Raw genomic sequence first — 115,343 nt, 5'->3', positions numbered from 1 at the left:
TAATACAACGGCTACGATTGATACGTACGTATTTAGAGGCTTAACGGGCAATGGTGATATTGGCATGTCCACTGCTGCAGGTGTATATCAATCGATCGTTGGATTCTTACTTGTCATGCTAGCGAATTATACCGTGCGGCGTTTCAGCAAAGATAACGCATTATTCTAAAGGAAGTGGAGGTATTCCCATGCACAAAGAGAGCAGAGGCTTGACGTTGTTCAGCCACATCATGATGTTGTTATTCGCAGTCGTTAGTATTCTCCCTTTCATTCTACTCATTTCCGCGTCGCTAACCGACCAGAATGAGATTATTGCAAATGGTTATTCGTTCATTCCTCATACGTTCAGTACGGCTGCGTATGAATATTTATACGAAAGAGGGGGAGAGATCGCTCGTGCTTACGGAGTGACCATCTTCGTCACAGTAATCGGAACCGCAGCAGGGGTAGCCATAACGGCGCTACTGGCTTATCCACTATCTAGAAGTGGTACGCCACATCGCAATTTAATTATGTTCATCGTCTTCTTCACCATGTTGTTTCACGGAGGATTGGTTCCCTCTTACTTGGTTTACACCCAATTATTCCACATTAAAAATACGATCTGGGCTTTGATTGTACCAGGGCTCCTCATGAACGGATTTTATGTGATGCTGATGAGAACCTTCTTCCAGACGACAATTCCTAGTGCCTTGATCGAGTCCGCACAAATTGACGGGGCTGGCGAATATAGGACCTTATGGTCTATCGTGCTTCCGTTATCTACCCCTATTCTCGCGACAATTGGGCTCTTTGAATGTATCATGTACTGGAATGATTGGCAGTTGGGGATGATTTATATTACGGACCCTAAACTGTACAGCATTCAAAATTTGCTAAATCGAATTATGCAGGATATTCAATTCATTACGACTAATATGACCAGCAATACAAATGATGCGATGCAACAAATGCCGACAGATGCTGTGAAAATGGCGATTGCCGTCATTGGGGTCCTACCGATCCTGGTCGCGTACCCGTTCTTCCAAAAATATTTTATTAAAGGAATTATGATTGGTGCTGTAAAAGGATAGCTGCCGACTGATCTCCTCAAATGGACAACGCCACAACTGACTTATTAGGGTTGTGGCGTTGTCAGTTATGGTAAGAGTATGGTAGGTTTACATTTTAATGGATGTCCAAAGGAGCTGAAATGACATGAATACGCCAGCAGGGTACTGGAGACGTGTCTCACTGCGAGCAAAGCTAATCGTCAGCGTACTAATCATGACGATACCGCTAGTGGGGATGCTCTTCTATAACAACTATTATGCCATTCATGTCGTTCGCGGCCAGGTTGCGGATTCCTATACGAACATGCTGAATCTGTACACGAATCAAAATGATTCCCAGCTAGACGATATCGACTCGTATATGAGAACTTTGGCGGGCTCTGGTTACGATTTGCTATCGCTTAGTCAGGAAGTAACGGATAGCGAGTATTACAGTGCTAAAATTTATTTATTTAATAAATTAAGTAAAGATATAAGTTTATACGATCCTATAAGTACTTTTTTCGTATATACGGATCATCGGCAAGACTATTTTAACATTTCAAAGAATAACCCTTCAGCCATTAAGGAAAATGATATTATCCAAAAATATATGATTGATTATATTCATTCTGAGCGATTTCATTCAGAGAGTTCAGCTAAGGCTTGGAACTATGTTCAGATTAACGAACAAAACTATCTCGTTGATATTGTTCATTCAGGGGACAGCTATCTTGGAGCTTTGGTTAGCACCGAGGAGTTAGTAAAGCCACTTCGTTCTCTTCAAATTGGAGAGGAGGGAGAGGTCTTATTATCCAATACGCAAGGGGAACCGATTTCGAATTCCAAGCTCGTAAGTCAATATAAGATTGAATTGCAACAGGAAGTAAATGAATACTATATTTCTGGGACTCAAAAGAAATTTCTTGTCGTCGGAGCTCCATCCCATCGTGGTGACTTCAGTTTAGTTGCACTGATACCAGATCAACACATATTGGCCAATCTGCCGTATCTCCAGTCCATCGTGTGGTTCATCACAATCGGCACATTTCTCTTTATTCCGATGGGGTTGTATGCCATGAGGCAAACTATTCTAGTGCCTTTATATCGATTACTTCTCACCATGAAAAAAGTTCGGGAAGGCGATTGGAGCAGCAGGGTAGCGCTTCATAATACATCTGGAGAATTTCAAGTGATCGGCGGGGCCTTTAATGCCATGATGTCGGAGGTTGAGCGGCTTCGCATTAACGTGTATGAGGAACAGTTAAACAAGCAAAAGGAGGAATTACAGCGGCTGCAACTGCAAGTAAATCCCCACTTTTTCTTAAATACGCTGAATATCATTTATAATTTGGGTAAGATCAAGAATTATGAGCTGATTTTGGAAATGACAATGTCCCTCATTGAGTATTTCCGATTTATGTTCCGCAGCAATACCTCTTTTGTAGCGCTCAAAGACGAACTGAATCATACTCGAAACTATTTGAAAATCCAAAGTTTGCGCTTTCCCGAGAAGCTGAAGTGGGCGATCCACGCACCGGATTATTTAGCCGATGTTCCCATCCCTCCGCTAGTTATTCAATCGTTAGTCGAGAATGCGATTAAACATGCGGTTTCGCTAGATGAACTGCTTACGATCGACATACGGATTGAATTTCTAATTGAAGAACATAGCTCTAGAATGAAAATAAGCATCAGTGATACAGGACCTGGATTTAAGGCGGAGATACTTGAAAAACTGCAGGCAGGTTTAAGTGTGGAAAATGATCGCGGAGAGCATACGGGAATTTGGAATGTAGAACGGCGAATCCGCCTATTATATGGGGAATCCGCTTCAATTCTCTATGATAATGATCAAGATATGCATGGAGCTATAATCGAGTTGATTATTCCTACGAATCCAGGAATGGAGGAAACCAGATGAACGTTCATTTGCTCATCGTAGACGACGAAGTTCTCGCTATTGAAGGGGTAAAATCCGATCTTGATTTGACCAAATTGGGCATCAGCCAATTGTTCACGGCCATTAATATCAGACAAGCCAAGGAACTGTTTGGCAAGGAACGAATCGATATTTTACTGTGTGATATTGAAATGCCTCAAGGCAGCGGGTTTGATTTACTGACCTGGGTGAGAGAGCATCATCCGAATACAGCGACGATCTTTTTTACAAGTCATGCTGATTTCCGATACGCCAAAGAAGCGCTGCAGCTGGGAAGTGTGGACTATCTATTAAAACCTGTTCGTGCAGCTGACTTGGAAGCGGCTATTTTCAAAGCACAAGCCATAATTAATCGAAATAGCGAATTCAATAGAAACAGTCAATCCCATCAATTATGGCTAAAGCATCACGCTTTTATCATCGAAAGGTTCTGGGTGGACTTAATCCATCACTCCATCCCCAGTCAGCGTGCCGCGATACGCGAACAAGTGGAACTACATCATATTCCCATTACAGATGAATCGGTTTTTCTTCCCATTCTCATTTCGGTACAGCGTTGGAAGAAAGGTTTAAACCGCCGGGATGAGAAGATTCTGGAGTATGCGTTGAAAAATACAGCCGAAGAACTCATGATCGGTGACGGCGTTAACGGGATTTGTTTTCATTTGGATCGAGGCATGTTGTTGATTATCATGGCAGATGGTAGTGGGGCGAACTGGGCGTACGAACAACTTTATCAAGCATGCGAACAATATATAAAGTCATGTAATGATTATTTTTACTGTGATCTCTCCTGTTATTTTGGGCGTGAAGTGGCAGCTCATGAAATGGCTGAGACGGTAGCTGCATTGCGAGGATTTGATCGCAATAATGTTATTTTTGTGAATCAAGTTTTTCCTCAAACGGATAGCGGCACATCAATGCCTCCTGTAAAGCTGCCTGGATTAGGCGTGGTTGCCTCTCTCATGAAGACAGGTACGAAGGATGCCGTCATTCAGGAAGTGGAAGCGATGATTGGCAGTCTTGTCAGCAATCAAGGCGTAGATGCCGAAATCTTGCACCAATTCAATCAAAATTTTACACAAGTTGTCTTCTCCTATCTGAATTTAAGGGGGATTGAAGCTAATCAGTTATTCGGCGATGAGGAGTCGAGGCGTATAGCGGAGACGGCGGTACGCTCAATCACTGATATGATTGCCTGGGTTCGTCATGCAGTGAGTAAAGCGATGATCCATGCAGAAGTGGTGAAGGAGACGGAAAAGATCGTTCAGACCGTGAGAGCGTTTATCTCGCATAACTTGGATCAAGATATGACACGCGAAACGATAGCTGACCAAGTGTTTTTACATCCTGATTATTTAACGAGAATTTTCAAAAAAGAGACAGGTTATGCGTTATCCGATTATATTGTGCTGGAAAAAGTTAAAGTTGCCAAGGAGCTATTGTCTCGAACAGAGCGCCCTGTAAGCGTAATTGCATCGACGTTGGGGTATACGAATTTCTCCTATTTTACGAAGCTATTTAAGAAGCACGTCGGATTAGGGCCAATGGAATATAGAAGTCAAAACAACAAAGATAAATAAGTCGTGAAAACGCTATTATGATGTCGGTGGAGTGTTAGTCGCTCACTTCATTGAACGATATGATGAAGGAGTAATGAATGATACTTCTGGGGGGAATACGATGAAAAGGAATTTGAAGTTGGCGACATTGTCGCTTGTCACTATTATGTTAACAGGTGTGATTGCCGGGTGTTCATCTTCGAAAACAGAAGGAAATAGTGGTGCCGCTTCAACAGTAACTCCAGCTTCCAGCGCAAGTGCGAGTAATGCTACGAAAGATCCTTATGAAATCGCAATTGCTATGCCGGCATTCGGAGCAGTACCTAAGGATATCCAAGTAGTACAAGATGAAATTAGCAAAATTACGAAGGCTAAAATTAATGCAACAGTAAAAATCATCCCCATCAGTATCGGGTCCTGGTCGCAACAAATGAATTTGATGACCTCTGGTCGTGAAAAATTGGATCTATTCTTTGAGTTTGGTGCGGGGTACAGTGCCGACGTGGCTACAGGGAAAATTATCGCGATTGACAGTCTACTCGATAAGTATGGTGAAGGAATCAAAAAACAGATCGATTCTGCCTATCTGAATAGCGTTAAGATTGAAGGAAAAACCTATGGTGTGCCTGTCTATAAGGATTATACAACTGGAGTTCCAGGAGTTCTAATGCGGAAAGATTTAGTGGACAAGTACAAAATTAATGTAGCAGCCATTAAGTCGATGGACGACCTAGATCAAGTATATAAAACGATTAAGGATAATGAGCCTACACTTGCTCCACTCGGAGCCGGGTTATCCACGCCTGCAGATGTTTATGTCTGGTATGATAAGCTAGGGGATCGATTGGGTGTATTACCTGGGTATGACAACGGTTCGAAAGTTGTGAATTTGTTCGAAAGCAAGGAGTATGAAAACTATTTGAACAAGGTTCATAGTTGGAATAAGGCTGGATATATCAACAAGGATGCTGCTACAACGCAAGCTAACGCCTCCGATTTGTTGAAAGCCGATAAGGCATTTTCTTATTTCATCGGACTTAGACCAGGGAACTTGGAATCGGAAATCCGAGCGAATGGCAAAGATCTCGTTTTTGCACCTTTGATGACTGATATATATTCGACTACATCCAATGCACAGGGAGGATTGTGGACGGTATCTACGAACTCTACGAATCCTGAACGCACCATGATGCTCATGAATCTGATGTACACGGATAAAGATCTTGCCAATTTGTTTATCTACGGCCTTGAAGGGAAGCACTATGTGAAGGCTTCTGAGAATGCGATCGATTACCCGACAGGCATCGATTCGAAAACAGTTGGATATTCGATTCAAAGTTGGATATACGCTAACCCATCCATCGCATATCAGATGAAGTCCGACTTGCCGGAAATGTGGAAATTGACGGCTGAAGCCAACCAAAAAGCAATTAAATCGAAAGCGCTAGGCTTCACATTTAATTCGGAGCCAGTTAAGAATGAGGTTATTGCACTTAAGAATGTAACCGATCAGTATGCCAAAGGTTTGGAGACAGGCACACTCGACCCGGTCGATAAGTTAGCAGATTTTAGAGCTAAACTGAAAGCCGCGGGTATTGATAAAGTGATCACAGAAAAGCAGAAGCAGCTCGATGCTTGGGCGGCAGCGAACAAAAAATAAATAATCAAAAACTGGATTTCCATTGATCGATCGGCGAGCGGTTAGCCCGTGCTGGCGGTTGATGGAATTCTCTTTTTTAGATGACTAGAGGAGGATATAACATGAAGGTTTTCGGGAAAGTGATTGTCGTTACAGGAGCTGGAGGCGGTATAGGACGTGAATTGGTCCTACATCTCCTTTCAAAAGGGGCGAGCGTTGCGGCGGTTGATATTAATAAAGCTGCGTTGGAAGAAACGATTCATCGCGCTGGTGAACGAAGTGGGAAATTATCCACGCACGTCGTCAATCTAACAGATCGAGAGTCAGTTGAGGCACTTCCAGAGCAAGTCATAGCTCGTCACGGGGCAGTTGATGGAATCATTAATAATGCGGGGATTATTCAACCGTTTGTGCATGTCAATGACCTTGACTTTGATAAAATCAAACAAGTGATGGATATCAATTTTTACGGCACGCTGTATATGACGAAGATTTTTCTGCCGTATCTGTTGAAACGACCTGTAGGGCATATAACGAACATTTCTAGTATGGGCGGATTCCTGCCTGTTCCTGGCCAATCCATATACGGTGCATCTAAGGCAGCTGTTAAACTACTGACGGAAGGTTTATATGCTGAGCTTAAAGATACGAATGTGAAAGTAACCGTCGTTTTCCCAGGTGGTGTGGGGACAGATATTATGAAAAACTCGGGGGTAGAAGGTTTTACGAATTCCAATGCAAGCGACCAAGATATTTCCAAGTTATTAACACCCAAGTCTGCGGCAGAAATGATTGTTCAAGGAATGGAATTAGACCAATACAGAGTGTTGGCAGGTAAAGATTCTAAGATCATGGATGCTCTATATCGTTTAAGTCCTAAACGAGCAGCGGGGCTGATTGCGAAAAGTATGAAGAAACTAATTGAAGTAAAATAATAGTTTTGAAATCTTAGGCTTGCTAGAAGGTAACTCTAGCAGGTCTTTTTGTATCCCTAAAAAAAGGTCGGCAAAACGTTATGGATACGTCGTGAGAGTGTTAGTGAGCACTTATATAAAATCTTATGATGGTAAGAAAGTTAGCAATGCAGTAAACCGTATGTTGAAACCAAAATTGTACGAGGAAAGGGCGATCACATTGACTGATTCATCGACATCCATTCAATATACGAACCCGGTTATCCCGGGATTCCATCCTGACCCGAGTGTGTGTCGGGTAGGTTCAGACTTTTATCTAGTTACAAGTTCATTTGAATATTTCCCGGGCGTCCCGATCTTCCATAGTCGTGATCTCGTTCATTGGACACAGATCGGACATTGCCTTACCCGCCAGAGTCAATTGGACCTGGAAGGCTGCAGAAGCTCCATGGGCATTTATGCGCCAACGCTTCGCTATCATAATGGCCGTTATTACATGATTACGACGAATGTGAAAATGTTTCGCAATTTCTACGTCTGGGCGGAAAATCCGGAAGGGCCATGGTCCGAGCCCATTTGGCCTGAGTGGCCGAGTGTAGATCCTTCTCTTTTCTTCGATGAGGATGGGCGGGTTTACATCACGGGGACTGGTGGATTTTTTGGAGATGAACCTAAGGGGATTTATCAAGCGGAAATCGACATCGCAACGGGTAAGCTGTTATCTGAACGTCGTCTAGTTTGGCAAGGCACTGGTGGTAAATCGGCGGAAGGCCCTCACCTATATCGGGTGAATGGACAGTATTACTTGATGATTGCAGAAGGTGGAACTGAGTACGGACATATGGTCACGATCGCGAGAAGCAATTCGCCGTACGGGCCATATGAGAGCAATCCTGCCAATCCCATTTTGACGCACAGGAGCTCAGGATACCCCATCCAGGCAACAGGTCATGCGGATCTGGTTCAACTGGAGGATGGCAACTGGTGGGCGGTTTTCCTAGGCATTCGTCCCGTATCTGTGCCATTTAGCGGACGCCACCACCATCTGGGCAGAGAAACCTTTCTCGCTCCAGTGACTTGGTCCGCGGAAGGATGGCCGGTCATCGGGGATAACGGCAAGGTTACCGAGAAGATGGATGCCGGAACGCTCCCGATTGTCAGCGATGGCACACCTACGCTTGACGTTGACGATTTTAATGCCAACCAGCTGGGGCTGGAGTGGAATTTCTTACGAAATCCACATGCTGAGGATTGGTCTCTTGAAAAGCGGCCGGGCTGGCTGACGCTTCTTGGTTCAGAAGTGACCCTGAATGATACGGGTTCTCCCGCATTCGTCGGGCGGAGACAGCAGCATTTCAAGTGCAGCGTGTCTACGTTCATGTCTTTCGATCCTGCTCATGAAGGCGAGGAAGCGGGACTTACCGTGTTTATGAATGATCGCTTCCATTATGAGATTGCGTTGACTCGTGGGGGGGATGGCCAGCGAAAAGTCATTCTGCGCAGACGAATTGGCTCTTTATGGAAAGTGGAGCTTGAAGAGACTTATGATGGCTCTGACATCATCCTCAGTTTGGAAGCGGAGCCTGCCCAATACACGTTCTATTACGCTTCCCCGAATGGAGAACGTAAATCCTTTGGTTCGGGTGAGTGCTCATTGCTCTCGACCGAAGTGTCCGGCGGTTTTACAGGCGTGTATTTCGGCTTGTATGCGACGGGTAACGGTAAACGATGTGAAGCACCAGCGTCATTCGATTGGTTTCAATATACAGTTAAATCATAGTTAGAGGAGGTCACCACCATGTTGGAAGTCGTAGCATTGCGAACGGAGTATTTGGTAAATCCATTGGGACTGGATATAAGAAGGCCGCGTCTAGGCTGGAAGCTTCGTAGTGAAGGCAGGAACGTCCTACAAACCGCCTATCAAATTCAATCTTCGGCAACCGAGCGCTTCACTGCCCTGATTTGGGACAGCGGCAAGGTTGAATCGGGCCAGTCACAGGGCATTGGGTATGCAGGACCAGCATTAAAATCGCTAGAACGCATCTATTGGCGAGTCAAGGTATGGAGCAATCAAGAAGGGGAGTCACAGTTCAGCGCCCCTGTTTACTTTGAAACGGGGATGTTAAATGCTTCAGATTGGGTAGCTCGTTGGATTGAGCCTGAGACAGATGTGGACATTCACGCCTATAAGCCGGCGCCATATATTCGGAAAGAATTCACTGTAAAAAAGGGACTCGTCTCGGCAAGAGCCTGCCTTACCGCGAAGGGGTTATACCGTTTTTATCTAAACGGAATTGAAGGTACGGATCATCTGTTCACGCCTGGGTTCACTTCGTACCATAAACGCTTGCAATACCAGGTTTACGATGTAACGGCTTTGCTGCAAGAGGGCTCCAATGCATTAGGTGTCATCCTCGGGGATGGTTGGTGGAGAGGATCTACAGGCGGGGCCAATCTCAAAAACAATTTTGGCTATAAAGTCGCTTTCTTAGGGCAATTCGTGTTGGATTACGAAGATGGCAGCCGTGAAATCATCGGCAGTGACGGCTCATTTAGAACTTCCAGCGGACCATTGCTCAAGTCGGATATGAAAGCGGGAGATGTATATGACGCCAGAATCAACATCGAGGGTTGGAACCAACCTTCGTATGATGATTCTGCATGGGCACCCGTCCAGCTCACAGCCGATGGCTTCGACAATTTGATCGCTACTCGAAGCGTCCCTGTAAGAGCGAAGGAAAGATTTACTCCACAAGTGATGGGCACGCCAAATGGAGAGACGATTCTCGATTTTGGTCAAAATATCGCCGGCTGGGTAGAAATGAAAGTTAAAGGCGAAGCAGGGACTGAGATTGTTCTCATTCATGGGGAAGCCCTAGATCTCCACGGCAACTTCACTTTGCAAAATCTAGCAGAGCATGGAACAGTTGAGGATTTCCAAGAGGTTCATTACATCACGGCTGGCGATAGTGTAGAGAGCTATAGTCCACGGTTTTCGATTTTTGGATTCCGCTATGTACATGTTAAGAATTATCCGGGAGAAATCACACCTGAGAATTTTACAGCTGTGGCGGTGTATTCCGACTTAGACGAAACCGGAGATTTCACTTGTTCGAATCCGTTAATCACGCAGTTGGTGTCTAACTCCAAATGGAGCCAGAAAGGCAACTTCATGGAGGTGCCTACGGATTGTCCAACACGGGAAAGAGCGGGATGGACAGGGGATGCGCAAGTATTCAGTAGAACAGCCTCAGATTTCATGAATGTGTACCCTTTCTTTGAAAAGTGGATGGCTGACGTAGCAGCTGAGCAATTTGCTGATGGTTCTGTCGGCAGTACCGTGCCAACGGTTATCGGGCATCACAGTATGGAGGAATGGGAACGATTCATGGCGCAGAATAAAAACCCAATGATAGCAATGCGCAGGCCGAAACCAGGCACAGCCAGTATTCTTGATGGCTCTGCAGGCTGGGGCGATGCGGCGGTTATCATTCCATGGACGATGTATCTGTGTTACGGAGACAAGGCGATCTTAGAGAAGCAGTTCGATTCAGCCCAAGCGTGGGTGGATTACATGGCTGGCTGTGCGAAGGATGCGAATGAGCTATTCCAAGATTCGCCTGCTTATCACCATTTTACGGATGGGGAACGTGACGCTGATTACATCTGGGATACGAAGTTCCACTGGGGCGAGTGGCTTGAAACAGACACGGAAATGAGAGATCTCATGGCCGTTTTGACCAAAACCAAAGGAAACCATCCGGATGTATCCACCGCGTACTTCGGCTATTCGACACGATTATTAGTTGAAATGGCAGCTGTACTCGGGAAGACAGAGGAAGAAGCCAAGTATCAAGCGCTGTATGAGAAAATTAAACACGTGTACAACCAGTATTTTATTAAAGATGATGGCTCCATCTTGGAAGGCAGACAAGCACCAAATGTCCGTACACTTGCCTTTGACTTAGCGTCTGAGGATAAGAAACAGGCGGTCGCCGACAAGCTAGCTCAGCTGGTTATTGAACAGGACTATCACTTGAATACTGGATTCCTTTCGACACCTTTCATTCTTCAAGTGCTGGCGGACTACGGTCACGCAGATGTCGCTTTCCGATTGTTGGAGCAGGATACATGCCCTTCATGGCTGTATGCCGTTAGCAATGGTGCAACTACCATTTGGGAAAGTTGGAAAGGCGTTAAGCCTGATGGTGAATTGTCAGGGTCTCTGAATCATTATTCGTATGGAGCTGTGTGCAACTTCCTCTTTGCGGGGATAGCGGGCATTCGCCCTGTTTGGGAAACGCCTGGATATAAACATTTTGTATTGAAGCCTTTGGTTGGCGGAACGTTGACGGAAGCAGCGGCTACGTATGATTCCCAATACGGCACGATTACATCGAGTTGGGCAAAGTCAGAGCGCGGAGTCACCTATCGCTTTGAGGTGCCAGTGAATACGACGGCGACGATCATGCTGCCAGGCACGCGAGACGATTTCAAGGAATTATCTGGCGATTACCCAGATGCGCGGTATGAAGTTGGACGCATAGTAGTTACAGTAGGAAGCGGCGAATATCAGTTCACAATTCATGTAGGGAGTGTGGCTACACAATGAGAAAAACGATTGGGATGAATGAAGCTTGGAAATTTATTCGTCAGGACGTCGAGCAAGCTGAACGTGAAGGGTTCAATGATGAGCTGTGGCAACATGTCACGATTCCTCATACATGGAATGCAATCGACGGCGCAAATGGCTATGAATACTACCAAGGTGCCTGCTGGTATAGAAAGTCTTTTAAGGTGGAGCCTTCTAGTCAAGGAAATAAGGTGTTTATTGAATTTCAGGGCTCGAACAGCGTGACGGATGTCTATGTCAACGGCCAACATTTGGGCCAGCATAAAGGTGGATACTCCACCTTCAGATTTGACGTGACAGAAGTTGTTAAATATGGCACTGCCAATGTACTTGCGGTAAAAGTGGACAATACCGTTATGGATGATGTCTATCCGCAAAAAGCAGACTTTACGTTCTACGGGGGGATTTACCGCGATGTGAATATCGTGGTTGCAGCGCCTGTTCATTTTGACTTGATGGATCAGGGCTCACAGGGTATTTATATTGTTCAGGAAGAAGTATCGCAGGAAAGAGCTCAACTGAACATTAAATCCATCCTTGTGAATGACGGCAAGGAAGAGAAGAAGGTCAACCTCTGGGTGGATATCCTTGATGCTGACAAGCATGTTGTCACCTATGCCACGAAGGAAGTTGTGCTCGCTGCCGGAGAGACTCAAACCGTAGAACTGCCTTGCAACATTGACAATCCTACGCTATGGAACGGTAGAAAAAATCCGTATATGTACAGTGCCAGCCTATCCTTGATTAGCTTTAATGACACAATCGATGCGTTGTCGATTCCTTTTGGCGTCAGATACTTTCAGGTAGATCCTCAAAAAGGCTTCTTCTTGAACGGCGAGCATCTGTCATTAAATGGTGTATCCCGCCACCAAGACAGGAAGGACATGGGCTGGGCCATTTCGGAAAAAGAACAAGTCGAAGATATGGCATATATTCGTGAAATCGGTGCCTCCTCCATCCGGTTAGCTCATTACCAGCACAGTCAATTTTTCTATGATTTGTGCGATCAAGAGGGCATGGTCGTATGGGCCGAGATCCCGTTCATTTCCATTATGTCGCAGAATGAGTTGGAAGGCATTAATGCGAAGCAGCAAATGGTAGAGCTAATCAGACAGAACTTTAATCATCCTTCTATCATCTTCTGGGGCATTCAAAACGAGATTCAAATCGGCGGTGAACGTCCTGAGGTTCGTAAACTCGTTAGAGAGCTGAATGCATTAACGAAAAAGGAAGACCCAACTCGTTTAACGACCATGGCTAATGTTCTATTTGTCAACGAGGAAGATGAATACAACCGGATGACGGATGTGATTGGTTACAACAAATATTATGGTTGGTACCACGGAAAGTGTGAGGATTTTGCACCTTGGCTGGATAAGTTCCACCGCATTAACCCTGATATACCGCTGTGTATTTCCGAATATGGAGCAGAGGGTATTGTCCAATACCATAGTGCGGACCCAAAGGTAAAAGATTATACAGAAGAATATCATGCCTTGTTCCATGAAAAAGTATGGAAGACCTTCGCGGAAAGACCTTATCTTTGGGCTACGTATGTCTGGAACATGTTTGATTTCGGAGCGAACATCCGAGATGAAGGTGGCGTGAAGGGTAGGAATAACAAGGGGCTTGTTTCCTATGACAGAAAGATCAAGAAAGATGCCTTTTACATGTATAAGGCTCATTGGTCAGACGAGAAATTTGTTCATATCACGAGCAAGCGCTATGTGGACCGAGCAGAGAGCAGCATTCAAGTTAAGGTGTATTCCAACTGCAAGGAAGTAACGCTCTGCGTCAATGGAACTGAAGTTCAAACGAAAATCAGTGATGATAAAATTTTCATTTTCGACCATGTATCTCTGGCTGAGGGTATCACGGAAATACGAGTAGTGGCTGTTGAAGACAATTCGAAATATGTGGATTTTGCGAAGTTTAACAAAGTAGACGAACCGAATCCAAGTTACGAAGCTCCCGTTGAGGAGAAAGGTGAAGAGGTTCAGAACTGGTTCCAAATGCCTGAGTTAGAGGGAGAGCTCGAGGAATTACAAATTACGGATGATGTTTACTCAACGCGTTGCACGTTTAAAGTGCTTTTCGAGAACGATGAAGCGGCAGCCGTGTTAAACAAATATTTAGGAGAAGGCTTTAGATCGCAACCAACGTATAGTATGACGCAAGGATTTATGATTGATATGTTGGCGGAAATGGCGCCTGATCACTTCACTGACAAGCTATTGTATGCACTCAATAGAGAGCTGACCCGTATTAAGAAGTACATGTAATATCCACTAGGTTTGAACAGACAAAACACCTGTTCAAACCATCTTTGTTTTTCACACCTAGCGTAATATCCTTTAAATGACCCAGTAAAAACTTTGAAATACCTCTTTATTTCGTCAGTTGAATTTAGTATATTTTCGTGTGAACATAAACAAAATAACCTGTACTAATAATCAATTATATGAAGTGTACAAAAGGATGGGCTAGTCATGGGGAACAATCGTTGGACACAAAGAATAGTTGTTATCATCAGAAACATGAAATTCCAAAACAAACTCATGTTCGGTTATCTTCTCGCTTGTGTCATCCCTCTCATAAGTGTAAGCGTTATCATATTTAATCAATCAGCAGCAGGGCTGGAGGACTCCTCCGAAGAGTTTGCTTCCTTGTATACATCTCAGATTCGGACCACGTTGAATCAGTTTGTTGAAGAATATGACAAAGTGACCAAGTCCGTTCTTGTCGAGAACGGTTTGATATACAACTTAGCAGGAGAGCAAAATCTGTCCATGGAGGAACTGATCAATCAAAAGATGGCGGTCCAGCGTCTGATGATGCGAGTTACATGGCTCAAGTCTGACATTAGTACCTTGATGCTGGTGAGCCGCGATAACAATGTTTATCAATATACGACAACAACAAGCAGAGTGAATGAGAACGCTTTACTTTCACAGGCTAAAGTGTGGAATGAACGGTATCGGAACACCGAGGATCCGTTTTTTATTACAGGGCTCCATGATCGTTCCTATTATGAGGATAAAGGTAAGGGAGCCGTCGTAACGGTAGGGAGACTGCTGTTCAGCTCCGATGGGGCTTATGCGGGCCTACTTCTGATTGACCTTGATCCCTTCATCTTGCTGCAGCTCGATCCAGATTTTGTCTTGGCACGTGATAAATACGGGATGAGTGTCATCATCAGTAATCGTCAGAAGGAAATTGTCTACCATTCCGATGCGGCTAGCGGTCGCATGACATGGGAACGTGCGCTCGAGTTTGGTGCAGATTTTATTAAGGATCGTGAAGACAAAGACCGAATTATTTTAACGGGAAATACTTCAGATGGGGATTTAGTTATCAAAACGGAAATACCGCGTTCCAGACTACTTCAGAAAATTAATCGTATCAAAGGGGTGACTGTGATTGTCATCCTGTTGAGTTGTGTAATCATAGCCCTAATCTCTTTCGGATTAAGCTACACGATCACTAGGCCGATTAAAGCGCTCCGTAGAAGTATGAAACAGGCGGAAGCTGGGCAATATCTGCCTTTGGAAAGAGAGCAGGCTAACGATGAAATCGGAAGTCTTGTATATAGCTACAACAAAATGATTATAACGATTCGTACCTTAATTGAAGAGGTATATTTAGCGGAAATAAAGCAACGTCAAGCTAAATTAATAGCGCTTCAGAATCAAATCAATCCACACATGCTCTACAATACGTTGGAATCCATTCGTATGAAGGTACTGGCCAAGGATGATGAGGAGAGTGCCGGTATGATTATGATTCTGGCACGCATGTTTCGGCTCGCCTTGGGCAAGGGGGGCAAACAGCATACGATACAGCACGAATTGGCGTACACCGCTAATTATATGCAACTTCAAAATATCCGATTTGATAATATGTTCAGCTTAAGTGTCAGGATTCCCGAAGAGATTCAAAACTGTACGATTATCCCTCTCGTATTTCAGCCAATCGTTGAGAATAGTATCAACCACGGATTCATGGATTATAGTCATCCCATAAGTATTGTGATTGAAGGCGACTGGACGGATGAGGGGGAGATTATCATTCGGATCAGGGACAATGGGGCAGGTATCTCAGAGGAGAAGCAAGATGAGCTGCTTGCGATGTTGGCGCATGTGGAATTGGATAAATACAAACTTGAAGAGGATAATGAATCAGAGAATAGCGGACTAGGTCTGAAAAATATTGCTGAGCGGATCAAGCTCCATTACGGAGACAAGTATTATTTGACGATTCGTTCAGGTATGAACCGTGGAACAATGGTTGAGATTTGTATTCCGAAACTTAGGGGCTAAGTATGGGAAGAGTGGGAGGCATGGGGAATGAAACTAATTTTAGTAGATGATGAAAAAGGCATTGTAGATGGTCTCAAAAGAATGATAAACCGCTATATTCCGGAATGCGAGGTTATCGGTACGGCTCACAATGGCTTGGAAGGCTTCGAATTAATTCAAACCCTTCAACCAGACTTGGTTATTACGGATATCCGAATGCCGAAAGCAGATGGCCTTGACATGATTAAGATGCTGAATGACGAGGGGAGTCAGGCGAAATTCATCCTCTTAAGCGGGTATACCGATTTCGAATACGCAAGGCGAGGCATGCAATTAGGTGTACACAACTATATCAACAAACCAGTCGAAGTTGAAGAGCTGCGTGAATGCGTAGGTCAGGTCTTGGAGAAGATTCGCTTAGAAAGAACCAAGATTCAAGAAATGAATGAGTTGAAGCAAGAGGTACTTACCCGTAAGCAAGAGAAAGATTGGCGGGATGTGCTTGATCTCGGAAGCGATAATTCAGATTTCTTGGAAGAGCTGCTTCAGACTGCACAGATCCCCATGGAGAATGCGTCTTTCGTGTGCGCTCTTCTTGAGTTAGACGGCAGTACAACTGCGATGAAGGAACTTAGACTACATGATGTATTTGAGAGTATCGATCGGGCTTTTAAACACTACCAAGGCGTGTTTCGTTTTCGCTATGCCGGCTCCCAAGTGGCTATCGTGATAGCTCATAGTGGGTCCATCAAGTATGAGGATATAGTCCGCGCAAGCTCGCTTTTGAAGGAGGACATACATCTTGCATTGGATCTGTCTGCAACCCTGGGAATTGGAACTATACAGAAGAGCGCTGTCGGAGTCAGCCAGTCGTTTGAAGAAGCCAGTTATGCGTTAAGTTACAAATTCATCAAAGGAACCGATGCGGTAATTCCGTTTCCAGAGATCAACAACCTGACAGTACCCAGCCATGCTGTCCCTGGGGAGTTGATCGCTAAGCTCGAAGCTGGTCTCGATAATATGGACGAGTCTGGGTGCGTAGAGACCATTCGGGAGATCTTCCGAGGGATGGAAGCAGAAAAGAACATGAGAGCGGCAGATCATCAGTCTCTGTGCTTGAACATACTTCTCTCATGCGTTCGGAACATGCCCTTTCAACAGCTGCAGCAGAACGATTTCTTGGGCCGACATATTCTATCTCTAGAGAGTATTTCGCGGTCTCGGACGTTAGAGCACCTTGAAGAATGGACACTTAAAGTCATACGACGAATTATTTCATTCAAACTAGAGCATAATATCCCCAAGAAAAAGGACATTATAACAGAGATCAAGGATTATTTGATGAAGAATTACAAAGAGCCGATCCGAATTGCGGATTTAGCCTCTCGTTTTTTTATCTCTCCCCTTTATTTAAGTCAGTTTTTCAAACAAAAGACAGGGGAAACATATGTGAATTTTCTGACTCAGATCCGCATCAACAAAGCCAAAGAACTTCTACAGAGTACCGATTTAAAAGTGTACGAGATCTGCGAGATGGTTGGATATTCGGATACCCAGCACTTCGCTAGATTATTTGAGAAACTAACTGGATGCAAACCAAGGGAATATAGAAAAAATACACCAAATCCGTAATGTAATTGGCCACTCCGACCAGGAGTGGTTTTTCAAATTCTAAGAAATGACCTTGTTTTTACTTGGATTTGCCCAATTGAGGGAAGCTCCCCCTGGCGGTATGATTATACATGTAAGCGATATCAACAAGAGAAGATACGGGGGAGGGAACACAGTGAAAGTAGCTTCAATCAATCGAATGAAGGTGTATTGGCCGTTATACGTCATGGCGATTCCGGGAATTATTTTTCTCGTTATATTTAAATACATCCCGTTGGCCGGCGCTGTAATCGCCTTCAAAGACTATTCGGTGTTTAAAGGATTCATCGATAGTCCATGGGTAGGTCTCAAACATTTCAACACATTAATTGATCATCCTGATTTTGTAAGGGTGTTCAGTAATACCATGATCTTGGGGTTTCTGAAAATCGTTCTCGTTTTTCCAGTTGCTGTTCTGCTGGCCCTTATGATGAACGAAATTCGAATATCAGCGCTTAAAAAAGGGATTCAAACCGCGCTGTATATTCCACACTTTTTGTCATGGGTTATCGTGTCTGGTATTATCTTTGATTTCTTCTCAATCAGCGGATTGTTCAACATCGTCATTGGGTGGTTTGGTCATGAACCTGTGCTAGCGATGCAGGAGAGCGCATACTTCCGGCCTATCTATGTAATCTCATCCATTTGGAGAGACGCTGGTTGGGGAACAGTCGTATACATGGCTGCCATCAGTGCGATTGATCCTCAGCTCTACGAATCAGCTATGATGGATGGGGCATCAAAATTTAAGCAAATTCGTCATATTACGTTTCCGCTTTTACTACCTACAGTGCTTGTCCTGTTCTTACTGGAAATCGGTAACTTCCTAGATTTAGGATTTGATCAAGTCTTCAATATGTTAACTCCAATGACTTACAGCGTAGGAGATATCCTCGATACGTATGTGTTCCGAACAGGTATTCAGCAGGCACAGTATAGTTTTGCAACGGCTGTTGGATTGTTCCAGTCCGTAATCGGATTTACATTGGTGTTTATCTTCAATAAACTTTCGAAGAAATTCTCAGATGGGGGGCTCTGGTAGATATGTTTGAATCACGTGGAGAGAAAATATTCGTATCGACCATCACGATCCTTCTCATCTTGTTATCCGTTATGGCACTGATACCGCTGCTGTCCGTAATTTCAACATCATTAAGTTCCAAAAGTGCTGTAGATATGAATCTCGTCACAATTTGGCCCAAACAATTTACGCTAGACTCATGGGGGCAAATGATTGACCGCGTGGACCTGTGGAAATCGTTTTCCCTAACGCTCATATCGACGGTAGTAGGTACGGCGCTTGCTTTGTTGATGACTGCTTTACTCGCATATCCTTTGTCGAAATCGGAGTTTCGTTGGGGCCGCGTTATTATGATCGGTGTCGTCATTGCGATGATCTTTAAAGCACCGCTTATCCCTTATTTCCTTACGGTTCGAGGTGTCGGGCTGTATAATAACCCGTTGGTGCTCATCGTGCCGCACATTCTGAATCCGTTCAATCTAATCATCATGCGATCTTTCTTTAAAGGGTTTTCCAAGGAATTGGAGGAAGCGGCATTTATCGAAGGATGCGGATATTTCCGAATGTTGTTTCAATTCGTACTTCCGCTGTCCAAAGCAGTATTGGCAACACTGGCGCTATTTTACGGCGTTGTGTTATGGAACCAGTTCCAACATCCACTTTTGTTCTTGCAAGATCCTAATTGGTTCCCGCTGCAAATTAAGATTCGCCAGTTCATCACAGATGATAACGTGATTATGGTTGGGGCAGCTTCTACGGCTGACTTGAACTATAACGAGCGAACATTAAGAGCCGTGACAGTTATCTTCGCCATCATTCCAATTGTTATGGTGTATCCGTTCCTTCAGAAATACTTTGTCAAAGGCGCTATGATTGGTTCGGTAAAAGGGTAAGAAATTCTTCTGGTTTCTAGGCATTTGCCTTAAACATATTATTTATTTCAATTCATAGGGGGATTAACACATGGGTTTTAAAAAGTTAGGTTTGGTATCTGCGACATGTCTCCTTGCGATTACGGCGGCCGTGACTGGCTGTAGCAGCGCAAACAAAGAATCTTCCCAAGGTACGACTGCACCTTCTGCACAGGTTCAGGATGCAAATGGCAGTGAAGTTGTGGATATTGAAGTGTGGGGTACCAATATCGGGTACAAACCGATCACAAAAGGCAGCAAGCTATATGAATTGTATAAAGAAAAGCTAGGTGTTGGTGTCATTCATCCTTATGTAGAATGGAACGGGGGCACGAATTACCTAAATCAGTTGAACTTGAAAATCGCTGCCGGCGAAATACCAGATCTGTTCCTTCCTAAGGAAGGCATTGAAAACAGTCTGGCTAAAAATGGTGCGATTGCGGATCTTACTGAACTGTTGCCTAAATATGCCCCAAATCTTTGGAATGCGATTCCGAAAGATATTTGGGATATCGTGAAAGCGAACGACCCTACAGGTCAAGGGAAAATCTTTTACATCCCTGGCGTCGTTGACTACGGCAGATATGCAGGGATGATTCGCAAGGATTGGCTAGACAAATTAGGGTTACAGATGCCGAAAACGCAAGACGAGTACGTCAAAGTCTTGGAAGCGTTCCGTGACAAGGATCCTAATGGCAATGGTCAAAAGGATGAGCTTCCAACAGGTGGACGTCAGGAAGCGCGTTGGATGGATCATTTGTTCGCGATGTATGGCGTGGCTATGTTCGAAGGATACCCGCAATGGGATCTATATGACGGCAAGCTGACTTATGCTGCAGTAACACCGAACATGAAATCCGCTTTGGAATTTGCTGCTAAGTTGTATAAAGACGGACTGCTTGATAAAGAATCACTGCTTAACGATAAGGCGAAGTGGGATGGAAAAGTTAATGACGGTAGAGCCGGGAACTTCTTCCACTGGGCAGAAACTAGCTATTTATACATGGAAAACACATTCAAAAACACAGGTGTAAAACCTGACTTTGCAGTCCTTCCTGTGCCAGAAGTTCCAGGATACAAAGGTTTCTATACATGGAAAAGATTCTTAGAGCCACAATGGGTTGTTAAGAACACGAAGGATCAAAAGAAATTAATGGCAACATTGAAGCTGTTGAACAACATGTATGACAAGAAGACTTGGAACTCCCTATTCCTTGGTGTAGAAGGTATGCACTATACGATGAAGGACGGCAAAGCGGTTAAACTTCCGGATGACAAGAGCACACAAGAAAATCTAATTCTTGATCCATATTCCAAATTGTCGACACTTGACTTCATGACTGAACTAAATAAAAGCACAGCATCAAATGATAGAATGTGGGCAGTTGATCAAACGAATAGAAATATGCAAGAAGCACAAAAGTATGCAAAAACAATTGCCGGCGACGGTATGCCAGCAAGTGTTTACGACGGCTTCCCAGACATTAACAACCGTACATTGTTTATCGAATACGCAACTAAGATTATCCTTGGCCAATTCCCGATCAGCAAATTCGATGAGTTTGTAGAAAAATGGAACAAAACGGGTGGCGAAGAAGTAACGAAACGCTCCAGAGATTGGTACGCAAAAGTGAAAAAATAATAGAGATTGACTCGATCCGCTCGGCTTCTTATCGAAGTCGAGCGGATCTTGTTACAAATAGGAGGTACCCATGAGTAATCGTATGAAAGAAGTGCTTGAAGGCCAAGAGAATAATTACATTCTTCCTTTTCTGTGGCAACATGGTGAGGAAGAAGCCGTGATCCGTGAAGAAATTGCCCGTGTGCATGAATCAGGCATCGGAGCTGTATGTATAGAAGCTCGTCCACATCCGGATTTTCTAGGACCAAAGTGGTGGACGGATATGGACATTATTATGGATGAGGCCCGCAGCCGCGGCATGAAGGTTTGGCTGCTGGATGATGACCATTTTCCAACAGGACATGCCGCAGGCAAAGTAAAGGATGCGCCCGAAGAGCTTCATCGCAAGTTTCTGGCTGAGCGTTATATCGATACGCTCGGCCCGGCCAAAGGCACATCACTGCTGCTGAATACTTTGCTGATGCGTGGCCTTCGACCGACGATCTCCCATCCGGAGCGGGCAACTGGCTTTAATAAACTAATCTCCGTTGTCGCGGTTCGCCGTGATCCAACAAGTGGAGATTTGCTTAGCGATAGTATCGACATCACGGATTGCGTGCAAGACGGCATCCTATACTGGGATATTCCTGAAGGATATTGGCGCGTATTCATTATCACGGAAAATAAGGATGGCGGCAGCCTGCAACAAGACGATTATTTGAATCCATTGGATAGAGATTCTGTACGCATTTTGCTAGATACCGTGTATGAAGCTGTGTATGAAAGATATAAGGCTGAATTCGGTAAAACGTTTGCTGGATTTTTCTCGGATGAACCAGGATTTTACAATGACAAGACGACCTTTGATTTCCAATCTAGACCAGGCAAAAAAGGCGTGCCGCTGCCATGGAGCAGTGATGTGCCAGTTCTGCTTGAGCAGGCGCTGGGTGCCGACTACCGCAAACACCTTCATCTTCTCTTTCATGATGGGGGAGAACAGACACATATCGTGCGGTATGCCTATATGAATATCGTAAGCAAGCTCTATGCGGACAACTTTTGCAGCCAGATCGGAGAGTGGTGCAGAGCCCGCGGAGTTGAATATATTGGACATGTACTCGAGGACAACAACGTCCATGCAAGGCTTGGCTCCGGAGCAGGACATTTCTTCCGTTCCATGTGGGGGCAAGATATGTCTGGCCTCGATGTGGTGCTGTGGCAGATCGTTCCTGGCTTTGATGAATTATCGTTTAGCAAGCCAGGTGGGGATACGGATAGTGAGTTTTTCCACTATGGGCTTGCCAAGCTTGGCGTATCGCTGGGGCACCTCGATCCGAAAAAGCAAGGACGAACGATGTGCGAAGTCTATGGGGCATACGGCTGGGCGGAGGGCTTGAAGCTCATGAAATGGCTTACGGACCATATGCTAGTCCGCGGCGTCAATTATTTTGTCCCGCATGCCTTTACGCAGAAGGATCCAGACCCAGATTGTCCACCGCATATGTATGCAGGGGGGAAAAATCCTCAATATCGCTATTACAAGCATTTAAATCATTACATGAATCGGATCAGTCACCTGATTTCAGGTGGACGGCATGTAGCCACTGCGGCCGTTGTGTATCATGCTGAAGCTGAGTGGTCAGGCGAGGCGATGCTGTTCCAAAAGCCCGTGAAGCAATTGATGCAGCATCAGATTGACTGCGAAATCTTGCCAATCGATATCCTATTGGATGCGGCAAGCGTGAAGGATAACAAGCTACATGTGCATAATGAGGATTTTGCATGCCTTATCGTGCCATATGCAGAGGCGCTCCCAGCCGCGGCGATTCGCCGATTGGCAGCGTTTGCCGAACAAGGCTTAGCAGTGCGTTTTGTCGGCGGATTGCCGACACGATCGAGCGAAGGCAGCGAAGTTACTACTGAACTAGTTGAGCTTGCTAATCACCGAAATGTAAAGGTTGTTGCACTAGACGTCTTGGCGCAAACGCTTGTTACGGATGGACATTATGAGATTCAAATTGACGCAATTGAACCTTATCTCCGGAACTACCATTACGCGCATGAAGGCTTGGACGTATTTATGTTCTTTAACGAACATCCGCATCAAACCATTCGCAGGAAAATCGTTTTGCCAGTCAAAGGTGATGTCTATGCCTATGATGCCTTTATCAATCGACTGACAAAGCTCAATGCCTTGCAGGAGAAGGATTCGAGCACAACAGTCGAAGTTGTCCTTCATCCGTATGAGTCTATCGTACTCATTCATGGTACTGATCTTGAAGGACATGAGGGCGCACCGCAGATTGCAAGTGGTTCGGAATTAGAGATAAACAGCGAATGGACGGTGTCCATGGCTACCGCGGAACAATATCCTCATTTTGAAGCATGGGGGAAAATGAGCACCTTAAGCAATATGAGCGATGCTGGTTGCTTGCCGCGATTTACAGGGACGTTCCGTTATGAAACGGAATTTGAGTGGCATGAAACGGTGAATCAAGGTATTCAATTAGAGTTGGGTGAAATCTATGAAACCGCGCAAGTATGGATCAACGGTGAAGAGGCAGGTGTTCGTATTTGTCCTCCATACGCCTTAGCAGTCGATGGTCTTATCCACAAGGGTACAAATAAGTTAGTCGTAGAAGTTACGAATACGATGGTGAAAGAACTGCCCGACTTCTTGTCGGCCTTCGCACAGCAGGAACCAAGCGGACTTATCGGGCCTGTGCGGGTGATTGATTAGATTATGAATGAAATCGTGAATCCCATTCTGCGCGGCTTCAATCCCGATCCCTCCATCATTCGTGTCGGCGATGACTACTATTTGGCAACGTCCACCTTTGAGTGGTTTCCAGGTGTTCAAATTCATCACTCCAAAGATCTTGTTCACTGGAAGCTCCTGACACATCCGCTTCAGCGAACCTCACAGCTGGATATGTTGGGAAATGTGAGCTCAGGGGGAGTATGGGCACCATGTCTAACTTTCGATAACGGCATCTTCTATTTAATATACACGGATGTGAAATCTCGCAAAGGCGCATTCAAGGACACGCATAATTATTTGGTAACCGCTACGGACATACTTGGACCTTGGTCTGATCCCGTGTATTTGAACAGCAGCGGCTTCGATCCGTCCTTGTTCCACGACGAGGACGGTCGTAAATGGCTGCTTAATATGATCTGGGATTTCCGCAAGGGCCGCAACAAGTTCGGTGGCATTGTCATCCAAGAATATTCGGTCGATGAAAACAAATTAATTGGCCCTGTGTCTACGATCTTCCAAGGGACGGAACTTGGATTCACGGAAGGCCCGCATGTATACAAACGGAATGGTTTCTATTATTTGATGACAGCCGAAGGCGGGACGAAATACGAGCATGCTGTTACGATGGCCCGTTCAACCTCCCTTCTCGGTCCTTATGAAATCGACCCGCATAATCCAATGCTGACAAGCTTTGGAGCTGCGGATTCGATTCTTCAGAAGGCTGGTCATGGCGACCTCGTCGAAACTCAAAACGGTGAATGGTACTTGGCACATTTGTGCGCAAGACCGACTGTGGAACATTTTTGCACACTAGGAAGAGAGACGGCGCTTCAAAAATGTGTATGGGACGACAGCGGCTGGCTGCGATTGGCGGGAGGCGGAAATCGTCCGCTCCTACAAGCCAAAGCTCCCCAGCTTCCGAGTTTCCCTTTCCCGGCGGAAGCGGAGAAGGACGATTTTGATGAAGCAAAGCTAGGTTTGCATTGGAGCACACTGCGAATTCCACCGGATCCAAGCTGGTTCTCGCTAGAGGAAAGAGAAGGGCATTTGCGACTTCGGGGAATGGAGTCCTTAAGTTCGTGGCATCGCCAAAGTCTCGTAGCTCGCAGACAACAGTCGTTTCAGTTCGAGGCAGAAACTCAACTCGAATTTAATCCAGCACATTTTCAGCAAATGGCAGGCTTAATTCTGTATTACGATGGGGACGATTATGTCTATTTGCGTATCTCGCATGAGGAAGAGGCTGGCAAGGTGTTGGGGATTATCCAGACGATTCAAGGACAGTACGATGAATTCCTTGATGCTGAAGTGTCGATTCCCGAACATACACCTGTCAGGTTAAAAGCGAATGTGAATCGGGAAAAGTTGCAATTTTCTTATGCACTCGGGGAAGGCGATTGGAATTGGATCGGCCCTGAAATCGATATTCGTCATCTTTCGGATGATGCCGCGTTTCCGCTGCGGTTTACGGGTACGTTCGTTGGCATGTGTGTGCAAGACTTGAGCGGCACCCGACTACATGCGGATTTTGATTATTTTGTTTATAAAGAACGGCATTAACTCTGAGTAATCCGCCTTGTGGAAGGAGCAGCTTATATGACATATGTATGTAATCCCATTAACATGGCATACAAATATCAATTTATTCAATCTGGGAAAATGAGCATAGCAAGAGAAGCAGCAGATCCCTCTTTAATCTTGTTTAAAGGAAAGTATTATCTATTCCCATCGATGACAGCAGGATTCCTAAGGAGTGATAACCTAGTCGATTGGGAATTTCATAGCCTTACAGGTGTGCCGATTTATGACTACGCGCCTGATGTTAGGGAAATCGGGGAATATATTTATTTTTCTGCATCTTCCAAAAGTAAAAATTGCTCCTTCTTTAGGACGAAAGATCCCGTCCAAGAAGCATTTGAAGAAATTCCTGTGGATTTCCCTTTTTGGGATCCAAATCTGTTCGTCGATGAGGATGGCCGCATTTATTTCTACTGGGGCTGTTCCAACATCACACCTATTTATGGCGTTGAGCTGAATCCTGCGGATATGAAACCGATCGGTAAGCCGCTTGAACTTATTTTTGGTCAGCCCACATGGATTGGTTATGAACGAAGCGGTGAAGATCATGTGTTTGACAAAACAGCGGAACAAATCGAGGAATTGGTTCAAGCCTATGCGCAAAGCGGAAACATGACCGAAGAAAAACTGGATATGTACAGGAGAGTTGTCGGCAGTGATCCCTACATCGAGGGACCGTGGATGGATAAATATAATGGCAAATATTATTTGCAATATTCCAGCCCCGGAACGCAATACAATGTGTACTCCGACGGTGTCTACGTATCCGACAAGCCGCTTGGACCATTTGTTTTAGCTCAAAATAACCCTTACTCCTATAAGCCGGGCGGATTTATCCCCGGTGCCGGTCATGGATCCACACTGGAAGATAAGTTTGGCAATTGGTGGCATACCTCAAGTATGAGAGTCAGCGTAAATCATCCTTTTGAAAGACGTTTGGGGTTGTGGCCGGCAGGCTTTGATCCAGACGGCGAATTATTCTGTAATCAGCGATATGGCGATTGGCCTATGAAGATCGAACAGGCAGCGATAGACCCTTGGTGTAATCCAGATTGGATGCTTCTCTCCTATGGCAAGCCATCTTGTGCCTCTTCTTGTGAAATAGGGAAAGACGCTTCGAAGGCAACGGATGAAAATATTCAGAGCTGGTGGAGGGCAGCATCCCATGAACCAGGTGAATGGCTTGAGATTGATCTGAAGCATGTATGTGACGTACGTGCTGTACAAATCAATTTTGCCGATGATCAATTGGACCTTTCGTTTCCAGAGGGGGTAACACCAATGGAAAACGGAGTCATCAACATAACGAAAAGATACCTGGATGAGCGGAAGCATGTGACAAGATGGCTTCTGGAGGGTTCCATTGACGGAAAAGACTATTTTGTCATGGAAGATAAATCAAGCGTGGATTCGGATTTGTCACATGATTTCGTTGTGAAAGAAGATGGGGTGAAAGCACGGTATATCAAGTGTACGGTTTTGGAACTTCCCTTCAATCAACATGCCTGCATATCCGGATTGCGAGTGTTTGGGATAGGTGAAGGGGAACTTCCTGAGCAAGTATCCAACGTTCAAACGAAACTCTTGAGTGAATTAGACCTTTCCGTCACATGGGAAAGCGCAAGTGTGCTTGGGTTCAATGTACTATGGGGCTTTGCACCAGACAAACTTTATCATAGTTATATGGTTTTTGAGAAGAAATCCGTCCAAATTGGCGCTTTAATGAAAGGGCAATCGCTCCATGTCAGGGTTGATGCTTTTAATGAAGTAGGCATCACCGAAGGGGAAGTACACTGTGTAATTGAATAGCTGCAAGTAAAAGTAAAGTGAGGTCTGGCTAATGAAATATGCCGTGGAGGTACCTGAGCTTAAGAAAATCCGCTTAATCGTGAACAGTGATGCCAAGAATGAGGCTGATGACCAGTATGCCATCGTTCATGCGTTATTAACCTCGCAATTTATCGTAAAAGGGCTGATTGGTGCTCATTTTGGCCCGGCACGAAGCAAGACTTCGATGCTCGATAGTGTGAAAGAAATCGAACTGTTATTGGATCTCATGGGGTTAACGGGAGAATATCCCGTTCTTTGTGGGGCAGAACATGCGATGCAAGACGAAACAACGCCGGCCCTATCGGAGGGGGCGAAGTTGATAGTACGCGAAGCTATGTCGGATGACCCAAGGCCATTGTTCGTCATTTTCTTAGGAGCCATCACTGATCTAGCGGCAGCTTATCTCATGAGCCCTGGGATTGCTGATCGCTTGACAGCGGTATGGATTGGAGGAGGAGCTTGGCCAAAAGGTGGAGAGGAATTTAATCTAGGGAACGATATTCACGCTGCGAATGTTGTGCTGGGTTCACAGATTCCGTTGTGGCAAATTCCTAGAAATGTCTACGCCAAGATGAGAGTCAGTATCGCGGAATTAAAAGCGAGAGTGGAACCTTGCGGCGCTATCGGCCACTATTTATATCAACAATTGGTGGAGACCAACGATCAATGGGCAAACAATCCAGGATGGCCTAGAGGAGAAGTATGGACATTGGGAGATTCTCCGGCTGTAGGGCTGTTGATGAACGATCAGCCTTTTGATTATGACATGAAGCCAGCACCGCGCATAGCCCCTGACTTGTCCTATATTCATTATCAAATGGAGAGACGAATCCGAGTATATCGAGATATCGATGTCCGATTTATTTTAGAAGACATGTATGCCAAATTAGCATTGTTTCATGCGGAGGTAAACTAATGGCAAAATCCATTCAAATGGATCAATTACGACTAGGCGTCTGTTATTATCCAGAGCATTGGCCCGAAGAGCTGTGGGGGGACGATCTCAGAAGAATGAAAGAGATGAATATCTCGGTCATTCGGTTAGCGGAGTTTGCTTGGACGATTTTTGAACCGCAGGAGGGCCACTTTGATTTTAGTTTCTTTAGGTGTGTGATGGATCTTGCCCATGAGTATGGCTTGAAAGTGATCTTAGGAACTCCGACAGCAACGCCTCCAGCATGGCTTACACATAAGTATCCAGAAGTATTGAATGCCAACGTCGATGGTGTCATATACAGGCACGGCATGCGCCGTCATACGAATTATTCCAGTCTGACGTACAGAGAGCTCTGCGAGCGCATTGTTCGTAAAATGGTAGAAGCCTATCGGGATCATCCTGCACTGTTTGGTTGGCAAATTGATAACGAGCTCAATTGCCAGATGGATCTTTTTTATGCAGAGACGGATCATATAGCCTTTCGAGAATGGCTTCAAGTTCGGTATGGGACACTAGATAACCTGAATAAAGCTTGGGGAACTGTCTTCTGGAGCCAAACATATACCGCATGGGAGCAGGTTTATCTCACACGGACCATGATTGGTGCGTCGCCGAATCCGCATTTGGCTTTAGACGAGAAAAGATTCATTTCGGACATCGCGATTTCATTTGCCAAGCTGCAAGCGGATATCATCAGGGAGTTAGATCCGCATCATTGGGTCACGACGAACGGCACGTTCGGTCATATTGATAATCACGAAATGACGGATCAGCTATTGGATTTCTTCTCGTATGATTCCTACCCGCAATTTGCAACGGTTCGTGTGGGGGATGATGAGAATCCACTGAATGATCGGGCGTGGAGTATGAAGCTATCCAATGTTCGTTCGATGTCGCCGAACTTTTGTGTAATGGAACAGCAATCCGGTCCTGGCGGTTGGGTGGATAGTAAAGGAATGGGAACGCCTAGGCCAGGGCAAATTCGTCTATGGTCGTACCAATCGGTACTTCACGGCACGGACCTGCTTGTCTATTTCCGCTGGCGAACAGCAACGATGGGGACAGAAATGTATTGGCATGGCATTAACGATTACGCGAACGAACCGAATCGCAGAGTGAGAGAGGTAGGTCAGATAGGCGAAGAGTTTGCCCAAATAGGTAAGCTCATTGCGGGTACGACCTATCAAGCGGAGATTGCCATCCTACAGGATTATGATAATAGTTGGGATGGAGAACTGGATCAGTGGCACGGTCCGCTAAATAACCAAAGTGTTCGTTCGTGGTATAAGCAGCTGCAATATCGTCACCTGCCAACCGATATGATCACATTGCGACCGACAACTGTTCTGGAAGACCTAACGAAATACAAAACCATCGTTTATCCCCATGCGGCGATCATGACAGATGAAACGGCAGCGCTTCTGCAAGAGTACGTTGCACAAGGCGGTAAGTTATTCTTCGGTGCCCGTACAGGATATAAGAATCCGAGCGGTCATTGTTATATGCGGCCATTCCCGGGCGCAGTTGCTGAACTGTGCGGAATTAAAGTTGATGATTTTACGTTAATCAAAGGAACCGTAAAGCCAGCCGAGTTGAGCTGGAGGGGCAGCAGCAGCTTGCCTTCAGGAACGACAGCTGTTGGCTTTAATGAAATTCTTCGTGCTGAACAAGCGGATGTTGACATTTTGGCTGAATACGCCTCTGAGTATTACAAAGGAATGCCGGCATTGACAAGGAGAACGGTCGGTAAAGGGCAAGTATGGTATTATGGAGCTGCTTACAACGAGCCTGTTGTGGATGCTATTTTGGATGACATAGGTCTGAAATCTCCCCTAGCTGCGGATATGGATATCCCTGCCGAAGTTGAGTTGGGCATTCGATACGCACAAGAGAAGGCGTATATTTTCTTATTGAATTACTCGGATAAACAGGTAACAATCCATGTGAAAAAGCCGCTAGTATCCCTTTTCACTGGCAGTGTTATTGAAAAAGACGTTTCCATGGATCCGTATGGTGTTCTAATTCTTGAGAAATAAAGTTGGTTCATGACGATGAATAAGATGGGGCTGTCCCACTGATGCATACACATTTAGATGTAAAAACTACAGCTAATGTGCTTGAATTTGAGGTATTTTCATGATTAGATGGAAAAAGTACAGGTGAATTGTTCGAAATTTGGAAAATCGAGACAATGGAAGGAATTTAACTTCAGGAAGTACAGTTAATCATCCGAATTCGCTCTATCCGTTTCAAATAGATGGAGAAAATCCAGTTAAATTACGGGAAGTCGTTGGGCCATAACGAAAAGAGGCGTTCCAATAAGTCTATATAGACTTATTGGAACGCCTCAATTACATTGTACCCGCCAAAGCCTTACTTCTTAGTCTTATGTACGGCTTCGCTCAAAAGCGATGCGTAATAACTTGCACCTTCCTCTTTCAGGTGAACACCGTCTTGGACAAAGTATTTTTCCTTACCTTTGCTTGCCTTATACCAATCTACGACCGTCGCTTGTGGAAACTCTGCGGCCACTTTGGACAATGTAGCGTTGACTTGATCTTGCCAGTCGCGAGGGACGCGTGTGTTCACTAGCATAATTTGTTTCATATCCCCCAGTGAAGTCAGGACGCTTCGCAATTGATCTGGATTGAATGCTCCATTGGTTCCAAGTTCAATAATAATTCTTTTACCCAGCAGATTCTTGGATCTCAGTTCATCGATAACCCCTTGCAATTGGGACATTTGCCTGCCGATTTTCCCATCTACAACGATCCCTGGAAGCAACTGCTCCAAGAAGGGTGCTGCATCCAAAATAACGGAATCTCCAATAGCCGTAATCATTTGGTCATTTTCAACATGTGGCTTGGGGGGTGCCTCGGTTGGGGTTGGAGTTGTAGTTGGTGTTGGCGATTGTACAATTGCTTGTGATAACGATGGTGATGATGTTGATAATGAGGTTGATGACGATTGTTGTGATATCGATACCAATGGAACGTTGGGCGATGAATCTGTTGCAGTTGTGTTGACAATCGTCACCTCGGAAAGGATTGTCGCAGCGCTAGCTGACGATTTCACATCAAATAAGTTGTTGGAACAGGAGATGACGAAAAGTTGGATGGGTAAAATAGTAACCATCAGCACATATCGCAGTCGCACAGGCGAACGGAGATCTGTTAGCAGCTGTCTTTGGATGACCCCTCGTCGGAATGGTTCCTCAATACAGGCATAAGAGAAAGCCGCCAAAATAAAGCTTAGTAACATCTGTAGAAGGACGGTACCCATATGAGTTTCCTCTTTGCCCAAAGAGGTACTAGTCAGTACAATAACCGGGTAGTGCCAGATATACAGACTGTAGGAACGCTTACCGAGCCAACGCAGCGGCTTACTGCCCATGACTTTCCCCAGTAGGCTGGCTGGATGCGTAACAACAGCGATGACGATCGCAGATATTACTGAAAATAAGGCTAATCCGCCGACATACAAGGATGCGTTATAGGCATTCGTGGTGAACATCATAATAAGGATGCCTACTAGTCCTGCGCCACCAATCAGATCGAGTACCACGCTTGACTTGCCGGTAGACTGCTTGGCTATCTTCTTGCTGGGCCATATAATGGCGAGCGCTCCACCTATGAGCAACGCGAAAGCACGTGTATCTGTACCATAGTACACCCGACTTGGATCCATACCAGGCTGATAGACGAAAGCCATAACGAGTATGGAAGCGAGAACGCCTACTAACGTGAGTACGAAAACTATCCCTCGACGGTTAACCCAGCGCAGGACAAGTGCTAGCACCAGGGGCCAGATGAAGTAGAACTGCTCTTCAATGGCTAACGACCATAAATGGCCAATTGGAGATGGCGGCCCCCAACTTTCAAAATAAGAGACCTTATGAAATATGAGCCACCAATTGTTAAAGTAAAGCAATACCGATACGAAATCTCCTTGTAATTGAAACAATCGTGTTCGATCGAAAATAAGTAACCATAAACTGACGATGGCAAGCATGAACATCATAGCCGGCAGGAGCCTTCGTACTCTTTTTATCCAAAACGTCCTTAGATCAATACGTCTCGTGCTTTGCCATTCAATAAGTAACTGATCGGTTATCAAATAGCCCGACAAGGTGAAGAAAACGCCAACCCCCAGTAAACCTCCGGGTAACCAAGAACTGTTCAAATGATAGACAATCACAGCTAGAACTGACAGCGCACGCAGCCCATCGAGTCCTGGCATATACCTCCATTTACTAGCAGCATTGCTCGCTGCCAATTCACTTTCCACTTGCAAACTCATAATCTGCTTCCTCCTGCTGTTAACAAAGCTCACCTTTTTCAGATAAGAATTAGACGGAAGGATAGCGAAGAAAGTTGGCGTGAATGAGAGAAAAATTTAAAGGAGCGATACAAGGACAAGCAACGTTCTTCTCTCAACTATAATATCGTGAAATGCACAGCCCGATGTCGTCAAAACGGTAGTGCGGAATCGGAAAATTTGTTATGATTCAGGAATCGCAAAATAACCGACAATAGGAAGACGTAAAGGACTGTTGAGCCTAGCTCGGCAGTCTTTTAACTGACCGCACAGGGGGAGAAGAAATGAAAATCCTTCATATTTCATGGAACTCAATTCGTTTCAAGCTGGTTGTGGGCTTACTGCTGGTAACCGTCCCTCTTATCACGCTGCTATTCTACAATAATTTTTATAGTATTCGAGTCGTTCACAACCAAGTGGCTTTATCCAATAAAAATTTGATTTCATTATATATGGGGCAGATCGACACGCAATTAAGAGATGCTGAGCGGAATCTGATCGGGTTAGTGACTTCCGATTATGATATCCAGTCGATGAACCTTCCTAATTCAGAGGACGAATACCAACTGGCGAAGCACACGGTTTCTAATAAATTATCGAGTGATATTCTTCTTTATAAATCCATTGACGCTTTCTTTGTTTATTCTGACACACGCAAGGATCTTCTTGATATATTCAAATCGAACATCGAGTTCGCTGAACGGGATATGGTTGAACAGGAGTTACATGAGATTCTGGGCAGTCATCCGGACTTTGCAGAAGCTGGAAGCCGGTGGTTTGTAAGGAAAATCGGACAAGACTATTATGCACTGCGTATCCTTCGGTCAGGTAGTCTCTACATCGGGGCTTGGGTAAATGCCAAGACGCTGTTGATACCGCTTAATCTGATCGATTTAGGAAAAGAGGGGAGTGCTCTTCTCGTAAGTAAAACGGGAGAGCTCATGATTAGTACGAATACGCTGCCGGACGAACATATCGACTTTACAAAGAGTTTTGACCAGTACTATATGACTGGAGAGAAGAATAGTTTGCTCGTCGTCGGAGAACCCTCACAAGAAGGCAATTTTAGTCTGGCCGCAGTGATTAAAGACAGCCAGATCCTGCAGAACCTGCCGAATCTATCTCGACTGACATTGTTCATTTCAGTGATCTCTATTGCTTTATTGCCCTTGAGCCTCTTTTTCCTTCGTCAAATTTTGTTGGTCCCGTTAAAACGATTGATTATGGCAATGAAAAGGATTAATGATGGCAATGTCAATGTTCGGATTGAATCTTATAAAACTTCTGATGAAATCCTTCTGGTGAATCAAACCTTCAATCATATGATGGCGCAAATCGAAGAACTCAAAATTCATGTGTACGAGGAGCAACTCAGCAAGCAGAAGGCGGAACTTCAGCACTTGCAGCTTCAGATTAATCCGCACTTTTTCATGAATTCGTTAAACATCTTGTTTAACCTGGCTCAAGTGAAAAATTACGAGTTGATTCAGGAGATGACGCTCTGCTTGGTCCGTTATTTCCGGTTTATGTTTCAAAGCAATCTAACGTTTGTTTCTCTTCGTGAAGAGCTTCAGCATGTCCGTAACTACGTTCGCATTCAAGAGCTTCGATTTCCGGGAAGCCTGACGTGTTTGATCGATGTGCCAGATTTCTTGGAGAACATCCCGATTCCTCCACTTGTGATACAGTCATTCTTGGAAAATTCGATTAAGTATAGTGTGACATTGGAAGAGCCCGTTTACATTTCCGTTTCCATTGATTTGAAAGAGGATGGTCCTGATCCGTACGTTGAGATTGTCATTCGGGATACGGGAAAAGGATTTTCAGAAGACGTTCTATCCATAATTCAGTCGGGGCATACAGTTCATGATGAAGAAAGGGAACATATCGGGATATGGAACGTTCGGAAGAGATTGCAGCTTCTATACGGAGGGAAAGCATCTATTACCTGTTTCAATGGATATCCTCACGGTGCTGTTGTCGAGATCAAGCTGCCTTATGAGACGGAGCTATAAAGAAGGGGGAACCATCATGCTTCATCTTCTTATTGTTGACGATGAGACACACGCTGTTGAAGGAATACGTTCTGGTGTCAATTGGGAAAAACTTGGAATTTCGTCTGTGTTTTCCGCTTTTACTGTGAAACAAGCTAAGGATGTATTCGAAAGCGAGAGAATCGATATCATGCTTTGTGATATTGAGATGCCGCAAGCGAATGGATTAGAACTGACAGCTTGGGTTAATGAAAAATACCCACAGACATTGACGATTTTCCTTACCTGCCATGCGGATTTCAAATATGCCAAACAAGCTCTCCAACTGGGGAGTATTGATTATATTCTAAAACCGATTCCTTTTACGGAACTAGAGGACACGATTCAAAAAGCGATAGATAAAATTCAGAAAGATTCAGAGCAAGCTCAGTTCAGTCAATACGGCCAATTCTGGTTCCAGCACCAGCCTATGCTGATCGAGCGTTTCTGGATGGATCTGATCAACCAAGCAATTCCCCCTGCAGCAGAGGCGGTTCGAAATGCCGCCGCGGAGCGGAACATTCCTTATGATGAAGCGATAACGGTTATCCCTATTCTTCTTAGTGTGCAGAGGTGGCATAAGAAGCTAACTTTGCGTGAAGAGAAAATTATGGAATACGCGCTCAAGAATGCTGCTGAAGAATTGATAACCGGTAGTAAACAGAACGGTCAAGTCATTGCTCTCGACAGCGGAAGATTACTTGCCATATTGCCAGCAGACAACCATGCTGAGTTCGAGTTGCTCTTGAAAAGCAAGTGTGAACGCTATATTGAAGCTTGCGGTCAGTACTTTTATTGTGATCTTTCTTGTTATATGGGGTCATTTGTACACGGCCAAGATATGTACGCGATGGTCAATCGGCTTCGTGATATTGAGAAGAGTAATGTCGCCTACAATAATAAAGTGTTTCAACTGTCCAACTTCCAAGTCCAGTTCTCACAGCACGAGCTGCCTGATATGGGGGTATGGGCGGTTATGCTGAAGGAAATGGCGTATATCAAAGTGTTGCAAGAAGCAACCACATATTTGCTTCAACAGGTGCAGCAAGATCGGTTGGATGCCCAGCTACTTCAACTTTTCTATCAAGATTTTCAACAGATGATGTATGTAGCTCTTCAAAATAAGGGCATTCAAGCGCATCAATTGTTTAGTGATTCTATTTCGTTGAGCTTTACTGAAACAGCGACCCGTTCAGTGACGAACTTGCTTGCATGGATGAAGCACACGATAGACAGAGCGGTGGAATTCTTAGGCACCATCGAACAATCGGAGAGTGTAGTTAATCGCGTCATTTCCTACATTAAACGTCATATCGCCGAGGATTTGTCGCGTGAAGACATTGCCAATCACGTGTTTCTTAATCCCGATTATTTAACTCGCATATTTAAAAAGGAAACTGGTTTAGCCATTTCTGACTATCTCTTTCAAGAGAGACTAAAGCTTGCGCAAGAGCTGCTCATCAAGACTGAGATGCCGATCAGTGCTGTTGCCTCGCATATTGGTTACGCGAATTTCTCGCATTTTTCCCGTATGTTTAAGAAGTATACTGATATGAATCCCAATGAATACCGTCAATTGCATCAGCAATTGGAGCCTTGACTATAGTCGGCAAATGTATAATGAAAAGTCGTGAACGGGGCAGAAGCTGATGCGGGGTGAAGGTAAAATAAAACTATCGCCGAGGAATGCAAAGCATCGTTTCTGAAAGCGAGCAACAAAATGAAAATGGGGGAAAACCATGAGAAAAAGCATAAAGTCGGCAAGTGCACTTATTCTTGGATCGATGATCGTATTAACTGGATGTGGGGGAAATAACGCTAGCAGCACGAGCACAGCTTCCACAGGAGATGCCTCTTCGAAACCTGCAGAGAAAACGACAGAATTAAATGTAGCTTTTCCAGTCATCGGGACGATTCCCAAGGATATGTCGCTAGTTCAAGATGCAGTTAACAAAATCACGCAGCAGAAAATTAATGCGACTGTGAAACTAACCCCGATTAGTTATGGAAACTGGGATCAACAAGTGAACTTGATGCTGAGTAGTAGCGAGAAGCTGGATCTCATGATTGTCGGGAACAATAATTACAGCAGCTTAGTTGTGAAAGGGCAAATTATTGCGCTTGATAAGCTTCTTGAGCAGCATGGTCAAGGAATAATGAAGACGATGGATCCCGCTTATTTAAATGCCACGAAAATAAATGGATCTATTTATGCGATACCAACGATTCGCGACTTTGCTTCAAGTCAAGGGATAGCGATGCGGAAAGATCTTGTCGACAAGTATCATATTGATGTCAATAGCATCCGTACACTAGACGACGTTGAAGCGACGCTGAAAACGATTAAAGCAAATGAACCGAATATGACACCGCTCATTCCAGGCAACATTGGCGTTTCCATTCTTGACAGATACCGCACATATGATGATCTTGGCGATTCGATGGGTGTACTGCCGAATTACGATAACGACTTGAAAGTCGTTAATTTATACGAGACTCAGGAATATGCCCAGCTTCTCAAAAAGGTAAGAGGTTGGTACAATTCGGGGCTTATTTTGAAAGATGCAGCTACGAACAAGACTTCTCAATATGATTTTATCAAGTCGAATCGGGCTTTCGCCTATCTGGCTAATATGAAATTAGGCTTCGAGCAATCGGAATCCACTGCTGCGGGTATGCAACTGGTTACATCGACCTTGGTACAACCTGTATCGAGAACGGCGAGTGTAATCAATGTCATGTGGGGAATTCCGATTAATTCCAAAGCGCAAGAAAAAGCGATGGATTTCATGAATCTTCTGTATACGGATAAAGATATCGTGAACTTGTTCAACTGGGGCATTGAGGGACAACATTACGTTGTCAAATCAGACAATGTGATCGACTTCCCGCAAGGTGTAGACGCGAAAACCTCGGGTTACAACTTGAATATGGGTTATTTATTCGGCAACCAATTCTTGTCCTATGTATTTAATGGAAATGATCCAAAGATTTGGACCAATATGGATCAATTCAACAAATCGGCGTTAAAATCCAAGGCACTAGGCTTTACATTTGATGCAAGTGCGGTTAAGACGGAATATGCCGCGGTGGCAAGCGTTGTTACGCAGTATAAACTTCCGCTTGAAACGGGTAGCGTTGATCCAGACAAGACCTTGCCGGAATTCATCGCTAAGTTGAAATCAGCAGGCATTGACAAAATTATTGCAGAGAAACAAAAGCAACTGGATGCATGGGCGAAAAACAGTAAATAAGTTACCGTCTTACCAATGCCCGTCAACTTGCAGGTTGATTGGGCATTTTTTTACGCCATCATACTCGCAAATCTATGTTAAAGAAAAGAGGGTAATCCTATGAATAAATCGAGGCTGCTTCATGATTGCTGGATGTTCACCAAAGAAAATGATCCTGCTAACGCGAGTGAGGGATTAAAAGAATGGCAAATGGTTACGTTGCCACATACATGGAATGATAAGGATGGTCAAGGGGGAGAAGAACTTTACTACCGCGGTGCGTGTTGGTATCAAAGAACACTAGAGATTGGCGAGGAAGAGTTGGGCAAGCGATATTATCTAGAAATCGGTGCAGCCGGCAATATCGGCCATGTGTATATCAATGGCCACCTTGCAGGGGATAGCCGCTGTGGATATGCAATGTTCCGTGTACCACTCTATCCGTATTTAAGAGCAGGAGACAATCTGATCTCGATTCAAGTGGATAATAGCTATGATAATGAAGTATATCCACTGCTAGCCGATTTTACATTTTTCGGAGGCCTCTACCGTGAAGTGAAGCTGTTAGTTATGGACGACATCCACTTTGATTTGATGGATAACGGACGCGATGGGGTTTATCTTACTCAGAGTTCACTGGGTGAAGGGAATTTCCAACTCGATGTTCATGGGCAGATTGTAGATGAGCTTGCTAGAACGGTGCAGGTATCTGTAGAGGTAGAGCTCAGGGATCATGAGGGGAATACTGTTTGGGAAGATAACTCGATGTTGGCGTTAACGACTACTAGCGAGTTCACCTTTAAAGGCGAGATAAGCTCTCCAATTCTATGGAACGGTGTCGAACAGCCTTACTTATATACGGCTTTCATTTCAGTTAAAGTGCAAGGACAAGTACTTGATACACGTCAAATCGACATTGGATTTCGAACGGTTGAGTTGTCTTCTGAACATGGAGTCATTTTGAACGGTAAACCAATCAAAATCAACGGAGTGTGCCGACACCAAGACTTCGGAGGCGTAGGAAATGCAATAACCAAAGAGCATATGGATTTAGACATGGAACTCATCAAGGAGGTAGGCGCCAATAGTATTCGGCTCGCTCACTACCAACATGATGACTATTTCTATAGCCTTTGTGATCGGAACGGGCTTCTGGTATGGGCAGAAATTCCGTACATTAGCATTCCATCCACGAAAGATTTGGAAAGCCGCAACGCTGTTGAACAGTTGGAACGTTTGATTAAGCAGGCGTATAATCACAGCTCCATTTACTGTTGGGGAGTTCAGAACGAAATCACGATTGCTGTGGAAACAGAAAATACGTATCGAACGATTCAAAAGCTGGTCGACATCACTAGGCAATTGGATCGCAGCCGCTTCGTCGTTCAGGCGAATATTAATGGGGTGGCGGATGACAGCGTCATTAATCGTTTTACAGATCTCGTCGGCTATAATCTGTATTACGGCTGGTATTATGGGGAGATCCAAGATTTAGGCACGAGACTTGATGAATTTCACCGGACGAGTCCGAACGTTCCTGTGTTAGTTTCCGAATACGGCGTGGACACCAACCCGAACTATCACTCTTACGAACCGAAAGTTCAGGATTATACGGAGGAATATCAGCTCAAGTTCCATCACAACGCGTTGCAGACTTTCCAAGAAAGACCCTATGTACTTGGCGGGTATGTGTGGAATATGTTTGATTTCGGAAGCGCAAACCGGAATGAAGGCGGGGAGAAAGGCAAGAATTTGAAAGGACTCGTGACGATTGATCGAACTTTAAAAAAGGACTCGTTCTATTTATGCAAGGCATATTGGTCTCAAGATCCATTCGTACACTTGGCTGGACGTCGATTTATTCATCGACATCAGGAACAGAATGACATCGTAGTTTTATCGAATATGAACCATATCCGTGTCTATCATAACAATGTGCTTCTCTCGGAAATGAGGGGCAGTGAGCGCGTATTTGAAGTGAAAGATGTTACGCTGATTCGTGGGGAAAACTGTATTCGTGTAGAGGGTATTCAAGAAGAGGTTGTAGTTCATAGCGACGAAATCGTCTTGATTTCTGTCATGGAAGCGGACCAGCGTTACATTCATGTCAAAGAAGAGAAAGCCAAGCATGTAGTTAATTGGTTTGAGAACTTCGACCTGTCCGGTGGCGGGCAAATTGAGCTAAAGGATGGCTATTTTTCCATTTATGATACCATCGAAGACCTATACAGCGATGTTGATGCGAAAGGGGTATTTCTCAAATATTTTGGTCATACGACAAACAATCCGTTCTTCGAGGTGACCAAAGGTGTCATGTCGATCGAGAAGATGTCCCAGCTCGCTTTTTACGAAATTCCTGACGAGTTGCTGCCAGTCATTCAAAATGAGTTGAACATTATCTCGAAATGATAGTTAATTGCCTCGCTCGGCCTATGGTCAGCGGGGCTTTTTTTCGAACTAGTGGGTTAGTCGGCAAAGTGCAAATCGGAAGTCGTTGGAACGGTAGTGAGTAGAATAGGCAATCGATTACTATTAACTTACACAAAGAGACCTAACAACTCGTTGAAACTGAAAGGGGAAACTGGTATGAGAAAGCACACGCAGAGCTTAGCGGTGAAGAGAATATGGAAGTACAGTCCACTATACCTCATGATGCTGCCCGGGCTTGCTTATTTGTTAATTAACAATTATTTACCAATGTTCGGACTTGTCATTGCTTTCAAAGACATTAACTTTGCGAAGGGAATATGGGGGAGTGATTGGGTTGGATTCCAGAATTTTAAATTCCTTTTCCAAACGTCAGACGCCTATATTATTACGCGAAATACGCTTTTATACAATGCGGCATTTATCGTGATCGGACTTGTCGTTGCCGTTGCTTTCGCCATTCTACTTAATGAAATTAAAAGTAAATTTGCCTCGCGATTGTATCAAAGTCTTATTATTTTACCGTTCCTGATCTCCATGGTTTTAGTTAGTTATTTAGTATTTTCCATGCTGAGTATGGAGAGCGGATTTATGAACAAGACGATTCTACCGCTGCTTGGCATAGATCCAATCTCGTGGTACAACGAGCCGAAATATTGGCCTGTTATCCTAACGCTAGTTCATACATGGAAAGGGGCTGGCTATGCATGTATTATCTACCTCGCAGCCATTATCGGCATTGACACTGAGTATTACGAAGCCGCGACGCTAGACGGGGCATCCAAATGGCATCAGATCCGCTTGATCACGATTCCGCTCATCACTCCCGTCATCATCATGCTGACACTCTTGCAGATTGGCCGCATTTTCTACTCGGATTTCGGCTTATTCTATCAAGTTCCTATGAACGCTGGCGCCTTATTCGATACGACGAACGTCATTGATACATACGTATTCCGAGGATTGCTTCAGCTGGGCAATATTGGAATGTCATCGGCGGCGGGCTTCTATCAGTCACTGGTTGGATTCGTGCTTGTCATTGTATCGAATTATGTTGTTCGAAAAATAAATAAAGAAAATGCTTTGTTCTAGGGGGGATCACCATGCATAAAGAAAATCAAGGTTGGCAATGGGCAGCCCATACGGTGATGATCTTATTTTCATTAACGTGCTTGCTTCCGTTCGCGTTGCTCGTCATGTCTTCGATCACCGACGAGACTACCATTTTGCAAAACGGCTATTCATTTTTTCCTGAAACGTTTAGTTTAACGGCCTATCAGTATCTATGGGAGCAATCAGCGCTTATTTATAACGCTTATGGGATTACCTTTCTCATTACGATCGTTGGAACCGTGGTAAGTTTAGCTATCACATCAATGCTTGCCTATCCGTTATCACGTCGGGATTTGCCAGGCGGAACATTCTTCGCTTTCGTCTTGTTCTTCACGTTGTTGTTTAATGGAGGCCTTGTTCCAACTTATTTGGTCTACACGCAGCTGCTAGATATGAAGAATACGATCTGGGCTTTAATCGTGCCAGGGCTGTTGATGAACGGCTTCAATGTGCTCCTCATGCGGACGTTCTTCATGACGACGATTCCCGTGCCGGTACTTGAATCGGCGAGTATCGACGGAGCTACAGAATTCAAAATGTATTATAAAATCGTATTGCCTCTATCACTCCCGATTCTTGCCACGGTCGGTTTATTTCAGGGGCTGGCGTATTGGAACGATTGGAACAACGGGTTGATTTATGTGACAAATCCTAAATTGTTCAGCCTGCAGAATGTGCTCAATCGCATTATGAGCGACATACAATTCCTTGCAAGCAATGGTGAATTAAGTGCAAGCGCAGGAGCTAAGATCGCTCAGCTGCCCAGCGAAACGTTCCGTATGGCCATCGCTGTCATCGCGGTTATTCCAATCCTTATTGCGTATCCGTTTTTCCAAAAGTATTTCGTGAAGGGTATGACCATCGGGGCTGTGAAAGGTTAAAACGTAATTAAGATCATAACATGAAAGGGGTTAATACCGATGAAACGTAATATAAAAGGTATCATTGCTGAGATGACTCTAGAAGAAAAAGCAGGGCTATGTTCTGGTCTTGATTTTTGGAACACCAAAGGAATTGAGAGGCTCGGGATTCCCTCAATCATGATGACGGATGGGCCACACGGTCTTCGCAAACAGCGAGCTTCTGCCGATCATCTAGGCCTCTTCGACAGTGTACCGGCCACATGTTTCCCTTCTGCAGCAGGGCTTGCGACTTCTTGGGATAGAGAACTGCTTCGCAAGGTAGGTGTTGCGCTAGGTGAGGAGTGTCAGGCTGAGGAAGTCTGTGTTCTGCTTGGCCCTGGCGCCAATATTAAAAGATCACCGCTATGTGGGCGAAACTTCGAATATTTCTCAGAAGATCCATATTTGTCCTCCGAGATGGCAGCGGCGCATATCCAAGGGGTTCAAAGCCAAGGCGTAGGGACATCCTTAAAGCATTTTGCTGCTAATAACCAGGAGCACCGCCGAATGTCAACGAACGCGATTGTCGATGAACGAACGTTGCGTGAGATCTATTTGGCAAGCTTCGAAGGAGCTGTTAAACAAGGTCAGCCATGGACCGTGATGTGCGCTTATAACAAGCTTAATGATGAATTTTGTGCGGAGAATGAACGTCTGCTGACCGATATTTTGAAGGAAGAATGGGGACATGAGGGATTTGTTGTTTCCGATTGGGGCGCAGTGAATGAGAGAGTTGATGGGTTGCAAGCAGGGCTTGAACTGGAAATGCCAGCCACTGGAGGATCAGGAGACCAGAAGATCGTTGATGCGGTCAGAAGCGGACAACTTTCCGAAGAGAGTCTTAATGCTGCTGTCGAACGTCTACTCCATGTAATCTTTAAGGCTGTTGATCATAAGAAGCAGGACGCGACTTACGATGCAGAAGAACATCACCGCTTGGCTAGAGAAGTAGCGAGGGAGAGCATGGTTTTGCTGAAGAATGAGAACAACATTCTCCCTCTAGCGAAAGAAGGACATATTGCTGTCGTTGGGGCTTTAGCCAATCAGCCTCGTTACCAAGGTGGGGGCAGTTCACACATCAAACCGACGAAGTTGGATAACATCATTGAGGAGTTAACCAAGTCAGCGGGGAGCCAGGCAGCGATTACTTATGCCAAAGGGTATGATTTGGATAGTGATGATTCTAATTCAGTGCTGCTCGAAGAGGCTGCCCACGTCGCTAAAGAAGCGGACGTCGTTGTTATTTTCGCTGGTTTGCCCGAGCGTTATGAGTCAGAAGGATTTGACCGCCAGCATCTGCGGATTCCAGATAATCAAATCAAAGTGATTGAAGCTGTCGCTGCGGTACAAGGTCGCGTAATTGTCGTGCTCAGTAATGGCGCTCCGATTGAAATGTCTTGGCTTAGCAACGTTAACGGCGTCTTGGAGGCATATTTAGGTGGACAGGCTATGGGTGGTGCAATTGCTGATCTTCTGTTTGGCGATGCCAATCCATGCGGGAAGCTAGCAGAGACATTTCCAGTGCAATTGAGTGACAATCCATCTTACCTGTATTTCCCGGGGAATGGAGATACTGTTACGTACAATGAAGGTATTTATGTCGGGTATCGCTATTATGATACAAAGATGATGCGACCTTTATTCCCTTTTGGACATGGTTTAAGCTATACAAGTTTTGAATATTCTGATTTGACTGTTGATCAGACACATGTGAAAGACAGCGACGACATATATGTGTCAGTTAAGGTGAAAAATGGTGGCACAGTTGCTGGGAAAGAAGTCGTTCAACTGTATGTACGTGATGTTGTAAGCCGTGTATCCCGACCAGATAAAGAGCTGAAAGGCTTTGGGAAGATCAGCCTCCAGCCAGGTGAAGAGAAGCAAGTGACGTTTACTTTAAATAAAAGAGCATTTGCTTATTACCATATTGAACTCCAAGATTGGGTTGTCGAAACAGGCGACTTTGAGGTACTCATCGGTAAATCTTCTGCGGACATCGCTTTGAAGGAAACCGTTCATGTGACATCTTCAGTTGTCATACAGCCAAGATTTACTCGAAATTCTACGGTTGGTGATGTTATGGAGCATCCAGAATTAGCACCAGTTATTATGGAGCTTGTGCAGCATTCTCCATTCGGTTCTCCAGTAGACGGTGAAGAGGATAGCTCGAGTTCTGATATGATGGCTGCCTTTCTGAAATATTTACCGCTTCGAGGGTTAGCCGCATTTAGCGGAGGCGCACTGACAGAAGAGATGTTAGATAAGGCAGTTCTCAAGCTAAATAAGAAATAATTTGGATTTTGGCGATTTCCTTCTGACCTTCGTGGATCAGAGAGAAATCGCTTTTTGTTTAGTTGCGAAGTAATCATTTGCTAAAATAATAAACCTGTTTGGCTAGTGTTTTATAAGCATTCCCGTCCAACAATGCCACAAAAAAGCCGTATATGATTATAGACGGTAACTCCTAAACTAGCTACGATAAACATAACGATCTCATCGGCATTAGGAGGAGCACATCATTCATGAAGGCACCAGTGAAATCTAAATACTTCCATAAGATGATCGTATTTTCGATCTTTCTCATTACGTTCCCGATCGTCACGGTAGGAAGCTTCTCCTATCTTCGTTCGTCTCATGCGATTCAAGAAAAGGTCAACATGGGTTCCCTGCAAATATTGCAACAGATGCATCAGCGCGTGGAACAGAGCTTGCGTACGGCCGATAATGCGTTAACGCAATTTACCGCGTCCTCCTCCGTTTCGAAGTTGTTGACGACCGATGTGAGGGATGTGCAGCACAGCAGCAACATTCAGATGATTGAGGAGCTGCAGGAAGGACTTCGTCGGGTTAAAACCTATGATCTAGGTCTTAGCGACGTTCAGTTTATCCAATATCGATATCAATGGAAAACAACGAATAATGGGTATGAGCGCTTTTCATCCAATGAGCCTGACGGAAAGCAGTCGCTGGGAGAACAGCGGGGCTCATTTTGGCGCCTTGGCGAGAACTCGATCGATCTGATCAAGACCTTGCCGGTAACAGCGCTCGATCCACCGGCTGCTGTCATTTTAAAGGTACCCTATGAGGAGATTAGCAAGTATCTGACGGCCGATACCGAGCTGGGGAAGCCATTTATTATGGATGCCTCCTATCGGATTATTGCGGACGTAGATCGCTCCATGATCGGCTCGTCTGAGGCGGAAGAGCCATATTTTCGCCAACTGGCGGCTGACAAGCTGGAACAGGGGATTCTCCCCGTCATAAGGAACGGAGATCACTATAATCTGATCTACAGTAAGTCCGACTATAATGGCTGGACTTATGCAACTTTCGTATCCGTTGATGCGATGAAACGAGAATCTAGGTCTATTCAATGGTTCACTGTGCTCGTGTGCGGCTTGGTTTTGGTTGCTGGTGTCTTGGTGTCATTAATGGGCACTAGGCGGATGTATGTACCGATACTGAGATTGTACCAAGAGCTGTTTAGCGCCTCATCTGCACCAGCTAAGCCGCTTCAAGGACAAGATGAACTTCAGCTGATCGGCGAGCGATTCCGCGCTTACGCTCTTAACGAAAAGCAATTAAGCAGCGAGCTGCAGTATAAGCACAATCAGTTGCAGGATTTTTTTATCATGAAGCTCTATCTAGGGGATGTTCATCAGCAAGAGTTGGAAGACAAGTTGTCGCTCGTCGGGGAGACCTGGAACAGCTTGCGTGTCATCGTCGTGCAGATTGACACGCTCGAAGGGAGCAAGTATGAGAAGAAAGATTATGATTTGCTCCTATTCGCAGTGAATAACATTGTCGGTGAACTGGTCCAAGCTTCGGACCGATTGCTCAAGCCCATATTGATGGATCAATCGCAGGTCAATCTGATTCGTTGCATGCACCCTACACAGGAAGAGGCGGTACAGTATATAGACGAATTGGCTCGCAGCATTCAGGATACGGTCAAAAAATTCCTCCACATCAAAGTTAGCCTCGGCATCAGCCGCCCGTTCACATATGTGAAAGGCGCTCACCGCGCATATAAGGACGCGCTGGAGGCGCTCAACTACCGGATTAAGCTTGGCCATGAGGCCATTTTATACATCGCGGATGTCCAACCAAACGATCGCAAGCTGCCCGAATACCCCGAGAAACTGAAAAACGATCTGATGGATGCCATCAAGTTGACGAATCGGGAGCAGGCGTATGTTCTCTTGCAGCAGTTCTCGCATGAGGTGTTCAGTGTGCAGTTGACTCATCGTGAATACCAAATGATGATGATCGGTCTTCTGACTGATTTAATCCGGTTGCTGCAGGAATCAGGCGGGTTATTGCAATCGTTGTATGAGGAGGAGAAATCGCTCTTTGACCGACTGTTTGAGTTACAGACCTCCACAGAGATTGTGGAATGGTTCAACCAGTCTATTATTTTACCGTCGATTCGACTCTTAGAAGATCAGCGAAACAAACAATACCTCCGTATTTCCGAGGAAATGATCAGCATGGTGCATCAAGAGTACGATAAACAATTAACGATTGAGTTGTGCGCTTTCCGGATCAATTATCACCCTGATTATATTCGTCACGTATTTCGTAAGGAAGTAGGCATGCCCTTCGGCGAATACCTTGCCCAGTACCGGCTGCAAATTGCGAAGAAGTGGCTGATTGAGACGAACATGAAGATATCAGAGATTGCCGAGAAGCTTCAATATAATAATTCACAGAACTTTATCCGGTATTTTCGAAAAATGGAAGGCATGACTCCTGGGCAATATCGGAGCTCGACAGATATATAGGCGCGTCGGATCTTGACTAGATCCGGCGCGTTTTTCTATATTCACTCTCACGGCTAAGCCGTTATGGATTATGGGGCAGCCGTTCCGGATTATTCCCTGTGCGGCATCGTCATCGATGCGGATATAACCGTCTCTGATTATAGACGGCACGTCGCCCTCCCTCTTACGATAAGTGGCATGAACCGGTACGCCGCTGGTGAAAATTCCGTGATAAAGGAGGATGAACACATGAATGCGAGGAGAGCGAAGATGCTGGCTGGCCCAAACGGTCAGAAACTTCGCCAGATGAGAATAGACCGTTGGTTGTATCTAATGTTGGCTCCAGGCATCCTGTATTTTGCAGTATTCAAATATTTACCCATGTGGGGAGTGTTCCTAGCATTCAAGGACTACCAACCCTTTCTGGGGTTCTGGGGTAGCGATTGGGTAGGGCTGAAGCACTTTGAACGATTTTTCACCGATCCTTCGTTTTGGCATTTGTTGCGCAATACCTTTTACATTGCTTTCTACAACTTGATCTTTTATTTTCCGCTTCCCATCGTGTTAGCCCTAATGTTGAACGAAGTGAAGAATGAGTTGTTTAAACGACTCGCTCAAACCTTTATCTATGTACCTCACTTCTTCTCATGGGTCGTCATCTCGGGGCTCAGCTATATTCTGCTGACGACAGAGGGGGGAATTGTCAATGAGTTGATCCAATCCGCAGGCGGGGAGAAGATTTCCTTTCTACTAAGCAAGGATTGGTTTCGGACAATCATTACGTCACAGATCATATGGAAGGAAACCGGTTGGGGGACAATCCTTTTCTTAGCTGCGCTTTCTGGTGTCGATCCTGCCTTGTATGAAGCTGCACGTATCGATGGAGCAGGGCGCTGGCGACAGCTCATGCACATTACGCTTCCGGCCATTCGCAGCACGATTGTTATTTTGCTCATTCTCCGATTGGGTCATTTCTTCGAGCTAGGTTTCGAGCAAATTTACTTGATGCTGAATGCGATGAATCGGGAGGTGGGTGAGACGTTTGATACGTACATCTACACGAACGGTATCCAGCAGGGATTGTTCAGCTACACGACCGCAGTTGGACTTTTCAATTCTTTCATCGGTCTTATTCTCGTCGTAACAGCCAATGCGATTGCCAAACGTTTCGGCGAGGAAGGTGTCTATTAGATTAATCAGAAGGAGGTGCGGGGGTGGTACAAGATCGTTCCTTTGGCAGCCGAATGTTTACTTGTTTGAATTATGGCCTAATCAGCTTATTCACGTTGTTCACCATAATCCCATTTATTCATGTCGTAGCGTCATCCTTCACGACGGCGGAGGAGTTACGGCAACGGGCATTTGTTTTATTCCCCACCGTGTTCTCGCTGGACGCTTACGCGTATATCCTAACGACGGATACCATTACGCGCAGTATGGCGGTTACAATTTTCATTACGGTGGCCGGCACCTTATTTAATATTGGAATGACGACGTTGATGGCGTATCCGTTATCCCGTAAGACATTAATTGGTCGCAGCAAAATTATGCTCCTGGTGCTATTCACGATGCTGTTCCAAGGCGGTATGATTCCTACCTACCTGACTGTGAAGGAGCTCGGACTACTTAATAGCTATTGGGCAGTCATACTTCCGGGGGCCATCAGTGCTTTCAATCTGATCGTGATGAAAAATTTTTTCCAGCAGCTGCCGGATGGTCTAGAGGAATCAGCCAAAATTGATGGCGCGAACGATTTTGTCATTTTGCTCAGGATTGTCATTCCATTATCTATGCCGGCAATTGCGACGTTTTCCTTGTTTTACGCGGTGGGACATTGGAATTCCTTTCTGACACCTGTCTTGTATTTGAATAATCCAGAGAAGTGGCCAATTCAAGTGCTCCTGCGGCAAATCGTCATCCTGTCACAGGGAGGTTTCGGCGATGCGTCGGAAATGGGTGCGGACTTCGTCCCACCACCGCTGCAAACGATTAAGTCAGCGGTGATCGTGTTTGCCAATCTGCCGATTCTGCTCGTATATCCCCTTCTACAAAAGCATTTTGCGAAAGGTGTACTTATCGGCTCAGTAAAGGGCTGAAATCCATTATAATAATGAATAGGGAGATGGTTTAGATGATAAACAAGAAGAAACGCTGGACGGCTGGAGCCTGCTTGACTGTGCTCTCGCTCAGTCTGTTATCGGCATGCGGTGATGCATCAGATGCCCCGGCTGCGACAGGAGAAGCGCAGAAGAATAATCCGGCAGCGGCACAGGGGCCGACGACCATTTCGTTCATGCTGCCTTATTTCTCTACGGAGCCACCGAAAGCGGATAATCCTGTCTTTAAGAAACTTGAAGAAATGACCAATACGAAGATGAATATCACTTGGGTGCCAAATGCGGCGTATAAGGATAAACTGTCCGTCAGCCTAGCTTCCAATGATCTGCCTCAGGTAACGGTCATTGCCAATTTGGATGGAGGCAACTATGCGCCAAGCATTCTGAACGGCGTGCGTTCAGGAGCTTTCTGGGAAATCGGCCCCTTGTTGAAGGATTATCCGAACTTGTCCAAACTGAACAAGGATGTACTCGAAAACGTATCGCATGACGGTAAAAATTACGCTTTATATCGCCCTCGTGTCATTGCGCGTGGTGGCATTGTTTTCCGCAAAGACTGGCTCGATGCACTTGGGCTTAAGGAGCCGAAGACGATTGATGATCTGTACAACGTATTAAAGGCATTCACGCTGAATGACCCGGATAAGAACGGGAAGAACGATACGTATGGACTGATTTCGCGTAAAGGTATCGCGGATCTAGACATGCTGTCTGGTTTCTTCGGTGCGGGCAATGGCTGGGAGTTGAAAGACGGCAAGCTTATTCCAAGCTTTGTGACGAAGGAATATTTGGATGCCTTGAAGTTTTACCGCCGTCTCTATCAGGAGAAGTTAATGAATCCCGATTTTGCAGTGTCGGAAGGGAACCAAAGTAAGGCCTTATTCGAGAATGGCAAAGGAGGCATGATTATCTCCACGGCAATCGACGATGTCGTCGGCAACGATCGAGAGATCAAGAAGTTGAATCCGAATGGGGCTGCCGATATCGTCTCGCGTATTCAAGGGCCGAAGGGAGAGCGGATTTTGGCCTCTGCCGGTTACAATGGCATATTCATGTTCCCCAAAAAATCAATTAAAACCGAAGCTGAATTGCGTGCAATCCTAACCTTCTTCGATAAGATGTTCCAACCGGATATTGCCAACCTCCTCAATTGGGGTGTAGAGGGCAAGCACTACCACCTCGAAGGCGGCAAAGCCGTCAGCACAGATGCGGAGCAGAAGCTGAAGGTCGACGATTTGCTGCCTGTGCCGCAGTTGAGCATCGTGATGAATACGGATGCACCTCTTGAAGGGGCGAGCACACCGCTTGAACAGAAGTTGAAGAATATGTTTAAGGAAAACGTGTCCATTGCAGTTCCGAATCCAGCGGCTTCATTAATATCTTCAACGCTTTCCGAGAAGAGCGGTGAGTTGGATAAGATTCGCAATGATGCGAAGGTGAAGTATATATTAGGCGAGATCGACGACAATGGCTGGAACAGTGAGCTTGAGAAGTGGCGGAAGTCTGGCGGCGATCAAGGAATTGAGGAAATCAACGCGGAGTACGCAAAGCGTAAGAAATAGACATGATAATGGGAAAGCAGCTGACCATGGTAAATACGTGGGCGGCTGCTTTTTTGTGTATGAAAGACTTGTTTCGGATAGTAAAAATACGTCAGTATTTGTAAAGATACATCATTAATTTTCAATCCTATAGGCGATACAATAGGTTCATGCAAACACGCTAGCAAGAGAAAGAAAGCGCATTCGTAGATGCGCGTGTCAAACAAACATGAGAAAGCAGGAGATGAGTATGAACGCTGTGCAAGAGAAGGCTGGATTGGGCATTCGCTACCCGAGTAAGAAATCACGCCTCCTCCCCAAATTAATGAAGCAAAAGTTTCTATTCTTATTGTTATTGCCTGGTATGATATACTTTCTAGTTTTTAAGTACGGACCCATGTATGGCATTCTGATCGCTTTCAAGGATTACAGCCCGCAAGACGGTGTATTTGGAAGCCCTTGGGTTGGATTCAAGTATTTTCGTGAGATGATCGAAATGAAGTACTTCTGGACGGTCACGATGAATACGTTGAAAATCAGCATCCTGAAAATTGCCATAGGATTCCCGGCACCGATTATCTTCGCTTTATTGCTCAATGAGCTAGTCTCCAATAAATTTAGAAGAATCGTGCAAACGATTTCATATCTTCCGCATTTCCTTTCATGGGTTATTGTTGCGGGTCTGATCTTTCAACTTGTTTCGCCTAGCTACGGATTGTATGGGTTGATTTGCGAAGCATTTGGCTTGCAGCCACGCATTCTATTAGGAAATGGGCAGTCGTTCCTTCAAATTCTGTTGTATTCTAACGTATGGAAAGAAATTGGCTACGGCAGTATCATTTATTTGGCCGCGATCGCCGGCATTAATTCGGACATGTATGAATCGGCTGTCATTGATGGCGCGGGGCGCTTCAAGCAATGCTGGTATATTACGATTCCAAGTATTTTGCCAACCATCTGCATGCTCTTTGTCCTAGGACTTGGCGGTATTCTCGATGGCGGATTCGATCAAATTTTTAACTTGTACAATTCCATGGTGATGCCAACTGCGGATATTATCGATACGTTTGTCTATCGGGTAGGTTTGGTTGATATGCAATATAGTTTCTCTACAGCTGTTGGTATTGCGAAAAGTATCATTGCGCTCATCCTTGTCTTGTTTTCAAATTGGATTGTAGGCAAGCTTTCGAACTACACAGTTTTCTAATTAGAAAGGAAAGAGTACACACATGAAAAAAAGTGTAGGTGAAAGGGTATTTAATGTTGTTAATATCGGGATTATGTTATTCATATGTGTCACCATTGTGTTCCCGTTTATGCAGCAGATCGTTATTTCAATTAGCCCTCCGGATGAATCGAGCAAAATCGGGCTCCATATGTATACGAGCAATCCGACATTTGATGCCTATAAACAGATTTTCGCTACCGGTTCTTTACTTGAATCCTATTACTGGACGACACTGCGTACGGTGTTGGGTACTGTTCTAACCGTTGTGGTATCAGCGATGCTTGCCTACCCGTTATCCAAACGATATTTGCTGGGCAGGAAGATGTGGATGGGTCTCATCATATTTACGATGTTCTTCGGTGGGGGATTAATTCCGACGTATTTGCTGGTCAAAGAGCTTCACATGCTCAATACCGTCTGGTCCTTAGTCATTCCTGGGTTATGCAGTGCGTATACAATTGTAATTATTAGGAATTTCTTCACATCGCTTCCTGTTGAAGTTGAAGAGAGTGCATATATGGATGGCGCGAATGACTTTTCTATCTTTTTCACAATCGTATTACCGCTCTCTACCCCCATTATTGCAACCGTGACGTTGTGGTCGATGGTTGGTCAATGGAATTCCTGGTTTGATGCCATGATCTATATCTCGAATGGTGAAATTAAAGTCTTGCAAATAATTCTTAGAGATGTGCTTAATAATGCACAGGATGCTGCGTTGGCCAATGTGATGGGAATTGAAAATGTGGATATGTCCGGTCAGCGATATACCGCTGAATCTGTTAAAGCAGCCATCCTGCTCGTCACCACGATCCCGATTATCATGGTATATCCCTTCTTGCAGAAATATTTCGTTAAGGGAATTATGATTGGCGCTGTGAAAGGTTAATATAGGTTTCAAAGGCTTGTCCAAATATATGATGAACGTAAAGGGGAAATTGTCGATGAAATTTGTCAAAAGTGTTTCTGCTTCATTGGTTTTGACCACGGCTGCTGTTGCTGTGCTTGCGGGGTGTTCAACATCGAGCACAAGCCCAGACACCAAGAAAGAGAAGACGGAAAGGCCAACCATTAATATCTTTACGACACGCATTCAGCCCAATCCCAATTCGGAAGTCATTCGACAGTTGAATGAAAAGCTTGGCGTTGATTTGAAAATCACGGCTGTGCCTGATGCAGACTATGATACCAAGCTGAACTTATTCGTTGCTTCTGGTGAAATGCCGGATGTGTACGGAGGCTATGTTACAAGCAGCAAAGCGCTGTTTGACTCGGCAGCCAACTTGACGGAGGACGAAGTGAAGCAATACGCTCCCAATATCTATGCATCGTTCGTCAGCAGAGCGGGTAATCAGAAGAGCCACATCCTCGACCTCTGGTCCAGAGATGGCAAGCTCAAAGGCTTTAATAACGGAGCATTAGGTAACTCGCTGCCTTATGGGGTTGCTATCCGTTCTGACATTCTGAAAGAACTTGGCGTCAGTACGCCTAAGACCATTGCCGATTGGGAAGTTGTGCTCAAGAAGTATAAGGAGAAATATCCGTCCAACTATCCAATCACGGTTCAGAATGGCGGCGAAGCCCAAGCGATGTATTATTTCCTATCTGCCTATGGTGTACGACGTGATGCATGGATCTACAAGGATAACCAAATTCAATATGCGCCTTTTATGCCTGGCATGAGAGAAGCTTTAATTCAGCTTAATAAATGGTATAAAGCTGGTTATATCAATCCGGAATATTACACGATGTATCAAAATAATTCGGCACCTGCCGACGAGTTTGTCAATAACAATGCCTTATTCTATCAATATTACAATACGACGCTTCAGATCAATCCTCCATTTGATGAAGGAAGTATCGGTGCGAAGCTAACAGCGAAATATCCGAATGCCAAGCTGGAATGGGCACCATTCCCAACGCTTGGAGACGGCAGCAAGGGCATTGTCGCGAATGCACCGATGTTTACCAATATTGTCTTCTTTAACAAGAAACTGGAGAAAGATCGGGATAAGCTCCATAAAATCATGACAGCGTGGGATAAAATTTTCAGCGATCCGGAGCTCTTTACACTTGCCAAGTATGGTTTGAAGGATACGCACTATACCCTTGTTAACGGCGCTCCTGTCGTCAAACAGGAATTCTCGACGAATGATGCCAAAGCCAAAGAAGGATTCGGCTGGCCGTTTAACGGCGCATTTGATGCTACAGACGAAGTAAATGCGAAAGTACTTCCTACTTTTGTCAAAGAGAACAGACAGAAGCTGTTGTTTGATGACAGCGGATTGTACAGCAAGAAAAATGTGGATTATCTCGTAACTACGGATAAGCCGACAGTGGAAGGGCCAATCACCACGGAATCCGGCGAAACGCTAGATGGTAAGAATCAAACGTATGCGACACAATGGAACACGATGTTCACTTCTGTCATCGTTGGCGAGAAAACGATTAAAGATTTTGATGCATTTATTGCAGATTGGAAAAAACAACTTGGCGATGAGTTAGTGAAGAACGCTAACCGATTGTACAACAAGAAGTAGGGAGAACGTTGAACGCGATGCTGAATGACAAACAAACAGAACGAATGCTGGGCAAGCTCAAGCGATTTGAAAAAACGATCGAACCGTATATATTTACCCAAGTGGATACGTTGGATGTCGGCATATTCAGAACGCCGGAACGGCTCCATCATATACCGGAGGGCTCGTTATTCGTTCAGGCAAGCCCAGGCGAGGTGTGGGGCGGCGAGGGGCAGTACTGCTGGCTGAAGGGAAGTTACGCCGTTAAGCCAGAACTGGACCATCAAACCTTGTTCCTCAAGCCGCACGTCGGGGGCCACGAGACTCTGTTATGGGTCAATGGAGCGCCATATGGGACGTTTACATTAAGCCATGGCAATCATTACTGCGATTTACTTAAGTCGGATGTTCATAGCGGCGAAGTTATTGAAATTGCGCTGGAGTCGTATGCGGGGCATTTCTCTGCGGCAAGCCAGCCTTTGGCTGAATCTCCGCGATCCGACTTCATGCACAAGTATGAGTCGGTGGAAGTTTGTGTGAAAGACCATGTCATGGCCGACTTTTACTTCGATCTGAAAACGTTTAACCAGATGGCAGGCGCACTAGATAAGCATAGTTTTGTCCGAGCGAATATCATCAGGACATTAACGCAAATTCATGAGGTTCTCTATTATTCTCCGGATAATATTGAGTCGGAGCTGTTTAGGGAAGCGGTAGCGCAAGCTAGCCTGCTGATCAAACCGTTATACGAATACAAGAATACGTCTCTGGCACCGATTGCGGCCATCATTGGACATTCTCATATGGATACAGCCTGGCGCTGGACGATTGATGAGACTGTGAAGAAGTGTGCACGTACTTACGCCAATCAGCTCAGCTTAATGGAACAGTATCCGGAGTATATGTTTGTGCAGAGTTCTGCCTATCACGGGAAAATGATGCTAGAGCACTACCCGGCTTTGTTTGAGAGAATCAAAGCTGCGGTCAAAGCCGGCCGGTATGAACCAAATGGTGCGGTCTGGATCGAATGCGACGGCAATCTAGTCGGCGGGGAAATGATGCTGCGGCAGTTCGTCTGGGGGCAGCGATTTACGCGGGAGCAGTTCGACTATACGTCGAACTGCTTCTGGCTGCCGGATACGTTCGGATACAGTCCTTCTATCCCGCAGATCATGAAGGGGTGCGGAGTTGACTATTTCTTAACGACCAAGATGTCGTGGAACGATACGAATAAATTTCCGTACGACACCTTCTACTGGCAAGGGCTGGATGGAACGAGAGTATTGTCGCACCTGAACAAAACGCATCTGTGGCCAGATCCGGAAACTTGCATTGACTCCGTCATGGACGGACATCGCTCGAAGGATGCCATAACGGACAAAACCGTTTCCAATATGCGTCTGTTGGCCTACGGGTATGGCGATGGCGGCGGCGGCCCGCAATTTGAAATGATTGAAATGGCGCGCAGAAGTCGTGATTTGGAAGGCTGCCCACGTGTAGAGACGATGTTTGTTGGCGATTTCATGCAGAGGCTGGAGAAGTCTCTGACGAACCCTCCCGTGTATGCGGGTGAACTGTATCTCGAACTTCACCGGGGGACGTTAACCAATCAGCATACGATCAAGCGCAACAATCGTTTGTCCGAGATTCGCGTGCATGATTTGGAATATCTTACGGTTAGAGAAGCGGTTCGCCAAGATGAGGTATGCCGAGATACCGCCATTAAACCGCTTGTGGAGACACTGCTTATTAATCAATTTCATGATATTTTGCCAGGAACATCGATACCTGATGTGCATGACCGGAGTATCCTGGAAACGACTCACCTTATTCAGGAAGCGGATAAGCTGATTCAACAAGTCGTGCCCGTCCAACCGTCGGACAATCAAGTCTCGGTTATGAACACTTTATCCTTTGATCGCAGCGATACGATTTATTTAGGGACTAGCGATGGCTATGTGATTCAAGGAGATTACGCGCAGCAACGGGTAACCGATTTATGGGGGAGCAAGCAGCTTGCAGTTGCTGGTGTGACAATGAAAGCCTTATCATCTGTTGTGCTAGCGCAGGTTGAAGGCGAACCTAGTCAAGCTACTTGCTTCCATTACGAAGATAATACGCTGGATACGCCATTTTACAAAGTGGTTTTCAATGAGAAGAAGTATATCTCATCGTTGATCGACAAGAGTTTGAATAGGGAACTTAGAGGACAAGGCTATGCCTTGAATACGCTGCTGATGGCAGAGGATGTTCCCACGGCTTGGGACAGCTGGGACATTGACGCAGATGTAGAGCTTAAGTTCAAGGACAGCGCTGAGCTGCTGTCGAGCGAGATCGTATCCGAAGGACTCGTGGAATTTCGAATCCGCAATCACTATCAATTGACTGCCAAATCCACTTTACTGCAGGATGTTATTTTCTACGGTGACAGCAAGCAAGTAAAATTCGAGACGCGGATGAGTTGGCAAGATGATCACCGATTGTTGAAGACGGTCTTTGATACGAGTGTGTTTGCGGATTTTGCGAGGCAGGAGCTGCAATTCGGGTATATCAAGCGTCCGACGACCCGCAATACAGATATTGAAAAAGCAAAATTTGAAGTATGCAATCATAAATACACCGATTTGTCGGAAAACAAGTACGGCGTCGCCATATTAAACGATTGCAAGTACGGCATATCCGTGCACCAATCTCAGCTAGGGCTGACTCTTCATAAGGGCGGTTGCCGACCGGATTACAGGGGGGATAAAGGAGATCACAGCTGCTCCTATGCCTTCCTGCCGCATCATAGCGGTTTCGATGCAGATTCCGTCATCAAGCCTGCTTATGCATTCAATTATAAACCAGTTATCCTGCCTGGCGTATGCAGCTTTGATTCATTCATTCGTGTAAGCGAACCTAACGTAATCATTGAAGCGATCAAGCCATGCGAAGATAACGAGAAGGCTTATATTGTTAGATTGTATGAAGCAGAGGGAACTTATACCAATTCGACGCTGACATTTGCAGATAATAAGATTCAAGCCACGCTTACCAATATGCTGGAGGAAGACATCGAACTGCTGGAAGCGAAAAACGAGATCGCCCTTTGTTTTAAACCTTTTGAAATTAAAACGATCAAGATTAACTATTCCAAATAATGCAGCAACCTAATAAATCTGCCGAGTATCTCGGCAGATTTATTTTTGTTAGCTTATCAGCAATTATTTTTGTTCACGACCATCCATGAATTGTTTTGGACTTTTGCCTGTCATTTTCTTGAATGTTCGGCTGAAATGTTCAGGGGAGGTATAGCCCACTCTATCGCATATTTCATAGATTTTCAGGTTGGACGATTTCATAAATTCAATCGCTTTGGTAATCCGAATGTGAGCCAGATAATTGGTGAATGTGGTATCCCCTTTTTCTGAGAAGAGACGACTAAGATAACTGCTGTTGATATTTAATTTGTTAGCAACGAATTGCAAGTTAATATCAGACATATAATTTTCTTCTACGTAATGCTTAACCTGATTGATCATTGAGTTCTCGCCATTATGGTTTTTCACGATCGCAATTGCGGAGGACAGCCATTTATTCAGGGAATCCAAATCTCCATAAAATTTCAAATGATCTTCATACGCATTACTTAGTTCGCGCAGCTCGCTGTGGAGTCCATTTTGCAACGCAAAATCCATGAAAATAAAATGATATTTCATGTAAAGCTCTTTGATCGCGCGAATATGACTGGCACTCACGACTTGCGGAGAAATACTGATCTTCTGAATGTCCGGTTTGCGCTTGTCAAAGAGGATGGCGCTCAACTGATCTTTCAAAATGGCAATTTGTTGGCGGCTATCAATGGTCAGCGGTGGCGTCTCTTCAAATTTGGCCGAGTAGGGAATAATTGAACCGTTGCCTGCAATAAAGCAATAATCAACGGACAGTCTCGCCTCATGAAGGAGCTGCGGCAGCGAGGAGAAGTCGCAAGAAACACGACTTACACCAAGGTTGATGCGGAAGCCATTCGGACGAAACGTGTTAACGGCATGTCTCAAATGTTGCATAATGCAACCTTCGGACTCTTGCCAGGCATAGAGCGTAAGAATTAAATATTCAAATGGTGATGTCTGAATAATTTCAACGAGCGCTTGGCTGCTGGAAGCGAGGATCTCTCCGTCAGGAGAGAGGCATCTCGCAATCGTTTCCTTCATGCTTGCCTCAGGCGTAGAGGCGTGTGCATCAAGCTTATTTAACCGTAATAGAAGCACGGTTACGCGCTTTTTATCCTGGTTGTATAACAACTCCTTTAAGGTGTCGAGATCGCTTGCCGTAATATTCTCTGCAGCCAGCCGACTTAATAATGTCTCTTTCATCAAATCTTTGCTGGAAATGGCTGCTAGTTTGGGGCGATCCTTTAATCGCAGATTGGACAAGGTGTGGTTAATATGCTCTTCTGTCATTTCGGATTTCAATAGATAATCTTTAGCACCTAGCAAGAAGGCTTCTTTGACCAGGTGAAACTCGTTAAAAGCGCTGATGACGAGGAAGGTGATATCCGGTCTGATGACTAAAGTCTCTTTGATTAACTGCAAGCCGTCCATTATCGGCATTCTCAAGTCTGTAATGACTAAGTCGATGTGCGTGTCATGCATAATCCGATGATAAGCGTCTTGTCCATTGTAGAACTCGCCTACCAAACGGATCGACAAATGATCCCATTGAATCATGCTCTTCAGCATCTGTCTGACATAAGGTTCGTCGTCAACAATAATGGCATTCATCCTAAACTTGCACCTCCTTCGCCGATCAAGTGAGCGTCCGCATCTTCCATATTGCTAAGCACGGGTAAAATGATGTACACAGTGGTGAACGAGTTTGCCTCATTCTCACTCTGACTCTCAATCTCGATGCCATAAGGTTCTCCGTATTGGAGCCGGATTCTTTTGTGAATGTTCATAAAGCCAATTCGCAAGGAATCAGAAGTTGTCGTCGGCTGATGATCGAGCAAGTTGTCTTTAACTGAGCGTGATATCCCAATTCCGTTATCGTGAACGGAGAGAACGAGTGTTGTACTATTTTTGAGATATGCGGATAAAATGATGTTGGCATTAGCGCCTGTATTCAAATTGTGATTGAGTCCGTGCATGATAGAATTCTCTACGATAGGCTGCAGAATCATATGTGGCACTAGCAAATGAGAGGTAGATTCCTCGATCTGGTATTCAACATGCAACTGATTATCGTACCTCAACTGCTGCAACCGAATATAGTCTTGAATATTCTGCATCTCCTCTCTCAAAGCAATCACATTGCTGGGATGACTGAGTGTATTGCGAAGTAATCGACTTAACGTGACCAGCATATGGGCCGTCGTTTCATCCCCATGTTTCATCGCTGAATAACGGATGGAATTAATCGTGTTGTATAAGAAATGGGGATTGATTTGATATTTCAGCATATCAATTTCAGATTTGCGTTTCTGATGTTCAATGTCAATGGTATGGCGAAATAAATTATCAATGCGATCCACCATTTGGTTGAAGCCGCTTGCAATTTGGCTGATTTCATTTGTGGAATTGGGCGCAACGGCCATTTTAATATTCATTTCACCGACCTTTTTCATGGCATTTGCTAGACGCTTGATCGGGAGCAGAATCTCTTTTGAAATAAAAAAAGAAAATAGAATCATTAACATCAGCAAGGCTACAACAAGAATGATGGAAAATAAAATAATGGATGAAGATGCTTCCGTGACATGCTTCGATGAGGACAACTGAATGATACGCCAATTGGTCGCATTCGACTTGTTCTGTAAAACAAAGAAGTCATCGAGATAGGACATCGTATCCAAGCTCTGATTAAGCGGAAGCTGCCCTGTCATGGTTGCGATGCGATGATCGCTTATCGGAAAAGTATGATCATTGCCAGCAATAACGGTGTTGTCGGTATCCAATACGCGAACGATACTGTCAGAGAAGCGGAGCTGGCTGCTCAGAAGATCATTCATCGTTTGCTGGTTGACCAGAAGTATGATTTGGCACAAGCTCTCAGAGGGATTATTTCCCATAATATTATAAATATTTTTGGTGATAACAGAATATTTTCCTTCGAAAACGCCAAAAGGACTGAGTTGATTGCTGAACCAGCGCATATTCGGACTAGCTTCGGTACTAGCGATGATCGGATTGTTCTTGAAGTCATTCGTAACAGAGACGAACGACTTGTAGCTATACACGACGCGACCGTCAATCACAACCATAGCGGCGGAGATGGCATCGTCGGTTGCAAACAGGCTTTTGATTTGCGGATCGAGGCTCATTGTACCGATATATTTGGCATGCTGGATATCTCCGTGCTTGATGTCGCCTAACGCTGATAGAACGAAACTGTAGAAAGTGGTTGAATTCGACAGGATGTCCATGTACTTCTGGAACCTTGTATATAGATCATCAAGGGATGCTTGGCTTTGACGAATATCAAACGAAATGGTGTTGACCAACTCTTTTTGAGCATTCGTTTTAATGTTCGAGTAAGAATAATACGAAAGAGCAAGAAGCGGTATAACGGAAAGAAATAAATAGTAGATAAAAAATTGATATTGGATTTTCGTTTTAATTGGAATCAACCCCAATGGCAATTAATAATGTTATAAATGAATATACAACATATTTACCGAATACAACTTGGATGTTATAATGCACACAAGGAGGCAGTGAAGGTGCCCGCCTCTGATGTGACTTGCTAGGATCGAGCAGGATTCGGATTAGTCGTTGAGCCGCGGACAATGAGTTCACTCGGGAGCCCGAGGTTGCGACGTTCCTGACCGGGGTTCTGGATCAAGGAAAGCACAAGTTTCGCGGCTTCGCTGCCCATCTGCTTCTCGTTCTGATTGACATACGTCAGTGGAACTTCGGACAGTTCGGACTTCTCGTAGTCGTCGAAACAGACGACTGATAGATCCCGTGGAACGACGAGACCCAAGTCTCGGGCGGCTTTCGTGGCGAACAGGCCGATTGTAGAAGTCGTCGTTACGATGGCGGAAACGTCAGGATTGTCCGAGATGTACTGCTTGATTTGGTCGTAGACCGGCAATCCGTTGTTCAGAATCAGGCGCAGCCGATAATCGATGAACAGCCCGGCATCGCTCAAAGCCTGCTCGTAACCACGCAGCCGATCCTCAATGCTCGTTGTGCCGGTGATCGCAGTGCTGATGAAGCTGATCTTCGTATGACCGAGATTCGTCAAATGCTGGGTCGCTTCATATGCCCCGGTGAAATTATCAGAGCTAACGCAATTGGCGTCAAGCCCCCGCAAATAACGGTCTACGATGACAAGCGGATAATTGCCTAGAGTCAACTTCAGGATTTCATTATTAAAAGTTTCTCCTTCCACCGGGTAAATAATAATGCCTTTCATCCCGAGCTGGGTAAGTTCTTTCAGTAATTTGATTTCTAACTCCTGCTGATCGTGGGTCAAGCGAAAGATGAGGTGATAGCCATGCGCAGCCAGTTCTTGTTCGAGACCAGTCATTAAGTTAGCGGTAAACAGATTATCAAGACGAGGCATAAGGAAGGCTACGCACGAACCCATGGTTCCCTGAGGCTCGTAGGCCAGGAACGGCGGTGAAGCATTGTCGGCGATAAAGGAACCTTTGCCTTGAATACGGTAGATTAGGCCTTGTTCCACGATATCAGCCATCGCGTTCTTGACTGTAATGCGGCTGACGTCAAACTGCTCGGCCAGTTCATTTTCCGAAGGGAGCTTGTCTCCGGGCTGCCAGATACCTTGCTGAATTTGGTTCATTATATACGTTTTTAATTGGATGTACATCGGAATTCTTGCTGGCGTGCTGGACATAGGTTTCATTTCCCCTTGTATTAAGTATATAACAAATATACAACTTATTTCTGTATTCGTAAAGGAGTGCTAGTCATGGTAAATAAACACGTACACGTTGTGTCACATTCGCATTGGGATCGGGAATGGTATATGCCTTTTGAGAAGCACCGGGTGCTTTTGGTGGAATTAATGGATACCCTCATCACCTTATTCGAGACGGATCCCAACTTTCAAAGCTTCCATTTGGACGGACAGACCATTGTGTTGGAAGATTATTTGCAAATAAGACCTGATAAGAAAGCTGTTATCGTGCGCATGGTGCAAGAGGGGAAACTCATTATTGGGCCTTGGTACATCCTTCAGGATGAGTTCCTGACCAGCAGTGAAGCGAATATCCGGAATTTATTAATTGGTCATCAGGATGCAAGAGAATATGGCACGATATGCAAACTGGGATACTTCCCTGATTCCTTTGGCAATATGGGGCAAGCGCCGCAGATTCTACTGCAGGCTGGCATGGATACGGCTGTTTTCGGCAGAGGGGTGAAACCCGTCGGATTCAACAATGAGGCAAAGGGGGAGTATGAATCTGCCTTCTCAGAAATGAAATGGCGGTCACCGGACGGCTCGACCGTGCTCGGTATTCTATTCGCCAACTGGTATCATAATGGCATGGAAATCCCAACGGATCAGGGCGAGGCTGCCGAGTACTGGGAGCGGAAGCTGAAGGACGCAGAGCGTTATGCCTCAACACCGCATTTGCTCTTTATGAATGGCTGCGATCATCAGCCAGTTCAGACGGATTTGTTAGCTGCGCTTCAGACTGCGCGTGACCTGTATCCCGATGTTACGTTTACGCATTCTAATTTTAATGATTACATCACTAGTGTTAAGGAGCATTTGCCAGAACATTTATCGATCGTTCAAGGCGAATTAAGAAGCCAACGCACGGATGGTTGGTGGACGCTTGTCAACACAGCCTCGGCTAGAGTGTATATTAAACAGCAGAATCAGCGAGTGCAAACCTTCTTGGAGAAGGTAGCCGAGCCTATGGCGACTTTTGCACATTGGCTGGGGCACGCGTATCCTAACCATCTGTTCACCTATGCCTGGAAAACGTTGATGCAAAATCACCCGCATGACAGTATTTGCGGATGCAGTGTGGATGAAGTACATCGTGAGATGATCACGCGATTTGACAAAAGCCTTCAGGTTGCTGAACAGATTACGACAGACAGTATACGAGCAATCATCGGGCAGATAGATACCCAATCAGCTTATGATAGGGGAGCAATCCCGTTTACGGTATTTAATACAACCGGCTGGGAGCGTTCAGGGGTGATCAGCGTTGACGTAGACGTGAAGCGAATTCCCTTTGGCGGCGATCGCAGAGAGAGTGTGGAGGCTTTAAAGGCGCTAAGCTTGGAAGGCTATGCTGTCGTGAATGCCGACGGCGAGCAGATAGACGCTAGGATTGAAGATCGTGGTGTGACATTTGGCTATGAGCTGCCCAAAGATAAATTCCGTCAACCGTATATGGCACGTTCTGTACGGGTGCATTTCTTAGCTCAAGCTGTTCCGGCCATGGGGTATACCACCTACGCATTAAGCCCGAATCAGGTGGAGCCAGTATCGGCTCCTTCAGATGTAAAGATGGCTGCGCGCAAGATGGAAAATGACTTCTTAGAGGTACACATCGCGGATGACGGGACATACGACATTATCGATAAGCGAAATGGCAAGACGTTTGCCGGCTTAGGAGCTTACGAGGATGTAGGGGACATCGGGAATGAGTATATTTTCAAAGCACCGGAAGGGGACATCCCGCTTACCACACGCGGCTTGCCTGCCCGCATTTATGTAGAAGAACAAACTTCCTATCGAAGTGTTGTAGCCATCGTTCACCAGTGGGAGATTCCTGCCAGCGCGGATGAAAGACTGAACCAGGAAATTCAGGAATTCGTGCCGTTCCTTGAACGGGAAGCGCAGCGAAGCAAAGAGACGGTGACTTTAACGGTCACAACTCGTCTTACGCTGGAACGTGGAATTCCCCTGTTAAAAGTAAAGACAAGTGTAACAAATGAAGCCAAAGATCATCGTGTTCGAGTTCTATTTCCGACGGATATCCTTGCAGATACGCATTATGTTGATTCGATTTTTGAAGTTGCTGAAAGAGCGACGCTTCCCGCTTCCGAATGGACGAACCCGAGCAACTGTCAACATCAGCAGGCTTTTGTTAACATACGCAAGGATACGCATGGTCTCACGGTCTATAACCTTGGATTAAACGAGTATGAGGTATTGCGTGACGACCGTGGAACAATCGCCGTGACCTTGCTGCGGGCTGTGCAGGAGCTTGGCGACTGGGGCGTCTTCCCAACCCCTGAGGCGCAGTGCCTCGGCGATCATGAGTTTGAATACGGCATCATCCCTCACGGCGCAATGCTTGATGCAGAACGCTCTTATGCCACGGCATATCAGGCTCAAGTGCCATGGATAGCACAACAGACGCCAGTGCAATCGGGCATTCTCCCCGTGAAGCATCAATTTGTACGTTGGTCAGGTGAAGGACTCGCGCTTTCCGCAGTTAAAATGAACGATGCCTCCGATGCGTTCATGATACGGTGGTTTAATATGACCAACCAGCCGGCGAAGCTGCACATTGAGGATGTATACAGCTCCAGTGGAACGCTGTATGTGAGCAATGTTTTGGAAGAAGAAGGGGATGCCATCGGCGAATCCCACCTGGTTTCGGTTCGACCTGCGGAAATCGTTACGATTGGAGGGAGAGTGAACAATGGCTGAACGTAGCAAGAAGGAGCATCCTTATTTATATTGGGATCGGGATTGGGTAGAGCGGTTCCAAGTACAGCTGCAACAAGATGCAGAAATGGCGCGATCATGGCAAACCTATGTGGCTAGTGCGGATCAGTTGCTGAAAGAATCCTTTACCGAAGAGGCTGAGGCGGACGGAGAGGATTCTCAGCATGGCCGCTATGGACCGCCAAGCGAGCAAGTTGCCAAGATGGGGACGATCCTTGGTCTTGTGTATCAAGTCACAGGGGAGCGGCACTATGGCGAGAAGTTGCGAGAAGCGCTTCTTCATTACAGTGCCTATCACAAATGGCACGGCAAAGGTCTGCTTCGAAACGATCCACCGTGGCATTCAGAGTTGAACACATCGCGCTTTTGCCACGGATTTGCCGTCGGTTATGACTGTATTTACGATTTGCTAAGTAGTGATGAACGCGCTACTGTCCGTCAAGGTCTGCTGGAGCTTGGTGTACTGCCTACGTTGAAGGATTGGGTTTTTGCCGACACCCGTATCCATACGCTCGATTCCATGGGTCATAATTGGTGGGCGGTCATGATCGGATTAGCAGGTGTCGGCGTTCTCTCGGTCATGAATGAGGAACCTGCTGCGTGCGCATGGCTAGAAGAGATCGTTCGCATTTTTCCAGAATATTTCCTGTACAAGGGCAGTGTGTTGGGCAATAAAAGTTTGAATTACGATGAAGCGGGAGCCTTCTATGAAAGTGTGAATTATGCCGATTATGGGTTGTATGAATATCTAGTATTCCGACTCGCTTATCAAACTTCATTCGGGTATACGGATTTCACCGACATCCCTGTGCTGGCAACAGCTGGAGACTTGTTCCTGCATACGACGTATCCGTCTTCCGAGCGGCCACTAACTGTCAATTTTGGTGACGGACATTTCTATAAGGGTGCTGTTCAGGCAGCGAAGATGCTGTTGGCGAATGGGCTTGAAGATTCAAGGCTGCGTTGGTATCTCACAGAATGGCAAGCGGAGTATGGATTTTATGATTTTATTCAGTATGAGCGTATATGGCAAGGGGCCTCGAATCCTCCATCTGAAGCCGATACTTCGGTTATCTATAGAGATATCGGCTGGGCAACGATGCGTGACGATTGGGATAAAGATAGCACCCTGCTGGTGGTAAAGTCGGGCTTCACCTGGAATCATGCGCATGCGGATGCGGGTTCATTTGTTCTGTATCATAAAGGGCGGGCGCTACTGACGGACTCCGGAAATTGCTCGTATGACCGACCGGAATATCTCGACTATTACGTGCAGAGCGAAGCGCATAATGTGGTGCTCTTTAACGGCGAGGGGCAATTGAAGTCGGATGTCCCTCGGGGCGTGAAAGAGCCTGGTCACGTGTACCATCTAGTGGATCACGCGGGCATTCGTTATGTGTACGCGGACGCAACAGGCCCGATGTCCCAGCATTTCTCGAGAAATTTCCGCCATTTCATCTGGGTTGACGGTGTCATCCTTATCATTGACGATGTGCGATCGCACGAGAAAGGCAACCTGCAATGGCTGCTGCACTACGAAGGGGAAGCCGAAATCAGGGGGAGTGGCTCCGTGCGTGTAACGAACGGTGAGGCCAGTGTCGATGTTACGCATCTATTTCCACAAGACTTGGTTATTCAGGAAAAAGAGGGCCTGGCTGATCATGCTCCGGATACAAAAGTAACCTATTTGTCATTTGAAACTAGCGAATCGGTTGCTGAGGCTAAATTTATTACCGCTGTGATACCGGTAGAACCGGAGAAGCCGCTTCCCATAGTGACTGCGCTGGAGGGACACGAAATGCTTGGTGTCCGGATTCGATCAGGCGGCAAGCAGACGGATGTGTACTTGAACCTCCGCGCTGATGGCCGGATTATGCATCAGAATTGCATACGTAAGTTGCACGGCTGGGAAACAGATGCCTACCTCGTTGTGGTTACCCGTCCTGAAGGTGCTGACGAAGACGACTGGACGAACGTGGAGCGCTGCTTCATCGGGTATGGAAGCGTGCTCCGCCATAGCGGACACACGTTGTTCGCTTCGATGTCGAGAGCGACCGCTTGTTTGGAGCTAAGCCCAGCGGAGGTTTCTGTCGCACTCCGTGGCCAGCCATACCTTCGCGCAGAGGTACGGCCAACGGTTATGCCGCAACGCGTGAAAGTCGAAGGAGATGCAGAGCTCATTTCCAAAGACAACGGCGTTATCGTCATTACTCAACAGACAACCATGCCTGCAAGGCGTCCTGGTTGATCGAATGATTTTTCTAAATAGCTGGATTTTCAATGCCGCTTCGTTTTCCTATTTCATGCTCGGAGAGATTTCCGGGGGATAGGAGGGCGATTGCGGCTTCTTTTCGTTGAATATGAGAGCAAGTTTCAAAATTTACCTTGTGTTATAACTATCGTGTAACGTATTTGATATATAAGGAGACTAAAATCATGACTAGATTAAAGGGGAAAGTTGCTTTGGTTACGGGAGCAAGCAGGGGGATTGGACGTGCCATTGCGACGCGTTTGGCACAAGAAGGAGCATTAGTAGCTGTTCATTATGGCACGAGCCGAGCTGCTGCAGAAGAAGTAGTACACGATATTGAACAAAATGGAGGAACAGCATTCACGATCGGTACAAAACTTGGTTCTTTAGAAAGCATACAGACACTTTATAAGACATTGGATGAATTGTTGCAAGAGCGTACAGGTGACACTCACTTCGATATACTAGTGAACAACGCAGGCATCGCTCTAGTAGCCCCAATCGAGGATACTACGGAAGAGGCATACGAAGAAGTTATGAAAATAAACGTAAAAACACCATTTTTCCTGACTCAACAAGCTTTGCCACGCTTGCGAGACGAAGGTCGAATTATTAACTTGTCGTCCGCTGTAACGAGGATTTCCCTCCCTATTATTCCTGCATATAGTATGACCAAGGGAGCAATTAACACGCTAACACTCGTTTTATCCAACCAACTCGGCTCACGTGGCATTACAATCAATGCCATCCAACCTGGATTCGTTGCCACGGATATGAATGCCGCAATGCTGCAAGATCCTGCTTCACAAAAATATGGTGCTGATTTTTCTGTCTTTGGAAGATGGGGGCAACCAGAAGATGTCGCTGATATAGCTGCTTTTCTAGCTTCTTCGGACAGTCGCTGGGTAACCGGGCAATTAATCGATGCCAGTGGAGGCTCTCATTTGTAAATACGAGGGGCAATCCGCCAAAGAGGTCTGTTTATCCATTGAACTTTCGAATACGTTAAATCAATAACAAGCGGCAGTCTAGGACATTATTTTTTAGTCCATGACTGCCGCTTTTCGTTGGTCGTGTAGCTTGTCCTGCATTGGATTTAAAAGTCTTAGGTAACAATATGTCAAGTTTTGTAAATAAACATCATTCAATTCAGCGGGGGAGAGATATATAGTAAGTGGAGAAAGAGAATGTAAGCGATTTCTTTCGTTTCGATTAATAGTCCAAGGGGGGATGAAGTTATAGAGGTATAAGCAAAAAAGTGGAGTGAACATGCACTAATATGGCTTTGACTGCTAATCCAAAGATCAATGAAACAGGAGGAAAATAGCATGCATGCAAAAAAGCTATTGGCGGTTCTCTTGTGTATCATGTTGGTAATGCCATTCATGATACAGACAAGTGTTTCGGCCTCAACCACTAAAGGAGTTATGGATAATCATATTGTCCAGAAAATCTTTGATAGTAAGGAACTTAAGCCCTATACACAAACCAATCCTACTCGTTATGGATTTGGAACGGGCTATACCAATTCGGTTGATTTAGATGTGTCATCGGTGGCTCCGGCCAATCTAGCCTTGAGTCTGCAGCTCTATGTAGAGAATACAGATCATCCTGGCAGCATCCAAGATTTGATTAAAACTGTCGGCGGGAACGGCCGGCTAGAAGTGTCGGATAATCAAATCGGCGGACATTATTTAATGTACAACTCCAAAGATTTGAAGCGGGCAGACGGTACTGAAATTCAGTCAGGCTGGAACGACATTTTGCTTCCATTTTCAGTAATGGGTAATGTTGGGGCAGTCGATCTGGCGCATATCCGATTTTTCCGTTTAGAGTACTGGGGCTTCACCGTTAAGCCAGATACGTATGTCATCCGGATGAAAGATGTCAATATCGTGGATATGTCCCGTCCGGCCGATCCGGTGCTCCCTGTGCAATACGACACTACGCCTCATGTGGCAGATATTCCTTTCGCCAAGACGTATGAGATTACCGGTGGCGGAAGTGCTGGAACTCCCACAGCCGTGTACGGTGTTCAATTTCCTCCAATTGACGCTTCACACCACGATATCAAGAAGGTTAAGTTGGTCATGGATACCGAATTGGAAAACCTGACCCATCCTGGGAATATTACGGTGCTATCCCAAGTGTCGGGCCAACTTGAGCTTAGCAGCAGCGGTGGCAACGACGTAAATGAATTGAATTTTGGTGTCGGATCGTTGAATTGGCAAAACGGCAAATCCAGCGTTTCCGTTATGTTGACTACCGGTGGCGCCACAGGTGGAACAATTGATACTTCCAAAATCAATTATATGCGCCTCTATATGACCAATTGGCCGGCTGCCTTTACGGACAAATTGGTGCTCAAAATATCGAATGTTCGCTTGATTGATATCACCAATGCGACCACGCTGCCGACTTTCTTCAACGACGGCATGTTGTTTCAGCAGAAGAAACCCATGAATATTTGGGGTTATGCGGATGAAGGTAAAAACATAAAAGTGGAATTGTTCAAAGGCAATGAGACAACCGCGCTGGAGACCAAGAACGCAGTTGTCATGGCTTCTAGAAGATGGGATGTGGCATTATCCCCTAGAGATGGCAGCTATGACAGTTACAAAATTGTTGTAAGTGAAGGCGATACCGTCATTCAGACTATCAAGGATGTTGCCATAGGCGAATTATGGCTTGCGAGCGGGCAGTCCAACATGGCATTAAACGTGGGCACCTCGATGACAGGCGCAGCTGAAATAGCCAATGCGAATAACCATAACATCCGTTTTTTCCTAGTTCCTACATATCCTGCTGGGCAAACTGGCTCTCAGCCGATTGATCCGCTGCCTGATATTGCCGGAGCTTACTGGGGGGCAGGCGACAAAGGGAATCAAGTTAGCAGCTGTTCTGCCGCCGCCTATTTCATGGCCAAAGAACTGCAGGCGAAGCTGAATGTGCCTGTAGGCGTTATCAGCGCTGCTACTGGAGGTACCATCATTGAAGCGTGGCTGCCGCGTTTGGCCATCGAAGGTGATGCAGCAGTCAAAACAGCCATGATAAAACGCGGTTTGTACTATGATGCCAATTGGTGGCCATCCGATGCAGGTAAAATGTCCAGTCTGTACAATCAGAAAATCGGTCCACTTGCAGGAACCAACATTGCCGGTACGATCTGGTATCAGGGCGAAAGCAACTCCAACCGGAGTGAAATCTATGATATTGAATTAAATCTGTTGAAAAAGAGCTGGAGCGACGCATTTGGCTTCGCAAATAATACGATGCCGTTGATCGAAGCACAAGTTGCCCCGGATCAGTATGACGTCGGCAACATCAACCCGCAGCATCTCGGCTGGTTGGCTGAACGTATGACCAAGGCCTACTTGGCCAACGCTGACAAGAATATGACCCTTTTTCCGATCTACGACGTTCCACTGACGCATGTACTGAACGGTACGTCGCCTGGCGCGATCCATCCTCGTACAAAGGAACAGGTTGGCAAACGGTTTGCCGATAGTGCCATGAGTTTGGTATACGGCGCGGGCGATTTGAAATCGGCTCCAATCTATCAAAGCATGGCCGTTTCCGGCAATGCGATTACCCTTACTTTTGACAATGTAGGAGAAGGCCTTACGTCTTATAACGATATTTCCCTTCATGGTTTCAGTATTGCTGGGGCAGACCATCTCTATATTACCGCCAAGGCTGAAGTTACAGGAACGAACACTGTTAAAGTATGGAGCAATATGGTTTCAGATCCGAAGAACGTCATCTACGCGTTTGACAATTTCAATAACAATGCCAACCTGGTTGGTACCGCCAGAGGAGATTATTATATTCCGGTTAGCCCTTTCCGTACTACCCCGTATGAAGATAACACCAATGCGCCCGACCCAAGTGTCAGTTATTATACGGAGCAAGGTTGGATGTACGCAGACAAAGACGAGTGGGTTTATGACAAAAACGATACCACATTGAACGCCTTCGGGATTCATCCGTCTTGGAAGTCCGGGGTTGTTGGCACCACAACTGCGGTGACGTATGGGTATTCGTCCGCTTTGAAGCTGGAAGGTGCTTCTGCCTTGCAAGTGAACTATGCTGATGCTGCGGGCAAAGTAATCGGCGTAAGCCCGATCCTGACATATGACAGCTTGAAATTTAAAGCGGGCTATTATAACTATTTGTCAGTCAATGTCCTCAACGCTAATGAAACTGCCGCCAAACTGGCACTGCAATTCGTAAGCGGCGGTAAGACGTATACGGCAGCTGTTGCCGAAACGAGTTCATATGAACAGAGCCTTGTCCCAGACAACAAGTTTAGGACTGTCACCTTCGATCTGCGCAAATTGTTCGATGGCACCCAAGTTGTAACCGATACCAAAACTTTGCTCAATGCTTTGACTGATATGCAGTTTACCTTTACTGGGGTAACCGAAGGCAGTCTGTATCTCGATCAAGTAATGGTCGGTGCCACAGTCGGTATGAAGACTGATGCCGAGCTGACAGCTGCTAATCAGACATTTGATGCTGCCGCTATGCGGACGCAACTGCAAGCACTTTTTGTAGATACCAGCCCATATTCCGCTGCTTCCTTGATTGCTTACAATGCGGCTAAAGCTGCTGCTGACACTTTGCTCCAGGCAAACAGCACCGATATTGTCAAACTTGGTCAGGCGATAGATCATATCAATGCGGCTATAAGCGCGTTAATTGTTAAGCCTGTTAGCAAAGAAGCGCTGCTCGCTGAGTTGAACAAAAAACCTGTGGATTCCACGCCGTACAGCACGGTTTCATGGGATGCCTACTTGGTGAAATGGCAAGGGGCTAAATCCGTCTATGACAACAATCAAGCCACTGACGAACAGGTAGCCACTGCTACAGCGGAGTTGGCAACTGCCTTTGGCAACCTTCAATCCTTACCTGCCTTGCTGGAATTCGGAGAGACAGTTGTGGAACAAGGTATCGTCTATACGAAATACAACGGCAATCCCTCTTCCGAAGCTCAAACTTTCGTAGAAGAGCATGCAGGAGATACGGTTGGGCGTATTAGCGCTCAAAAATATTTGTACGCTACGTTAAGTGCAGATTCTCCCCTTAGAGGTGCCGAAGATGTCATTTTTACCATTCAATATTACGATGTCGGTTCACAGAAACCATTCTTAGAGCTGGGTCAAAAGTCTACAGGAAACGCTTACAGTAACAGACGTTTTATACAACTATATAATACTGGCGAGCTTGTCACTTTGAAAATCTATGTGAGTGATGCCCAAATGAGGAAGGCACAAAATGGCGGTGCTGACTTCCGGATATTAGCTTCTGGTGGAGATTTTTATGTGAAAAGTATACGTGTGGAGAGCGGCAAGGAACCGTCTATTGATGAGACAATACCACCTGCATTTGCCGGGGAAACGCCAAGTAATAACATGATCGGCAAGACGGTTGCCGGTTATCAGATGTGGTTTAATGCCAATGCAACCAATTCAGGATGGGTTCATTGGAACGCTGGGACGAGACCAGGTGTGGGCCAGCTTAAATTTGAAAATTGGCCGGATGTCAGGGAGTATCCCGACAATGCACTATTTCCAACCAATTTCGATAACCTGGAAACCGGCGAACAAGCCAAATTATTTACATCCAAGAATAAAGACGTCGTGGACTTACATGTTTCTTGGTTACGTGATTATGGCATAGACGGGTTAGCTGTTCAGCGGTTTTATAGTACAACGGAAGAAGTCGAAAGTCCTATACCCAATAATATAAACATGGTTCAAGAGGCATCCGAAAAGTATAACAAACTATTCTATGTCATGTATGATTTGTCGGGATCAGGAAGTGTAGGAAACGCTGCGATAGACCGAATCAAAAAAGATTGGGTCTATAACATCGAACGAAAAGGCATAGTTAGCTCATCGAGTTATGCCCATGCAAAAGGTAAACCGGTAGTTAACTTATGGGGACTTGCAGGAGACAACCCGTCGAGATACCCGAGCGCCAGCGCTGCCCTCACTCTGATTCATTGGTTCCAAGACAGAGGTTATTATGTTATCGGCGGGCTGCCTGATAATACTTGGGCATCGGTCACTAATGATTATGCTGCGGTCTATCAGTCTCTTGATATGGCCTCCCCTTGGACGGTAGGGCGGTTCAATGGCTCAGAGGCCGCCAAAGATTGGTGGGAGCGAGCAGACCAACGATTGGATCGAGAACTGGCGTATTGCGAGCAATACGGAATCGACTTCCAGCCTGTTGTTTTCCCTGGGTTTGCTTGGTCGAATCTGCGAAATGGTCTGAATTCGAAGCCAAATGAGATAGGGAGAGAAAGCGGAGAATTCATGTGGACGCAGGCGGCGCTACTCAGAGAGCATGGTCTTCGGACAACGTATATCGCCATGTTTGATGAGTTTGATGAAGGTACTCAAATCATAAAAGGTGCTGAAGACTCTTATGAGATCCCCAAAGGAGAGCAGTATGTATACACACAAGCCTCAGAGGGGACTTGGCTTTCTTCCGATTTTTATTTGCGGCTGACGGGAGCCATTGCCGAGTTGAATAATCGTGATATTACGGAGAGCAATCCTGTCCGCTATGAAGTGCCGATTGCGGATTCGCTAGGTCCTGTTTACTGGCGGAATGGCTTTGAAAAACGCGTCGCTGCAGGCGGAGAACTGACCAACGTTGACGTAGGCATTTACAATCCCGAGGATACCAATGGGCGCGAAAATCCGAAAATTATGAAGCGGGTGAATTCGAACCCTGGATTGGACGCTTTTGCCATCGAGAAAGGTACTTTTCATAGAGGCGCGTATTCATTCCGATTTAGCGGTAAATCAGCAAACGGTTCCGAGAATGCTAAGCTTTATGCACGCATTGCGCCAACCCAAATAAAGATTCAGAATAATTTGGAACTATCCTATTATTTGAAAGCAGAAGACGAATTAGGTCGGCACGCATTCATTGATCTTTTGTTTGACGACGGTACGTATTTAAGCGATAGAGCTGGGTTTACGGGCAAAAGCGCAAAGGGCACCGTAGGCGAATGGGAGAAGGTTTCCTATTATTTAAATGCTTCTTTCTTAGGCAAGACGATCGTAGCGGTTATCGCGGCCTATGATAACACGGCAGATGGCGTTTATACGGCTTATATGGATGATATTACGATTCAAACAGCGCAAAATCCTGAAGTGCCAGCCTCGCCGGTCCTTAGTCAAGCGATGCTTACAGTTGACACGACTTCCCTTCAAGTTGGCGCATCGGCTTCAACGTTGATCGAGGGCACGCTTAACAATGCAGCTCCTGCTGATCTCACAGTAGCCACGGTTACGTACGGTTCAAGCAATGGAGCCGTTGCAACGGTGGATGCCCTAGGGCATATCACTGCCATAGCTGAAGGTACTGCGCAGATTACAGCTGCGGTTACGCTGCAGGGGGTAACTGTGCACACCAATGCGGTAACGATTACAGTGCTGAAGCCGTTGTCGTCGGGAGTTCCAGGTATGCCAGTCTTATCATCCAACAACGGATACGCTTCGGGATTGAGCGATGGTAATTACACCGTAACCATGCATATGTGGTGGGGGAATAACGGTACGCTATTCAAATTGTATGAGAATGGCGTACTCATCTCTACACAAACGTTAACGGATGCGGCTCCTGCAGCGCAAATGGCTGAAGTCGCGATACGTGGTAATGCGAACGGCACTTATACGTACACGAGTGAGCTTATTAACTCATTCGGTAGGACGACGAGCAGTCCGTTTGTTGTCACCGTCACGAACGCATCGCCAGGTAAACCGGAGCTTTCCCATGATAATTGGGATGGAGACGGTACGTTTACGATTGCGATGAACATGTGGTGGGGAACCAATGCGACAGAATATCGTCTATACGAGAATGAGGTGTTAATCGATACGAAATTATTGCAAGCGGCAACGCCTGGTGCTCAAAGCACACGGAGTGCAATTTCTGGACGCGGTGTCGGTACTTACAAGTACCGAAGTGACTTGGTCAATGCAAGTGGAGTAACTTCAAGTGACGTGCTAACTGTACAAGTGACGAAATAATTAAATAGCCTTATGCCTCTCATTTAAGAGTGCATAAGGCTTTTTGACCTACCTATCGTAAATGATTTGGTTGAAACCGGTGCAACTACGGAACCCAGGAGGGCCGATACAAGCTCTACCACCCAAGACAAGTCTAAAATGACCATGAGCAAGGTCTCCGAATTCCCCTCTGAAAGTTAATTCCAAAAGGAAGAGACCAAACTCTCCGCCTAAGCCAATGGTTGGATTCCTTAAGCTTATCGTACCAGATAGAACAGACGCCCCAAATAATTTCACCGTAATTTTAATGCTTGGCTCACTAGGATCAATATCCAGGTCTAGTCCTATCCCATCGATCAAACGCACGGATTGACATATATGACCAGGTGGACAAGTGACAATCGGTGGCTGAATTAATCCATCAACGATCCGTTGGCTAAGAAGAAGGTGCTTGCTGATGGTTTGAAGTTGTCTCTTAATCTTTCTCAAACTCTTTTTAATCGCGGCATTGTATTTGTTGCATGCTAAGAGACGATCAATGAAAGCTTGATTGATAAGAACATTTTTGTTAATTAATTTAAGCTGATTTAGAATTCGTCTCAAGGCAATTTTATCGAATTTTTTACCTGAGAGAACAAGTTTATTTCCGATCGTTTGTTGATTTAGAAGAACTCTAATGTTAATAGCCCTCAGTTGTTTCCGAATCAGTAATAAAATGGCTTGAGCATTTGTGGGGTATGTCTTTTTAAATTCAATGATTGTCTTTCTATTAAGAAGAACGGCATTGTTAATTGCGATGAGTTGTTTATTAATTCTTGCAATGCTTTCTGACAATGCTATCACCTCCTTTGCGATACAATACTATATGTTTAGTTTCATATTCTGATATAGGACAAACACTCAAATTGCTAGTGATCGCGTAAAAAGTGGCGTGGAGATAATGAATATGGCCCGTAGCACCATCGTTCAAGAAATAAATCCGACTAAACCTATTGACTTTATTGTAGAATGAGTTAGGATAGGTATAACAGAGTTGCGGAAGCGGTAAATAAAGATGCTGTTTATATGGAGGAAATGAGAATGAAGACAGTTGCGATTATTGGCGGAAGTCAATCCGATACGTTTAAAAAACTTGGTGAGAAGCGTGGTTTAATTGTCGAGCATCATAGTGGTAAGACAGGTGGAGGTTCGATCGAGCAGTACTTTCAACGAATTATTAATCATGCAGATGTCGTTATCATTCTAAAAGGTGCGATTAAACATACTTCGATGTGGGCTGTGAGGGAGCTTGCAGAAAAAAAGGGGAAGAAACTTAGTTACCATGATGGCTTTGGGGCGACTGGAGCGCTTGAAAAGGCATTGCAACTATAAGCAAGGGATATAACAGTTAATTATTCTAGCCTTACGAGAAATCGTAAGGTTATTTTTGTTTTTAAGGTGGGGTATATGCTGAGAATTAATTTTTATTTTGTTAATATAACAATAATTATATATTGTAATTCGATAAATATTATGTTAAATTCAATCTGCTATTAACGAAAAGAGAGCGTGTTAAGGAACACCTTTACGCAAAGGAAGGAGGCCGTATATGAGCAACGAACCTATCATTAGTTTGCAAAATGTGACCAAACGGATCGGCCGAACCACCGTGATCGACGATCTTACGTTTGATGTGCCGCAAGGCGAGATTTTCGGCTTTCTTGGCCCTAACGGGGCGGGCAAAACAACGACTATCCGCATGATCGTCGGATTGATGTCCACAACGAAGGGGCAGATCCTGATAAAAGGCAAAAATATTAAAACCGAATTCGAGCAAGCTATCCAACATGTTGGAGCGATCGTTGAGAATCCGGAAATGTACAAATATTTGAGCGGATACTTGAATCTCGTTCATTATGCCCGTATGGTGCCAGGTGTGACAAAAGAACGGATTGATGAGGTAGTGAAACTAGTCCGACTAGAGGACCGTATTCACGACAAAGTCAAAAAGTACTCTCTTGGTATGCGTCAACGTCTCGGAGTTGCTCAGGCGCTGCTGCATCGACCATCTCTACTGATTCTGGATGAACCTACGAACGGTCTGGATCCTGCAGGGATTCGAGAGTTGCGCGATTATTTAAGGCAGTTGACCCGTTCGGAAGGAATTACCGTCATTGTTTCCAGTCATCTGTTGTCTGAGATGGAACTTATGTGTGATCGGGTCGCCATCTTGCAGCAGGGTAAGCTGATCGACGTGAAACTGACCCACCATTTTACTCAGGATAGCCAGCAGATACCAACCTATCGGATAGAGGCACAGCCAATCGAACAAGCATTAAACATCGTGGGACAAATGGAAGGAATTCAGGAGATTGGGCTCCTCGAGGAGGGAGTCTTAGAAGTCACCGCCGACAGGGAACGTGTTCCGGACATACTGGCAGCACTGATGGGGCAGCATATACGAATCTATAGTGTTCAGATGGTTCGTCTGTCTCTGGAAGATCGCTTCTTGGAAATTACAGGTACAGGGAGGAAGCAGATTGGTTAATCTTGTCCGTAATGAGAATATGAAGATCTATCGAAGGGTACGAACGTGGATTTTGGTTGGAGTAATGATTGCATTGGTGCTTTTCGTTAATATCATCGAATGGCATTCTGATCGAACACAGTTGCAAGGCGAGAGCTGGCAGGTGGAACTGCAGCAGGAGAAAGTGCACCGAAACGAGCTGTTGACCAAATCAGAACTTTCGGAAGAAGACCGTACTTATAATCTGCAGCGAATCGCGCTCATCGACTATCATTTGGAGAAAAACATTTCCACGACGAATGGTACGATGTGGGACGGGATCAACTTCTCCGCCTCCTTAGTGCTCGTGATCACCGTATTCACCATCATCATCGCCGGCGACAGCTTGGCAGGAGAATTCTCGACAGGCACGATCAAGCTGCTGCTCATTCGACCGGCTAATCGCCTAAAGATCCTCCTAGCCAAATATATGTCTTCCTTGCTGTTCGGATTGCTTTTACTGCTCACGCTTTTTGTTGTATCTGTCACGGTCAATGGTATCTTATTTGGATTTGGAGATCTGAAACTGCCATTGATCGAAGTGACCAATGAAGGGTATATCGTCGAGAAGAATATGGTGCTTAACTTGTGGAAAACGTACCTGATGAACGGGGTTTCTACGATACTGTATGTCACAATGGCCTTTATGATTTCGTCTGCATTTCGCAGCAGCACCATGGCCATAGGCTTCTCGATAGTTGCTCTGTTTGGAGGCAACATTCTGCTGCAGGCACTGCAACGCTTCGCTTGGAGCAAGTACCTGCTGTTTGCGAACACCGATCTCACCCAGTATCTGAGCGGGAGACCTTATCAGAGTGGAATGACGCTTTCCTTCTCCATCGGTATGCTTGCGGCTTACTTTATTGCGTTTAATCTGATTTCCTGGCTTATGTTTACGCGAAGAGATGTGGCGGCATAAGCCACGTTCACATGCCCTACCTACCACGAAACGTACTCGGAGAAATACCATAATTTTTTTTGAATAGCTTCGAGAAGTGGAATTCGTCATAGAATTGGAGATTAGTCGAAATCTCTTTCACAGATAAGTTGGTCGTCTCGAGTGATATTTTAGCGGATTCTAGTTTTAAATTAAGCATGTAGTCACTAGGCGATAGTCCTGTTCTGGATCGAAACCGTGTGAAGAAGGTCGTTCTGGAAAGACCGCTCATAGCTATGAGTTCATCGACACGAATGGTCTTGTCGATATGTTTATGCATATAAATAATGATTTTGTTGAGCTCTTGATGTTGTTGCGTTGTTGTCGCATGTCGCTCTTTGGCGAAGAGCAGCAATATTTCTTGCAAAAGGATTGTAGCGGCATACTCGTAACCATGCTGCTGTTCAATCAGAAGGTCAATCAGATGCTCGCATTTTTGCATAGCCAAACCGATTTTCCCAGTCGTTACAACTTCATTAATAGGAAGTTCCAGAAAGCGAGACATATCTAGCGAGCTGAAGTCGATAAAATAAAATTTCCAGTCATTATTCTGGCACCGATAGGAAGACGTAATGCCATCTTGAACGATAATATAAGTACCAGCATGCAAAGCGAATGTTTCCTGATCCTGCGTAAGAATGCCATTTCCCTCGTAGGTAATAAATAGGCCAGGGACAGTAAATCCTTCACTTTTGATCGAGTGATAAGTATCGTTCGCTTGTACATCCCAAATAGACATAAATGCACAGGCGGGAATCTTAGATTCGCTATGTATACTATATGGAATGTTCATGTAAGACAACTTATTTTCACCACCTATTAACATTCATGTTTGTACAATTATACATGGTTTGCATACGGCGATCCATGGGAAATTTCATTGTGGTGACGTACAGTTAATACATGGAAGTCATCACATATGAACGTTGAGGAGTGGTTGTGCACATGATGGTGAAAGTAGGGAGTCGGGAATTAGAACTTAATGGTCAACACTTAACGGAGCTTAGGAGCTCCAACGATATTTTCCATGATAGTGCAGCGTTGCGCGAACGAATGGAAGAGGATGGCTACCTGCTCATTCGCGGTTTTCATAATCGGGACATGGTGCTGGAAGCGCGCACGAGCATTTTGGAGAAAATGTCTCAGATGGGCAAGCTGGATCGAGATACGAAACTCGAAGAAGGCGTTATGGCTGACGGTTCCAAAACTATTTTCATGGGCGGGACCAATGAGGACTTGCCTGCGCTTTTGAATGTCCTAAATGGCGAACATATCATGGGCTTTTTTGATGAGTTCCTTGGTGAACCTTCGCTAACCTACCATTACAAATGGCTTCGCGCCGTCGGCAAGGGTGACTTCACAGGTGCCCACTATGATATCGTCTATATGGGCAGAGGTACGCCGAACGTCTACACGGTTTGGTCTCCATTAGGTGATGTATCGTATGACATGGGAGGATTAGCGATTTGCCTAGGCTCGCATCGATTTGAACAGTTAAAGCAATCGTACGGTTCGAAAGATTCAGATCGAGATGGGATTGGCCATTATACAGATGATCCGCTTCACATTACAGAGAAGTTCGGCGGCAAATGGGCGACCACCGAATTTCAGGCAGGGGATGTACTGATCTTCGGTATGTTCTTGATGCACTGTTCGCTCGAAAATACGACCCATCAATACCGAATTAGTGTGGATGCGAGGTATCAATCCATCCATGAGAAGGTAGATGAAAGATGGAGTGGGAAAAAGCCGAAGGGTCATTTTAAATAAGGGAGTTCTCTCATTAAGAATTCATTAGAACGGCCGCTAATAGAAGCGGGCCGTTCTTTGTGTTTCACAAATTCTTGCTGATTTCTCTTCCAATAAAAGGACATCTCCCTAGATAGAACGAATGTATGACTTCGCAGTCTTATTTCTAATGTGTGATTATGGGGTGAAGGTGTTGAAGCTATTTGCTAAACCATGGACGTTCTCGGCGACCCTCCATGTTCTGTTAATCGTCATGGTGGTTGTTCCCATCGTGACAATCAGTACAATGATCCTCCAAGTATACAAGCGTGACTTGTTGCAGCAAACGACGGAACGCACGCTGCAGACACTGCATGCTGTCACGTACTCAGCCCAACAAGAGATTAGCAAAATTGAGTATGCTGCAGCGGCAGTTGGTGTGGACCGAGACATTTTATCAACGGCAACGGCCTTGCATCAAGCGGATGAGAGCAACCGATATGCGTATATCAACCAGCTGACGCTTGCACTGAGTAGATATACCTACTCGATGTCCAGCCAGCTGCTCGCCATTCATTTTTTTTATAAAAGCGGCGGTGTGTATTCGTTTAAGCAGAACATGACGAAGGATGAGAAGGAGCTGCGTTCGGAGGCATGGTATCCGCAAACGTTGCAGCAAAAGGATAACGTACAGTTTCTTAGTCTCCAACAAACACGACTATATGGCGTGACGGTTCCTCTGGCCGTGGCAGCTGCGATTGCACCGAGTGATTACCATACCTTGAGCGATGTCGAGATGGTGTATTTCTCGCTGAATGAGGAAGCGTTCGATAAGATCCTACGGCAGCAGCCTCACGATGATTCAACTTATGTGATTGTCAGCAAGGATGGGCAGGTAGTCACAGCGAGCTACAATTGGGATCCTAAGAGTTTAACATCGGCAAAGCTGAGTCAGATCGGTGCTGCTCAGGAAGGGCATTTTATCGATCAGGTAAGCGGTCGTCAGACGTTAGTTACCTATGCCAGCGTTGGCGATACAGACTGGAAGGTTGTTCAAGAAATACCTTATAGCAAAGTGACGGCAAATTATGACCGTATATTTAAAATTGTTCTATTGGTCACTTTCGCGGTCATTGCCATATTTGTGCTGATCTCCTTCTATCTCGTACATAGTCTGACTAGGCCCATTCATCTTCTCGTCCGGAAGATGTCCCTCGTAATGGAAGGAGAGTTGAATGCCAAGAGTGGCACTTCGGGCATTGCAGAAATGGCTATGCTTGGCCGAACATTCAATCATATGCTGGATCAGATCAAGCTGCTGTTGCGGCAGCGGGAGGAGCAAGAGCAAACGAAGCGGAAAGCAGAGTTTGCAGCCTTGCAATCGCAGATCAATCCGCATTTTCTGATTAATACTCTGAATGCAATCCGATTAATGGCGCTGATCAGCAAAGCAGACAACATTCGCAACATGACGAATGCCTTAATGCGCTTGGTCTCCTCTTCGTTTAACCGAGGTGGCGTACTGATTCGCTTTTCCGATGAAATTGACCATCTGAAACATTATCTGTATATCATGGAGATTCGATACGGCAACACATTCGAAATTGAATGGCAGATTGACCCTCAAGTGGAATCGAAGTATTTGCTGAAACTATTGCTCCAACCCATTTTGGAAAACAGTATCGTTCACGGTATGGCTGGTAAAGAAACGCGTGGCAAAATCGTGATTGCAGCTCATTTGCACGAAGGAAGTCTACATATCGTGATTTCCGATAATGGTGAGGGGATGACGGAGGAGCAGCTCGATGAGTTTAGGACGAGACGCAGTCCGCATACGTTTACGGGTATGGGCGTTGCGAATGTTCATCACCGGATTCAACTGCACCATGGAGAGGAATATGGCATTACTCTGACTACTAATGAGCCAACGGGAACGAGAGTGTCCATAAGAATTCCTATACTTCATCGGAATCAAGAAGAAGAGTGACCGCTGCGTTTGGAAGATAAGGAAGTTCAAAAAAGATCAACTTCATAGCCAAAAAGATCATTTGGATGCGTTTCCATTCCATGTATGATGAATACAGGTTGAACAACAAACCGAATCGAAGCAACATTCATTGGAGGGGTTCAAGAATGGGGAAAAGAAGATTTGTAAGCACTGCGCTAGTTGGCGGTCTTGTCATGCTAAGTGCACTGACAGGGTGTTCGAAGGAAACGGCTTCACCAGCAACATCAGTCAAACCTGTAGAAACCAAAGCGGCTGCGGCAACGCCCAAACCGGCGGAACCCGTTAAGCTAAAGCTAGCCATGTGGGATGCCAAAGGAGATCTCAAGTTCTGGACAGATAAAGTGAAAGAATACACGAAGTTGAAGCCGAATGTGACCATAGATGTAGAAATGGTGCCTGATAATGGCGGTCAATACTTAAAGGTGCGACTGGCGGCCAACGACTTGCCTGATCTGTTTTATTTAAAACCAGCACACATGCAAATCTATAAGCAATCACTTCTACCGCTCGATGAGTTAGCTGGCGCGAAGAATAATAAGTTTCCGGCCAAAATAGATGGCAAAACATTAGGCGCACCACTCGTTTCTTTCTCGGAATTCGTCTACTTCCACCCAAGTATGTTCAAAGAGTTGAATTTGGAAGTACCGAAAACCATGCCTGAGTTCATGTCTACGATGGAGAAAATAAAAACAAACGGCAAATATACGCCAATTGCTATCGGCGGTAAGGAAGATTGGACATTCTATCCGTTCATGGAGTTCGGTCCGCACATTCTTTCTGGGGATGAGAATTACTTGGCGAATTTGGCGAAGACGCCTGAGCCTTTCGGAGAAGGCAGTACCTTTGATAAAGCGGGGAAAATCATTAAAGAAATGGCCACGAAGAAATTGGCAGGTCCAGATGCCCTTTCGATCTCTTTCGATCAATCCACACAGTTATTCGAATCTAAAAAAGCAGCTATGATCGCAGCGGGTCAATGGTACTATGGCGACTATGCGAATAGAGTTAAAACAGATGAAGATCTTGGCGTATTCCCGTTGCCATTCAGAAGTACAGAGAGCGAGCCATTGACTTCGATGACGGTGTCTGACATGAATGTCGGCATTAACAAGAATAGCAAAAACGTTGAGGAAGCGAAAGCCTTCTTCGATTGGATGTTCAGCAAAGACGTGTATCAATCGTTCATTAATATGGCACAACAGTTCTCCACAATGAATGGAGTTAGCACCGATCTCCCGTTCTTTAACAAATGGACGGAGAAGTATCCATTTAAACCATTCATTTACTCAGCTACGGACGAAGGATTTGCTAAAGTAAGCGGTGCGGCACAATTTGATTTCAAGAAGGCTGCACAGGAAATTTACGCAGGTAAACCGATCGATACGTTGGAGAAAGAATTGAACAATAAGTGGAAGAAAGCCGTTGAATCGAATAAATAGGAAATTGAATAGAGGGTACTATTTGAGCAATTGGAGTAGTGCCCTCTATTTTCATACAGGAGTGATCATATGAATTATCGCATGCAGCAGAAAATCGTCATTATCTCGTTTCTGTTCGTACCTGTTTCTCTCTTACTACTGTTTCTCATCTATCCAACCTTACAGTTATTTCGCTACAGCTTTACCAGTTGGGATGGGTATAGCCCGAGTTTTAAGTACATCGGATTCGATAATTATATCCAAATGCTATTTGATTTCCCTGAAGCGTGGCATGCGATTCGACATAATGCAACCTACTTTCTATTGCATGCCATTGCGATTCCGCTCGAACTCATTATGGCGGTCTTGCTGACAAGAGCGCTGCGAGGGAGTGCATTTTTCCGCTTCTCTGTCCTGATGCCCTACATAATCAACGGAATTGCCGTAGCGTATATGTTCAGCTACATCTATAATCCCATCAATGGGCCGCTGAACGAGTTGTTGAAAGCGATGGGACTTCAATCTTGGATTCAAAGCTGGTTGAGTGATGCCAAGATTGTGAACTATTCGTTGGTTGTTGTTTCTTTATGGCGCTACAGTGGCGTTCATATCGTCTTATTTCTGGCAGGTTTGCAATCTATTCCGAAAGATCTCTATGAAGCAGCGGAAATTGATGGGGCTAACTTTTGGCAGCAGCAACGGTATGTAACACTACCAGGTATTCGGCGCGTCGTCGAAATTATCTTGTTTATGAATGTTTCCGGAGCGCTGCTCCAATATGATATTCCACTTGTAATGACGAATGGCGGTCCTGGAAGTGCAAGCAGCACATTCGGACTATTTTCCCTCCAAACGGCGTTTACTTACAACAATTACGGGCTAGCCTCTGCAATGGCCGTTATTCTCTTAGGGCTAATCATTATATTTTCATCATTGCAAGCGTGGATCGTGAGAGACAGGAGTGAGGCTTGACATGGAACGTACACGAATGCTGGAACAAGTGAAGGGGCAACCGCTGCATAGCCGTACACGATCATTGCATACACAGCGCTTAGCAGGCAATATCGTCTACTACACGCTTTTTACACTTATGACTATCCTTATTTTCGTTCCTATCCTACTGGTCGTTTTCGGTTCGTTTAAGACGAATTTGGAGTTAGCTGAAACATCTCCGTTTTCACTACCGAAGAGTTTTCTTCATATCGATAATTATGTGAGTGCGTTGAAAGAGGGGAATATGATCCGCGGTTTGGGGAATTCAATTCTACTCGTCGTGCTAAGTATGCTGGGCAATATGTTGCTTGGGACTATGACGGCGTATGTGCTCAATCGCTTTCAATTCCGAATGAAAAAGTGGATTCTCGTTCTCTTCATGATGGCGATGATTATTCCAGCGTATACGACAGAAATTGCCCGGTTCCAACTCATTCATTCACTCGGTGTATATAATACGTTAGGAGCGCCACTCCTCATCTATATTGGAACTGATATTATGCAGATTTACATTTACATGCAATTTCTCGAAAAGATTTCCGTACAGCTTGACGAAAGCGCTATGCTGGATGGAGCCTCATACGTGCGTATTTTCCGTTCGATTATTTTCCCACTGCTGCTGCCAGCAACGGCAACGCTGGCGATATTGAAAAGCGTGACTATCATGAATGACATCTTCGTGCAGCAACTGTATATGCCTAATAAGGAGCTCGCAACGCTCGCAACTTCATTGACTGCGTTCGTGAGTACGCGCAGTTCGGATTTGTCAATGCTCTGTGCAGGGATTATTATTGTCTTATTACCGAGTGCTGTCTTCTATATCGTTTTTCAAAGGTATATATTCAAAGGACTTATGGATGGTGCAGTGAAAGGTTAATTGGAAATGAGATAATCAAAAGATAATCAACTTCGCTAATGGGGGATGAATAGGTTGCATAAATTGATGATTGTCGACGATGAACCGCTGGTTCGTCTTGCATTGCAGCATATGATCGATTGGGATCGTCTAGGTATTCAGGTTGCCTTTGAAGCCGGGGATGGCTTGGAGGCTCTTGCTATTCTCGAGCAGCATGGTGATATTGATCTGTTGCTGCTTGATATTGAGATGCCCAGATTGAACGGAATTGAGTTGCTGCGTGCGTGTCCGGCAATTGTACAGAAGCGAAGACCTGTTGCCATTATGCTAAGCGCCTATAGCGAATATCACTATGTCAGGGAAGCCTTCTTGCTGGGGGCATTCGATTTCATCGTGAAGGCGGATATGGATGAAGAGCATCTCGTTCCCGTAGTCATGAAAGCACTGAGTGAGCTTCGTGTTCGCGAGACGCCAACACCTAGTACGTCTGAACATACGGAGGCAGAGAGCAATCAGCAAAGGGAAATTCTTCAGCAACTTATTACTTGTGATCCTATGCAAGACGAGAATGGTTTTGAACAGACAGCGACTAGTATGCTCAAATGGCTGAGCGAATTCAACCAGTTAGTTGCTGTGATTTCCATTTCGCAAGGCTCTTCTGTCACTATCAAGACGGATAGAAACTTAAAGGATATACAAACACAAAGGTTCATCATGCAGTCTGTACAAACCGTGCTAGACGCAATGTCTATCCCTCATCTCCTGTATGGGAAGAGCCAGTCCGAGTATGTACTGTTCTGTTCATTTGCCCAATTTCGAAGTGAAAGCGTAATTCGGGATAAGATTCAGGATGCCTTCTCCATGATTCAAACTCGGCTCAACCAATACGTGAATGTTTCAATATCAATTGGCGTAAGTCAACTAGCTAATGGTGTGAAACAGTGGTATCGATTGTATCAGCAAGCTGCCCATCTGGCTTCAATGAGTTATTTTGCCGGATGGAACAAAGTGTTATACCCAGAAAGTTGTATGGAGCAGGGGAAATACAGTGCTGACAGCGAACTTGAGCCTGCCCGTAAGCTGCAGGTCACATTGAAAGCGACAGGTGCGGCGATTGCCCAACGGCTCGAACATACGCAGGAGGAGTTATGGATCAGGGAGTTTGAGCAGATGCAGCTGCTCCTCGGACAAACATGGGGCTGGAAGCCCCAGGATGTTCACGCTGCGTTTGAGGATTTACTCTGGGAGCTGGGCGGTCTGCTCTATCGAAAAGGCATTCGATGGGAAGATCTCGATGTCGAACTCCAGCACCCTTTTGAATACTTGAAGCGTTGGGAGACGTTGGATGAAACGAAATCCTGGCTATATCGCATCTGCAGCCAATTATATCAACACCTTCACGGAATGGCGAAGTCAGAAGTTAACTATAGCAGCGTTGTAACGTTGGCGAAGCAATTTATCGACCTTCATTATACAGAGGACGTTAATCTTACGTTGATTAGTGAAATGGTTGGCGTGAGTGAGAGTTACTTAAGCAAGCAGTTTAACAAAGAAGTCGGGTGCAACTTCATTCAATATGTAACGAATTTGCGCATAGAGGAATCCAAGCGGCTAATGAAAAAGAAGGGCAACAAAATAACGGATATCGCTGAAACGGTCGGTTATTTGAATGTGGAGCATTTCAGCAGAATGTTCAAGAAGACAACGGGGTACAGCCCAAAGCTGTATCGGGAGAATTTGATGAACGGGTAAGAGGATAAAATGGTTGAAAAGGTGTATTTTCGTTGAAGATACACTTATTTTTATTTTGTTGTGCGCGATACAAAATGTATCTGTGCATATCGGGATAAACTTCTTTCAATTAATAGTGAGAATTATTCTCAATTATGATATGATAGATGCTATTGATAGAAAGAAAGGAATGACCGATTTATGAGAATTAGCGACCATCTCGTATTGTGGAATCATGTTCACATCCGAGTGATGGACGTTCGTCGCATGCTGCTGGAGCCTGGTGAAGTCATGCGCGGTTATCGCGTCCCAACGAGCGCGTTCCTATATGTGACTAGCGGCAGCGCCAAACTTCATATAGACGGAATCGAAAGCCGTATGCAGCGATTCCATGTTTTGCACGTAGGAAAGGGGCTTAGGCTGGACATTACTGCAGCAGAGCAACTGGAATATTTTATGGTGCTGTACAAGGCCATTTTGCCGCTGCCGAGCCGATATGAGCTGGTCCATCTCATGGAGCGCGAGAATCCGTTCCAGTTGCGTTACGGTTTATCGCCCAAATATCCGATCTCTTGGCTTCAGAAGCTGGAGCATATGCATCAAATTTGGCAAGCACCAAGTTCGCTCGATAAATTTAAAGTAAAAACATTGTTCTATCAGTTACTTTACGAGTTGGTGGAGCAGCTGCATGAACAAGGTGTCGAAATCATACAGCCCGATCTAGTAAGCCAAGCCATCTATTATATGGAGGAACATTATCACGAAGCGTTGTCATTGGAAGAATTGGCTGACACATTGGAATGCACGTCTAGACAACTGCTTCGTTTGTTTAAGACTCAAATGGATACCAGCCCAATCGAGTATCTGATTCAGTTACGGATGGATAAGGCGAAGGAGCTTCTCCTTCATACCGATCGAACGTTGAAAGAGATTTCGGAGAGTGTCGGCTACGCGGACAGTTATTATTTCAGTCGGATTTTCAAAAAGCAAGAAGGTGTATCTCCGAAGAAATTCAAAGAAACGAATGATCGGAATTGGCGTCGAAATAATCCATTCTCGTTGTCGACATATTCCATTGTGGGTGGGGGGCTTAAACGCTATAGTAGTAATGGTTATGAGAATCATTATCACTATAAGAAAGAAGGAAACGCACAAATGTATACCAAATCAAGAGCCTGGGTGACAACGATGCTCGTCATCTGTTTCACATTAATGCTCAGCGCCTGTTCAACGGGATCCACAGTAACACCATCCGCAACCAATGGAGTGACGCAAGCTCCAACTACGAGCAGCTCTCCAACGGCTGCAGTTAATAAAGAAGCTGATTCAACGCGTGTTATTAAACATGCGATGGGTGAAACGACAATTAAGGGCACACCATCTCGTGTTGTTATTTTGACCAATGAGGGGACAGAAGCGTTGCTTGCCGTTGGCGTGAAGCCGGTAGGAGCAGTTATGTCTTGGCTTGGCGAACCATGGTATGACCACATTAAGAATGATATGCAGAACGTGACGGTCGTCGGGGATGAGTTACAGCCGAATCTTGAACTGATTGCCAGCTTGAAGCCGGATCTTATTATCGGGAATAAAGTAAGGCAGGAGAAAATTTACGATCAGTTGAAGCAAATTGCGCCAACCGTCTTCGCTGCTGACTTGGTAGGAGATTGGAAAGTTAATTTCAAATTGTACTCCGAAGCCGTCAATAAGATAGATGAAGGCGAGAAAGCAATGGCTGCTTTCGACAAACGCGTAGCAGAAGTGAAAGGGAAGCTTGGAACGAAGGCGGCAACGAAAGTTTCGTTAGTACGTTTCTCGGCATCGCAAGTACGTATTTATCAAAAACAGACGTTTGCTGGCGTATTGCTGAACCAACTGGGTGTAGCCCGTCCTGAGTCGCAGGATAAAGAATCCTTCATTGAAGTCTTGAATAAAGAGAATATCGCCAAAATGGACGGAGATGTCCTGTTCTACTTCGTAACGGAAGCCAAAGGGAAGACGGATGCAGCCAATGTGGTGAAGGAATGGCAGAATGATCCGTTATTTAAAAATTTGAACGCAGCGAAATTGGGCAAAGTTATTCAAGTTGATGAAGGAATTTGGAATTCCGCAGGTGGATACAAAGCGGCTAACCTGCTCTTGGATGAATTGATCAAATATTTCGATGTCAAATAATTCGCACGCTTTGCTCCACAAGCGCCAAAGTAAGATCATTGGATTGCTGGCAGGAGCAGTATGTCTGCTCGTGCTGGCTACAGCTAGTGTTTTACTTGGCGCGCATACTTTCGGACTTGGCGATTTGTGGGAAAGTTACAAGCATTTCGATGGCTCGAATGAGCATTTAATTCTAAGAACAACCCGAGTTCCGCGGGTTCTGGTTGCTGCTGCCGTAGGTGCAAGCCTAGCGGTAGCTGGCGCCGTTATGCAAGTGCTGACGAGGAATCCCTTGGCGTCTCCTTCCGTATTCGGTATTAATGCGGGAGCTTCGCTATTTATCGTCATTGGACTGGTTCTGTATGGATCATCGCTTACGATGAATGCGATGATTTGGATCGCGTTTGCCGGTGCGCTGTTCGTTGCAGTGTGCGTTTACGCATTGGCCATGCGAGGGAGTTGGTTCGAGCCGGTCAAGCTGACGCTGGCTGGCGCGGCCATGGGAGCTTTTGCCTCATCGATTACATCCGGTTTAATTCTGATTAATAAACAGTCGTTGGATACGGCTCTATTCTGGATGATCGGCTCCGTGTCGGGGCGGAAATTGGAGCATTTGCTCGCCGTAGCCCCTTACATGGCGATTGGTATAGGTCTCGCGCTGCTATTAGCTAATTCGCTCAATATTATTATGTTAGGCGAGGACAGTGCACGTGGGCTGGGGCAAAGAGTGACCCTGGTTCGGTTACTGTCCTCACTAGCCGTTGTCTTGCTCGCCGGCGGTTCGGTAGCGGCTGCTGGTCCAATTGCGTTCGTCGGATTAATCGTTCCGCATCTGTGTCGGACGCTGATCGGCACAGATCACCGTTGGCTGCTGCCTTGCTGCGCCATATACGGGGCTGTGCTGCTAGTAGCGGCGGATCTGGCTGCGCGTTTCGTTCTGATGCCTAAGGAAGTTCCTGTCGGCATTGCTACAGCTATGCTCGGTGTTCCCTTCCTGGTTCATGCAGCAAGGAGGAAGGAACATGACTAATTCACGAGCGAGAGGATCCGCGCTCATCATCGCCAGTTTACTTCTCGGGATGATCGTACTCGCGATGTTCTGTCTTTCCGTCGGCAGTGTGAATACTCCGATGAAAGACGTCTTGCGTTCGATAACCGGGCAAAACATGGGAAGCTCGGAACTGATTCTCCTCAAATTCCGTCTGCCCCGAATTCTTGCTGCTATTCTTATCGGAGCGGCGTTGGCAGTTTCTGGCGCCCTGCTGCAAGGTGTCATTCGGAACCCGCTGGCTTCGCCGGATATTCTCGGTGTCACGGGTGGTGCATCGGCAGCGTCCGTTGCATTCCTTACCCTGTTCTCTGGTTACAGCGTTCACTGGGTTCCTGTAGTTGCAGTAGTAGGCGCATTGCTTGCGGTCCTGATCAATTACTCCCTTGCCTGGAAGCGGGGGATATCGACCTATCGGTTAGTGCTCATTGGACTTGGGCTATCAACCGCGCTTGGAGCGCTGACTATGTTCCTGCTCATTAGCGGTCCGGCTTACTTGGCAGCTCAAGTACTGAATTGGATGACAGGCAGTATTTACGGGATCAGTTGGAAATACGTGGGGGTCATCGCGCCTTGGATTATCGTCTTTATTCCTTTGTCATTTGTTTATGCCAAAGAATTGACGATTCAGTCCCTAGGCGATTCGATGGCTACGGGGCTTGGCAGTCGACTCCAGATTACCCGCGTCATGGTGCTGCTCTACAGCGTAGCACTCGCGGGTGCGGCTGTCGGGGTGGCAGGGATGATTTCGTTCCTTGGCCTTATGTCTCCACATATCGCTCGCAGGCTCGTAGGCAATTCGTATTCGCTGGTCATTCCGGTTTCAGCATTAATCGGTGCGATTCTGCTGCTGTTGGCTGATTTGGCCGGGCGAATGCTGTTTATGCCGCTGGATATACCTGCTGGGGTATTCACGGCGGGGATTGGCGCCCCGTTCTTCTTGTACTTATTATTTAAACGGAAGCCGATTCGATGAAAAAAAGGTAGACAGTGGTCACCGGGCGTTAACTGCCCGGTGGCCTTTTTTTTCTATAGTGACCAGGACTGCTATTCATGATCGATTTGAACGTTTTGGAGAAGTGATGAACGTCCGTAAAGCCGCAATATTCGCTTACCTGCTGGATGGAGACCCCTTCGTTCAATAATTCTCGTGCATGTTCGATGCGCAAATGCAACAAATATTGGTAAGGTGTCGTGCCAAAATGTTGTTTGAACAGTACGTTAAATCTAGAAGGCGAAAGCCCGGCTCTCCTGGCCATATCGATGACATTGATAGGTTCGGAAATATGAAATGCAAAGTAAGACGTTATCCAGTTCAAGAAAGGTTGAGGAGATACGGAAGCGGTTTGTGGTTTCATGTAGATTTTGAAGACAGCCGTCAGCCACTCGTGGGCAAGCTGATTGGCTTCCATGACGCCTATATACGTCTGCGACTGCCAACATTCGATCATCTTAAACACGAGATCTCTCATTCTATTCGAGCTATTCGAGTTGGCGGTTTCGAGCTTAAATGGGATTCGCAGATCTTGGCAATCATGCATCCTAGGTTGCATATAAGACGCGTAGGGAGTTAAGTCCAATTGCCCTGGGAGGGTTACAAAGCTGCTCTCTCTCAAAGGATTATAGAAGAAATCAAGATGAATATACGGATTAATCGTAGGGGTAATCCCCTTGATGGTATGCACGTCACCAGGCTGAAACAGGCACAAGTCGCCTTCCTTCAATCTATGGATATCACCATTCAACTGAATCTCAAACTGCCCCTCTTGCACATAAAAGAGGATGTAATCCAGCAAGCTCCGTTCACCTAAAACAAACGGAGGGCGGACCGCATAACCTGCGATACGAATGAAAGGCGCTATCGCATAATCTTCTAAAATCATAGGCGTTCAACTCTTTCTGGATGCGATCTCGCAGTTGTTTTTTACATAAAAAAAGCGGTTAATCCACAAAGAATTCCATCCGTTATTCCATTATGATAAGGGAGTAGGTTAGTAAAGTATAGCATGTTATTGGGGGATGACACATCCATGAATAGTAGGTATAAAGGCACTGAAACGCGAGAAATTAGCTTTCCGTTAGGTGGAATCGGAAGCGGGTGCATCGGTTTATCGGGGAATGGAAGATTGGTGGATTGGGAAATTTTCAATCGGCCTAACAAAAAGAGTTTCAACGGTTTTAGTCACTTTTCTATCAAGGTAGAGCGCCAGGGGAAAGTGATAGATGCACGTGTGTTAAATGGAGATTTACAGGCGTCTTACATGGGTGAGCATGTTCGAAAAGCCCCTCTACATAGCGGATATGGCTTCGGACCCGAGAGCGAAACGATGGCCGGCATGCCGCATTTCGAAGAAGTCGAGTTTAGGGGAGAATTCCCGTTGGCCGAAATGTCGTTCGCGGATTCGCAGTTCCCAGGACGCATTGAATTGGTCGCATGGAATCCTTTCATTCCTCTTCAAGAGGATGATTCGAGCATTCCGGCGGCTTTTTTCGAATGGGAAGTGGAGAATACAGAGAACGAACCGCTCCTCTATACGCTATGTCTTTCTGCAGGAAATCCGATTCCATCAGATAAAATTGTTCACGAATATAATGAAAGCGAGGGTGTCCATGCCATTCGGCTAGGATCGAATCAGTTTGACTCAGCGGACCCGTCATTCGGTGATATAACGATTGCTTCCGATGCGTCAGATTGCAGCTACCAAGAATACTGGTATCGGGGTGAATGGTGCGATAACTTGGAGATGTTCTGGCATGATTTCACACTGCCTGGACATCTGAATAACCGACAGTATCGGGTAGATGACCCTCCCTTGCGGAGGAAAGATACAGCCTCATTAGCTGCGCATGCAGCGTTGATGCCTGGTGAGAAGAAGAAGATTAGATTCACCATTAGTTGGAACTTCCCCAACGTGAATAATTATTGGAATCCGAATCCAACTGGAGCCAACGTCTGGCGCAATTACTATGCAACGCTGTTTGCGGATTCTCGGGCCAGTGCCTCGTATGCTTTCAGGCATTGGAATGAGCTATACGAAGCAACGCTAGCGTTTAAAGAAGCACTGTTTTCTTCTACGGTGCCGGATGTTGTCAAAGAGGCGGTTTCCGCCAATTTATCTGTTCTCAAGTCGGCGACGTGTTTACGACTGACCGACGGTTCCCTTTATGGATTTGAAGGCGTTATCGAGGATACCGGATGTTGTGAGGGATCTTGTACGCATGTGTGGAACTATGCGTATGCCTTGCCATTTCTGTTTCCCAAACTCGAACGCAGCATGAGAAATCTTGATTTCACGTACAACCAACGCGAGGATGGCAGAATGTCTTTCCGCTTGATGCTTCCTCTAGGACGCGAGAGAATGTCTTTCCGCGCTTGTGCAGATGGACAATTTGGCGGAGTCTTGAAAGCTTATCGTGATTGGAAAATATCAGGCGATACGGATTGGCTGCGATCTATCTGGCCGGCCGTCAAGCAATCCATTGCGTACGCATGGTCAGATAGCAACGAGGACAAATGGGATCCCGAAAAGATGGGCGTGCTCGTGGGCAGACAACACCATACGTTGGATATGGAGCTTTACGGTCCCAACTCTTGGTTGACTGGATTTTATTTGGCCGCGCTCAAAGCGGGAGCCGAAATGGCGGAGTTCTTAGGCGATCAAGCAACATCAGAGGAGTACAGCCGTATATTTCATTCCGGTAAAAAGTGGGTAGATAAGCATCTGTTTAATGGTCAGTACTACGTTCAACAAGTGGATTTATCGGATAAATCCTTGCTAGAGCAATTCGACGAGGAAACCATCCGTCAGTATTGGCATAAGGAACTAGGTGAAATGAAATACCAGATTGCCGAAGGCTGTGTCATCGACCAGGTTATTGCACAGTGGCATGCGAACTTATCTGGGCTAGGTGAAATTTTTGATAGGGATCAGACACGCACTGCGTTGCAATCACTGTATCGGAATAATTTAAGAACCAGCATGAGGCAAGTGGCTAACACGTGGAGGTTATTCTCGCTGGGTGACGAGGGTGGACTCATGATCTGCACATGGCCCGAGGGCATCTATCGACCAGCGATACCATTGACGTACAACACGGAAACAATGACGGGTTTTGAATATCAAGCAGCCGCGCATATGATTCAGGTAGGACTGGTCGAAGAGGGCATATCCATCGTGGAAGCTATTCGTCATCGTTACGATGGTGAAAAACGTAATCCGTGGAACGAGATCGAGTGCGGCAGCAATTACGCCAGATCGATGGCGAGCTACTCTTTGCTGCAAGCTTTCAGCGGATTTGAGTACAATATGGTTGAAGGCATGATAGGTTTCAATCCTGTGCAATCAGACGAGGGAATATTCCGTACGTTCTGGTCGCTCGATGCAGGTTGGGGAACCTTCGAGAAGAATTCGGAGCACATGCGCCTTGAAATTTTGGGCGGGCAACTCGACCTAAAGGTGTTTAAATTTCCCTTGGAGCAACGTTACACGATTATTGAAGACATTCAATGGAATGGTGACAACTTGGTGTACACCATCGAAAGAAATGAGATACATTTCGTTGGTGGGATTATGTTGGATACGATGCATCCGCTTGTGATTAAACTCCGTATGTAAGCTGACTAGGTGAATAGAGCTATGCCAAAACTTCTCATGACGCGTTTAGCGATGTGGGAGGTTTTTTGGCGTTAGACACCACTGAAATGTAAAGTGAAATAACTAACTTTTTACCTGTCGCCATACTTTTACCATGTTCGTTGTTATGGAAATAAGCGAAGATAGCTGTAGAAGAACAACGGAGGAGATACAAATGGAAATGAAAACAATCATACACGGCGGTAATCATTACGAAATGGATTTAGAGCATGGCAATCTTCATGTGTTTGCTAACTCGGATGTGTTTCAATCTTTTGATAGCAAAGTATTCGAAATGGCTGATAATAACTTGCGAATTCCGCGTAATATGCATATGAGCTACACCCCTGATGCCCATGTGGGCATTGGAACATGCATTGGGACTACAGCAGTTTGGAGCATGAAGGATGGTTTCGTTTCCCCTTCTATTGTTGGTGTGGACATCGGATGTGGCATGAGGGTGCATACGACATCCTTGCATAAACGTGATATTCAAGACAAGGATGTTCGTAGAGCATTAATCAAAGCAATCGAGAAGTACGTGCCAACCAATGAGCGAAAAAACACGAATTATTCAGATATTGATATCATGGATGTCGTTCGAAATGGGTTAAAAGGACTTCCTGAGAAATATATACCAAACGAACAGTGGTTGACCCATGTCGAAGAGTCTACGTTTAAATTTGAACAGGACTATCTTGCGAATTTGCCGGCGAACATTTGTAAATATGCCCATGGGCAGCTAGGATCACTTGGTGGTGGGAACCATTTTATAGAAATACAGTATCTAGAAGTTGCTGAAGGTCATAAGGATTTAGCGGCAAAATGGGGCTTGTTCGACGGTCAGGTTGTCGTCATGATTCATTCAGGATCGCGTGCCTGGGGAGCAATGTTGGGGCAAGAATTCACCAAGGTTTTCAGAGAAACAATGAATAGTTGGGGGATCGTTAATCCGGATCGGAACCTCTTGTATGCGCCAATTGCAAGTCGTGAAGGGCAACATTACTTAAATCTCATGTATTCCGCTCTTAATTTTGCAGTAAGTAATCGACATATGATTGCCTTCGGTGTTCAAGAGGGATTCCGTGAAGTGTTTGGCAAAGACCTAGAAATGCCAGTCTTGTATGATCTGATGCATAACTATGCGTTAAAGGAATTTCACCGTAATCAACCGATGCTCGTCCATCGGAAGGGTGCTACAAGAGCGCTGCCGCCAGGTCATTTCCTGAATACAGCGGCCTATAAAGAAACAGGTCATCCAGCATTAATCCCTGGTTCCATGGGAACCTCATCCTACATTATGGTAGGGAGAGAAGAGGGATTGAAAAACTTCTATTCCATTTGTCACGGTGCAGGCCGAGCGAGATCACGGAAAGCAACCAAAGAGCTTGTCACCGTCGATCAATTCGCGCAATCCATGAAAGTTGGGACAGATGATGAGATTCTTGTTAATCATCGCTCCTTGCAAACCATTCTTGATGAATGCCCGCAAGCCTATAAAAATGTGGATCAGATTATAGATAGTGTTGTGGGAGCCTCGTTAGCTGATGTGGTTGCGACTTGTAAGCCAATGGTTGCAATTAAAGGTGTTTAGCAAATTGTAATGATGATAGACGTCTATGGACGTATACTCATAAATTTGAATGCAAGCACGGATGACTTTACCTAGGCTAGGATTTCTGAGGGTCCGGCAGTGCGCACACATCTCTATGTGTATGTATACTGTACTGTTCATTTCGGCTTGCATTCCCCAGGTGCAGGGGTTCAATTCCCCTATCGTGTGAAACGATTAGCAAGAAATATTCCAAATGATTAAGTAGTGGTGTCCTCTGTGACAAAATGCACACTGCGCTACGGCTATGCAATCTACGGATACCGCGCACAAGAAGGATTACAACCATTTCTTACTAAAGGGAAGATATCCGGTTTTGCTAGTGAAGACCAATTATCTCTTACTAATTTCAAATTGGCGTATCCATACCTCGTGTGCTTAAGTAGCATTCCGCCTTCAACGCAGGAGGGCTCCAACTACGTGATCAATTAATCAAGGAGGTTTACGATGTTTAAAAAAGTGACGATACACAATGACGAACGAGGACTGCTATTTCGCAAAGGCAGCTATTATAAAAGTTTACAACCTGGCACATATCGGTTGTCACCATTTTCGGATGATCATATTGAAATCATGAATATCATGAACTCTTTTCAGGTCAAAGGGAAAGAACTTCAGTTGTTTATACATGACGAAATACTTATAAAAGAACTGGATCTTGTTCAGGTTCAAGACAATGAGTATGTGCTGCACTATGAAGATGGGAAGTTCGTGGGATTGTTGACAGCGGGAAGATATGCCTTCTGGAATGTGTTGAAAGCGCACACCTATCTAAGGGCTGATATACGTAATCCTGAATTACCTAGTGGAATTGACCCAGCGATTATTCCGAAGCTTGTTGGCTACTATCAGACATTTGAGGTGGCTAGTCACGAAAGTGGTGCTTTGTTTTATAATCATGTCATGCAAAAGGAGCTTGGTCCTGGTAAATACTATTTCTGGAAGGGACCCATAGGCGTTACTGTAAAAACGGTTGACTTGCGTCAACAACAGATGGATCTGACAGGGCAAGAAATGATGACGGAGGATAAGGTGACGCTGCGGCTTAACTTTGTGTGCCAGTATCGAATTATGAATGCCCTTCGAGCGCTTGACATCAAGTCATTTGAAGAACAAATACACATTAGGCTGCAGCTTGTATTGCGTGAGTATGTGGGTACTTTGAAATTAGATGATTTGCTCAAAATGAAACAGGAAGTCACCACTTACGCATTGTCACGTTTGAATGAAAATAGTCTAGCGTATGGCGTGCAATTCTTGTCGGCGGGTGTGAAGGATATTATTTTGCCAGGTGATATGAAAGATATCCTGAATACAGTCTTGCTGGCGGAGAAGAAGGCGCAAGCCAATCTCATCACTCGTCGCGAGGAGACTGCTTCTACGAGAAGCTTGCTGAATACGGCAAAACTGATGGATGAGAATCAAACCTTGTTTCGGCTGAAGGAGCTTGAATTCTTGGAGAAAATATGCGAGAAAATCGGGACGATTTCTTTTCATGGTGGAGGCAACTTACTAGAGCAGTTAAATACGTTTATTGGAGATAAAAAATGACAATTGAACTTCCTGCCATCTGTCCCCCGCACCTATCCACCATGACCAAATATCCTGCGAAAGTCGCTCGGCCTCACACTGGTTTTGCTCTGAAATAGGTTGGAGAAATAATGTGGATCCTCGTAACCGAGCTTATATCCAATATCGCTTATGGTCATTCGCGTGTCGAGCAGCATCAGCTTGGCGGATTCTATTTTTTTGGAAATGACATAGTTATAGATGGTTGTTCCGACTTCACGCTTGAATAAGCGATTCATTTGTTTTAATGAAAGGTCAATCTGGGAGGAGAGTCCGCGTGAATCATAGGGATGAAGAATGCTGTTGTCCAAAACTTTCTTAATCGCTTGCACGGTTGCTGTTAGGGCATTGCCTCGCTTACGTACCGTGTCAGAAAGACCAACAATAATTCGCATAAGAATAATTTGAAGCTCGGTCTGCACGTTCTCGACGGAAGTTTGCTGGGCAGCTGCAAGCGCTTCTTCGAACAAATGAGCTAAACCGCTGTCCTTCGTTACAATATGAGGAAGTAATTGATAGGCTTCAAGCATTGAAATCATCCAGTTTCCGCTAATATTCAGCCAGATGTAGCTCCATTGTTCCTCGTGATGGTTATCAGAGGTCACCTCGTGGTAACTGCCGGCTGGTAGGATGAATAGGTCTCCCTTATAAGCTGTGTGAGATTGGGAGTCGACCTTAATCTTGCCTTGGCCCGATAATACATATCCGAAGACGGTAATGGTGGCAAGCATTCGGATATTCTTGTAATCCTTTTCACAATAGTTAATGCCTAGGAACTGTACACTCAGAGGAGGGGGTTCCCCAACTAAAGGCAAGTGGTAGATAGGTCCAGATTTGTTGGGTTTATTTAACATTGCGTGAATGGGGAGTCCCTTCCTTCTTCAATGGTATGTACGGTTGTATTCCATATCTTCTCTCGGTTATTCTACCAAGAACCCTCGCTTATGTACAATTCCTTATTTGATCTTCGATGTCCCTTTTCCTCACCTACTTTACCTCTTTCTCTATTAAGCGTTTGGTCAAAGCACGGTATACTTAGCTATAATACAACCAGGAAGATGAAAGGAATAAGCGCAAATGAAAAGCGATTTTGTGACACAGCCTCCGCATCCTGAGACGGAATGGTCTGCGTGTACAGCCTATTCGGAATCAGCCTTACCCATAGCCCCAATATTGGATGTCTCTTTACGAGATGCGAGTATTTGCAAAGGGCCAGATGACGTATTTTATTTGACAGGAACAACAGAAGGCTCGCATATACAAGTGTGGACTTCCTCCGATTTACAGTCGTGGGAGGGTCCGTTGAACATATTGAACTTAGAGCAAGAAAGCACGTGGCAGAAGGAAAGTAAGGGCTATAGTGGCATCTGCTCCCCGGAAATTCATTATGTGAAAGGGACATTCTGGATTTCCTATGGTTTGCAAGAAGGCGGTACGGGACTGCTTCGTAGCTTATCAACTTCTGTGCAGGGGCCATTCCAAGACATGGGGAAAATAACGAATGACGGGCAAGATGCTTCGCTTTTCGAGGATGAAGATGGAGCGGTCTATTGGGTTTATGGCAATGGTCAAATTGCCCGAATGACAGCGGAGATGACAGGTCTTGCAGAATTGCCTCGGAGGGTAGACGTACAGCCATGGAAGGTTGCGGGACGAGAAGATCACCCCTCGTATAGTCAGAATCTACAGGTAGGAACGTATGGGGCTTTTCTATATAAACAGGATGGCACGTATTACATGTTTTGCGCAGATGCCTTTGCTAGGATGGATAGTGATGCGGTAGATACGTTTGTCGCGGTGAGTGAATCCATCTATGGTCCCTACAGTCGGCGGTACTTGGCACTTCCTCATGGCGGCCAAATTTCGTTATTTACGGATACAGACAATCAGTTGTGCGCAGCATTCTCAGGCTGCGGCAACTATTCGCTTGTCGAGCATTATCCTTCTATTGTACCTATGAACGTGATAAAGCCAGGATTTATTCGACCAAGTGAGGGTGTGTGGTTTGAAAAAGGTGGAGTAGGCAGTCTTCAACCTGTCGCAGACTTCCTCATTCGGGATCCGCATATTAGTACGGGGCAGGATGGCACCTATTATTTGACCGGGACGTCGGATCAGCCGCATCACAATTTCTGGGATCGGAATAACCAACTTCATGTGTGGCGTTCCCAAGACCTGAAGGAATGGCACCATGTGGCGAAGGTATGGGATTTGTCCGAAAATGGCACTTGGGAGAACAACATCTATGAGAACCCTTGTCTATGGGCACCTGAAATGATCTATCTCTATGGTACATTCTGGATCACGTATTCGCTTCAAGGCGGCGGAACGGGGATGATCAAAAGTATTTCTGGACTAGCAGAAGGACCGTATATCGATATGGGACGCATGACGAATACGGATATTGACTCCAGTCTGTTCCAAGATGAGGATGGCCACGTTTATTTTGTTTGGCAGGATGGTAAGATAGCGAGGATGAAATCCAACATGACGGGCTTCGCGGAAGACCCTCGCAAATTGCTATGTTCCGATGGTCAGCGCGTAGGCTACGAGGGGGCATTCATTGTTAAATATAGGGGGAAGTATATTCTGGGTGCAGCCGAATGGAACGGCGATAAACGTGTTGACGGTACTTACGATTTGATGTATGCGGTTGCGGATGAGCTGTACGGCCCTTATACGTCAAGACGATTAGCAGTCCCGCATGGCGGGCATGGAACGATGTTTATTGATCATGAGGGTAGACTCATGTCTACATTTTTCGGAAACGATCGTACAGCACCTTTCCGGACGCGTCCAGGAATTGTCCCGCTTGAGGTCGAAGAAGATGAAGAGGGGCTATGCATCGTGCCTTGTAGTGAGTAATATAAAAACATGAATCAAGCTCTGAAACGAGCTGGGTTCATGTTTTTTCTTTCATAAGTTTAACGACATGGAAAGGAGCCGCCCGTTTATGAAAATGTTCTCTATCAAAAAGCTGATTTCGCCTACGGGAAGTATCCAGGGGAAAATCTTTGTCGCCTTCAGTCTAGTTACGTTAATAGGTATCGTTGCCGTGACAAGTATTGTTTATCTCTACATGAGAGAAACCGTAAAGAATAATGCGATTACTTCCGTTAACGAGAGCATCAGACAGGCTGACGAATCATTAAATCTCCGTTTGGAAGAGGTTAGTCGATTGAATACAGTCGTGGCTACGAATAAAACGGTGCTGGATACGCTTCTTAGCAAGACAGAGGAACCCAGCTTCGAGTGGTTTCAGGAGCAGAAGCGGATCGAGGAGTTTTTATCGGCATTGATAGCTTATAAATCATACATTTCACGTGTAGCTGTTATTGGGTTGAATCAAAAGGTGTTCTTTGTCGGCTCCCCTTGGCTAGATAAGAACGTATTATTCTCACCCATGATGGATGCTTTACTTCAAAATGGGTCAGGGCATGCCTATTTTCATCAAACAGGCTTCAATAATTCGATCGTTACAGGTCGTGAACTTCGATATAACCGTAATTTAATCGGGATGGTCATGTTCGATCTCAATGACGAATTTATTAAGAAAATCTATGATGTCAAACCAACACCAGATAGTATGCTCTACGTGGTGGACAGGAAGAACGAATTCATCTATGAGCCTCAAGCGAGCGTTTTGGATAAGGAGGCTTTTATCCAATTCAATCAGCAGTTAGCTGGTACGGACGGCTCGGTTGAGAAAGTGATTAATCAGCAATCGTATCTCGTTATTACTCGCAAATCGGACTATACGGGATGGTCGACGGTGGCGCTCGTTCCCATGAAGTCTTTATTGACGGAAACGACCCATATTCGCAATGTGCTAGCCACCGTAGCGATCATTGTTTTTATATTCATTGTCATCGGGACGCTGCAAGTTTCCTCCAGAATAACTAGAAATATTCGAAGGTTAAGATCCATGATGATGCATGTGATGGAAGGCAATATGACGCTTCCAACAGTCGAGATTCATTCCAAGGATGAAATAGGGCAGTTATATCTCGTTTTCAAAAGCATGGTTGAAGAATTAAAGCGTTTGCTTGAAGGCATTATGAAGACGGAGAGGGAGAAACGTGAAGCGGAATTGGCTGTTCTGCAAGCGCAAATTCGCCCGCATTTCCTCTATAACACACTGAATACAGTCAAGTATCTGGCCAAAATTAACGGTGTTCCGAATATCGTAGAGGTATCCGAATCCCTCATTGAGCTGATGCGCGGTGTTCTCGGGAATACGAATGAATTCCTTACCCTGCAAGAAGAATTACAGTATGTCCGCAGTTACGTGACGATTGAGAAGTACAAATATGTTGAGCCATTGCATTTGAATATTAAGGTGGAAAATGATGATCTTCTGCAACTTAGTGTTCTTAAATTAATGCTGCAGCCACTTGTTGAAAATGCGATCATACATGGACTATCTGCATCCGCATATGAGGGTACGGTAGACATTCGTATCTATAAGGCTAATGAGGAATTGAGAATTGAAGTCAGAGATAACGGCAAAGGCATGACTAAGGAGCAGATTGAGCAGCTGTTTGAAGTGAATAAAGTTCAGACCAATACGCGTTTTAGCGGAATGGGTGTGCGGAACGTACATGAACGCATCGTGCGATTGTTCGGGGAGCCTTATGGGGTGTTTGTTGAGAGTGAGCTAAATGTGTATACAATTGTGCAAATTAGATTTCCTTTACTGCCGGTTCAGAAGGACTCGAATAACTCGAATAACTTGCTTCAGGAGGGATAATCATGTTTCAAGTGTTATTAGTCGATGATGAGGCGTTGGCACGCCATGATGTGAAGAGTATGCTGGATTGGGGAAAACATGGGTTCACGATATGTGGGGAGGCATATAACGGATCGATGGCATTAACCATGATGGAACAGGTGACGCCTCATATCGTGATTATGGATGTGAGCATGCCCATCATGAATGGGGTAGAGCTAAGCCGGGAGATGAAGGAAAGATTTCCGAAGGTTAAAATGATTATGTTAAGCAGCTTTGACGATTATGATTATGTCCGAACCTGTCTGATGAATGGGGCTATCGACTACTTGCTCAAGCATCGGTTGCAAGCACCAGCTCTTCTGACGCTTCTGGATAAAGCTGTTCAGCAATTGCAGAGCGAAGAAGCTCGAAATGCGCAATCCATTATGATTGAACGTCTAAGTCCAGTTATTCTCCGTGAGCATGTAGCTAATTTGGCTAGAGATACAGGTAGTGCGAGTGAAGTGCTGCAGTCATATGCCCGAGATAATCAGCTCTATTCACATGCAGTTAATTATAGATCTGCGGCTGTACAAATCGTTCCTTTTCTTTTGTTAACGGAATCTTTGACCGATGTACAAAAGAATCGCCTTGTACTTCAGGCAATTGAAGTCATGCAGATGGCGATTGGTGATGTTCAGAAACGAACGGTTGGCTATGTAGGGGAAGGACGCTTTATCGTCTTATTTTCCTCAGAAGAGCGAAGCGAACATGCCGTTACAACGCAAATGAACCAAGCAATGAGCGCACTCACACATTCACTCGAGAAGTTCCTTAACCTACAATGCGTTTATGCCATTGGTCCACTATGCGGAAACTTGAGACAGGTGGGTTCCAGTTATATCAAAGCGAACCAAGCGTTGGATATTCAACACGACCAAGGCTTGAATACATCCCTCTTGAAAGACTCCGTATTCAGGAAGGAACAGAAGCAGTTGCTGCTTTTCCTAGAACAATTGGATGGAGAACGAGTTAATCAATTCATCTCGGCTATATTTGCTGAGCTGCGAAGCCAGCCTGTATACGGGATGACTGTGCAAATCATTGTCAGTGAAATGCTGCATCTTGTTGAACTGACATGGAAGCGGCTTAATCCGCAGACAGCTTTCGAAGATATCGAACACTTGCCTGCAAGGGCAGAACTTGGGCGCATGAGAAGTTTCGCAGAGCTTGAACTCTGGATGCTGGGTTACTATGCAAGCTTTGTTGAGGCCATGAAGAAACAGCGTGTAGAAGGATCCCATTCGCGCCATATAGCCAAGGCACTTCAGTTTATTAAGGATAACTACGCATCTAACATTTCCCTAGACAGTACTGCAAGTGGGCTTAATCTGAACTCATCCTATCTTAGCAGACTGTTCAAAGAAGAAATGCAGATGACATTTACGGAGTATTTAAACCGGGTCCGCATTCGAACAAGCTGCATGCTCATGGAGTCAGGTACCTATTCGTTAAAGCAGATCAGCAGTGAGGTTGGTTTTATAAGTTACACATATTTCTTCAAGGTGTTTAAGGGGATTACAGAGATGACACCGCAGGCTTATATGGACCAATTGAAACAGTCAAAAAAGTAGAATGGAAAGTCATAAATGTTGAATCAACGGAACGTCATAATTCCTTATACTAAGATCAACCCTTAGAAAACGCTTTCTTATAGGGTGGAAAACAACTTGATCGGAGGAACATTAGCATGAAAAGAAATTGGGGGACAGTACTATTTTCAACATTGGTCATTTCCAGCCTAACGCTTTCCGCTTGCAGTTCAGACAAACCAAGTAAAGAGAATGAGGGTAAAACCCCAGCGGATGAGACGAAAGGTGTTGCTACAGCCGGTTTTCCAATCGTTAAAGAACCTTTGAAATTGAAAATGTTTACACGAATCGCGCCAACGAACGGCCCTTTCAAAGATATGCCTGTGTTCCAGGATTATGAGAAAATGAGCAATGTGCAAGTTGAATTTATTGAAGCGCCGACGGATGGTTTTAATGAGAAAAAGAACCTATTGTTTGCTTCGAATGAATTGCCGGATGTTATGTATCGCTCTGGTCTTACACCTTTAGAAGCGATTCGTTATGGGACTGGCGGCCAATTAATTCCTCTTGAGAAGTTGATTGACGCCTATGCGCCTAATTTGAAGAAATTGATGGAAACGTATCCAGAAATTCGACCTGCGATCACAACGCCTGAAGGACACATTTATGCGCTCCCAGGTATTGTGAGTGTGAACTCGGCTCGAACGGATAAGAGATGGATGAATCAAGCGTGGTTGCAGAAGTTGAATTTGAAGGCACCGGAAACCACTGATGAGCTTTATGAAGTATTGAAAGCTTTCCGAGATAAGGATCCGAATGGCAATGGCAAGCAAGATGAACTTCCAATGACAGCACGGAACGGCTTGAGTATTGTACCGATCATGGCGGGATCATTTGGTTTGGATTTCCAACTCGGCTACAACATTAACTTAGAGAATGACAAGGTTAATATTTGGATGGGAAGCGACCGGAATAAAGAATTACTCATGTATTTGAACAAGTTATATTCCGAGAAGTTGCTGGATCCAGAATTGTTTACACAGAAAGAAGCGCAATATCTGACGAAACAAGGGACAGGAAACACAGGTTTCTTCTTCGATCAGACGAACAATCCGATGTTGGATACGAAAGTGAACGAGCAATATGTCGGGATCGCTCCAGTCAAAGGACCGCATGGCGACAGTCTGCAGCTGGCAGCTCCAGTGCCAAGGGATTTCGGTGCATTTGCGATCACGTCGGTGAACAAGAATCCGGAAGCAACAATGCGTTGGATTGATTATTTCTATAGTGACGAAGGTTCCACTTTGCTTCGCTTCGGCCGTCAAGGTGAAAATTATGAGTTGAAGGATGGCATTCCTTATTACACGGCTGCCTTCTTGGCTTCAGGCAATCAGTCCAAAATTACTCCTTACGCGGGTGGCGGTGCACCGCATCTCATTAGTGAAAAGGTTGCATCTTATATCAATCCTCCGCAGGTTCAAGAAGCGCAGAAGAAACTTGATCCTTTCATGCCGAAGATTCGCTATGCAGCACCGATGTTCGATGAGCAAACTGCGCAACAGATCAACATTCTTCGTAACGATATTGATAAATATTACGAAGAGCAAAGCACCAAATTCATTGCTGGCGCCCTGAGCTTTGATAAGTGGGCTGAGTTTCAGAGTACATTGAAGAAGATGAAAATCGATGAACTGCAGAAGCTGTATCAAGTCGCGTATGATAACCTCAAAGGGCAAAAATAAGCACGACTGACGGCTGGAGGGCTACACATGAACAATACAGCAAAGACAGCGGGCGTTGCGTCTCGATCCAAAACGAGGCGCTCCAGCCTCTTTAAAGTGATGAGCAGTCGTTATGATCTTTACTTGATGCTGCTCATTCCCATTGTTTGGTACGCAGTATTCCATTATGGCCCCCTATATGGTTTACAAATTGCGTTTAAAAATTTCAGTCCAGCGAAGGGGATTAGCGGAAGCGCCTGGGTGGGACTTGATCATTTCCAACGATTCGTAGAATCGTACTACTTCTGGCGATTGTTATGGAATACGATCTCCATTAACTTGTTTTCCTTATTGTTTGCTTTTCCAATTCCAATTCTACTTGCCTTAATCGTGACCGAAATTCGTAATAAGTCATTCAGTAAAATTGTGCAAAACATTACATACATTCCACATTTCATCTCCATCGTGGTCATGGTCGGGATGCTCATGTTGTTCTTATCTCCGCACGGTGGTCCATTGAATGCAATCATTGAGGCGTTGGGTGGAGATCCGGTTCGCTTTCTCGATTCGGCAGCGTGGTTCAAGCCGATCTTCATTAGCTCGAATATATGGCAAAATATGGGTTGGCAGTCCATTATCTACATTGCAGCGCTAGCTGGAGTAAATCCGCAGCTGTATGAAGCAGCCAAAATGGATGGTGCCAGTCGTATGCGGCGCATTTGGCACGTTTCAATCCCTGGCATACTGCCAGTTATCGTCATTTTGCTTATTCTCGATGTTGGGCATTTCATGAATGTAGGTTTTGAGAAAATATTGCTTATGCAAAATAATTTGAACTTGGATTCCAGTGATGTGATTTCCACTTTCGTATATACCACAGGTATTTTAAAAGGCGAATACAGCTATACGGCAGCTATTGGCTTGTTTAACTCTGTCATTAACTTGGCATTATTATTACTCGTGAACCGCTTTGCCCGTAAGAAGGCGGAGACTAGTCTATGGTGAGGAGGGTCCTATGATGCAGGCACAAATACTCAAAAAGAGGAAATCGGATGAGAAAATATTCGATGCCGTGGTTAACGCCCTGGCTCTTCTTATCGTCGTCGTGGTCCTGTACCCGCTCCTATTTATCGTAAGCGCCTCCTTCAGCGATCCTGCGTTGGTCCTGAATGGAGATGTGATTTTGCTGCCGAAACAGATCACGTTAGAAGCCTATAAGAATGTCTTTCAGAATGAACAAATATGGAACGGTTATGGCAATACCATTTTGTACACGGCAGTAGGAACGATTATCAACTTGGTTATGACAACCTTAGCAGCGTATCCGTTGTCGAGGCCAGATTTACCTGGGCGTGGCATATTTATGGTATTTATTACGCTAACGATGTTTTTCAGCGGGGGTCTCATCCCGTCGTATCTTCTTGTGAAAAATTTAGGGATGGTCGATACGATGTGGGCGCTAGTCATCCCCGGCGCGATTGCTACCTATAATCTGATTGTGATGAGAACTTATTTTCAATCCAACATCCCTTGGGAGATTCAAGAAGCAGCGCATATGGACGGGTGTTCCAACTGGAAGTTGTTAACCCATGTGATCTTGCCGTTATCCAAGCCGATTATGGCGGTTATGGTCTTATTTTATGCAGTCGGTCACTGGAATTCCTTCTTCAATGCTTTGATTTATATTCGCAGCAAAGATTTGTATCCGTTACAGCTAGTGCTGCGTGAAGTGTTGATGGTCAGTCAAGCGGATGTGGTGGACAGCAGTGTGGGTCTTGAATCTAAGATTTTATTGGCAGAAAGCATTAAATATGTCGTCATTATTATTTCCAGTTTGCCGGTGTTATTGATGTATCCTTTTGTACAAAAGCACTTCGTCAAAGGCGTAATGATTGGTTCGTTAAAAGGCTAAAGAACGGAAGGAAGCGTTATATTCATGGGTGCAACAGCTAAGATTCAGGTGAATATGAATCAAGTCAGTAAGGACAGAATTAATTCTTATATATTCGGACATTTCGTGGAAGATATTCGTGATCATATGGATGCGATGTTGGCCTATCCGCTTTCGGATATGGATTTTGAAAGCAACGATGTAACCTATAGAGGACTATCTGGGAGCTGGCGCCCATTCACGAATGGGAAAAGCACGGTGTTCGCACTCGAACCCGCTGCAACCTATCATTCCGGGCATAGCCAGTTGGTACGTATATACAGTGATGACGAGGCATATGCAGGAATTCGTCAAGCGATTAGCGTGAAAGAAGATCAGCAGGGCTATGCATTATCGTTATATGCAAGAGCATCTGTCGAGATTAAGTTCCTTCAGGCAGACATCCTGGATGCAGCGACTGGAGAAGTGCTGGGCTCTACCCGCATTGAGATCGAAAGTCATAACTGGAAAAATTATGAATCGCGTATTGGTGTTAGTCGTTTATGTGAAGAAGCGGAGTTCAGACTCTATGTGCCTGCGGAGCATGAACGTTGGCGGGATCATGTATCCACGGGGATGCTTTGGCTAGATCATATTTCGCTGCTTCCGTCTGATAGTGTTGGCAACGTTCGCAAGGAAGTTGTGGATATGACCAAGGAGCTCAATGCCGGTATGATGCGGCTTGCAGGCAATTACATTAGCGCCTATCACTGGCAACAGGCAATTGGTCCAGTGAATGAGCGTCCCTGCGTCGTTAACGAAGCATGGGGCGGTTGGACGAATAAATACTTTGGCACGGATGAATTCATTCAGTTTTGCCGTGACTTGCAGGTGGAACCGCTGATTTGCGTGAACGATGGTTCCGGTACACCCGAAGAAGCAGCCGAGTGGGTGGAGTATTGCAACGGCGGGTCAGACACGCCGATGGGGAAACTGCGGGCCGCAAATGGGCATGCTGAGCCATATGGGGTGAAGTACTGGGAGATCGGCAACGAAGTCTGGGGACCTTGGCAGGTCGGGCATTGCACTGCAGAACAATTCGCAGATCGTTATGTGCGATTTGCGCAAGCGATGAAGGCAGTTGATCCTGAGATTAAGCTGCTCGCTTGTGGCGATGATAAGCAGGATTGGAACCGAATCCTACTTGAGCGAGCAGCAGCGCACATGGATTACGTAACGTTGCATTTGTATCATGGCTACAATCGCTTCGGAATGAATGATCGCACGCCGAAGGAAGAGAGATATAAAGCCATCCTCTCCTATCCGGAATGGACACGGGAATCCATTCGCCAAGCGAGAGAATTGATTAACTCGGATTCGCGCTATACGCATCTGAAAGTGGCGATCACAGAATATAACACGATGTACTATCCAAATACGATCCGTAAGGGGCTTCCCAATGAGCACACCCTTGAGGCTGCAGCTGCGAATGCAGCGAATTTGAATGAATTTATCCGCAACAGCGATCTGATCGAGATTGGGAGCTTCTCTGATTTAGTCAATGGCTGGCTGGGAGGGTGCATTCGAGTAGGGGATTTCTATGCGGACCAGTTTCGAGGTAAATCGGCAGGCAGAAGTGAGAATTCTTTAACCGTGTATGGTTCGCCAACTTACTATGTCATGAAAATGTATGCAAACAGAGACTTAGGCTATGTCGTTCATAGTCATACCGACTCCGGCAGCTTTAGCGTGAATAGTCTTGTGCCTACAGCACCTAAGCTAACGGATTTGCCGAACTTGGACGTTGTCGCTTGCCGTAATGCCGCTGGCGATAAATTAACGATCTTCATGGTTAATCGAAGTCTCGAAGACATTGAAACCGAAGTGGATTTGGACTATTTCGTGATATCGGGGACAGCTCGTCTATTTGCATTAACCGGGGAACATGCAGATACCATTAATGATGTACATCACCCGGAGGCGGTCGTTATCGATGAACATGACGTACCTGTGGTCAACGCCAAAGCGATCTGTGAGCTGAAGGCTTCATCTGTTTATGTATTGGAAGTCACTCGATAACAGGGGTATAGGATAATCAGATGCGAAAGATTAAGAAGACATGGATCTATATCATCGCTGTGTGTGTTCTTCTATGTGCTCTTGTGACAATAAAGCCACTGCTTCGGCAAGAGAAAGGGGCGGAGAGGATGGCGCTAACCTTAGTTCAGACGTACCAGAACCCGTTCGTATTGGATCAGGAATGGGAGGATTACGGGATCGGAGATCCCTATGTTCTCCGTTTTGATGGCAAATATTATCTATATTGCAGTACCAAGGATCGACGGGTAGGCGTGAAAGCGTGGAGTTCGGATGATCTTGTGAACTGGCGCTACGAAGGATTGGTCACCGAGGAAGCAATCAGCGAAGGGGCCTATGCGCCTGAGGTCGTGTATTGGAACGGCTCGTTCTACATGTACACCTCTCCTGCGGGCAAGGGACATTACGTCTTGCAGAGCGATAAACCGACAGGTCCTTTCGTACCGAAGACGGACAATCTAGGTTTAACAATCGATGGCTCCGTGTTTATTGACGACGATGAGAAATGGTATTTCACACATGCCAAATTGAACGGTATCATGGCAAGTCCAATGAAGGATCCCTATACGATTGAACCGGGGCAACAGTTAAATGCCTCACTTGGACATTGGACCGAAGGTTCAATGATCATTAAGCGCAACGGTCGTTATTTCATCACGTACACAGGAAATCATGTATTTAGTAAAGGGTATCGTGTCAATTACGGGGTCAATCATGAATCACCAATTGGTACGTACACAATCCCAGAGAACAATCCGATTCTGATTTCTACTGCCAATGATTTCAATGGACTTGGTCACAGTGCGACAGTCATGGGTCCTGATTTAGACTCCTACTATATGGTCTACCACAACCTAGTCGGACGATCAGCAGAAGGCCCGCCTATTCGCAAACTGAACTTGGATCGGCTTGTTTTCAACGGAGACAAGATGTCTGTACTTGGTCCAACACATGGTGCGCCACAGGAAGCACCAAGAATGCCAGCATTTCAGGACGTACCTGGCGCCGCACCTTCTGCTGACAAGTGGGAGTCTTTAAGTGAAGCAAGCGGCAAGGAAATATGGTTGTCTAAAGCAGTGACAGCCTCTCGCTACACGGCTGAATACAATTTTAAATGGGATCAGGCGCAAGGTGCAGGCTCATTACTAGATGTCATATTTGCTTATGGGGATGCGGACAATTACCGTAGCGCTCGCGTGAACAAAGCGACGATGGAGCTATCCCTAATAGATTGGACAAATGGCGTAGAAACGGTTGTTGCGACGAAGCCTTTGCCGAAGGAGACCGATCTTACGAAGGTTCATACGATCCGTATGGAGTCGGGCAATTCGGGTACCCTGCTTTATTGGGACGGGCTGCTGAAGATCGAGGGAGCTGCCATGATGGGGCGCGTCGGCCGAATCGGCTATGCGTGGCCGCAAGGGGAGAAGCCTGATCTGCACTTCACAGCTTTCTCGAATGAAGCGAATGGCAGCAGTGATGTGCAAGCTCTTAAACCTCTGCCTGGCATGTTGGAAGCTGTTCATGCTGAATGGGAAGGCCAACCAACCGTCCAATCCGGCTTAACGCCTGATGGCAGTGAGGCTGTTCGCCTTTCGAAGGGGGAAGAGGGACTCCTCTTTCGGGTCAATGTTCGGGAGGATGGCAGCTATCTGCTCTCCGTTAACGCAGCCAAGACTTCGGCGGGTTCAACGTTGAAGCTCGAAGTCGACGGCACGACCAAGTCGATTAAGCTGGACGCGTCTTTATTCGCAGATGATGCAGCATGGACTAAGGTGCCGCTTGGTGAGTTTGAACTGAAGGCGGGCACACAGTGGCTGTCGCTGCACGGGGCGAAGGGAGACGTTACCCTTCGATACGTCGAAGCGAGTCCAACCGTCCCTATGCCCGAGCAGTCAGTTATCAAGCCGACAGCTGTCGGCTTGGTTAATCGCTTCGGTGGAGATGTCGGTTGGACAGATTACACCGTTAACTTCGATGTGACGCTCAAAGCGAACACATCGGATGAGGTAGGTATCCTGTTCAGGACGACGAACGAATCGGATTTCAAAGATCAGGTGAAGGATGCTTTCATGGGGTATACCCTTGCGTTCCATACGGACAAGGTAGAGCTGCGGCGCGTGAATTATGAAAATACGGTGGAAGCGGCCTCTGGAAGTTTACTATTTAAGCCAGGTCAGACCCGCCACCTTACCGTGAAACTGAAAGGTTCATTAATAAAAGTTTTCTCTGAGGACAGCGATAAACCTATCCTGACCTGGAGGGATCCGAATGCGTTTCTATTAGGGCGCGTCGGCTTACGGGGCATGTCCACAGCTTGGACGATCTCGCCTTTGACTGTAACGAGTAAGTAGTAAATGTGTGAGGTAATCACCCTTAATCAGTGCCGATATAGGCATGGTGGGGGTGATTTTTCATTTAATTATAGGTAATAAGAACTATAAATTTTTTATTTATTGCAGTAACATGTCGAATAATAAAGGAGTTTTATTTCGCCTTAACGAAAATCATTGACGGGCTTCCGTGAAAGCGCATGTAATTCATAAACATCAATGGAGGATTTGTATGCAAAAGTATTTTAAGATGCAAGCAGTCAAGAGCTCGTTAGCACTTCTGCTTGTTGCTGGAAGTGTTCAATTTATACCGCAAGCAGCACTAGCTGAACCCGTAGAGGAAATTCCCGTGTTGCTCTCAATGGGGAATGAGTTTATTGAAGTAGGAACAACGATTACAATTCCAGTTAAGGTTACACCGAACGGTGAAATCGCTTCGTATAACATGCAGATTGATTTTGATCCCAAAATCTTTTCCATTACAGCGATTAATCCAAGATATGGAAGCTCGGAGGTGGACAAATGTCTCAATACTATAGAGGGTTGCTTTCAAGCTAGCTTCGATAACACAGCCGGATGGATACGCACTGCTTGGATTGATATGACGACGGGAACGAGTGATCAACACCCAATTAAAGACGAACAGGTCCTGTTTGATTTTGTGATTCAAGCAAAAAGCGAGGCGAATGCAAGTCATTTCCAAATCGTTGATCCTACAAATCGTGAAAGTTTAACTGTCACTGACGGAAATTTCACGGGTCAGGTGCCCCACCAACGTGAAGTTAAATTTGTGGGAGGCTCGATTACTTCTTACATGAAATCCTCAGATAGCTCTCCTCCAGCAGGTGTGCCTGTGTATGTAGATGGGCAGCTGCAAGAGCAATCAGCAACCGCTGTAACAACGACGGTGAATGACCAAGTGGTCACAACAATAACGGTTGATAACAAGAAAGTTACTGAGTTAATTGAAGGCAATGCGTTAAAGAAAGTCATGTTGCCGATTCATAGCACCACTGCAAACGTAGTCATTGGGGAATTAAATGGCAAGTTGGTTAAAGCCATGGAAGGCAAAGAAGCTTCTATTGAAATTCAAACCAATCTGGCAACGTATACACTACCAGCGTCTCAGATTCGCATTGATAATATTTCGGATGCCATTGGCAAAGATATTGCGCTGGAAGATATCAAAATCAGTTTGAAAATCGCTGAGACCTCTGCGGATCAGACAGGGAATGTGGAATCAGCTGCTCGTTCGGGGCATTTTGAGCTTATTGGCAAACCAGTAGATTTTGTCATCGAAGCCAGTTATGGGGATAAGAAAGTCACTGTACACCAATTCAATGATTATGTGCTGCGTTCACTTGTATTGCCACAAGGTGTAGACCCTGCCAAAATGACGACTGGAGTTGTCGCTAACGAAGATGGCAGCTTGACGCATGTACCGACTACGATTCGCAAAGATAATGAGACCTACTTCGCAGATATTAAAAGTTTAACGAACAGCACGTATTCTGTCATTTGGAATCCCAAAACCTTCCAAGATGTGGCGACGCACTGGAGCAAAACAGATGTGAATGATCTTGCATCCCGATTAATTATTCAAGGATCAGCAGAGGATCAATTCAGTCCCGACCGGTCGATTACACGAGCTGAATTCACGGCGATTATGTTGCGGGCGTTAGGGCTCCATAGTCCTAAAGATGCTCAGGACATCGCTTTCTCGGATATCGGAGACGCGGATTGGTATATGCAAGATGTGAAGACGGCTGTCTCCTATGGATTAATTAGTGGATATGAAGATGGTACTTTCAAGCCGAATGGCCAAATTACACGTACTGAAGCGATGGTTATCATTGATCGTGCGATGTCGATCACACAAATCGAGAAAGTGAAGACCGATGCTGCTGCGACAGATATACTCTCATTCTTCAAGGATGGAACGACCATTCCAGGATGGGCACGTCAAGCTATTGCCTCAGCGGTTAAACAGGGCATTGCGCAAGGTGCAGATAATAAGCTTGCACCAAGCGAGAATATTACTCGTGCACAAACAGCAACGATGATCCGCCGAATGTTAATCAAGGCAGGTTTAATTAACGCCTAATCGTAATGCCAAGTAAGAAAGGAATGTTAGCATATGAAGAAAAAGTTATGGGACAAGCTCCTTCCCCATCCTCATAAAGGTTACTTTGTTACGTTAAGCGCTATACTAGCCCTTAGCCCACTAGTTGGGACGGGATACACACATGCATCGAGTACAGCAATTGTCACAACACCTATTGTTAATAAAGATGTTCAATGGATGCAGATCAACAGCAACTCCGTTATTGATGCGAACACCAT

General features: G+C 45.4%; 71 protein-coding genes (2 of these 71 cut by a window edge). 63 read left to right on the top strand and 8 right to left on the bottom strand.

What is annotated here, in order from left to right:
- From AC58PV_RS01290 to AC58PV_RS01200, 19 genes are all read left to right on the top strand, one after another.
- On the top strand, positions 1-169 hold the end of the coding sequence (locus AC58PV_RS01290; protein WP_497430485.1) for an ABC transporter permease. The gene continues 797 nt to the left of window position 1, outside the view; the window shows 169 of its 966 coding nt (coding positions 798-966); its start codon lies off the left edge, out of view; it ends in the stop codon at positions 167-169.
- Between the two features lie 19 nt (positions 170-188).
- Positions 189-1,073 carry a carbohydrate ABC transporter permease gene (locus AC58PV_RS01285; protein WP_497430484.1) on the top strand — a complete coding sequence of 295 codons (885 nt, stop codon included), beginning with the start codon at positions 189-191 and terminating at the stop codon, positions 1,071-1,073.
- A gap of 124 nt (positions 1,074-1,197) precedes the next feature.
- Positions 1,198-2,955 carry a sensor histidine kinase gene (locus tag AC58PV_RS01280; RefSeq protein ID WP_497430483.1) on the top strand — a complete coding sequence of 586 codons (1,758 nt, stop codon included), beginning with the start codon at positions 1,198-1,200 and terminating at the stop codon, positions 2,953-2,955.
- Positions 2,952-4,556, top strand: coding sequence for a response regulator transcription factor (locus AC58PV_RS01275; RefSeq protein WP_497430482.1), 1,605 nt, complete (start codon positions 2,952-2,954; stop codon positions 4,554-4,556). The genes AC58PV_RS01280 and AC58PV_RS01275 overlap by 4 nt, the downstream gene beginning before the upstream one ends.
- 100 nt (positions 4,557-4,656) lie before the next feature.
- On the top strand, positions 4,657-6,195 hold the full coding sequence (locus tag AC58PV_RS01270) for an ABC transporter substrate-binding protein (RefSeq protein WP_497430481.1): 1,539 nt from the start codon (positions 4,657-4,659) through the stop codon (positions 6,193-6,195).
- Between the two features lie 101 nt (positions 6,196-6,296).
- Entirely contained in the window at positions 6,297-7,109 is an 813-nt protein-coding gene (locus AC58PV_RS01265) for an SDR family NAD(P)-dependent oxidoreductase (protein ID WP_497430480.1), read from the top strand.
- A 160-nt stretch (positions 7,110-7,269) separates the two neighbouring features.
- Positions 7,270-8,868 (top strand): glycoside hydrolase family 43 protein, encoded by a 1,599-nt coding sequence (locus AC58PV_RS01260; RefSeq protein ID WP_497430479.1) that lies wholly within the window; start codon positions 7,270-7,272, stop codon positions 8,866-8,868.
- A gap of 18 nt (positions 8,869-8,886) precedes the next feature.
- Complete coding sequence (locus AC58PV_RS01255; protein ID WP_497430478.1) at positions 8,887-11,700, top strand: family 78 glycoside hydrolase catalytic domain; 2,814 nt, start codon at positions 8,887-8,889, stop codon at positions 11,698-11,700.
- On the top strand, positions 11,697-14,003 hold the full coding sequence (locus AC58PV_RS01250) for a glycoside hydrolase family 2 protein (RefSeq protein WP_497430477.1): 2,307 nt from the start codon (positions 11,697-11,699) through the stop codon (positions 14,001-14,003). The genes AC58PV_RS01255 and AC58PV_RS01250 overlap by 4 nt, the downstream gene beginning before the upstream one ends.
- Before the next feature lie 207 nt (positions 14,004-14,210).
- Entirely contained in the window at positions 14,211-16,040 is a 1,830-nt protein-coding gene (locus AC58PV_RS01245; protein ID WP_497430476.1) for a sensor histidine kinase, read from the top strand.
- Between the two features lie 27 nt (positions 16,041-16,067).
- Positions 16,068-17,651, top strand: a complete 1,584-nt coding sequence (locus AC58PV_RS01240; protein WP_497430475.1) for a response regulator — start codon at positions 16,068-16,070, stop codon at positions 17,649-17,651.
- 178 nt (positions 17,652-17,829) lie between these two features.
- Complete coding sequence (locus AC58PV_RS01235) at positions 17,830-18,711, top strand: ABC transporter permease (protein ID WP_497430929.1); 882 nt, start codon at positions 17,830-17,832, stop codon at positions 18,709-18,711.
- A gap of 2 nt (positions 18,712-18,713) precedes the next feature.
- Positions 18,714-19,583, top strand: coding sequence for a carbohydrate ABC transporter permease (locus AC58PV_RS01230; RefSeq protein WP_497430474.1), 870 nt, complete (start codon positions 18,714-18,716; stop codon positions 19,581-19,583).
- Positions 19,584-19,653: 70 nt separating this feature from the next.
- Positions 19,654-21,243: a type 2 periplasmic-binding domain-containing protein gene (locus AC58PV_RS01225; protein ID WP_497430473.1), complete on the top strand. Its 1,590-nt coding sequence runs from the start codon at positions 19,654-19,656 to the stop codon at positions 21,241-21,243.
- A gap of 70 nt (positions 21,244-21,313) precedes the next feature.
- Positions 21,314-23,962 carry a glycosylhydrolase-like jelly roll fold domain-containing protein gene (locus AC58PV_RS01220; protein WP_497430472.1) on the top strand — a complete coding sequence of 883 codons (2,649 nt, stop codon included), beginning with the start codon at positions 21,314-21,316 and terminating at the stop codon, positions 23,960-23,962.
- 3 nt (positions 23,963-23,965) lie between these two features.
- The gene (locus AC58PV_RS01215; RefSeq protein WP_497430471.1) at positions 23,966-25,543 is read left to right on the top strand and encodes a glycoside hydrolase family 43 protein; all 1,578 of its coding nucleotides are present in this window, start codon (positions 23,966-23,968) and stop codon (positions 25,541-25,543) included.
- A 36-nt stretch (positions 25,544-25,579) separates the two neighbouring features.
- A complete protein-coding gene (locus AC58PV_RS01210; RefSeq protein ID WP_497430470.1) occupies positions 25,580-27,370 on the top strand; it encodes a family 43 glycosylhydrolase in 1,791 nt (596 codons plus the stop codon).
- 31 nt (positions 27,371-27,401) lie between these two features.
- Positions 27,402-28,307, top strand: coding sequence for a nucleoside hydrolase (locus tag AC58PV_RS01205; RefSeq protein WP_497430469.1), 906 nt, complete (start codon positions 27,402-27,404; stop codon positions 28,305-28,307).
- Positions 28,307-30,364, top strand: a complete 2,058-nt coding sequence (locus tag AC58PV_RS01200) for a beta-galactosidase (protein WP_497430468.1) — start codon at positions 28,307-28,309, stop codon at positions 30,362-30,364. Before AC58PV_RS01205 ends, AC58PV_RS01200 begins: the two co-directional genes overlap by 1 nt.
- A gap of 337 nt (positions 30,365-30,701) precedes the next feature.
- Here the strand turns inward: AC58PV_RS01200 and AC58PV_RS01195 are convergent, their stop codons facing one another.
- Positions 30,702-32,627 carry an acyltransferase family protein gene (locus tag AC58PV_RS01195; RefSeq protein WP_497430467.1) on the bottom strand — a complete coding sequence of 642 codons (1,926 nt, stop codon included), beginning with the start codon at positions 32,625-32,627 and terminating at the stop codon, positions 30,702-30,704.
- Between the two features lie 302 nt (positions 32,628-32,929).
- Between AC58PV_RS01195 and AC58PV_RS01190 the strand changes: the two genes are divergently transcribed.
- From AC58PV_RS01190 to AC58PV_RS01120, 15 genes are all read left to right on the top strand, one after another.
- A complete protein-coding gene (locus AC58PV_RS01190) occupies positions 32,930-34,660 on the top strand; it encodes a cache domain-containing sensor histidine kinase (RefSeq protein WP_497430466.1) in 1,731 nt (576 codons plus the stop codon).
- A gap of 16 nt (positions 34,661-34,676) precedes the next feature.
- A complete protein-coding gene (locus AC58PV_RS01185; protein ID WP_497430465.1) occupies positions 34,677-36,278 on the top strand; it encodes a response regulator in 1,602 nt (533 codons plus the stop codon).
- A 139-nt stretch (positions 36,279-36,417) separates the two neighbouring features.
- Complete coding sequence (locus AC58PV_RS01180; RefSeq protein ID WP_497430464.1) at positions 36,418-37,932, top strand: ABC transporter substrate-binding protein; 1,515 nt, start codon at positions 36,418-36,420, stop codon at positions 37,930-37,932.
- Between the two features lie 99 nt (positions 37,933-38,031).
- Positions 38,032-40,320 carry a glycoside hydrolase family 2 protein gene (locus AC58PV_RS01175; RefSeq protein WP_497430463.1) on the top strand — a complete coding sequence of 763 codons (2,289 nt, stop codon included), beginning with the start codon at positions 38,032-38,034 and terminating at the stop codon, positions 40,318-40,320.
- A 177-nt stretch (positions 40,321-40,497) separates the two neighbouring features.
- Complete coding sequence (locus AC58PV_RS01170; RefSeq protein ID WP_497430462.1) at positions 40,498-41,430, top strand: ABC transporter permease; 933 nt, start codon at positions 40,498-40,500, stop codon at positions 41,428-41,430.
- A gap of 11 nt (positions 41,431-41,441) precedes the next feature.
- Complete coding sequence (locus AC58PV_RS01165; RefSeq protein WP_497430461.1) at positions 41,442-42,332, top strand: carbohydrate ABC transporter permease; 891 nt, start codon at positions 41,442-41,444, stop codon at positions 42,330-42,332.
- Between the two features lie 39 nt (positions 42,333-42,371).
- Positions 42,372-44,645 carry a beta-glucosidase gene (locus AC58PV_RS01160; RefSeq protein ID WP_497430460.1) on the top strand — a complete coding sequence of 758 codons (2,274 nt, stop codon included), beginning with the start codon at positions 42,372-42,374 and terminating at the stop codon, positions 44,643-44,645.
- Positions 44,646-44,875: 230 nt separating this feature from the next.
- Positions 44,876-47,137: a helix-turn-helix domain-containing protein gene (locus AC58PV_RS01155; RefSeq protein ID WP_497430459.1), complete on the top strand. Its 2,262-nt coding sequence runs from the start codon at positions 44,876-44,878 to the stop codon at positions 47,135-47,137.
- Positions 47,138-47,365: 228 nt separating this feature from the next.
- On the top strand, positions 47,366-48,307 hold the full coding sequence (locus AC58PV_RS01150) for an ABC transporter permease (RefSeq protein ID WP_497430458.1): 942 nt from the start codon (positions 47,366-47,368) through the stop codon (positions 48,305-48,307).
- Between the two features lie 23 nt (positions 48,308-48,330).
- Positions 48,331-49,212 (top strand): carbohydrate ABC transporter permease, encoded by an 882-nt coding sequence (locus AC58PV_RS01145; protein WP_497430457.1) that lies wholly within the window; start codon positions 48,331-48,333, stop codon positions 49,210-49,212.
- A 35-nt stretch (positions 49,213-49,247) separates the two neighbouring features.
- Entirely contained in the window at positions 49,248-50,795 is a 1,548-nt protein-coding gene (locus tag AC58PV_RS01140; RefSeq protein WP_497430456.1) for an extracellular solute-binding protein, read from the top strand.
- Positions 50,796-51,024: 229 nt separating this feature from the next.
- Positions 51,025-51,981, top strand: a complete 957-nt coding sequence (locus tag AC58PV_RS01135) for an ABC transporter permease (RefSeq protein WP_497430455.1) — start codon at positions 51,025-51,027, stop codon at positions 51,979-51,981.
- A gap of 22 nt (positions 51,982-52,003) precedes the next feature.
- Positions 52,004-52,891, top strand: a complete 888-nt coding sequence (locus tag AC58PV_RS01130; protein ID WP_497430454.1) for a carbohydrate ABC transporter permease — start codon at positions 52,004-52,006, stop codon at positions 52,889-52,891.
- Between the two features lie 55 nt (positions 52,892-52,946).
- Positions 52,947-54,542 (top strand): type 2 periplasmic-binding domain-containing protein, encoded by a 1,596-nt coding sequence (locus AC58PV_RS01125; RefSeq protein ID WP_497430453.1) that lies wholly within the window; start codon positions 52,947-52,949, stop codon positions 54,540-54,542.
- 17 nt (positions 54,543-54,559) lie between these two features.
- Positions 54,560-57,661, top strand: a complete 3,102-nt coding sequence (locus AC58PV_RS01120; protein ID WP_497430452.1) for an alpha-mannosidase — start codon at positions 54,560-54,562, stop codon at positions 57,659-57,661.
- Between the two features lie 63 nt (positions 57,662-57,724).
- On the opposite strand, the gene AC58PV_RS01115 is transcribed toward AC58PV_RS01120, so the two are convergent.
- From AC58PV_RS01115 to AC58PV_RS01105, 3 genes are all read right to left on the bottom strand, one after another.
- Positions 57,725-59,284 (bottom strand): response regulator transcription factor, encoded by a 1,560-nt coding sequence (locus AC58PV_RS01115; RefSeq protein WP_497430451.1) that lies wholly within the window; start codon positions 59,282-59,284, stop codon positions 57,725-57,727.
- Positions 59,281-61,128, bottom strand: a complete 1,848-nt coding sequence (locus AC58PV_RS01110) for a sensor histidine kinase (RefSeq protein WP_497430450.1) — start codon at positions 61,126-61,128, stop codon at positions 59,281-59,283. The genes AC58PV_RS01115 and AC58PV_RS01110 overlap by 4 nt, the downstream gene beginning before the upstream one ends.
- A gap of 116 nt (positions 61,129-61,244) precedes the next feature.
- The gene (locus tag AC58PV_RS01105; RefSeq protein ID WP_497430449.1) at positions 61,245-62,360 is read right to left on the bottom strand and encodes a GntR family transcriptional regulator; all 1,116 of its coding nucleotides are present in this window, start codon (positions 62,358-62,360) and stop codon (positions 61,245-61,247) included.
- A gap of 75 nt (positions 62,361-62,435) precedes the next feature.
- Between AC58PV_RS01105 and AC58PV_RS01100 the strand changes: the two genes are divergently transcribed.
- The 4 genes from AC58PV_RS01100 to AC58PV_RS01085 all read left to right on the top strand — a co-directional run bounded on the left by AC58PV_RS01100 (position 62,436) and on the right by AC58PV_RS01085 (position 75,467).
- Positions 62,436-65,147, top strand: coding sequence for an alpha-mannosidase (locus AC58PV_RS01100; RefSeq protein WP_497430448.1), 2,712 nt, complete (start codon positions 62,436-62,438; stop codon positions 65,145-65,147).
- On the top strand, positions 65,140-67,413 hold the full coding sequence (locus AC58PV_RS01095; RefSeq protein WP_497430447.1) for a heparinase II/III domain-containing protein: 2,274 nt from the start codon (positions 65,140-65,142) through the stop codon (positions 67,411-67,413). Before AC58PV_RS01100 ends, AC58PV_RS01095 begins: the two co-directional genes overlap by 8 nt.
- Positions 67,414-67,601: 188 nt before the next feature.
- Positions 67,602-68,366: an SDR family oxidoreductase gene (locus AC58PV_RS01090; RefSeq protein WP_497430446.1), complete on the top strand. Its 765-nt coding sequence runs from the start codon at positions 67,602-67,604 to the stop codon at positions 68,364-68,366.
- Between the two features lie 378 nt (positions 68,367-68,744).
- Positions 68,745-75,467: a sialate O-acetylesterase gene (locus AC58PV_RS01085; protein ID WP_497430445.1), complete on the top strand. Its 6,723-nt coding sequence runs from the start codon at positions 68,745-68,747 to the stop codon at positions 75,465-75,467.
- Between the two features lie 48 nt (positions 75,468-75,515).
- Here AC58PV_RS01085 and AC58PV_RS01080 read toward each other — a convergent pair whose 3' ends face one another.
- Positions 75,516-76,280, bottom strand: a complete 765-nt coding sequence (locus AC58PV_RS01080) for a hypothetical protein (RefSeq protein ID WP_497430444.1) — start codon at positions 76,278-76,280, stop codon at positions 75,516-75,518.
- 246 nt (positions 76,281-76,526) lie between these two features.
- On the opposite strand from AC58PV_RS01080, the gene AC58PV_RS01075 reads away from it, so the two are divergent.
- The 3 genes from AC58PV_RS01075 to AC58PV_RS01065 all read left to right on the top strand — a co-directional run bounded on the left by AC58PV_RS01075 (position 76,527) and on the right by AC58PV_RS01065 (position 78,910).
- Positions 76,527-76,817, top strand: coding sequence for a DUF2325 domain-containing protein (locus AC58PV_RS01075; protein WP_497430443.1), 291 nt, complete (start codon positions 76,527-76,529; stop codon positions 76,815-76,817).
- A 217-nt stretch (positions 76,818-77,034) separates the two neighbouring features.
- Complete coding sequence (locus tag AC58PV_RS01070) at positions 77,035-77,973, top strand: ABC transporter ATP-binding protein (protein ID WP_497430442.1); 939 nt, start codon at positions 77,035-77,037, stop codon at positions 77,971-77,973.
- Positions 77,966-78,910: an ABC transporter permease gene (locus tag AC58PV_RS01065; protein WP_497430441.1), complete on the top strand. Its 945-nt coding sequence runs from the start codon at positions 77,966-77,968 to the stop codon at positions 78,908-78,910. Before AC58PV_RS01070 ends, AC58PV_RS01065 begins: the two co-directional genes overlap by 8 nt.
- Positions 78,911-78,926: 16 nt before the next feature.
- On the opposite strand, the gene AC58PV_RS01060 is transcribed toward AC58PV_RS01065, so the two are convergent.
- On the bottom strand, positions 78,927-79,721 hold the full coding sequence (locus AC58PV_RS01060) for an AraC family transcriptional regulator (protein WP_497430928.1): 795 nt from the start codon (positions 79,719-79,721) through the stop codon (positions 78,927-78,929).
- A gap of 152 nt (positions 79,722-79,873) precedes the next feature.
- Here AC58PV_RS01060 and AC58PV_RS01055 point away from each other — a divergent pair, with 152 nt between their 5' ends.
- The 9 genes from AC58PV_RS01055 (at position 79,874) to AC58PV_RS01015 (ending at position 91,837) form a co-directional block, all read left to right on the top strand.
- Positions 79,874-80,698: a phytanoyl-CoA dioxygenase family protein gene (locus tag AC58PV_RS01055; RefSeq protein ID WP_497430440.1), complete on the top strand. Its 825-nt coding sequence runs from the start codon at positions 79,874-79,876 to the stop codon at positions 80,696-80,698.
- A 172-nt stretch (positions 80,699-80,870) separates the two neighbouring features.
- Entirely contained in the window at positions 80,871-82,643 is a 1,773-nt protein-coding gene (locus AC58PV_RS01050; protein ID WP_497430439.1) for a sensor histidine kinase, read from the top strand.
- A gap of 146 nt (positions 82,644-82,789) precedes the next feature.
- Positions 82,790-84,103 carry an ABC transporter substrate-binding protein gene (locus tag AC58PV_RS01045; protein WP_497430438.1) on the top strand — a complete coding sequence of 438 codons (1,314 nt, stop codon included), beginning with the start codon at positions 82,790-82,792 and terminating at the stop codon, positions 84,101-84,103.
- Between the two features lie 69 nt (positions 84,104-84,172).
- Positions 84,173-85,054 carry a carbohydrate ABC transporter permease gene (locus tag AC58PV_RS01040; RefSeq protein WP_497430437.1) on the top strand — a complete coding sequence of 294 codons (882 nt, stop codon included), beginning with the start codon at positions 84,173-84,175 and terminating at the stop codon, positions 85,052-85,054.
- A gap of 1 nt (position 85,055) precedes the next feature.
- Complete coding sequence (locus AC58PV_RS01035) at positions 85,056-85,952, top strand: carbohydrate ABC transporter permease (protein WP_497430436.1); 897 nt, start codon at positions 85,056-85,058, stop codon at positions 85,950-85,952.
- A gap of 54 nt (positions 85,953-86,006) precedes the next feature.
- Entirely contained in the window at positions 86,007-87,683 is a 1,677-nt protein-coding gene (locus AC58PV_RS01030) for a helix-turn-helix domain-containing protein (RefSeq protein ID WP_497430435.1), read from the top strand.
- 180 nt (positions 87,684-87,863) lie between these two features.
- A complete protein-coding gene (locus AC58PV_RS01025; protein ID WP_497430434.1) occupies positions 87,864-89,834 on the top strand; it encodes an ABC transporter substrate-binding protein in 1,971 nt (656 codons plus the stop codon).
- Positions 89,824-90,843, top strand: coding sequence for a FecCD family ABC transporter permease (locus tag AC58PV_RS01020; protein WP_497430433.1), 1,020 nt, complete (start codon positions 89,824-89,826; stop codon positions 90,841-90,843). The genes AC58PV_RS01025 and AC58PV_RS01020 overlap by 11 nt, the downstream gene beginning before the upstream one ends.
- Positions 90,836-91,837, top strand: coding sequence for a FecCD family ABC transporter permease (locus AC58PV_RS01015; RefSeq protein WP_497430432.1), 1,002 nt, complete (start codon positions 90,836-90,838; stop codon positions 91,835-91,837). Before AC58PV_RS01020 ends, AC58PV_RS01015 begins: the two co-directional genes overlap by 8 nt.
- A 28-nt stretch (positions 91,838-91,865) precedes the next feature.
- Here AC58PV_RS01015 and AC58PV_RS01010 read toward each other — a convergent pair whose 3' ends face one another.
- The gene (locus AC58PV_RS01010; protein WP_497430431.1) at positions 91,866-92,744 is read right to left on the bottom strand and encodes a cupin domain-containing protein; all 879 of its coding nucleotides are present in this window, start codon (positions 92,742-92,744) and stop codon (positions 91,866-91,868) included.
- 147 nt (positions 92,745-92,891) lie between these two features.
- Between AC58PV_RS01010 and AC58PV_RS01005 the strand changes: the two genes are divergently transcribed.
- The 3 genes from AC58PV_RS01005 to AC58PV_RS00995 all read left to right on the top strand — a co-directional run bounded on the left by AC58PV_RS01005 (position 92,892) and on the right by AC58PV_RS00995 (position 98,658).
- A complete protein-coding gene (locus AC58PV_RS01005; RefSeq protein WP_497430430.1) occupies positions 92,892-95,477 on the top strand; it encodes a GH116 family glycosyl-hydrolase in 2,586 nt (861 codons plus the stop codon).
- A gap of 199 nt (positions 95,478-95,676) precedes the next feature.
- A complete protein-coding gene (locus AC58PV_RS01000) occupies positions 95,677-97,089 on the top strand; it encodes an RtcB family protein (protein ID WP_497430429.1) in 1,413 nt (470 codons plus the stop codon).
- A 465-nt stretch (positions 97,090-97,554) separates the two neighbouring features.
- Positions 97,555-98,658, top strand: coding sequence for a slipin family protein (locus tag AC58PV_RS00995; RefSeq protein ID WP_497430428.1), 1,104 nt, complete (start codon positions 97,555-97,557; stop codon positions 98,656-98,658).
- Between the two features lie 32 nt (positions 98,659-98,690).
- Here AC58PV_RS00995 and AC58PV_RS00990 read toward each other — a convergent pair whose 3' ends face one another.
- Positions 98,691-99,407, bottom strand: coding sequence for an AraC family transcriptional regulator (locus AC58PV_RS00990; RefSeq protein ID WP_497430427.1), 717 nt, complete (start codon positions 99,405-99,407; stop codon positions 98,691-98,693).
- A 346-nt stretch (positions 99,408-99,753) separates the two neighbouring features.
- Here AC58PV_RS00990 and AC58PV_RS00985 point away from each other — a divergent pair, with 346 nt between their 5' ends.
- The 10 genes from AC58PV_RS00985 to AC58PV_RS00940 all read left to right on the top strand — a co-directional run.
- A complete protein-coding gene (locus tag AC58PV_RS00985; RefSeq protein ID WP_497430426.1) occupies positions 99,754-101,541 on the top strand; it encodes a family 43 glycosylhydrolase in 1,788 nt (595 codons plus the stop codon).
- A gap of 88 nt (positions 101,542-101,629) precedes the next feature.
- Positions 101,630-103,426 (top strand): cache domain-containing sensor histidine kinase, encoded by a 1,797-nt coding sequence (locus tag AC58PV_RS00980; protein ID WP_497430425.1) that lies wholly within the window; start codon positions 101,630-101,632, stop codon positions 103,424-103,426.
- A gap of 2 nt (positions 103,427-103,428) precedes the next feature.
- A complete protein-coding gene (locus AC58PV_RS00975) occupies positions 103,429-105,021 on the top strand; it encodes a response regulator transcription factor (RefSeq protein WP_497430424.1) in 1,593 nt (530 codons plus the stop codon).
- Positions 105,022-105,137: 116 nt separating this feature from the next.
- Complete coding sequence (locus AC58PV_RS00970; protein WP_497430423.1) at positions 105,138-106,721, top strand: extracellular solute-binding protein; 1,584 nt, start codon at positions 105,138-105,140, stop codon at positions 106,719-106,721.
- A gap of 27 nt (positions 106,722-106,748) precedes the next feature.
- Positions 106,749-107,705, top strand: coding sequence for an ABC transporter permease (locus AC58PV_RS00965; protein WP_497430422.1), 957 nt, complete (start codon positions 106,749-106,751; stop codon positions 107,703-107,705).
- Positions 107,706-107,718: 13 nt separating this feature from the next.
- Positions 107,719-108,612 carry a carbohydrate ABC transporter permease gene (locus AC58PV_RS00960; protein ID WP_497430927.1) on the top strand — a complete coding sequence of 298 codons (894 nt, stop codon included), beginning with the start codon at positions 107,719-107,721 and terminating at the stop codon, positions 108,610-108,612.
- Positions 108,613-108,636: 24 nt separating this feature from the next.
- Entirely contained in the window at positions 108,637-110,649 is a 2,013-nt protein-coding gene (locus AC58PV_RS00955; protein ID WP_497430421.1) for an alpha-L-arabinofuranosidase family protein, read from the top strand.
- 20 nt (positions 110,650-110,669) lie between these two features.
- Complete coding sequence (locus tag AC58PV_RS00950; RefSeq protein ID WP_497430420.1) at positions 110,670-113,021, top strand: family 43 glycosylhydrolase; 2,352 nt, start codon at positions 110,670-110,672, stop codon at positions 113,019-113,021.
- A gap of 211 nt (positions 113,022-113,232) precedes the next feature.
- Entirely contained in the window at positions 113,233-115,104 is a 1,872-nt protein-coding gene (locus AC58PV_RS00945) for an S-layer homology domain-containing protein (protein ID WP_497430419.1), read from the top strand.
- A 33-nt stretch (positions 115,105-115,137) separates the two neighbouring features.
- On the top strand, positions 115,138-115,343 hold the 5' end (the start) of the coding sequence (locus AC58PV_RS00940) for an Ig-like domain-containing protein (RefSeq protein WP_497430418.1). It continues 3,967 nt past the right edge of the window; only the first 206 of its 4,173 coding nucleotides appear in the window; its start codon is at positions 115,138-115,140; its stop codon lies off the right edge, out of view.

This window comes from Paenibacillus sp. J22FR83, from assembly GCF_059691955.1.
This window is presented reverse-complemented; position numbering and strand designations above follow the sequence as displayed.

Bases quoted from the DNA above. Each gene is read 5' to 3' on its own strand.
- AC58PV_RS01055 (WP_497430440.1), top strand. From the start codon at position 79,874: ATGATGGTGAAAGTAGGGAGTCGGGAATTAGAACTTAATGGTCAACAC.
- AC58PV_RS01225 (WP_497430473.1), top strand. From the start codon at position 19,654: ATGGGTTTTAAAAAGTTAGGTTTGGTATCTGCGACATGTCTCCTTGCG.
- AC58PV_RS01155 (WP_497430459.1), top strand. From the start codon at position 44,876: ATGAAGGCACCAGTGAAATCTAAATACTTCCATAAGATGATCGTATTT.
- AC58PV_RS00955 (WP_497430421.1), top strand. From the start codon at position 108,637: ATGGGTGCAACAGCTAAGATTCAGGTGAATATGAATCAAGTCAGTAAG.
- AC58PV_RS01160 (WP_497430460.1), top strand. From the start codon at position 42,372: ATGAAACGTAATATAAAAGGTATCATTGCTGAGATGACTCTAGAAGAA.
- AC58PV_RS01165 (WP_497430461.1), top strand. From the start codon at position 41,442: ATGCATAAAGAAAATCAAGGTTGGCAATGGGCAGCCCATACGGTGATG.
- AC58PV_RS01010 (WP_497430431.1), bottom strand. From the start codon at position 92,744: ATGATTTTAGAAGATTATGCGATAGCGCCTTTCATTCGTATCGCAGGT.
- AC58PV_RS01035 (WP_497430436.1), top strand. From the start codon at position 85,056: ATGGAACGTACACGAATGCTGGAACAAGTGAAGGGGCAACCGCTGCAT.
- AC58PV_RS01255 (WP_497430478.1), top strand. From the start codon at position 8,887: ATGTTGGAAGTCGTAGCATTGCGAACGGAGTATTTGGTAAATCCATTG.
- AC58PV_RS01285 (WP_497430484.1), top strand. From the start codon at position 189: ATGCACAAAGAGAGCAGAGGCTTGACGTTGTTCAGCCACATCATGATG.
- AC58PV_RS00990 (WP_497430427.1), bottom strand. From the start codon at position 99,407: ATGCTTGCCACCATTACCGTCTTCGGATATGTATTATCGGGCCAAGGC.
- AC58PV_RS01045 (WP_497430438.1), top strand. From the start codon at position 82,790: ATGGGGAAAAGAAGATTTGTAAGCACTGCGCTAGTTGGCGGTCTTGTC.
- AC58PV_RS01060 (WP_497430928.1), bottom strand. From the start codon at position 79,721: ATGAACATTCCATATAGTATACATAGCGAATCTAAGATTCCCGCCTGT.
- AC58PV_RS01015 (WP_497430432.1), top strand. From the start codon at position 90,836: ATGACTAATTCACGAGCGAGAGGATCCGCGCTCATCATCGCCAGTTTA.
- AC58PV_RS00980 (WP_497430425.1), top strand. From the start codon at position 101,630: ATGAAAATGTTCTCTATCAAAAAGCTGATTTCGCCTACGGGAAGTATC.
- AC58PV_RS01270 (WP_497430481.1), top strand. From the start codon at position 4,657: ATGAAAAGGAATTTGAAGTTGGCGACATTGTCGCTTGTCACTATTATG.
- AC58PV_RS01250 (WP_497430477.1), top strand. From the start codon at position 11,697: ATGAGAAAAACGATTGGGATGAATGAAGCTTGGAAATTTATTCGTCAG.
- AC58PV_RS01120 (WP_497430452.1), top strand. From the start codon at position 54,560: ATGCTGAATGACAAACAAACAGAACGAATGCTGGGCAAGCTCAAGCGA.
- AC58PV_RS01280 (WP_497430483.1), top strand. From the start codon at position 1,198: ATGAATACGCCAGCAGGGTACTGGAGACGTGTCTCACTGCGAGCAAAG.
- AC58PV_RS01245 (WP_497430476.1), top strand. From the start codon at position 14,211: ATGGGGAACAATCGTTGGACACAAAGAATAGTTGTTATCATCAGAAAC.
- AC58PV_RS01175 (WP_497430463.1), top strand. From the start codon at position 38,032: ATGAATAAATCGAGGCTGCTTCATGATTGCTGGATGTTCACCAAAGAA.
- AC58PV_RS01210 (WP_497430470.1), top strand. From the start codon at position 25,580: ATGACATATGTATGTAATCCCATTAACATGGCATACAAATATCAATTT.
- AC58PV_RS01200 (WP_497430468.1), top strand. From the start codon at position 28,307: ATGGCAAAATCCATTCAAATGGATCAATTACGACTAGGCGTCTGTTAT.
- AC58PV_RS00985 (WP_497430426.1), top strand. From the start codon at position 99,754: ATGAAAAGCGATTTTGTGACACAGCCTCCGCATCCTGAGACGGAATGG.
- AC58PV_RS01130 (WP_497430454.1), top strand. From the start codon at position 52,004: ATGAAAAAAAGTGTAGGTGAAAGGGTATTTAATGTTGTTAATATCGGG.
- AC58PV_RS01090 (WP_497430446.1), top strand. From the start codon at position 67,602: ATGACTAGATTAAAGGGGAAAGTTGCTTTGGTTACGGGAGCAAGCAGG.
- AC58PV_RS00970 (WP_497430423.1), top strand. From the start codon at position 105,138: ATGAAAAGAAATTGGGGGACAGTACTATTTTCAACATTGGTCATTTCC.
- AC58PV_RS01020 (WP_497430433.1), top strand. From the start codon at position 89,824: ATGTCAAATAATTCGCACGCTTTGCTCCACAAGCGCCAAAGTAAGATC.
- AC58PV_RS00950 (WP_497430420.1), top strand. From the start codon at position 110,670: ATGCGAAAGATTAAGAAGACATGGATCTATATCATCGCTGTGTGTGTT.
- AC58PV_RS01075 (WP_497430443.1), top strand. From the start codon at position 76,527: ATGAAGACAGTTGCGATTATTGGCGGAAGTCAATCCGATACGTTTAAA.
- AC58PV_RS01115 (WP_497430451.1), bottom strand. From the start codon at position 59,284: ATGAATGCCATTATTGTTGACGACGAACCTTATGTCAGACAGATGCTG.
- AC58PV_RS00965 (WP_497430422.1), top strand. From the start codon at position 106,749: ATGAACAATACAGCAAAGACAGCGGGCGTTGCGTCTCGATCCAAAACG.
- AC58PV_RS01220 (WP_497430472.1), top strand. From the start codon at position 21,314: ATGAGTAATCGTATGAAAGAAGTGCTTGAAGGCCAAGAGAATAATTAC.
- AC58PV_RS00995 (WP_497430428.1), top strand. From the start codon at position 97,555: ATGTTTAAAAAAGTGACGATACACAATGACGAACGAGGACTGCTATTT.
- AC58PV_RS01195 (WP_497430467.1), bottom strand. From the start codon at position 32,627: ATGAGTTTGCAAGTGGAAAGTGAATTGGCAGCGAGCAATGCTGCTAGT.
- AC58PV_RS01105 (WP_497430449.1), bottom strand. From the start codon at position 62,360: ATGTCCAGCACGCCAGCAAGAATTCCGATGTACATCCAATTAAAAACG.
- AC58PV_RS01125 (WP_497430453.1), top strand. From the start codon at position 52,947: ATGAAATTTGTCAAAAGTGTTTCTGCTTCATTGGTTTTGACCACGGCT.
- AC58PV_RS01235 (WP_497430929.1), top strand. From the start codon at position 17,830: ATGAAGGTGTATTGGCCGTTATACGTCATGGCGATTCCGGGAATTATT.
- AC58PV_RS01205 (WP_497430469.1), top strand. From the start codon at position 27,402: ATGAAATATGCCGTGGAGGTACCTGAGCTTAAGAAAATCCGCTTAATC.
- AC58PV_RS01185 (WP_497430465.1), top strand. From the start codon at position 34,677: ATGCTTCATCTTCTTATTGTTGACGATGAGACACACGCTGTTGAAGGA.
- AC58PV_RS01265 (WP_497430480.1), top strand. From the start codon at position 6,297: ATGAAGGTTTTCGGGAAAGTGATTGTCGTTACAGGAGCTGGAGGCGGT.
- AC58PV_RS01095 (WP_497430447.1), top strand. From the start codon at position 65,140: ATGGCTGAACGTAGCAAGAAGGAGCATCCTTATTTATATTGGGATCGG.
- AC58PV_RS01190 (WP_497430466.1), top strand. From the start codon at position 32,930: ATGAAAATCCTTCATATTTCATGGAACTCAATTCGTTTCAAGCTGGTT.
- AC58PV_RS01230 (WP_497430474.1), top strand. From the start codon at position 18,714: ATGTTTGAATCACGTGGAGAGAAAATATTCGTATCGACCATCACGATC.
- AC58PV_RS01100 (WP_497430448.1), top strand. From the start codon at position 62,436: ATGGTAAATAAACACGTACACGTTGTGTCACATTCGCATTGGGATCGG.
- AC58PV_RS01240 (WP_497430475.1), top strand. From the start codon at position 16,068: ATGAAACTAATTTTAGTAGATGATGAAAAAGGCATTGTAGATGGTCTC.
- AC58PV_RS01180 (WP_497430464.1), top strand. From the start codon at position 36,418: ATGAGAAAAAGCATAAAGTCGGCAAGTGCACTTATTCTTGGATCGATG.
- AC58PV_RS01275 (WP_497430482.1), top strand. From the start codon at position 2,952: ATGAACGTTCATTTGCTCATCGTAGACGACGAAGTTCTCGCTATTGAA.
- AC58PV_RS01215 (WP_497430471.1), top strand. From the start codon at position 23,966: ATGAATGAAATCGTGAATCCCATTCTGCGCGGCTTCAATCCCGATCCC.
- AC58PV_RS01260 (WP_497430479.1), top strand. From the start codon at position 7,270: ATGTTGAAACCAAAATTGTACGAGGAAAGGGCGATCACATTGACTGAT.
- AC58PV_RS01070 (WP_497430442.1), top strand. From the start codon at position 77,035: ATGAGCAACGAACCTATCATTAGTTTGCAAAATGTGACCAAACGGATC.
- AC58PV_RS01025 (WP_497430434.1), top strand. From the start codon at position 87,864: ATGAGAATTAGCGACCATCTCGTATTGTGGAATCATGTTCACATCCGA.
- AC58PV_RS01005 (WP_497430430.1), top strand. From the start codon at position 92,892: ATGAATAGTAGGTATAAAGGCACTGAAACGCGAGAAATTAGCTTTCCG.
- AC58PV_RS01000 (WP_497430429.1), top strand. From the start codon at position 95,677: ATGAAAACAATCATACACGGCGGTAATCATTACGAAATGGATTTAGAG.
- AC58PV_RS00945 (WP_497430419.1), top strand. From the start codon at position 113,233: ATGCAAAAGTATTTTAAGATGCAAGCAGTCAAGAGCTCGTTAGCACTT.
- AC58PV_RS01140 (WP_497430456.1), top strand. From the start codon at position 49,248: ATGATAAACAAGAAGAAACGCTGGACGGCTGGAGCCTGCTTGACTGTG.
- AC58PV_RS01085 (WP_497430445.1), top strand. From the start codon at position 68,745: ATGCATGCAAAAAAGCTATTGGCGGTTCTCTTGTGTATCATGTTGGTA.
- AC58PV_RS00975 (WP_497430424.1), top strand. From the start codon at position 103,429: ATGTTTCAAGTGTTATTAGTCGATGATGAGGCGTTGGCACGCCATGAT.
- AC58PV_RS01040 (WP_497430437.1), top strand. From the start codon at position 84,173: ATGAATTATCGCATGCAGCAGAAAATCGTCATTATCTCGTTTCTGTTC.
- AC58PV_RS01135 (WP_497430455.1), top strand. From the start codon at position 51,025: ATGAACGCTGTGCAAGAGAAGGCTGGATTGGGCATTCGCTACCCGAGT.
- AC58PV_RS01150 (WP_497430458.1), top strand. From the start codon at position 47,366: ATGAATGCGAGGAGAGCGAAGATGCTGGCTGGCCCAAACGGTCAGAAA.
- AC58PV_RS01170 (WP_497430462.1), top strand. From the start codon at position 40,498: ATGAGAAAGCACACGCAGAGCTTAGCGGTGAAGAGAATATGGAAGTAC.
- AC58PV_RS00960 (WP_497430927.1), top strand. From the start codon at position 107,719: ATGCAGGCACAAATACTCAAAAAGAGGAAATCGGATGAGAAAATATTC.